Annotated in this window: 103 protein-coding genes (1 of these 103 running past the window's edge); 57 read left to right on the forward strand and 46 right to left on the reverse strand. The window is 60.8% G+C overall.

The window, feature by feature from the left end; translation table 11 throughout:
• Positions 1 to 2,216 (forward strand): calcium-binding protein (locus tag QN219_RS17950; RefSeq protein ID WP_284001143.1); only part of this gene is annotated, 2,216 nt, incomplete at its 5' end.
• A gap of 218 nt (positions 2,217 to 2,434) precedes the next feature.
• On the opposite strand, the gene QN219_RS17955 is transcribed toward QN219_RS17950, so the two are convergent.
• The 6 genes from QN219_RS17955 to QN219_RS17980 all read right to left on the reverse strand — a co-directional run bounded on the left by QN219_RS17955 (position 2,435) and on the right by QN219_RS17980 (position 11,255).
• On the reverse strand, positions 2,435 to 3,286 hold the full coding sequence (locus QN219_RS17955) for a class I SAM-dependent methyltransferase (protein WP_284001147.1): 852 nt from the start codon (positions 3,284 to 3,286) through the stop codon (positions 2,435 to 2,437).
• 222 nt (positions 3,287 to 3,508) lie between these two features.
• Positions 3,509 to 4,987: a pectate lyase gene (locus QN219_RS17960; RefSeq protein WP_284001150.1), complete on the reverse strand. Its 1,479-nt coding sequence runs from the start codon at positions 4,985 to 4,987 to the stop codon at positions 3,509 to 3,511.
• 129 nt (positions 4,988 to 5,116) lie between these two features.
• Positions 5,117 to 6,040, reverse strand: a complete 924-nt coding sequence (locus QN219_RS17965) for a sulfotransferase (RefSeq protein ID WP_284001152.1) — start codon at positions 6,038 to 6,040, stop codon at positions 5,117 to 5,119.
• 454 nt (positions 6,041 to 6,494) lie between these two features.
• Positions 6,495 to 7,787, reverse strand: coding sequence for an O-antigen ligase family protein (locus QN219_RS17970; RefSeq protein ID WP_284001153.1), 1,293 nt, complete (start codon positions 7,785 to 7,787; stop codon positions 6,495 to 6,497).
• A gap of 17 nt (positions 7,788 to 7,804) precedes the next feature.
• Positions 7,805 to 8,950, reverse strand: a complete 1,146-nt coding sequence (locus QN219_RS17975) for a glycosyltransferase family 4 protein (protein WP_405052171.1) — start codon at positions 8,948 to 8,950, stop codon at positions 7,805 to 7,807.
• Between the two features lie 301 nt (positions 8,951 to 9,251).
• On the reverse strand, positions 9,252 to 11,255 hold the full coding sequence (locus tag QN219_RS17980; RefSeq protein ID WP_284001154.1) for a tyrosine-protein kinase domain-containing protein: 2,004 nt from the start codon (positions 11,253 to 11,255) through the stop codon (positions 9,252 to 9,254).
• Positions 11,256 to 11,980: 725 nt separating this feature from the next.
• Here QN219_RS17980 and QN219_RS17985 point away from each other — a divergent pair.
• From QN219_RS17985 to QN219_RS17995, 3 genes are all read left to right on the forward strand, one after another.
• Positions 11,981 to 12,886 (forward strand): methionyl-tRNA formyltransferase, encoded by a 906-nt coding sequence (locus QN219_RS17985; protein ID WP_284001155.1) that lies wholly within the window; start codon positions 11,981 to 11,983, stop codon positions 12,884 to 12,886.
• A gap of 326 nt (positions 12,887 to 13,212) precedes the next feature.
• Entirely contained in the window at positions 13,213 to 15,054 is a 1,842-nt protein-coding gene (locus tag QN219_RS17990; RefSeq protein WP_284001156.1) for a sensor histidine kinase, read from the forward strand.
• Entirely contained in the window at positions 15,015 to 15,695 is a 681-nt protein-coding gene (locus QN219_RS17995) for a response regulator transcription factor (RefSeq protein ID WP_309486600.1), read from the forward strand. The genes QN219_RS17990 and QN219_RS17995 overlap by 40 nt, the downstream gene beginning before the upstream one ends.
• A 63-nt stretch (positions 15,696 to 15,758) precedes the next feature.
• Here QN219_RS17995 and QN219_RS18000 read toward each other — a convergent pair whose 3' ends face one another.
• The gene (locus tag QN219_RS18000; protein WP_284001158.1) at positions 15,759 to 17,090 is read right to left on the reverse strand and encodes a GDSL-type esterase/lipase family protein; all 1,332 of its coding nucleotides are present in this window, start codon (positions 17,088 to 17,090) and stop codon (positions 15,759 to 15,761) included.
• A gap of 442 nt (positions 17,091 to 17,532) precedes the next feature.
• Here QN219_RS18000 and QN219_RS18005 point away from each other — a divergent pair, with 442 nt between their 5' ends.
• From QN219_RS18005 to QN219_RS18015, 3 genes are all read left to right on the forward strand, one after another.
• The gene (locus tag QN219_RS18005; protein ID WP_284001159.1) at positions 17,533 to 17,964 is read left to right on the forward strand and encodes a hypothetical protein; all 432 of its coding nucleotides are present in this window, start codon (positions 17,533 to 17,535) and stop codon (positions 17,962 to 17,964) included.
• A gap of 61 nt (positions 17,965 to 18,025) precedes the next feature.
• Positions 18,026 to 18,175 carry a DUF5989 family protein gene (locus QN219_RS18010; protein WP_284001161.1) on the forward strand — a complete coding sequence of 50 codons (150 nt, stop codon included), beginning with the start codon at positions 18,026 to 18,028 and terminating at the stop codon, positions 18,173 to 18,175.
• Between the two features lie 13 nt (positions 18,176 to 18,188).
• Positions 18,189 to 20,021: a carbamoyltransferase gene (locus QN219_RS18015; RefSeq protein ID WP_284001162.1), complete on the forward strand. Its 1,833-nt coding sequence runs from the start codon at positions 18,189 to 18,191 to the stop codon at positions 20,019 to 20,021.
• 47 nt (positions 20,022 to 20,068) lie between these two features.
• Here QN219_RS18015 and QN219_RS18020 read toward each other — a convergent pair whose 3' ends face one another.
• Entirely contained in the window at positions 20,069 to 20,575 is a 507-nt protein-coding gene (locus QN219_RS18020) for a hypothetical protein (RefSeq protein ID WP_284001164.1), read from the reverse strand.
• Positions 20,576 to 21,491: 916 nt separating this feature from the next.
• On the opposite strand from QN219_RS18020, the gene QN219_RS18025 reads away from it, so the two are divergent.
• The 9 genes from QN219_RS18025 (at position 21,492) to QN219_RS18065 (ending at position 33,217) form a co-directional block, all read left to right on the forward strand.
• Complete coding sequence (locus QN219_RS18025; RefSeq protein ID WP_284001166.1) at positions 21,492 to 22,904, forward strand: hypothetical protein; 1,413 nt, start codon at positions 21,492 to 21,494, stop codon at positions 22,902 to 22,904.
• Between the two features lie 85 nt (positions 22,905 to 22,989).
• A complete protein-coding gene (locus QN219_RS18030; RefSeq protein WP_284001168.1) occupies positions 22,990 to 23,718 on the forward strand; it encodes a glycosyltransferase family 2 protein in 729 nt (242 codons plus the stop codon).
• Positions 23,719 to 23,753: 35 nt separating this feature from the next.
• A complete protein-coding gene (locus QN219_RS18035; protein ID WP_284001170.1) occupies positions 23,754 to 24,893 on the forward strand; it encodes an NAD-dependent epimerase/dehydratase family protein in 1,140 nt (379 codons plus the stop codon).
• A 123-nt stretch (positions 24,894 to 25,016) separates the two neighbouring features.
• Positions 25,017 to 26,018 (forward strand): SDR family oxidoreductase, encoded by a 1,002-nt coding sequence (locus QN219_RS18040; protein ID WP_284001380.1) that lies wholly within the window; start codon positions 25,017 to 25,019, stop codon positions 26,016 to 26,018.
• Entirely contained in the window at positions 26,011 to 26,571 is a 561-nt protein-coding gene (locus tag QN219_RS18045) for a GtrA family protein (RefSeq protein ID WP_284001171.1), read from the forward strand. The genes QN219_RS18040 and QN219_RS18045 overlap by 8 nt, the downstream gene beginning before the upstream one ends.
• Before the next feature lie 554 nt (positions 26,572 to 27,125).
• Positions 27,126 to 29,237: a nucleoside-diphosphate sugar epimerase/dehydratase gene (locus QN219_RS18050; protein ID WP_284001381.1), complete on the forward strand. Its 2,112-nt coding sequence runs from the start codon at positions 27,126 to 27,128 to the stop codon at positions 29,235 to 29,237.
• A 193-nt stretch (positions 29,238 to 29,430) separates the two neighbouring features.
• Complete coding sequence (locus QN219_RS18055) at positions 29,431 to 30,657, forward strand: glycosyltransferase family 4 protein (RefSeq protein ID WP_284001172.1); 1,227 nt, start codon at positions 29,431 to 29,433, stop codon at positions 30,655 to 30,657.
• A gap of 53 nt (positions 30,658 to 30,710) precedes the next feature.
• Positions 30,711 to 31,796 (forward strand): glycosyltransferase, encoded by a 1,086-nt coding sequence (locus QN219_RS18060; protein ID WP_284001173.1) that lies wholly within the window; start codon positions 30,711 to 30,713, stop codon positions 31,794 to 31,796.
• A 257-nt stretch (positions 31,797 to 32,053) separates the two neighbouring features.
• Positions 32,054 to 33,217, forward strand: coding sequence for a calcium-binding protein (locus QN219_RS18065; RefSeq protein WP_284001176.1), 1,164 nt, complete (start codon positions 32,054 to 32,056; stop codon positions 33,215 to 33,217).
• A 181-nt stretch (positions 33,218 to 33,398) separates the two neighbouring features.
• Here QN219_RS18065 and QN219_RS18070 read toward each other — a convergent pair whose 3' ends face one another.
• From QN219_RS18070 to QN219_RS18100, 7 genes are all read right to left on the reverse strand, one after another.
• Complete coding sequence (locus QN219_RS18070) at positions 33,399 to 34,334, reverse strand: NAD(P)-dependent oxidoreductase (RefSeq protein ID WP_284001178.1); 936 nt, start codon at positions 34,332 to 34,334, stop codon at positions 33,399 to 33,401.
• A gap of 33 nt (positions 34,335 to 34,367) precedes the next feature.
• Positions 34,368 to 35,360 (reverse strand): ATP-grasp domain-containing protein, encoded by a 993-nt coding sequence (locus QN219_RS18075; RefSeq protein WP_284001180.1) that lies wholly within the window; start codon positions 35,358 to 35,360, stop codon positions 34,368 to 34,370.
• The gene (locus QN219_RS18080; RefSeq protein WP_284001183.1) at positions 35,357 to 36,097 is read right to left on the reverse strand and encodes a PHP domain-containing protein; all 741 of its coding nucleotides are present in this window, start codon (positions 36,095 to 36,097) and stop codon (positions 35,357 to 35,359) included. Before QN219_RS18080 ends, QN219_RS18075 begins: the two co-directional genes overlap by 4 nt.
• A gap of 64 nt (positions 36,098 to 36,161) precedes the next feature.
• Positions 36,162 to 36,971 carry a 3'(2'),5'-bisphosphate nucleotidase CysQ gene (gene cysQ / locus QN219_RS18085; RefSeq protein ID WP_284001184.1) on the reverse strand — a complete coding sequence of 270 codons (810 nt, stop codon included), beginning with the start codon at positions 36,969 to 36,971 and terminating at the stop codon, positions 36,162 to 36,164.
• Complete coding sequence (cysN, locus tag QN219_RS18090) at positions 36,968 to 38,869, reverse strand: sulfate adenylyltransferase subunit CysN (protein ID WP_284001185.1); 1,902 nt, start codon at positions 38,867 to 38,869, stop codon at positions 36,968 to 36,970. The genes cysQ and cysN overlap by 4 nt, the downstream gene beginning before the upstream one ends.
• A complete protein-coding gene (cysD, locus tag QN219_RS18095) occupies positions 38,869 to 39,768 on the reverse strand; it encodes a sulfate adenylyltransferase subunit CysD (protein WP_269285924.1) in 900 nt (299 codons plus the stop codon). Before cysD ends, cysN begins: the two co-directional genes overlap by 1 nt.
• 202 nt (positions 39,769 to 39,970) lie before the next feature.
• Positions 39,971 to 41,218 carry an ROK family transcriptional regulator gene (locus QN219_RS18100; RefSeq protein ID WP_284001187.1) on the reverse strand — a complete coding sequence of 416 codons (1,248 nt, stop codon included), beginning with the start codon at positions 41,216 to 41,218 and terminating at the stop codon, positions 39,971 to 39,973.
• Between the two features lie 227 nt (positions 41,219 to 41,445).
• On the opposite strand from QN219_RS18100, the gene QN219_RS18105 reads away from it, so the two are divergent.
• From QN219_RS18105 to QN219_RS18130, 6 genes are all read left to right on the forward strand, one after another.
• Complete coding sequence (locus tag QN219_RS18105) at positions 41,446 to 42,684, forward strand: extracellular solute-binding protein (RefSeq protein WP_284001188.1); 1,239 nt, start codon at positions 41,446 to 41,448, stop codon at positions 42,682 to 42,684.
• A 135-nt stretch (positions 42,685 to 42,819) separates the two neighbouring features.
• Complete coding sequence (locus QN219_RS18110) at positions 42,820 to 43,701, forward strand: sugar ABC transporter permease (protein WP_284001190.1); 882 nt, start codon at positions 42,820 to 42,822, stop codon at positions 43,699 to 43,701.
• Positions 43,701 to 44,546, forward strand: a complete 846-nt coding sequence (locus QN219_RS18115; protein WP_284001192.1) for a carbohydrate ABC transporter permease — start codon at positions 43,701 to 43,703, stop codon at positions 44,544 to 44,546. The genes QN219_RS18110 and QN219_RS18115 overlap by 1 nt, the downstream gene beginning before the upstream one ends.
• Positions 44,543 to 45,568, forward strand: coding sequence for an SIS domain-containing protein (locus QN219_RS18120; protein WP_284001194.1), 1,026 nt, complete (start codon positions 44,543 to 44,545; stop codon positions 45,566 to 45,568). The genes QN219_RS18115 and QN219_RS18120 overlap by 4 nt, the downstream gene beginning before the upstream one ends.
• Before the next feature lie 4 nt (positions 45,569 to 45,572).
• Positions 45,573 to 46,508, forward strand: a complete 936-nt coding sequence (locus QN219_RS18125; protein ID WP_284001197.1) for a PfkB family carbohydrate kinase — start codon at positions 45,573 to 45,575, stop codon at positions 46,506 to 46,508.
• A complete protein-coding gene (locus tag QN219_RS18130) occupies positions 46,505 to 47,590 on the forward strand; it encodes a sn-glycerol-3-phosphate ABC transporter ATP-binding protein UgpC (RefSeq protein WP_284001199.1) in 1,086 nt (361 codons plus the stop codon). The genes QN219_RS18125 and QN219_RS18130 overlap by 4 nt, the downstream gene beginning before the upstream one ends.
• Before the next feature lie 52 nt (positions 47,591 to 47,642).
• Here the strand turns inward: QN219_RS18130 and QN219_RS18135 are convergent, their stop codons facing one another.
• The 6 genes from QN219_RS18135 to QN219_RS18160 form a co-directional block, all read right to left on the reverse strand.
• Positions 47,643 to 48,464: an IclR family transcriptional regulator gene (locus QN219_RS18135; RefSeq protein WP_284001201.1), complete on the reverse strand. Its 822-nt coding sequence runs from the start codon at positions 48,462 to 48,464 to the stop codon at positions 47,643 to 47,645.
• Between the two features lie 96 nt (positions 48,465 to 48,560).
• The gene (locus QN219_RS18140) at positions 48,561 to 48,944 is read right to left on the reverse strand and encodes a RidA family protein (protein ID WP_136506210.1); all 384 of its coding nucleotides are present in this window, start codon (positions 48,942 to 48,944) and stop codon (positions 48,561 to 48,563) included.
• A 56-nt stretch (positions 48,945 to 49,000) separates the two neighbouring features.
• Positions 49,001 to 49,771, reverse strand: coding sequence for an amino acid ABC transporter ATP-binding protein (locus QN219_RS18145; RefSeq protein WP_269285935.1), 771 nt, complete (start codon positions 49,769 to 49,771; stop codon positions 49,001 to 49,003).
• Positions 49,772 to 49,784: 13 nt separating this feature from the next.
• Positions 49,785 to 50,444 (reverse strand): amino acid ABC transporter permease, encoded by a 660-nt coding sequence (locus QN219_RS18150; RefSeq protein ID WP_284001206.1) that lies wholly within the window; start codon positions 50,442 to 50,444, stop codon positions 49,785 to 49,787.
• A 5-nt stretch (positions 50,445 to 50,449) separates the two neighbouring features.
• The gene (locus QN219_RS18155; protein ID WP_284001208.1) at positions 50,450 to 51,112 is read right to left on the reverse strand and encodes an amino acid ABC transporter permease; all 663 of its coding nucleotides are present in this window, start codon (positions 51,110 to 51,112) and stop codon (positions 50,450 to 50,452) included.
• Positions 51,113 to 51,179: 67 nt separating this feature from the next.
• On the reverse strand, positions 51,180 to 52,022 hold the full coding sequence (locus QN219_RS18160) for a transporter substrate-binding domain-containing protein (RefSeq protein ID WP_284001210.1): 843 nt from the start codon (positions 52,020 to 52,022) through the stop codon (positions 51,180 to 51,182).
• Between the two features lie 170 nt (positions 52,023 to 52,192).
• On the opposite strand from QN219_RS18160, the gene QN219_RS18165 reads away from it, so the two are divergent.
• Positions 52,193 to 53,251: a D-TA family PLP-dependent enzyme gene (locus tag QN219_RS18165; RefSeq protein ID WP_284001212.1), complete on the forward strand. Its 1,059-nt coding sequence runs from the start codon at positions 52,193 to 52,195 to the stop codon at positions 53,249 to 53,251.
• A 162-nt stretch (positions 53,252 to 53,413) separates the two neighbouring features.
• On the opposite strand, the gene QN219_RS18170 is transcribed toward QN219_RS18165, so the two are convergent.
• The 7 genes from QN219_RS18170 to QN219_RS18200 form a co-directional block, all read right to left on the reverse strand.
• Positions 53,414 to 54,334 carry a transcriptional regulator gene (locus tag QN219_RS18170; protein WP_284001214.1) on the reverse strand — a complete coding sequence of 307 codons (921 nt, stop codon included), beginning with the start codon at positions 54,332 to 54,334 and terminating at the stop codon, positions 53,414 to 53,416.
• Positions 54,335 to 54,454: 120 nt separating this feature from the next.
• The gene (locus tag QN219_RS18175) at positions 54,455 to 55,279 is read right to left on the reverse strand and encodes a carbohydrate ABC transporter permease (RefSeq protein WP_284001215.1); all 825 of its coding nucleotides are present in this window, start codon (positions 55,277 to 55,279) and stop codon (positions 54,455 to 54,457) included.
• 3 nt (positions 55,280 to 55,282) lie between these two features.
• On the reverse strand, positions 55,283 to 56,158 hold the full coding sequence (locus tag QN219_RS18180; protein WP_284001382.1) for a sugar ABC transporter permease: 876 nt from the start codon (positions 56,156 to 56,158) through the stop codon (positions 55,283 to 55,285).
• Positions 56,159 to 56,231: 73 nt separating this feature from the next.
• Positions 56,232 to 57,500, reverse strand: coding sequence for an ABC transporter substrate-binding protein (locus QN219_RS18185; RefSeq protein WP_284001216.1), 1,269 nt, complete (start codon positions 57,498 to 57,500; stop codon positions 56,232 to 56,234).
• A gap of 154 nt (positions 57,501 to 57,654) precedes the next feature.
• Entirely contained in the window at positions 57,655 to 58,743 is a 1,089-nt protein-coding gene (locus QN219_RS18190) for an ABC transporter ATP-binding protein (protein WP_284001218.1), read from the reverse strand.
• An 80-nt stretch (positions 58,744 to 58,823) separates the two neighbouring features.
• Positions 58,824 to 60,344: an alpha-N-arabinofuranosidase gene (locus tag QN219_RS18195; protein WP_284001219.1), complete on the reverse strand. Its 1,521-nt coding sequence runs from the start codon at positions 60,342 to 60,344 to the stop codon at positions 58,824 to 58,826.
• A gap of 139 nt (positions 60,345 to 60,483) precedes the next feature.
• Complete coding sequence (locus QN219_RS18200; protein WP_284001220.1) at positions 60,484 to 61,800, reverse strand: hemolysin family protein; 1,317 nt, start codon at positions 61,798 to 61,800, stop codon at positions 60,484 to 60,486.
• 303 nt (positions 61,801 to 62,103) lie between these two features.
• Here QN219_RS18200 and QN219_RS18205 point away from each other — a divergent pair, with 303 nt between their 5' ends.
• The 7 genes from QN219_RS18205 to QN219_RS18235 all read left to right on the forward strand — a co-directional run bounded on the left by QN219_RS18205 (position 62,104) and on the right by QN219_RS18235 (position 69,202).
• On the forward strand, positions 62,104 to 63,027 hold the full coding sequence (locus QN219_RS18205) for a sugar kinase (RefSeq protein ID WP_284001221.1): 924 nt from the start codon (positions 62,104 to 62,106) through the stop codon (positions 63,025 to 63,027).
• 238 nt (positions 63,028 to 63,265) lie between these two features.
• Positions 63,266 to 64,291 carry a sulfate ABC transporter substrate-binding protein gene (locus QN219_RS18210; protein ID WP_284001222.1) on the forward strand — a complete coding sequence of 342 codons (1,026 nt, stop codon included), beginning with the start codon at positions 63,266 to 63,268 and terminating at the stop codon, positions 64,289 to 64,291.
• A 6-nt stretch (positions 64,292 to 64,297) separates the two neighbouring features.
• Positions 64,298 to 65,155, forward strand: coding sequence for a sulfate ABC transporter permease subunit CysT (gene cysT / locus QN219_RS18215; RefSeq protein ID WP_284001223.1), 858 nt, complete (start codon positions 64,298 to 64,300; stop codon positions 65,153 to 65,155).
• A complete protein-coding gene (gene cysW, locus QN219_RS18220) occupies positions 65,145 to 66,032 on the forward strand; it encodes a sulfate ABC transporter permease subunit CysW (RefSeq protein ID WP_284001224.1) in 888 nt (295 codons plus the stop codon). The genes cysT and cysW overlap by 11 nt, the downstream gene beginning before the upstream one ends.
• Before the next feature lie 15 nt (positions 66,033 to 66,047).
• Complete coding sequence (locus tag QN219_RS18225; protein WP_284001225.1) at positions 66,048 to 67,157, forward strand: sulfate/molybdate ABC transporter ATP-binding protein; 1,110 nt, start codon at positions 66,048 to 66,050, stop codon at positions 67,155 to 67,157.
• A complete protein-coding gene (locus QN219_RS18230) occupies positions 67,157 to 68,527 on the forward strand; it encodes an FAD-binding oxidoreductase (protein ID WP_284001226.1) in 1,371 nt (456 codons plus the stop codon). Before QN219_RS18225 ends, QN219_RS18230 begins: the two co-directional genes overlap by 1 nt.
• Positions 68,528 to 68,680: 153 nt before the next feature.
• Positions 68,681 to 69,202, forward strand: a complete 522-nt coding sequence (locus QN219_RS18235) for an L-2-amino-thiazoline-4-carboxylic acid hydrolase (protein ID WP_284001228.1) — start codon at positions 68,681 to 68,683, stop codon at positions 69,200 to 69,202.
• 44 nt (positions 69,203 to 69,246) lie between these two features.
• Here the strand turns inward: QN219_RS18235 and QN219_RS18240 are convergent, their stop codons facing one another.
• From QN219_RS18240 to QN219_RS18280, 9 genes are all read right to left on the reverse strand, one after another.
• Positions 69,247 to 69,810, reverse strand: a complete 564-nt coding sequence (locus tag QN219_RS18240) for an RES family NAD+ phosphorylase (RefSeq protein ID WP_405052167.1) — start codon at positions 69,808 to 69,810, stop codon at positions 69,247 to 69,249.
• 6 nt (positions 69,811 to 69,816) lie between these two features.
• Positions 69,817 to 70,188, reverse strand: coding sequence for an antitoxin Xre/MbcA/ParS toxin-binding domain-containing protein (locus QN219_RS18245; protein WP_284001229.1), 372 nt, complete (start codon positions 70,186 to 70,188; stop codon positions 69,817 to 69,819).
• Between the two features lie 78 nt (positions 70,189 to 70,266).
• The gene (locus QN219_RS18250) at positions 70,267 to 71,052 is read right to left on the reverse strand and encodes a crotonase/enoyl-CoA hydratase family protein (protein ID WP_284001230.1); all 786 of its coding nucleotides are present in this window, start codon (positions 71,050 to 71,052) and stop codon (positions 70,267 to 70,269) included.
• Positions 71,049 to 71,918: a hydroxymethylglutaryl-CoA lyase gene (locus tag QN219_RS18255; protein WP_284001231.1), complete on the reverse strand. Its 870-nt coding sequence runs from the start codon at positions 71,916 to 71,918 to the stop codon at positions 71,049 to 71,051. The genes QN219_RS18250 and QN219_RS18255 overlap by 4 nt, the downstream gene beginning before the upstream one ends.
• A complete protein-coding gene (locus QN219_RS18260) occupies positions 71,915 to 73,900 on the reverse strand; it encodes an acetyl/propionyl/methylcrotonyl-CoA carboxylase subunit alpha (RefSeq protein WP_284001232.1) in 1,986 nt (661 codons plus the stop codon). The genes QN219_RS18255 and QN219_RS18260 overlap by 4 nt, the downstream gene beginning before the upstream one ends.
• 17 nt (positions 73,901 to 73,917) lie before the next feature.
• Positions 73,918 to 74,301 carry a RidA family protein gene (locus QN219_RS18265; protein WP_269285960.1) on the reverse strand — a complete coding sequence of 128 codons (384 nt, stop codon included), beginning with the start codon at positions 74,299 to 74,301 and terminating at the stop codon, positions 73,918 to 73,920.
• Between the two features lie 12 nt (positions 74,302 to 74,313).
• Positions 74,314 to 75,921: a carboxyl transferase domain-containing protein gene (locus QN219_RS18270; protein ID WP_284001233.1), complete on the reverse strand. Its 1,608-nt coding sequence runs from the start codon at positions 75,919 to 75,921 to the stop codon at positions 74,314 to 74,316.
• Between the two features lie 55 nt (positions 75,922 to 75,976).
• Positions 75,977 to 77,140 (reverse strand): isovaleryl-CoA dehydrogenase, encoded by a 1,164-nt coding sequence (locus tag QN219_RS18275; RefSeq protein ID WP_284001235.1) that lies wholly within the window; start codon positions 77,138 to 77,140, stop codon positions 75,977 to 75,979.
• Between the two features lie 369 nt (positions 77,141 to 77,509).
• Complete coding sequence (locus tag QN219_RS18280) at positions 77,510 to 78,049, reverse strand: gluconokinase (RefSeq protein WP_284001384.1); 540 nt, start codon at positions 78,047 to 78,049, stop codon at positions 77,510 to 77,512.
• A gap of 186 nt (positions 78,050 to 78,235) precedes the next feature.
• On the opposite strand from QN219_RS18280, the gene QN219_RS18285 reads away from it, so the two are divergent.
• From QN219_RS18285 to QN219_RS18325, 9 genes are all read left to right on the forward strand, one after another.
• Positions 78,236 to 78,688 (forward strand): Lrp/AsnC family transcriptional regulator, encoded by a 453-nt coding sequence (locus tag QN219_RS18285; protein WP_284001236.1) that lies wholly within the window; start codon positions 78,236 to 78,238, stop codon positions 78,686 to 78,688.
• 2 nt (positions 78,689 to 78,690) lie between these two features.
• Complete coding sequence (locus QN219_RS18290; RefSeq protein ID WP_284001237.1) at positions 78,691 to 79,314, forward strand: LysE family transporter; 624 nt, start codon at positions 78,691 to 78,693, stop codon at positions 79,312 to 79,314.
• A gap of 146 nt (positions 79,315 to 79,460) precedes the next feature.
• Positions 79,461 to 80,426, forward strand: a complete 966-nt coding sequence (locus QN219_RS18295) for a hypothetical protein (protein ID WP_284001238.1) — start codon at positions 79,461 to 79,463, stop codon at positions 80,424 to 80,426.
• Positions 80,427 to 80,585: 159 nt separating this feature from the next.
• Positions 80,586 to 81,044 carry a helix-turn-helix transcriptional regulator gene (locus QN219_RS18300; RefSeq protein ID WP_284001240.1) on the forward strand — a complete coding sequence of 153 codons (459 nt, stop codon included), beginning with the start codon at positions 80,586 to 80,588 and terminating at the stop codon, positions 81,042 to 81,044.
• A 30-nt stretch (positions 81,045 to 81,074) separates the two neighbouring features.
• Complete coding sequence (locus tag QN219_RS18305) at positions 81,075 to 82,940, forward strand: SARP family transcriptional regulator (RefSeq protein WP_284001241.1); 1,866 nt, start codon at positions 81,075 to 81,077, stop codon at positions 82,938 to 82,940.
• A gap of 35 nt (positions 82,941 to 82,975) precedes the next feature.
• On the forward strand, positions 82,976 to 83,194 hold the full coding sequence (locus QN219_RS18310; RefSeq protein ID WP_173512186.1) for a hypothetical protein: 219 nt from the start codon (positions 82,976 to 82,978) through the stop codon (positions 83,192 to 83,194).
• A gap of 65 nt (positions 83,195 to 83,259) precedes the next feature.
• On the forward strand, positions 83,260 to 84,453 hold the full coding sequence (locus QN219_RS18315; RefSeq protein ID WP_284001242.1) for a YcaO-like family protein: 1,194 nt from the start codon (positions 83,260 to 83,262) through the stop codon (positions 84,451 to 84,453).
• Positions 84,450 to 85,169 carry a TfuA-like protein gene (locus QN219_RS18320; protein ID WP_284001243.1) on the forward strand — a complete coding sequence of 240 codons (720 nt, stop codon included), beginning with the start codon at positions 84,450 to 84,452 and terminating at the stop codon, positions 85,167 to 85,169. The genes QN219_RS18315 and QN219_RS18320 overlap by 4 nt, the downstream gene beginning before the upstream one ends.
• Positions 85,170 to 85,289: 120 nt before the next feature.
• Positions 85,290 to 85,526 carry a hypothetical protein gene (locus QN219_RS18325; RefSeq protein WP_173512183.1) on the forward strand — a complete coding sequence of 79 codons (237 nt, stop codon included), beginning with the start codon at positions 85,290 to 85,292 and terminating at the stop codon, positions 85,524 to 85,526.
• A gap of 225 nt (positions 85,527 to 85,751) precedes the next feature.
• On the opposite strand, the gene QN219_RS18330 is transcribed toward QN219_RS18325, so the two are convergent.
• Complete coding sequence (locus QN219_RS18330) at positions 85,752 to 86,708, reverse strand: S1C family serine protease (protein ID WP_284001244.1); 957 nt, start codon at positions 86,706 to 86,708, stop codon at positions 85,752 to 85,754.
• 224 nt (positions 86,709 to 86,932) lie between these two features.
• On the opposite strand from QN219_RS18330, the gene QN219_RS18335 reads away from it, so the two are divergent.
• The 11 genes from QN219_RS18335 (at position 86,933) to QN219_RS18385 (ending at position 103,096) form a co-directional block, all read left to right on the forward strand.
• Positions 86,933 to 87,526: an ANTAR domain-containing response regulator gene (locus QN219_RS18335; RefSeq protein WP_284001245.1), complete on the forward strand. Its 594-nt coding sequence runs from the start codon at positions 86,933 to 86,935 to the stop codon at positions 87,524 to 87,526.
• Positions 87,527 to 88,747, forward strand: coding sequence for a CmpA/NrtA family ABC transporter substrate-binding protein (locus QN219_RS18340; RefSeq protein WP_284001246.1), 1,221 nt, complete (start codon positions 87,527 to 87,529; stop codon positions 88,745 to 88,747).
• Between the two features lie 349 nt (positions 88,748 to 89,096).
• On the forward strand, positions 89,097 to 90,497 hold the full coding sequence (locus QN219_RS18345; protein ID WP_284001247.1) for a CmpA/NrtA family ABC transporter substrate-binding protein: 1,401 nt from the start codon (positions 89,097 to 89,099) through the stop codon (positions 90,495 to 90,497).
• A gap of 72 nt (positions 90,498 to 90,569) precedes the next feature.
• The gene (locus QN219_RS18350; protein WP_284001248.1) at positions 90,570 to 91,643 is read left to right on the forward strand and encodes an ABC transporter permease; all 1,074 of its coding nucleotides are present in this window, start codon (positions 90,570 to 90,572) and stop codon (positions 91,641 to 91,643) included.
• A 9-nt stretch (positions 91,644 to 91,652) separates the two neighbouring features.
• Positions 91,653 to 93,416, forward strand: a complete 1,764-nt coding sequence (locus QN219_RS18355) for a nitrate ABC transporter ATP-binding protein (protein WP_284001249.1) — start codon at positions 91,653 to 91,655, stop codon at positions 93,414 to 93,416.
• A gap of 4 nt (positions 93,417 to 93,420) precedes the next feature.
• Complete coding sequence (gene nirB, locus QN219_RS18360; protein WP_284001250.1) at positions 93,421 to 95,868, forward strand: nitrite reductase large subunit NirB; 2,448 nt, start codon at positions 93,421 to 93,423, stop codon at positions 95,866 to 95,868.
• Complete coding sequence (gene nirD, locus QN219_RS18365) at positions 95,865 to 96,218, forward strand: nitrite reductase small subunit NirD (RefSeq protein ID WP_269285980.1); 354 nt, start codon at positions 95,865 to 95,867, stop codon at positions 96,216 to 96,218. Before nirB ends, nirD begins: the two co-directional genes overlap by 4 nt.
• Positions 96,219 to 96,247: 29 nt before the next feature.
• Complete coding sequence (locus QN219_RS18370; protein ID WP_284001251.1) at positions 96,248 to 97,093, forward strand: formate/nitrite transporter family protein; 846 nt, start codon at positions 96,248 to 96,250, stop codon at positions 97,091 to 97,093.
• A 65-nt stretch (positions 97,094 to 97,158) separates the two neighbouring features.
• Positions 97,159 to 98,892 (forward strand): bifunctional protein-serine/threonine kinase/phosphatase, encoded by a 1,734-nt coding sequence (locus QN219_RS18375; RefSeq protein WP_284001252.1) that lies wholly within the window; start codon positions 97,159 to 97,161, stop codon positions 98,890 to 98,892.
• Between the two features lie 348 nt (positions 98,893 to 99,240).
• Positions 99,241 to 101,913: a nitrate reductase gene (locus QN219_RS18380; protein ID WP_284001253.1), complete on the forward strand. Its 2,673-nt coding sequence runs from the start codon at positions 99,241 to 99,243 to the stop codon at positions 101,911 to 101,913.
• A complete protein-coding gene (locus tag QN219_RS18385) occupies positions 101,885 to 103,096 on the forward strand; it encodes a siroheme synthase (RefSeq protein WP_284001254.1) in 1,212 nt (403 codons plus the stop codon). The genes QN219_RS18380 and QN219_RS18385 overlap by 29 nt, the downstream gene beginning before the upstream one ends.
• Positions 103,097 to 103,213: 117 nt before the next feature.
• Here QN219_RS18385 and QN219_RS18390 read toward each other — a convergent pair whose 3' ends face one another.
• From QN219_RS18390 to QN219_RS18400, 3 genes are all read right to left on the reverse strand, one after another.
• Positions 103,214 to 104,467 carry a HAMP domain-containing sensor histidine kinase gene (locus QN219_RS18390; protein ID WP_284001255.1) on the reverse strand — a complete coding sequence of 418 codons (1,254 nt, stop codon included), beginning with the start codon at positions 104,465 to 104,467 and terminating at the stop codon, positions 103,214 to 103,216.
• Between the two features lie 125 nt (positions 104,468 to 104,592).
• Entirely contained in the window at positions 104,593 to 105,291 is a 699-nt protein-coding gene (locus QN219_RS18395; protein ID WP_284001256.1) for a response regulator transcription factor, read from the reverse strand.
• Between the two features lie 118 nt (positions 105,292 to 105,409).
• Positions 105,410 to 105,958 carry a Spy/CpxP family protein refolding chaperone gene (locus QN219_RS18400; protein WP_284001257.1) on the reverse strand — a complete coding sequence of 183 codons (549 nt, stop codon included), beginning with the start codon at positions 105,956 to 105,958 and terminating at the stop codon, positions 105,410 to 105,412.
• 172 nt (positions 105,959 to 106,130) lie between these two features.
• On the opposite strand from QN219_RS18400, the gene QN219_RS18405 reads away from it, so the two are divergent.
• A complete protein-coding gene (locus QN219_RS18405; protein ID WP_284001258.1) occupies positions 106,131 to 106,859 on the forward strand; it encodes a TetR/AcrR family transcriptional regulator in 729 nt (242 codons plus the stop codon).
• Here QN219_RS18405 and QN219_RS18410 read toward each other — a convergent pair.
• The gene (locus QN219_RS18410) at positions 106,768 to 108,678 is read right to left on the reverse strand and encodes an adenylate/guanylate cyclase domain-containing protein (RefSeq protein WP_284001259.1); all 1,911 of its coding nucleotides are present in this window, start codon (positions 108,676 to 108,678) and stop codon (positions 106,768 to 106,770) included. The two genes, QN219_RS18405 and QN219_RS18410, sit on opposite strands and share 92 nt — an antisense overlap.
• A gap of 182 nt (positions 108,679 to 108,860) precedes the next feature.
• Here QN219_RS18410 and QN219_RS18415 point away from each other — a divergent pair, with 182 nt between their 5' ends.
• Complete coding sequence (locus tag QN219_RS18415) at positions 108,861 to 108,989, forward strand: hypothetical protein (RefSeq protein WP_284001260.1); 129 nt, start codon at positions 108,861 to 108,863, stop codon at positions 108,987 to 108,989.
• 450 nt (positions 108,990 to 109,439) lie between these two features.
• Here QN219_RS18415 and QN219_RS18420 read toward each other — a convergent pair whose 3' ends face one another.
• Together QN219_RS18420 and QN219_RS18425 are read right to left on the reverse strand one after the other, a co-directional pair.
• Positions 109,440 to 109,880 (reverse strand): YetF domain-containing protein, encoded by a 441-nt coding sequence (locus QN219_RS18420; protein ID WP_284001261.1) that lies wholly within the window; start codon positions 109,878 to 109,880, stop codon positions 109,440 to 109,442.
• A 111-nt stretch (positions 109,881 to 109,991) separates the two neighbouring features.
• Positions 109,992 to 110,492, reverse strand: a complete 501-nt coding sequence (locus QN219_RS18425; RefSeq protein ID WP_284001262.1) for a hypothetical protein — start codon at positions 110,490 to 110,492, stop codon at positions 109,992 to 109,994.
• Between the two features lie 239 nt (positions 110,493 to 110,731).
• Here QN219_RS18425 and QN219_RS18430 point away from each other — a divergent pair, with 239 nt between their 5' ends.
• Positions 110,732 to 110,893: a Thivi_2564 family membrane protein gene (locus QN219_RS18430; RefSeq protein WP_173512156.1), complete on the forward strand. Its 162-nt coding sequence runs from the start codon at positions 110,732 to 110,734 to the stop codon at positions 110,891 to 110,893.
• A 119-nt stretch (positions 110,894 to 111,012) separates the two neighbouring features.
• Positions 111,013 to 111,276: a hypothetical protein gene (locus QN219_RS18435; RefSeq protein ID WP_173512503.1), complete on the forward strand. Its 264-nt coding sequence runs from the start codon at positions 111,013 to 111,015 to the stop codon at positions 111,274 to 111,276.
• A gap of 21 nt (positions 111,277 to 111,297) precedes the next feature.
• Here the strand turns inward: QN219_RS18435 and QN219_RS18440 are convergent, their stop codons facing one another.
• Positions 111,298 to 111,576 carry a hypothetical protein gene (locus tag QN219_RS18440; protein WP_284001263.1) on the reverse strand — a complete coding sequence of 93 codons (279 nt, stop codon included), beginning with the start codon at positions 111,574 to 111,576 and terminating at the stop codon, positions 111,298 to 111,300.
• A 553-nt stretch (positions 111,577 to 112,129) separates the two neighbouring features.
• Positions 112,130 to 112,369, reverse strand: a complete 240-nt coding sequence (locus QN219_RS18445) for a DUF982 domain-containing protein (protein ID WP_284001264.1) — start codon at positions 112,367 to 112,369, stop codon at positions 112,130 to 112,132.
• 251 nt (positions 112,370 to 112,620) lie between these two features.
• On the opposite strand from QN219_RS18445, the gene QN219_RS18450 reads away from it, so the two are divergent.
• The 3 genes in view from QN219_RS18450 to QN219_RS18460 are tightly spaced (at most 24 nt apart) and all read left to right on the forward strand, a layout consistent with a single transcriptional unit that may run on beyond the window.
• The gene (locus QN219_RS18450; RefSeq protein WP_284001265.1) at positions 112,621 to 112,848 is read left to right on the forward strand and encodes a hypothetical protein; all 228 of its coding nucleotides are present in this window, start codon (positions 112,621 to 112,623) and stop codon (positions 112,846 to 112,848) included.
• Between the two features lie 16 nt (positions 112,849 to 112,864).
• The gene (locus QN219_RS18455) at positions 112,865 to 113,965 is read left to right on the forward strand and encodes a glycosyltransferase family 4 protein (RefSeq protein ID WP_284001266.1); all 1,101 of its coding nucleotides are present in this window, start codon (positions 112,865 to 112,867) and stop codon (positions 113,963 to 113,965) included.
• A 24-nt stretch (positions 113,966 to 113,989) separates the two neighbouring features.
• Positions 113,990 to 115,343, forward strand: the 5' portion of a protein-coding gene (locus tag QN219_RS18460; protein ID WP_284001267.1) for an amylo-alpha-1,6-glucosidase. The gene runs 842 nt beyond the window's last position; the window shows 1,354 of its 2,196 coding nt (coding positions 1-1,354); the start codon lies at positions 113,990 to 113,992; the stop codon falls past the right edge of the window.

The following is a 115,343-nucleotide window of genomic DNA, read 5'->3' on the forward strand; positions in this document are numbered from 1 at the left end:
GCGGGTCGGCGGCCGATACGCTCACGGGCGATGCCGCCGCGAACACGTTCCGCGGGGGCTCCGGTGCCGATACATTGGATGGCGGTGACGGCAGCGACACCGCCGATTTCAGCGACAAGACGCAATCCGTTGTCATCGCACTCAACGGTGCTACCAACGCCGTCGCGACCATTGGCGGAGCGGCAGAGGACACGGTTCGCAACATCGAGAACATCATCAGCGGATCGGGCAACGACCAGCTCACCGGCGATGCGGCCGCGAACACCTTCCGCGGCGGCCTCGGTGCCGACGTGTTGGACGGTGGCGGCGGCGTCGATACGGCCAACTACAGCGACAAGACGGCGTCCTTGGTCATCAGGCTGGCCGGCGCGAGCGCCGCTACGGTATCCGTCGGCGGGGTTGCTGAGGATACGCTTCGCAACATCGAGAACATCATCGGCGGCTCGGGTGATGATGTCCTGGGCGGCGACAGCTTTGCGAATGTGCTCGATGGGTCGGGTGGTAGCGACACGGTCGATTATTCGGCATCAACCAAGCAAATCGCGGTCACGCTCAACGGCGCCAACAGCTCGACGGTCTTCGTCGGCGGGGTTGCCGAAGATACCGTCCGCAACATCGAGAATGTCACCGGTGGCGCCGTTTCGGACGTGATTACCGGCGACGCACAGGCGAATGTTCTGGTCGGCGGTGCGGGTGACGACCTGCTGAAAGGCGGAGGCGGCCTCGACGTCATTGACGGCGGCATTGGCTCCGACACAATCGACTTCAGCGACAAGACCGCTGCGGTCGTCCTGACGCTGGCGGGGGCTGCCAATGCGATCGCGACTGTCGGCGGGGTGGCCGAAGACACGGTTCGCAATATCGAGAACATCTTCGCAGGCGCTGGCGCCGACGAACTGACCGGCGACGGCGGTATCAATACGCTGCGCGGTGGCGGCGGCACCGATAGTCTCGACGGCGGCGCGGGTGTGGACACGGCCGATTATCGGGACAAGACGAGGTCCGTCGTCGCGACGCTCGACGGGGCGAATGTCACGATCGTCAGGGTCAACGGCGTGAATGAGGACACGATCAGGAACTTCGAGAACATCTCGGGCGGCACCGCCGGCGATACGCTCACCGGCGACAGCCTGGCCAATGTACTGCGCGGCAATGATGGCGGCGACACGCTGAAGGGCGGGCTGGGCAAGGACGTGCTGGACGGCGGCGACGGCATCGATGCGGCCGATTACCTTGAGAAGACCGACGCAATCAGCGTCACTCTCAACGGCACGACGAATGCGAGCGTCCTCGTCGCCGGCGTAGCCGAGGATACCATCCGCGGCATCGAGAATATTCTCGCCGGATCCGGCGCCGACACGCTTGTCGGCGACGGCGCAGACAATCTGTTCCGCGGTGCACTTGGAGCCGATTTCATCGACGGCGGCGCAGGCGTCGACACGGCAGACTATCGCGAGAAGACGGGAGCGATAAGCGTGACCCTCAACGGAGGGAGCGACAGCTTCGTTTTCGTCGGAGGCACGGCGGAAGACACGATCCGCAACGTCGAGAATGTGTTCGGCGGAAAGGGGAACGACACGCTCACCGGCGACGGCCTCGCTAACCGGCTCGACGGCAATGACAACAGGGACCTGCTCACGGGTGGCGGCGGAGCGGACTCTCTCGATGGCGGAGGGGGCGTCGACACGGCGAACTATCGCGACAAGAGCGTATCGATCTCCGTCACCCTCAATGGCGCCACCCATGCGACAGTGACCGTCGGAGGCGTGGCTGAGGATACGATCCGCAACATCGAGAACGTCTGGGGCGGGACCGGTGATGACAACCTGAGGGGCGACGCGAACGCCAATCTCCTTTCGGGAGGCGGCGGCAGCGACGCGCTCTTCGGTGGCGCAGGCGCCGATACGTTCCAGTTCGATTTCGCCCTCGGTGCGACGAATATCGACACTGTCGCGGATTTTGCCACGGGAGACAAACTGGCCCTGTCGCGGAGCGTTTTCACCGCGCTGAGCGGCAGTTCCCTTTCGAGCGCGCAATTCCACGCGGCGGCCGGCGCAACCGAAGCGCAGGACGCGAACCACAGGATCATCTACGATACGGCGACCGGTGCGCTCTACTACGATGCCGACGGCAGCCTTTCCGGTTCCGCGGCCGTGCAGTTCGCCGTGCTCACGACGCGTCCGGGCCTGACAACGGGAGATTTTCTCATCGTGTAGTGCTCTTGTGCCGAGAGATGGCGGCAATGCTTCAAACCCGCTGGTCAGGGGTGGCGGCCGCCGTCATCGGAAGGCGGAGGCGGGTTTCGATCCATGATGGCCCGACAAAAAAGACGGGCCAAACAGCAACTGCCGCGCTCGCAAGTAGCTGTGAGCGCGGTGCAACGCCCTCTTTCAGCCTCCCCTCGGGGTCCATGGTACGGGAGGCATGTCGAAGATCAGGGGGCACGGAAATCCAGCACGAGGTTTTCGATTTCGGATCCCCCACCCACGCGCTCCAATACGGCGAACGAGCGGTCCTCCCTGAGCTCAAACAGGGTGCCAGCGTTTTCCTGCGCGCGATTCGTGCGGGCAATCATGACCAAGGCACCCGGACTGCGGAGATAGGAGTGTATGTTCCCAATCGCGGTCCGGATCTGATCCGGCGAGAAATAGCTCGTATTCAGAATGTTGGCGGCACGCACCAAATCGAACCGGCCGATAAAGTGCCGTGACCGACGCATGATGTCATTTTCCACGAATTCTATTTCACCATTCGATGGCAATGATCGGGTAATCATCTGCACTGGCCTGCTCATCCCGGCCCTTATCCGCGAGCGCAGGCGCGGCCGCAACATGCTGCGACCAAGGACGAGTGGAATAAACGCCAGCGTTACGTAGTCCAGCCTTCGGACCCACGGACGAATTGTGATCCCCGAGACGTCATACTGCAGCGGCCAGCCTTCCGGATCGCATAATACTCTGAAGCTCGGCCCCAGTTCCACGATGTGTGCCTCGATGAAGAGATCGGTTGCCGTGATGCGGACAGTAGCACCACAATCCTTCAAGAAGCTGGCGAGTTCCACGGTCGTCAACCCGGTGGAAACACCCACATCCAGGACCTCGTTGAGCGAACCCGTACGCTCCTCGATAAAAGGTCGAAATGCGACCTCCAGTTCTCGAAAACGCGAAGGCCGCGTCAGCTTGAAGGTGCCGTTTCGCATCTTGAGCTTGGCGAAGAAGGCAGATTCCGACACCACATCGGACGCATCGGCCCTCGATGAATAGAACTTGCTGGCACTCACGGTCATGGCCTGTCAACCCGCCTCCATTCAACCCAAACGAACACCTTCACGCGTCTCCTGCAGCGCCGGACGCTGTAGCACTTTGAATTGCTGCACGTTCCTTGGATCGGCTAGGATCTGAAACATGCAGTAGAGATCATCACCCGCCCTCGTATGCATCACCGACGCCATGGTTCTCGGCGTCCAGCAATTCGGAGGAATACGCAGCCTTCTTAACCCGCAACGACATCATTCTTTGCCCGAGCGAACGTTGCCGTCTCCAGTATCTCCGGCCATGAAATGGAGAAACTCCTCCAGGTTTGTCCATCCGTCGCCGTCCGCATCTTGCCGGCCATCGTTGGTATCGGCCGGATCCATGCCGTTTTTGACTTCCCAATCATCCGAAATGCCGTCCATATCAGCATCTTGGTAAGGCACCCCAGCAGCAAGCTCAGGCCATCCGCCAACGCCCATCGGATCTGTTTCGAGCAATCGTCCCCGACGATTCTTGACGTCCTCAATTATGCGTCTGTCGACCGCATCGCGCTCCGGTTTTGTAGCGCCGGCATTCGCCAGGACGTCTTCGTATGCATTCTTAGGCGCGGAGGTGCGGACCTGTGGCACAACAAATGGCGCCGCCACAACAAAACGCCTCTGCTCCTCAGCCAAAACCAAGCTCTCATCCTGTCCGGATTCAGTCCGATAGGGTTCGTCGTAATTGTCCTTGACGTAAATCGAGTGGCCAAGCCCGCTTTCATCGAAAAGATGCACCATGTGATCGTCTTGCAACTTCTTTCCGGCGATCTTGTAATTGCCGACGACATTGGCCTGGTTGTGCGCCCATTCATCGCCAAAGCTCACGACGTACTGCCACTGTGGCGAGAAGAAAACGTTGTTCACAAGATCCGCGACTGCGCCGGGAATTTTCATTTTTATCTGCGGATTTCTGAATTGGCCGAACGCAAAAAGCGAATGATGCACGGAGACATTGCCGCCTTTGGTGAACAACATATTGCGTGCACGATTCTCTTTCCCCGGTCCGCCTTGCAGGAGCGGCTCGCTCGTAATTCCCCACTGCCATGTAAAATTGCTGGCATCTTCTGAATCGATCGTCTCGTCCGATCCCCAGCTGGCAGAGATGTGATCAAGCATGATACTTTTCGCCGCCTCGGAGTACAGTCCGAGGCCCCCGGAACAACATGCTTTGCGCGTATGCGGACCAGCGCGAAGACGAATGTGCCTTATGATCACGTCGTTGGTCATAATTTCGATTGACGGACGTATTTGTGTTTCACTGTTCCGGATGGCGATGCCTCCGCCCGGCGCCGTCTCTCCGGCAATGGTCAAGAACGGATCTCGCACAACCAATGATCGCTCGCCGAGGACAATGGTACCGCCCGTACGGAAGATGCAAATGCGCGGCCCGGACGCTTCGATGCAGTCACGCAAAGAGCCTGGACCCGACTCGTTCGTGTTAACGACATAGATCACCTTTCCCCCGCGGCCCCCAATAGAGGCGGCACCGAAGCCTTCGGCCGTGGGAAAGGCCCGTTGCCTACCGTCCGGAAGCTTGGGCGAAAGAGACTGCTCGAGTGCCGTTGCGACCTGGGCAATAGCCTCCTGCGGATTTCCGATACACGACACGCAAAGCAGCCCCGCCAACATCAAGCAGCGAGCGGCCGTGAAATGACATACGCTTGCACCACGCGACTGAGTAATTGCCGTCATGCTCTTATGCCACCAGATCGAAGCTGAAATCGTTCTTTCCCGAGTGTAAGCGCCAGTGCAGGTTCTCGAATGCGTTTTTTATAGTTCGCAGAGCCACATGATCTCTGCCGAAGACATAACGCGGACTTCTCAAAGATAGCCGTAGCGCCTGAGCATCCAACCGCCCAATCGCTGAAAGGAAACTTGCTGACCGGCCGGCATCCGTGTTCGCCACGCCTCATCCTTATTGAGTGCGATCGATCCATTCATACGCAACCGATTCCCGGCGACCTGGTGCCCTGGCCCGATGGGACGGCCGCTTTGAAGCGTCGAACCGATTTCAGTCAGGTCAAGCTCAAGAAATGTCCCGATTTCCTGCATAACCTCGACAGGATTAGATGCAAAATCCTCATATCTTACTCGCATGACCTTTTGCGGGCCAAGTTTTCGCAAGAGATATTCGACTGCAAGATTGACGATACTCCATCGCAACGCTGTCCTGAATACGGACTTTGGCTTGATTTCCTTCTGTAAACCTGATTTTTCATCGCGCTCATAACCTTTGAGCAGTGACCATGCCACGCCACGCCCATCGCGCACCAGATGGATGACGCGCATGTCGATTCCCGGGATCTGGGCAAGCGCCATTGCTCTGCCCGGCAACTTCGACGAATCGACAATCATTTGCCTGCCGGAGCACGACAGCATCGCGTCGAATAGACGCTTTGTATGAAGTGCATATGGCGCAAATTGCTTTCCTAGCCCAACGCCGCAAAATACTTTCATGAACATCGGCAATCCTTCAAATTTTTGTTGAAGTGCGCAATATTCCGACATGAGTGTCGAATCCCAACCCTTCGACCACTCTTGTAAAACTGTACTCCAGACGGCACAGTCGCGAATTGGATGACCGCATGCACAATATTCATTGTGGCTCCATACGTGCCGTGTGAGAGACGTAATCTCTCCCGCTCCGACTACCGCGGGATGTTGCCCCAATGCAATGTCGAGAAGGGTTGACCCGCTGCGTCCGTAGCCTGCGATATAAACAATGCGAGTTGATTGCGAGGGCATCCTATAAGCCTTCCATTTGCTAGTGCTTTACCCTGATGTTGAGTCTGGCATTTGCATCTTGTGCGTCTGCATGCGCACCGGAATAACGCTCACTCTCTCGACAACTGATCACTGCTCTGGAGAACTGACCAACAACGCAACGTGTCTGGCCGATGACCTCCGGCCTCGGAGTACGATCACTACCGTAGTCGCCACGATCCGGGCACATCCACTGTCCCTCCGATCGCTACAGCACCACGCAGTGCGGTCCCGTTATGCAGGCAAAAATGAAGTGATCACGCCTCATGACAATCTGACCAGCGCCACGACCGATGGCCATCTATCCCCCGATAAAATAAAAAGACAAAATATATCAACAATGAATGCTCAATCGTCAGCAACAGTCCTAGTTACTGCCGACTATGCGTCAGGTTACTTCATCCTCATCTCTTCGCCAACCTTAGATATTCGCGATTCATCGGGGCACGTAGCCATGGCGTGTGGTCCGCCTCAGTTGTGCAAGGCCGAGCCCAAGACATAAAAGAACTGGTATTGTCCAGTACCTCGCATACATGTGCGGATTGAATAGAGCGATCGTGAGAAAGACGACGACGGTTGTGACCATCGCCGCCAGTGCATGTTTATCGCCACCAGCCCTTCTGATTCCCACCGCAAGCAGCACGCTCACACCCGAAAACATCATCCAGCCGACTAGCGCGAGCAACCCGCCTTCAACCCAGAGAAGAAGATAAAGATTGTGAACGGGAGCAGTTTGTACGCTTCGCTCTCGGAATTGATCGGCGCCAATTCCCACGAACCAAATCCGCTCATCAGAAATCATCTGAAGAGCTTCCTCCATAAGTGCTGCTCTCGAGACGAAAGTCCCCGCTTCTGAGATATCACCCGAGGAAATAGCGCCCAGAACGCGCGTTTGGAACGTTTTGGGCAACATGTCTTTGCTGCCGAATAGTGCCAAGGCTCCAACAAGAATAGCGGCTCCAAGTGTCAGGCGTAACAGCAACCGCGGGGTCGAAATGAACGCAATGAAGACGGTCAAGCAAATCGCCGTCACAAACAGCCCGCTGTTGGAACTTGTGAGGACAACCGTAACGATGAAAAGTGCGATTATCGGCAAAGCCACGTAAGACTTGATCCGGCCTGAAGACCAGAAAAAGAGAAGAATGGGCATTGTCAGACCGTTCATCGCCGCTGCCAGATTCGGATTTCGCAGCACGGTGGCCAATCGCTTTCCCCCCGTCACTACGCCCCGTCCTTCTCCAGGCACATAGCCGATCGCGTAGAACGTAACGATACCGTGAATATCGATGAGAATTATGCTCGCCAGGAAAATCGCTGCCAGTCGGTACGCTTCCCTGGAGTCGTTACGGATCAGGATGATCATCAAAATCAGATACGCGAAGAGATACTGCGCTGTCACAATCAGCCCGCGATGGGGACTGTTGTGAAAAAGGCTGCCGATCATCATCCCGATGAACAAGAGCGTGAACGCGAAAAGCCAAAGTGTTGTTGCTTGCTCGAGCGGTTTGTTCCAAATGCGCCCACTGATCAGAAGAAGGAAAAGGCTCAAGCAAAAAAAGAAATCGCTAAAGGTAAAGAAAAGATCAGAAAACCGCAAAGTGGCGTAAGGCGCTAGAAAAACAGCCACGTAGACAACCACACGCTCAATCACCGCCAGGTGAATGTGCAATCTGCGAGAATGCCCCCCGAGGTGTATCTGAGCAGCCGTTGTCATGCCTGTCTCTGACACTATACTATCGCCTCACACTAAATACGCGCCTGATCACGGCTTATCGATGCGCTCGTGGAGCGCTGAACCCCACCGACACCCATGAGCTCTTCATAAACCGACGTAATTGCATGCACGTGGCGCTCGACACTGAAGCGCGCGCGCGCTGCGTTACGCGCTGTTTCCACTATGTGATCGTGACAGGCAGAATTGTTGAATAGCGCCAAACATGCCTTGGCGAATTCATCCGGATCATCCGCGCGAACGAGCATTCCGGTCTCGCCATCTTCAACGACTTCCGGATTTCCACCTGAGTCGGCCGCAATGACTGGTGTGCCCAGCAGCATCGCTTCGACAAGCGTTCTTCCCAACGGTTCATTCACGGCCGTTACCAGAAGAGCATCGAGCCCTGCGATCCAAGGTTCGCTCGGATATCGAAAGCCCATAAAGTGAATGCAATCGGCAACGCCAAGTGCTTCGGCGCGCGACCTTGCAGCGTCGTCGAGCCCGTTAAGCGCGTTCCCGAAGAACAGTCCTGCAACCTTGACCTGGGGCGCTAACCGCTTCAGCGCCGCCAAGGCTTCAACAAACAAGATGGGCCGCTTGCGGTCCACCAAAGTTCCTACGTATCCGAGAAGCTTTGTCTCGGCCGAGCATCCAATCGCCGCTATCACTTTGTTCCGAGCGTTTTCGCGTTCGACGCCGATCGTTTTCATCACGTCGAATGGGCTGTGAACGACACTGCACTTGCCCGCAGCCGAGAAAAGGCCCGGGCGTGGCGACGCAAATTTCGAAACGGCGACGACACGGCTGGGGAGCCACGGAGCGACATGTCGCAGTCCAAATGAACTTGCGTCTCCGCGGTGGTGCCAGAGATGCTTCGATCCCGCGAGTCGTGCTGCAAGTCCCCATACGAGATGCGCGCGACCGTCATTTGTGTGCACTATTGCGGTATTTTTTGCTCTCAGAAAGCTCACAAGAGCAGGAAGGCTTCGCGCGACATTGACGGCTGCGGCACCATTACGCGCGCCGGCCCGCTCCAAACGGTTCACAACGGGAGCGGCTTCAAAGTCGATTTCCTCTCGACGAAACAGATCCGCAACTGGACCTTCAGTATCATGAAGGACAACCAATGGCACAAAACGCGACCTGGGGAGATTCCGGATCAATCCAAGTGCAGACATGTGGCTTCCGCCGACAAAATCTCCGATAAAAGGAAAACATACAACAACCTGCTTGCCGCATTCCCTCATGTTGAACGTCTCCACCAGAACACTTCGAAAGCGCAAAGCGATTGCGGCAGTTACATAATTTGGCCTTCTCTCGAAGGCATTTTTAGTTTTACAAACATCACAGCGCGTCGCGCGCCCACTCAATGCATCATCTGAAACACCATTATCTTCCAGCAGCCATCGTCGCTCATGCCGTGCGGTTTAGCTGTGGTCGCAATTCAATGGGCGAGACCAGTTCCCGCGAGCACGAGTTCTAACGAACGTGCGAGGAGGAATTGAGCGGGGCTCTCGCCGAAGGCGTGGAAAAGGTGTTCACCTCTACTTCTGTATCCGCGTGACTGAAAGTCTCGCCATTTCGGCGGAGCCGACCCTGAGTCCAACCGGTCGCCGGAATGCGTTTGGAAGTTATGACAAAGCCTCCGTAGCGATGGCTTTCATGAACTTCGGGATTAACCTGGTTAATTACGGTGCCGATCAACGGCGCATGATTCATCCGGAGCTGAGACACACTGTCCAGCAACTGCTCTTCGGTAGTCTTGCCCCAAGACACCAACAAAATCACCCCATCAACAAAGGGCGAGAGCCAGTTTGCATCCCCAGAGGTGAGGACCGGCGGAGCGTGAAGCACAATGAAATCATACCCGTTCTGTCTGAGCGCCAAAATCAGCTCACAGAGTTTGTCGGAGTCTAGCGATCTGAACGGCTCCATCATTACGGGCGTCGCGTCAATGAAGCCAAAAGCAGGTAAAGTCGGAATCGTCTGTACCACATCCGCCAGGGAAGATTCATTTCTAAGATAGCGTTCAATTGATTCCGGGGAACGTTCCGCGCTTTTCAGATACGGGACGTTGTGTTGATGGAAATCGAGATTCACGAACACGGTAGAGCGTCCGTCTGCTGCAGCAGCAGTTGCAATACCCCATGCCGTCGAGGCGTTCGCGACGTCCTGAAGGCAGGAGGTCACCATGACAACGCGATGCGGTTGTTTCGCTTCAGAGTAGCGGCAGGCCATATAGACTGACCGCTCTGCCTCCGCCGACGTAAAATTGCTCCAGTCAGGAATGCACGAGGACCGCTTGGTGCCGCGCGACAGCAGATCCTTCGGCACCCTTGGTACGTAACCGAGGTTCGGCAGCCGCAGAAGTTGCGAGATACGTTGCCCGCTCCGGATTCGCGTGTCGGCAGTCTCCAGCATGAGCGCGAGCAAAAAGGCCAGCATAGTAGACCCTGTAAATGCCGCCGGAATAATAATATTGGGCTTAGGAAATGATGGCGAACTCGGAACTTCCGCGGCCGACACAATCCGTGCGCTCGGCTTTAAAGATTCGGCCTCAAGATCCGACAAAATACGCTGAACCTCATCCTCGATCATGTTGCGAACGCCCGCGATCTGCGAATCTGCATCAATCATCTCAGGATGATTCTTGCCAAACTTTGCGGCGAGTTCCGCTCTATTCTGCTGCAATCGGGCCTCTTCGTTTCGCAATGTTATCAAGAGCGGTTGCGTCATGCTCTGCCGAAGAAAAGCCACGGCGCCACCTGTATTAAGCGCGCGTTCCTTATCTGCGATCCGTTCGTACTGCTTGAACTCGAGCGAAGCTTCAACGTATAGGGTGGCAATCGTATTTGCGATTTCTTGCGCGAGTTTAGGATTGCTATTCGTTACAGTGATCCTTACCGCGAGACTCTCGCCAGTCCGGCTCACGGTAAATTGTGACAGGACCGCGGAAATCGCGCGATCTCGTTGAGTTCCCGTGTCCGGAACTCTGACGGGACCACGCGGCCTCTGGATTCCGATACTTCCTGCGAGATATCTAAGAAGCCGATCGCCGAAGTCTTCCGTTCTATTGCCGCCGCGGGCATGCGGGTTGAAGTTCGGATCATCAATGAGATTCAATCGATCGACAATGCGGCCGGCAAACTCCCGCGATTGCAGAACGTCCATCTCGGTTTCCGCCGCCGAGCGGTCGCGTTCAAGCGACGTCAGAGATGCGTCAGTGGCAAACGGTCGAACATCTTTCCGCTCCAGCACAACTTCCGAGCTGGCTGTATAGGTTTTAGGAAGCGTATACGATGCAACCGTAGCCAGCAAAGTGCACAGGATGACCACCGAAGCGATAAGCCACATACGCCGCTTGATCAGGGCCCAAACATCTGAAAGGCCTATCGTATGCCCACTCCGCTGAGCGGCAAATTCAACACTTTCTCGGTAATGAGCGCGAGCAGATAGGCTGCCATCCGGAACGAATGTCGTCATGGAAACCTTCAAAAATAAAAATTTTCTCTATTCCGTTAGCTTAGTAAAATATTCAATACGGCGCAATAACTCAGTTTGAACTTGCTAGCATCGCACTTTACGGCGTCAGTGTCACGCCTGATCGGCTTCACGTCCGATGTCCTGTGACGCGGAAGACTTAAAAGATGTACCGCGGCGCTATCAGAATAGCGCACGGCGCATTATTCGCAAGGAGTGACTTCAGCTTCGGAGGTCATTAGATCGGTTCAACAGCGGCAGCGCCCAGCCCCTGACGTCTCATCAAGCGCAGAAAGCGACAATGCGGCGCTCAAGCAGCACCCCTGCGACAAATGCCGGCTGAGGCAAACCCCTAGCTACGCAAGAGCGATGAATGCCGGCGGAAACAAGGGCATCGCGCATCGATGGGCAGTCTTTTGCCTGTCTCTCGCTCCTAACGACGTCGAGTGTCACCTCGTACATTTGTGCGCGCTGTTGGTCCACTGCGCCCGTAAGCCGACGCCTTTGCACAGTGGATGGTCGGTCAAGCCACCGGCCGCTCGGCCCCACGAAGCCAGACGACAGGGAAAGAGCATCGAGGAACTCCGATCGTGAAGAACTGAGCGCTTCCGCGCTGGACACCGCAGTCCTTATTGTGTTCTATGAACGCAATTGTACATAACGTTGCATATTGCCGTCCGGTTAGGACGTCTCGCGCTGTTCATTATTATTTTGGCCATTGCTGGATCATGCGTATCGTTTTCGTTGGTTCCGTCGAAAGCTCCAGAATAGCTTTAGAAGCGCTCATAAATGCTGGGCGAGTTCCTGCGCTTGTGATTACTCTCCCCTCCGAGTTGGCGGGACGCCATTCTGACTTTGCCGATATAGGAAATCTGGCGCGGGCGGCCGGAAGCGCGGTTTGCCACACGACGGACATCAACAGTCCTACTGTCCTGGCGGCAATGGCATCGGTCGAGCCCGATCTCACGCTTGTCATCGGCTGGTCGCAGGTCTGCCGACAGCCGTTTCGAGGCGTTGCGCGTGAAGGCACCATCGGGTTCCATCCGTCAGCGTTGCCACGTCTGCGTGGTCGTGCAGTCATTCCCTGGACGATAATAAGGGCTGAAGATGTGACTGGCTCGACGCTGTTCTGGTTGGATGAAGGGATCGACTCAGGTCCCATTCTGCTTCAGAGGCTGTTCGCGGTCGCAGCCGACGAAACCGCACGCAGCCTCTATGCCAAGCATACAGCAAATCTCTCCGAGATGGTGGTTGAGGCGGTTACACTGGTAGAGACCGGTAACGCACCGCGCATGACGCAGGATCATGAGAGGGCAAGCTATTGTGCCAAACGCACGGCTGAGGACGGCCTGATCGACTGGAATGCTTCTGCCGCCTCGGTGCTCCGCCTTATCCGTGCAGTCGGCGCCCCCTACCCCGGTGCATTTTCCCTTTACAACGGCGAGAAGATCCGTGTCGACGCGGCCGCACAGATCGAAAACGCCGGTCGCTTTATCGGCTTGGTGGGCCAGGTCCAATGCCATTCGGAACGCGGCTTCGTCGTTCTATGTGGCGATGGTGAATGTATTGATGTGCTGGCTTGGGCCTCGCCCACTGGGAAGCGCCCGCCGGTACACAGCAAACTCCATCGATAAGCGCATTGAATGACGCGAACACGCGCCGGTGAGAGGCGCCCTGAGCTCGGGCCCTGACGCCCGTCCTGGCCGAGAAACCCATCGGAGCGGCTCTCCAACACTGACCTTCTTCGAGCAGGCGTTGCAAGATCAGGAGGGTTTGCGGGGGCTCCGCCTTGTCCGCGAGGCCATCACGGAACTGGAAATCTCAAACGAATCTAGCTCTTCGTGATGTAATTCGACATAATTCCGCGTGTTCTGCCGAAAAGCGGGCCGGTTATTTGAAGCGTCCAGGAGATCTGCGGCGCAGTTCTATAAAGTGGCAATTTATCGGCACAGGAGCCGAAATGAGAGTGTCGCGGGCCTTCCTGCAGGGGGCGTTCAGTCCCCGCCAGTGGTTTGTAACGCTGAAAGGATGGGCGGTGGCGGTGAAGCGCTGGGCGGCCGCGATTTCTACAGCAGCGTCCCAAGGCGGACTGGCCACGCCGACCGGTCGCCAGACGTGGATGAATACATTCAGGGCCCGCTCGGATGGCGTGATCGCCATTGCTCGAATTGTCCTGGCGATTGGCAGCCTCTGGCTTACATGGCTGGATGCCACGATCCGGCCCGCCCGCTCGGACTTCGTCTTCTGGCTGTTGGTGGCTTATCTCGCCTACGCCATCGTTGCCGCCCATTTCGTTTGGAAAGCACAGGTCCATCAGGTCCGGGGCACCCTCATACGGCATGTTATCGATGTCGCCACTTTGATTGCCTTGGCGTTTCTTGAAGGTCGCGTGTCTGGTCCGGTCTTCATGCTCATGCCCTTTGTCCAACTGACAGCGACGCTGCATTGGCTCTGGCGCGGCGCCCTATGGACCGGTCTCGTTGGCCTTGCGGTCCTGGCATACCTGGCGCTTTCGAATACCGCCTGGCTGTTCAGGTCGGACGTGGACGCTGCAATCGCGCTGTCGTTCATTCTCTTCCTGCTGATGGCAACCCTTCTTCTGACGTGGCTCGGGACGCATCAGGAGGCGGTGCGCTCTGAGTTGTTGCGACTGGTCGAGCGGACGCCCTCCGCGTCCGACGGGCGCGATTGGCCGGCCAAGGCGGCATTGGATTATGCGGCGCAGGTGATGCGTGTGCCACGCGCGCTGCTGATCTGGAGTGATGGTGACGAGCCCTGGACCAACCTCGCGATATGGCAGAACGGCACATTCGAGGTTAGGCATTTGTCGCCATCCGCCTATCTGCCATGGACTCCCGAGGCGCTGCAGGAGACAAGTCTTCTGATCATCGACGCAAAGCGCTCCCGAGCCCTCATCCATCGCGGCGGGGGACGTTTCGATCGCTGGCGCGGAGGCGGGTCGCCAATTTCTCCGGCTCTCATCGCCGAATTCTCGATCGTTTCCGCGATTTCGGTGCAATTCGAGGTGAGCGACGTCGAGGCTCGCCTTTTTCTCCTCGATCCGCCGGCGCAGACACTCGATGACGTTGCCATGGCCGAAATCGTCGCGGACCGATTGAAGACACTCTTCGAACAGGCGATATTGCTGCGCCGTCTCAGCGATGCCGCCGCGCTTGAGGAGCGCATAAAAATTGGGCGCGATATTCACGACGGAGTGCTGCAAACACTGGCGGGCACGGCCCTGCAGCTTCAAGCCCTGCGCTCGTCAAAGCCCGACCTCGACGAGATCGACAGGCGTCTGACGGCTATCCAGGCGATGCTTTTCGAGGAACAGAGAGATCTTCGCGCTCTCATCCGCGCGCTTGAACCGGGATCTCATGATGACCGCGCCGGTGACCGCCAGCTCGCGCCTCGATTGGAAGCCCTGGCTGAACGTCTGCGGCAGCAATGGTCGATAGACTTTCGCTTTTCTCTGGAACCTGAGGACCTTCGGTTGCAGGCAGCAGTGATCGACGAGCTGGCGCGCATGATCGCGGAGGCGTGCGCCAACGCCGTACGTCACGGGAATGCGCGAACGCTCAAGGCCCGGCTTTGTCTCGATGCCGGAACAGTGATCTTGACTGTGGACGACGACGGAACGGGCTTCGGCTTTGACCGGCGCCTTGAGCACGCCGAACTGGAGAGCAGCAAGGTCGGTCCACGAAGCCTGCGTGAGCGCGTGGCGACATGGGGTGGAGAACTCTCGATCGACAAGGTGGAGCAATGGACGAGGATAACCATCAAGATCCCGGCTCATCCATGAGTTCGCGCATCGTAGTCGTCGATGATCACTTGATAGTCCTGGACGGGTTGCGCCGTTTGATCGACGCCGAACCCGGTTTGCAAGTGGTTGCGACATGCAGAACTGCCGCAGATGCGATCGAGGCTGTCTCGACCAAGCCAGTCGATCTCGTCGTCATCGATCTGCGCATGCCGGAAATGGACGGGCTGGACCTTGTTCGTCGCCTTCGCCGCGACCGGCCGGAACTGGCTTGCGTCATTCTTACCGCTGATATCAGCGATGAAGAACTTGCAGAAGCGATGCGAAATGGTGTGAGCGGCATCGTCCTCAAGGAGCAGGCGCCGGGTGCGCTTGTTGAGTGCATACGCGCAGTGATCGCGGGCCGCACCTATGTCGCGGATCAAGGTTTGGGTGCTGCGATTGATCGCATCCGGGAACGCGAGGCCGAACGTCGCTCGATCATGCAGAAGTTGACGCCCCGCGAACTCGAGGTGTCCCGCCTCGCAGCCGCAGGTTTGCGCAGCCGCGAAATAGCCGCCCGGCTTGGGATAGCCCCCGGCACCGTCAAACTCCACCTTCATAGTGTCTACGGCAAGCTCAACATCACGACACGCGTGGAGCTCGCCAATATTTCGCAACGGCTGCACCTTGGCTCCGGCTGACAGCGTTGCAGCGGCGCCCGGGGGCGAGCAGCTGACGCGGGAACGCTCCGCGCGATCTGCAGCTCACTTCTTCTCTACGGTTTCCCGGGTGCCTTGTGCCAGCGCCTCCACCCGGCGGAGAATCTCGTTTGCGGCAAATTTGGCCCCAGCGGGACTGAAATGGGCGTCGGGCGCATACATGAGAACAGGCTCGGCTTGGGCGCGAATGGCCTCATGGATATCGATTACCTCGATGCCTTCGGCAGCGGCAGCATCGCGAACCTTCCTCCTCAGTGGGTCAAACGGCCTATCTGATGAGAACGGTCCGATGAAACGGTCGATCCTGGGTACGTAGACCAGCGTAAAGGAGCCGCCCCAGCTCTCGGTAAGTGCTTTCGCACGGTGCAAGATTCGTCTGAAATCCGGGTTATCTGGGGTAATCTTGGGATAGACCAGCCCGAGCCTCGTGAGAGTTTGCTGCAGTGCGACAAAATTGCGAAGCAAGGCTGTTTTCGTGAAAAGCTGCACACTCGTCACTCCGGCGCTCTGGCGCTCCGCCAAAATGCTTCGAGCCTGACGCATGGTCTCTTGCGCGGTCGTTTGCAAACCATAGTCCGCATCCGGCGAAAGCGCGGTGCGAAGCCACGGCACTGCAAGTTCCCGCTCCAAATTCTCCCAGTCATTGCCTTCGAAGAAGACCATCATCACGTGACGGGGTCGCAAAATTTCACCAAAACGGCCGAGGATTGCGAGCTCAATCAGCGGACCGTTTCCTCGTATGCCTATGCTCGCGGTGCTGAGCCCCCCCGCCCGCAGCCTCGACGCAAGGTCCTCCCCCGGGGGCAAGCAGAAGCCCTCGACGAACGAGTCCCCGAGGAGCATCAGGTCCACGCGGCGGTTATACACGTCGTCGGGATTATTGAAGCCGTACCGATCCGCGGTGTAGCTGACGACGCCGCTTTTGGACGTGCACAGCACCACTTGCGTCGACGGAAAGCCCGACAGCAGCGCCTCGGAAAGTTGGTTTGTGCCGGAAAGCCGGTTCAGTCCACGAAGTGTGAAGCCAGGAACCACATTCTTGTTGCGCTTGAGCGTTTCGGCCTGCGCCTCGCTGAGTTGGCCGAGCATGCCCAACCGGACGGACACGACCGAGACCGTATGCATCGCCTCAAAGAGGAAGAGGGCCAGCAACACGCTCGAGCCGCAAATGCCGACAAGTGCGGAAAAGCGCGGCTTGGCAAACAGGCCCACGGCGAAGAAGGCTATCGCCAGCAGGCCCGGGATCAGCACGTAACGGATGAAATGCGGGGTTTCAGCTGCGAACAGTTGGTAATGCAGCAGAGCGTAGATGGGGCTTGCCAACAGGTACAGACCCGGAAGGGCACATACCACAAGTCCGAGATGCCGCTTAATCATGACGCCTTGTCCCCTCTCGCAAACCGTTCAGTAAGAGGTGCGCTTGCCGACCGCCGCATTCAGGCGGCGGATTTCGACTTGTCTTTCCTGACGGCTTTGGCTGATAAGAGTATTGTCTTTTGCACTTGAACTCACACAAATGGATTCAGAATAGAAATTAATACAGGGGCATTTTTGCGTAAGCGGAATATACCTGCTTCTGCCTATCGAGTCTCCCCGAATTGGGAGAAGATCGGACTCTGATCGACGGCCTGTTTCAAGCTGCTATATCGTTTCGGCCGGAACTACGCGTCGGCTGCCGTCTATATCTAATGGTATATTGACTGGCTCGACCCCCGCTTGTTCTATACCATTCTCCTTTATTCCTTTCAAACAAGGCGCGACTGCAATTTGCGCCGTATAGTATTTTAGAAATTAGCACTGGCCGCTTAGGAAGTGCCCAATGAACAAGTCTCACGAAGCTTTCCTCGAGCATATACCGGAGGGACCCTCCAACCGCAGCTTCGGTTATACGGTCGGAGGCATTCTTCTCGCTTTCGTGCTCGTGAGATGGCTCATCAGCGGTGGGCTGACAGCGATCTCTTTAGGGATTGCCGTCATTGGTGGTGTCCTCGTCCTGTTGGCGTTCGCCGCACCCGACTGGCTCGCCATCCCGAACCGGCTATGGACCAAGCTTGGCCTGTTGCTGTTCAAGATCGTCAATCCCGCGGTGATGCTGCTGATCTATATCGCGGCGTTCGTTCCGATCGGGCTTTTCTTGAGGCTACGCGGCTACGATCCGCTCGCCGCTTCATTTGATAAAGGCGTCGACACTTACTGGATTAAGCGTTCACCGCATGAACCGGATCCGGAGACGATGCGCAATCAGTTCTGAACGCAGGCGGGGGCTCTGACGCGGCAAGACCGTCGTCGGATCATGATGGGGGAAATGCGACATGGAACTGATAAGCGAACTCTGGGCTTATATGGGTGCCCGCAAGAAGTTTTGGCTCTTGCCGATATTCATCATCTTCGGCGTTTTCGGTGCATTGGTGGTCTTGACCCAGGGCACGGCGGTGGCACCGTTCATCTACACCTTGTTCTGATCCGAGTCCGTCCATGCGTATTCTCGGTATTTCGGCGTTTTATCACGACAGTGCGGCGGCCCTGATCGAGGACGGACGCATCGTGGCGGCCGCTCAGGAGGAACGATTTACACGCAAGAAGCACGACGCCAGCTTTCCGGCCAATGCCTTGGCCTATTGCCTGGCGGAGGCAGGTTGCAGCATGGCGGACGTCGATCATGTCGTCTTCTATGACAAGCCGTTCCTGAAATTCGAGCGATTGCTGGAGACTTATCTCGCGACAAGTCCGCGCGGGTTTCGTTCCTTCAGGATGGCGATGCCGCTCTGGATCAAGGAGAAACTGTTTCAGAAGAACCTGTTGCGCAAGCACTTGGGCAAGCTCGCTGGATCGAAGGAATGGTCCGGATCGCTTCTGTTCACCGAGCATCATCTGGCACACGCGGCGAGCGCCTTCTTCCCATCGCCTTTCGCAAGCGCCGCGGTTTTGACGATGGATGGGGTGGGCGAGTGGTGTACGACCTCGCTCGGCCTCGGTCGTGGCAACAGCCTCGAAATCATAAAGGAAATCCGTTTTCCGCATTCTCTCGGTCTGCTTTACTCCGCGTTCACGTACTATACCGGTTTCAAGGTGAACTCCGGCGAGTACAAGCTGATGGGCCTGGCGCCTTACGGCCGCCCCCGCTTTGCCCAGACGATCCTGGACAATCTGATCGACCTCAAAGACGACGGCTCGTTCCGGGTCGATCAGCGCTATTTCGATTATTGCACCGGTCTCACCATGACCTCGCCCGCATTCCACCGGCTTTTCGGCGCGGAACCGCGAAAACCCGAAACTCCCTTGACCCAGCGGGAGATGGATCTGGCGGCCTCGATACAGGCGGTGACCGAGGAAGTTGTTCTGAAGCTCGCCCGCTTTGCCAGGCAGGAAACAGGCGAGCGCCATCTGTGCCTGGCTGGCGGCGTCGCCTTGAACTGCGTTGCCAATGGCAAGTTGCTGAAGAACCGCATTTTCGACGACATCTGGATCCAGCCGGCGGCGGGCGACGCAGGCGGCGCCGTGGGCGCGGCACTGGCAGCATGGCATGGACATCTTGGAAAAGACCGTCTTGCCAATGGGCGAGACGGTATGGCAGGCGCCTATCTCGGTCCGGCATACGACCAGGGCGAGATCGAGCGGCGCCTTGCCGCAGCCGGCGCGGTCTACAAGGTCTTGTCGGATAGTGAGATTATTGCCGACACCGTCGAGGGCCTGGTGCAGGGCAAGGCGGTCGGGTGGATGCAGGGGCGAATGGAATTCGGGCCTCGGGCCTTGGGCGGAAGGTCGATACTCGGCGATCCGCGCTCTCCGATAATGCAGAAAACACTCAATCTCAAGGTCAAATACCGCGAGAGCTTCCGTCCCTTTGCCCCTTCGGTGAGGCGCGAGGACGTGGCGGAATGGTTCGATATCGACACCGACAGCCCCTACATGCTGCTCGTGGGCGATGTGCTCGACCGGCGGAGGTTGCCCCTCGGTCCTGACGAGGCGGCGTTGTTCGGCATAGACCGCCTGAACGTTCCACGATCGGAGATTCCGGCCGTCACGCATGTCGATTATTCAGCCCGGGTGCAGACGGTGCATCACGACACGAATCCGCGCTACTGGGAACTGCTAAGCGCGTTCAAGGAGCGAACCGGCTGTCCCGTACTGGTCAATACCAGCTTCAACGTGCGCGGCGAGCCCATTGTGTGCACCCCGGAAGATGCATTCCGCTGTTTTATGGGCACCGAGATCGAATGTCTCGTCGTCGGCAACTGCTTTCTGCGGAAAGAGGATCAGCCGTCGGCCCTGCGGCAGGACTACAAAGAGTGCTTTGAACTCGACTAGCCCATGGAACGCAAGCCAATAAGAGCCAACATTGCATGATGTTTGAATTAAAGCGTACTGCCGGACGTCTGTAGCAGTTCGCATGACCGCCTTATCGAGCCAGTCGCACGCCAGCCGAGGCGATTCGGTGCGTGGATGGCCGCCGCAATCTCCGGCTCTGCAATCCTTGGCGCGCGGGAGTCCCGCCCGGACATAAGAGTGCGACTTTCCAGCTTCGGAATGGCCACGGCAACCGACAGGACAAGGCTCGGCGCGATGCCATAGCAACCTGTCAGATGATGAAAGATCTTGGACGCCCCATAAATCTCCTCGGCGCCCATCACTGCCTCGCCCACGCGCGCCCTGTCGCTAATGTCGATATAAAGCACGCCGGGGATTGATAACGGCAGCGTTGTCACGATCGGGTCCAGAACGAAATTGATCGCCTGGGGCGTGACACCGTTGAGGACAAACGCCACGAGACCGGCTTGGCTTGCCCAATATCCGGCAACAATCAATTCTGTAGGCAATCGCCCCCCAGACTCGACAATCTCGATAACGCTTCGCGTCTGCATGTTGTGCCCACGTCGATAAAAGAGAGGGGCTGGCGCCGTGATCACAATGGCAATGGCCGGCTGGGTGGCACGCGATCAATTACAATTCGTTGAACGTTTGATGTCAAAGTTTGAAGTACAGTTCTGAGACTATCTTCTTCATTCAGACCGCACCATATGTCTTTGGATATATGAGGCTCGTTGCGTCGTAGACGAAAGCGAACGGTCCCCTGGACCGTCTCTAGGCGCGTGGCGGCGGCAGGTTGATCACCGGCGCCGGATCGAAAGAAAGGACACTTCCAACGAGCGAGACGATCTGTGAATAGCAGATTCTCAGACCCTTTGGCCAGGTCTCGCGACAAATAAGACATGCATCGCAAGCAGATACCGATCGGGCAGCCAGGCTCGGTGGCGGACAAGCGTTGGATATATTAGGTAGTCGACATTGTCGCACGACTATGCGATTATCAAAGCTGTTGAGCGGTGACTTTATAGCCGCGGCTGTGTAATTGCGTACAAAATCGCTTTCAAGGACTGATTTACGCGCTTGGCCAATGGAGCGCGAGTATTTTTTAAGTTCGCGGGCATATCACGCGCATGATGGGGGCTTAGCGAAGATTTCGATCGAGGCTGTTACTCTGCCTGACCGGGTTTTTCGGTTGCGGCAAAGAACAAAGTCCTTTGTGGGGTGAATTCCACCTCTGTCAGCACGTTTAAGCCAAACGAACGCACCAGAAATGGGAGCGGCGGCTGTATGAAGCGAGAACAACAACTGCACGTGCAATCAGGTTCGGCGGGAACCGCCAACGATGCACTGGCTCCCGTTCATGCGAGGGCGCAACTCGTCGCGGCTGTCGTCCTTTCATTGGCAGTCTCCCTGCTGTTCTTTGCAACGACGTCACACGGAATAGGAATTCTGCCTGACTCAGTGGCGTACATGCGCATAGGAAGCGCGCGTCATTTCGCTCCGCTCTATACTTGGTTGCTGCAATTCACGGCACTCGCTCAGATCGAGCTCGTGGCGGCGGCCTGGTGGCTCAACTGGTTTCTTTATGTCGTCAATACGGTGTTGATTCTTCGGTTGCTGCTTCTTGCGCAGCTGACCCCGACCTGGGCCGCATTGGGCACGGCCCTGATCGTTGGCCATCCGGTCTTCGTCGAATTTCACTCGGTCGCAATGACGGAGCCGTTGTTTATCGCGTTGACCCTCGCCTCCGTCCTCGTTTTTCTCAGGGCGATGCAAGACAATCGTGTCGCAAGTGCTGCACTTGTGGGGGCCATTGTAGGACTCGCGATGCTGACGCGATTTGCTGCTGCTCCGCTTCTTCCAGTTTTTGCAATCCTGAGGCTATTCGCGGGTGGCGGAAGCCTTACGCGACGGCTAGTCGATTGTGCTGTGATGACCGGTGCGTGCGGTGCTGTCTTCGGATCATGGCTGATCGCGAGTGAGCTGACATCCGGCGACTCGACTGGACGTTCGCTGGAACTACTGGGCGACACTGATCTGGCATACTGGATCCGGACGGCAGGCTCCCTGTCGACGATGCTCCTGCCATCCGCGGCCGGGCCGGTCATTCGCCTCCTGTTTCTTGCCTTCGCCAGCGTTGTCGTCGTTTTCATTGCCGTGAACTACGCGCTCGCGTGGCTGCGCCTATCCTCCGCGCAACGCGCACGACCGCATGCGCTTGTTCCCGTCGTATTCAATCTCCTTTCGATCTTGTATCTGCTGTTCCTGATTCTCTCCGTGATGATTCAGTATCGACTGACCCTCACCGGACGGTTTCTCCTGCCGCTCTATGTCTTTCTCGCACTCGCCGTCATCACTCCCTTCGGAGCGAGCAGACCTGATTTTGCGCGCCACCGCAAACTCGCGATCGTCCTGGCCGGCTTCGCGGCTGTGATCGGGGCGTCAAACCTCGTCCGAACGACTGTGTTCACAGTAGCCACCTATGAATCGGGTCAGGGATACGCTCACAAAAGCTGGTCCACGTCGCCCGTACTCGCATCCGCGAGCAAACTGCCGGCGTCTGCCGCAATCTATTCCAACGCACCGGACTTGGTTGAATTCCGCCTGAGGCGCAGCGCGGCGTACATACCGCGCCGCTTCAATCACCTGTCTGGCCGGGATGAGGCAAGTATGCCCTTTGCGCAGCAGATGGACGCTATGCGTCGCCGTATTGCGGAAGGCGACGCCTACGTCGTCTTCATCTACGGCGTGGACTGGCGAGACTACCTGGTCAGCGAGAACGACCTTCTTAATTCCGTTCCGCTCGTCGAGCAGGAAACTCTTGCTGACGGGCGGATCTATCGCTCAGCAACCCGCGCAACCGAGATGCAGGTTTTGCCGTGAAGGGGCCGTCAAAGCATCGCCGAAATTGGACATTGGCTTACAGGATTGGTGCACCGAGAAGAATGTAACGGGAGTACGGATCGTCATGCTTCAGAAGAAGATTTTTATTGTTATCCCCGCTTATCAAGCCGCTCTGACACTCGAAAGCGTGTTCGAGAGAATTCCAAGGGAAATTTACGAAAAAGACCTCCGGATTGTCGTCGTGAACGACGGCAGTTCCGACGGAACGGGCGACGTCGCGCGCAGAATTGCTCGTTCACGGGCAAACGCGGAAGTAATCGAGCATCCTCAGAACAAGGGTTACGCCCAAGCGCAGAAGACCGGTTTTTCGCATGCCTTGGCTCAAGGCGCCGACATCGTGGCACTCCTGCACGCCGATGGGCAATACGCGCCGGAACTGCTGCCCCGTTTGCTCGCGCCGCTGGAAAGGGGTGAGGCAGATCTCGTCATCGGGTCGCGCATGCTCGAGGGCGGCGCGCTGAAGGGCGGCATGCCGATGTACAAGTATATCGCCAACAAAGCGCTTACCACGATAGAGAATCTGGCTTACGGCCTTCGCGTGAGCGAATACCACAGCGGCTACATGCTTTATTCCCGCCGGTGCCTCGAAACTATTCCCTTCGTTCGCCTCAGTGATACATTCCATTTCGATGGTGAAATGATCATGATGGCGGGAAAGCGTAAGTTACGGATCAAGGAAATTGCGATACCCACACGCTACGCGGATGAAAAGTCGCATCTGAAACCAGTCCAGTATGGATTTGATGTACTAAAAATCGTGTGGCAGAATTACCGGGGTAAATACGAATTTTAAACATAACAATTTTTTTAAACATAGGGAACCATGCCATGAAGATACTCGTCACAGGAGGCGCAGGGTTCGTAGGCTCATTTTTATGCGAGAACCTTCACAAATCCGGACACGACATACGAATCTTCGATAATTACGAACCCCAAGTTCATTCTGGATCCCGGGGTAATCTTGGCGCCTTGTTGCAGCCGAACGGATTACCTATGAAGGGAGTCGAGATCATTTTTGGTGACACTCGCAATCCTGCCCAACTCGACGCTGCCTTGAAGGACGTCGACGCCGTTGTCCATCTCGCCGCGCAGGTGGGTGTCGGCCAGTCGATGTACGAGATCCATCGTTATGTCGATCACAATACGGTTGGAACGGCAGTCCTCCTGGAACTGCTGGCGTCCCGCAAGCACAGCGTAAAGAAGCTGGTCGTTGCGTCGTCGATGTCGATCTACGGCGAAGGTGGAGCGCGGTGCAGCCATTGCGGCGATGTCACACCGACGCTTCGTGAGGCGGAGCAAATGAGGCGTGGCGATTGGGAGGTGCGCTGTCCGATCTGTGATCGAACCGCAACGCCTATACCGACCAACGAGGCGAAGCCGGTCCTGCCGACCTCGATCTACGCCATTTCCAAGAGGGATCAGGAGGAAATGTGCTTGGTCGTCGGCAGAGCCTACGACATTCCCGCCGTGGCGCTTCGCTTCTTCAACATCTACGGTCCTCGGCAGTCGCTGGGCAATCCCTATACCGGGGTCGCTGCGATCTTCTCTTCCCGTCTGCTGAACAATAACCGTCCGGTCGTTTTTGAGGACGGCAACCAGACGCGAGATTTTGTGCATGTAAACGACATCGTGCAGGCTATTTCGCTTGCTCTCGCGAAAGACGAGGCGAATGGCCATGTCTTCAATGTGGGCACCGGTCGCCCGACGTCGATCAAAGACGTCGCGATCATCCTCGCCCGGAAAATGCGGCGCGACATTGCTCCCCAGATAGAGAACAAGTTCAGGGAGGGCGATGTCCGGCATTGCTACGCCGACATAAGCAAGATCCAGCGCTGCCTCGGCTACAAGCCTAGCGTCGAGCTCGAATCCGGCATCGAGGATCTGATCGCCTGGGCAGAAGAGCAGAAGGCGGACGACCGGTTCGAGCATGCAGCCGCCGAGCTGGCGAAAAGAGGGTTGGCCCGGTGACGGGCTGCATGAAGTTTTAGAGCGCGTTTGCGTTGGGGCGCGGATGTGGACGTCAGACTCTGGTCGCTGGCCGGAAACTGGGGTGCCATCCCGCTGCCAGCCGCTTCAGATGAGGTAAGCGTAATGGGGCGTCAATTTACAAATCGCGTATTGGTAACTGGAGGGTGCGGCTTCATCGGGTCGCACCTTTGCGAGCGGTTGATCGAAGGCGGAGCAGACGTCCTGTGCGTCGATAATTTTTTTACTGGGTCGCGCGCCAATGTGGAAGAACTCCTTTCCCATCCGCGTTTCGAGCTTTTGAGGCACGATGTGACGATGCCCCTCTACGTGGAGGTGGACAAGATCTTCAATCTTGCCTGCCCGGCTTCTCCCGTGCACTACCAGTTCGACCCGGTGAAGACCACGCGGACAAGCGTGCAAGGCGCGATAAACATGCTCGGCCTTGCCAAGCGGCTGAAGATCAATGTTCTTCAGGCCTCCACGTCGGAGGTCTACGGAGACCCCTCCGTTCACCCACAGACCGAGGACTACTGGGGCAACGTCAACCCTATCGGGCCTCGCTCCTGCTACGATGAAGGCAAACGTTGCGCCGAAGCGCTATTCTTCGATTACAGGCGGCAGCACCAAACAGCGATCAAAGTTGCGCGCATCTTCAATACCTATGGGCCCCGTACGCATCCGAGCGATGGCCGTGTTGTTTCGAGCTTTATCGTCCAGGCACTGCTCGATGCCGACATAACCGTCCATGGGGACGGCTCGCAGACGCGATCCTTCTGTTACGTCGATGACACCGTCGCCGCCTTGCTGCGTCTGATGGATTCGCCGTTTGATGTGACCGGCCCGATTAACATCGGCAACCCCAACGAAATTTCCATGCGCGAACTGGCGGAGTTGATCATCGATCTCACCGGGTCCAGGTCACGTATCGTGTATCGGCCATTGCCCCAGGACGATCCTTGCAGACGGCGCCCGGATATCTCGCGAGCAAAAGAACAGCTCGAATGGTCACCCAGGATCGGCCTGAAGGAGGGCCTGCTGAAAACGATCAACCACTTCAACGAGCTCCTGATGCGCCCCAATTCCCGAACGGATCTCGGCACCTTGTACGAGGCACATCATGCTTAGCAGACGGAGGTTCCCTTATGTCGCGAAACTCGGCGACTGTGCCTCGGCCGACGGGGCGGCAGCGCCGGGTTCTCGACTGCAACCGCTGGGCCCCCTGCCTGGCGAACCTTATGCCGGCGCAGCATCTCGCCTCAGGCGCAACATCACGCGGCAATTGTCTCTTGTGGGAGGGGTTCTGAGAGCGATCTTTGCGGTGCGCGTGCTGCGATACGCATTTGTCGGCGGTTGCGCGGCGCTGCTGCAGGTGTGCTTGCTCACCTTGTTCATAGAACTTGCGGACATGAACGCCGTGGTGGCGTCAACGTTGGCGCTCTCAATCTCGGTCATGGTCAACTATAGTCTTCAGCACCGTGTGACATTCAGGTCGAAATCGAAGCACACCGTTGCGGCTCCACGTTTTGCCGTGCTGACGCTCTGCACGCTGGCGGCGAATGCCGTTCTCTTCAACAGCCTTTTGGCTGTGCTGCCCTACATCGCGGCTCAGATCGTCACGCTCGGAGCTATCTTCCCCATCAATTATTATTTGAACCGAACGGTGACGTTTCGCCTCTGACCAATGTCGCCCAAAATGGGCAACAACTGGCCAACAACATGCGCGAAGCAAGGACATAAAGCACGTCGCGTGCATTCGATTGACTTCAATGCGCATAGCGGAATTCAACTTTGCCGTTCGTTGCGAGCGGCTCGCCTGGAGGGAAACCACCAGGCACTCAGCGGCCCGGTTTGTCAGAAAACTATAATTGGGCGGATTCGCCGAAGACTATTTACAACCAGTTAATTACATGCTTTTTTATTACAGAATTCGAATATGCCAAGGACATTTTGCGCCGTGACCTAATCAGTCGCGGTCACCTATATTTTGTTGAAGTTAATTTATCTAGCCTCTCGAGCCAGTCAACGGGACAACCAATAGACAGCAACCTTGGGCCACCATTTAGTTTGTGGGGGAGAGGTGCAGCGTCGTTGAGCAGGTCGGTGGGGCTTACAGCTTTTCAGGAAGGGGCCTTCATGCTGCGTATACACACAGCCGCTAAGGCAGTTCGTGATCGTTTCTTGATGCTGCCATCGATATTACGGAGAGAAGAGGCGGGAAAAGGCACCGCCAAGATGCTGTTGGCGGTATGGGGAGCGGCGGTCGACATAGGCAGCCGACGCATCCGCGGCGCTGTTCGCAGCGTTCACAAATGTTCCGCCCTGTACCTTGCCGATCTCGGATCAGCAGCCATCGCGCTCGCCGTGGCCTTGTTGTTGCGCTACGGCGTCGCCGAGCTCAAGACGAGACCGGAAACAGCCTCCGTCCTGTTATGGTCGGGCGCACAGTACCTCGTCATCTGCGCACTCGTTTTCCCCTTGTCCGGACTCTACAGCCGAAACTGGAAATACGGTTCCATTTCCGATCTTTTCATCATCCTTCGCGCGGTACTCCTGACATCCCTGCTGCTTGTTTCGCTCCTATTCTTCTCCACGAGGCTGACCGATATCCCACGAACCGTCGTGCCGATGCAGTCGCTGCTCCTGATCGCATTCCTTGCCGCCGCACGGCTGAGCTTTCGCGCAGAGGAAATCCCGCTGGCGCGACCCGTTTTCAGGAACGGACGCAACAAAGGGGCAGAAAACGATCACCGCATACCGTTGCTGCTGGTGGGCGCGGGCGACGCGGCCGACCTCTATTTGCGGGCGCTCGCACGCGATCCCAACGCCACATATATTCCGGTCGCCTGCCTCGACAGGAATGAGGACCAGATCGGCATGAGCCTGCGCGGCGTGCCGATTGCCGGACGCATCGAGGATTTCGAGCAGGTGGTGACGGATTTGCAGCAGCTCAACAAGCAGCCGCGTCACATAGTCTTCACGGAAGCCCCTGCGGCTTTCGGCGAGGAGGCATCGGATAACCTCCTGCGCTCCGCCGAAAAACTTGGGATTGCCGTCTCGCGCCTGTCGCAGATGACCGAACTCAAGCGCGCAAAGGGCGACAACCCCTACGAACTGCGGTCCATCGAACTGACCGACCTGCTGGAGCGCCCCCAGGCGGCGCTCGACCGCGAGGCAATCGGTCGCCTCGTTCGCGGCCGGCGCGTGCTCATCACCGGAGCGGGCGGTTCGATCGGCAGCGAGCTGACGTCGCAGGTCGCCGCCTGTGAACCGGCGGAACTCGTGCTGATCGACAACACCGAATACAATCTTTACGCGATTGACATGGCGCTGAACGAAAGCTTCCCGGACGTATCGCGATGGAGCTATCTCTGCAGTGTCCGCCGCAGCCAGCGGGTTGAGGAGATATTCGCGCGGCATCGGCCTGAGCTGGTCTTTCATGCGGCCGCCCTGAAACATGTGCCCATGGTGCAGTTGAACCCCTGCGAGGGCGTACTCACCAACGTCATCGGCACCATGAATGTCGCTAATGCGGCGAAGAAATTTGGCACGCTCGCCATGGTTCAGATCTCGACCGACAAGGTGGTGAATTCAACCAGCGTCATGGGCGCGACGAAGCGCCTTGCGGAGCTTTATTGCCAGGCGCTCGACCTGAACGGCCTCGAAACGGGCCAGGGGCCACGCTTCATGACGGTTCGCTTCGGCAATGTCCTCGGGTCGAGCGGTTCGCTGATCCCGCTTTTCAAGCGCCAACTTGCAAGAGGCGGCCCGTTGACCGTGACCGATCAAAACATGACGCGGTTCTTCATGACGATCCGGGAAGCTGTCGAACTGACACTGCAGGCTTCGGCTTATGGCTTCGAAAAGCAGCTCGGACAGGGCGAGATCTTCGTCCTCGACATGGGCGAGCCGATCAAGATCATCGATATCGCCCGCCGGATGATCCGGTTGGCCGGCTTCACGCCGGATCAGGATATCGAAATCAAGATCATCGGTTGCCGGCCGGGCGAAAAGCTCTTCGAGGAGCTTTTCGACGAAACCGACAAGCGCATCAACTCGCCGGTGCCGGGCGTCCTCGGCGCGGTGCCGGAGCCCATACCCTTGCCGACTCTGAAGGACGCCTTCGCACGCCTGCAGCGCCATTCGGAGCGGGGCAACGAGACGGACGTCGTGGCAGTCATGCGCGAGTTGCTTCCACGATATGAGCACGAGGCTGATCGCAAGCCCAGGGCCGCGAGCAAGCGCATGCCCCGGCGGCCGAAGGACCACATCAAGGCCAAGGCACGCACATCGCGAGCTGGCTACCGCAAGGGCACCCGCGGGGAGCTCCGCTTTCCGGGCAATTAAAGGATGACAGGCGCGGTTGGTAAGGGCGGATCGTGCAATGCAGCTGTGGGTGCCCGCGATAGTGGCTGCTCGGATTCTGCGGGCCGGGACACGCACCGCCTCCTGCCTGCGAATGCGGACAACCCCGCGGAGCAGGAGAGCCGGGCGCGGATGTCTCAATTCTCGAGGTGGAGTCGAATCCGGGAGGTAAGCCTTGAAGCTTGTTGAGCAGGTTTCGCGCACCGCAGTCGAGCAGATTGCGGCCCATTCGGCAAAACCCGCCGGCGCAGCATACCCGCCCCGGCAGAAACGCGTGATCGCCGTCGTCGCCAGCTTGACGGCATCTCTCGTGATCTTTCGGCTCGAATTGCTGAAGCGATTGGTGGCTGCCGGACACGACGTCATAGCCTTCGCTCCCGAAAACGACCCGCGGGTCGAGCAGGAGCTCGCCCGGATCGGCGTGCGTTTCGTTCGCATCCACATGGCGCGAACCGGACTCAACCCATTGGACGACATCCGGACCTTTTGGTCGCTGCGACAGCACTTCAGGCGGCTGAAACCGGACATAGTCCTTCCCTACACCATGAAGCCGATCATCTACGCCGGAATCGCGGCCAGGGCCCTCGGGATAAAGGAGCGCTGCTTCCTCGTGACCGGCCTCGGCCACGTGTTCTCGGACGCGGCCGGTCACTCGTTCAAAGCGCGGGCTATTCGCCATTTGTGCGTCCGGCTGTATCGTTTGGCGCTTCGGGGCGCCCGGGTGGTCTTTGTCTATAACGACGCAGATGCCGACGACATTCGCCGCTACCGAATGTTGGGGGACGACCTCTCCCCGACAAAGATCCCCGGATCTGGCGTCGATCTGGACCATTTCACATTCTCTATACCGCCTCGGAGCGGGCCGACTTTCCTGATGATCGCCCGGCTCCTGCGCGACAAGGGCGTTGTGGAGTATGTCGAAGCCGCCCGGATCGTGCGTCGATCTTTCCCAAATGCCAAGTTTCAACTGCTCGGCCATTTCGACAGCAATCCGACGGCCATCTCCCGCGAGGAAATCGACGGCTGGGTGCGCGAGGGGGTATTGGACTATCTCGGCACGACCGCGGACGTCCGGCCTTACCTTACAGCGTGCAACGTTTTCGTCCTGCCGTCCTACTATCGCGAAGGCATTCCGCGAAGCATCCTCGAAGCTTTGGCCACAGGACGAGCCGTCATTACCACGGATCTGCCGGGTTGCCGCGACACGGTGCAGCCGGGAGTGAACGGCATGGTCGTCAAGGCGCGCGACATCGTCGGTCTCGCAAATGCAATGGCCTGCTATGCCGGGAGCCCGGAGTTGGCGGAAAAGATGGGCAGGCAATCACGGGAAATGGCAGAGACCAAGTTCGACGTGCACATGATCAACCGGATGCTGTTCGCCGGCATGAACTTGGCAGATTGAGGGCGTTCTTCCAGGGCGCAGCAGGATCGGCAGTGGCGAGCTAGGGCGCTCAAATGATAATGCATGTCATTACCAACTTTACAGCCAGTGCAGGCGCAGAAACGATGCTGGCACGTCTGCTACACAGTTCGACCGACGAGCGTATCATCGTCGTGTCGCTCATCGGCATATCGGAACGGAACCGTCGCCTCGCCGATAATCCGAGGGTCGTCTACGTTTCGCTTGAGGCCGCCTCCCTCGCCGCGCTCACGGGCGCAGTTCTACGCCTCTCTCGGCTGATCAAGAAGGAGCGGCCCGACGTAATCCTGTGCTGGATGTACCACGCGATGATCGCCGGCACCGTCGCTGCGCGCATCGCCCAGCACGGGGCAAAAGTCTTCTGGAACGTTCGTCAATCCCTTGATGACCCTGCCTCCCTCACGCGCAGTTCGCGCCTGGCAATTGCGATGGCGAGATTGTTGTCGAATCTGCCATCGGGGATCATCTACAATAGCGCCCGCGCCCTCGACTTGCATCGCAAGTATGGCTACGCAAATCGGAATGCCATCGTAATCCCGAACGGATTCGAACTTCCCCGCCTCCCGCCCTCCCCGTCGGCAGCCGCCGCCAGGCGGATTGGCATTGTCGGCCGCTTTCATCCGCAGAAGGATCATGGGACCTTCTTCAAGGCTGCGGCTTCAGTCATCCAGACCCACCCGCAGGCAGTCTTTTCCGCGGCAGGAAACGGGTTGTCGCGCGACAACCCCGCTGTGGTCGAACTCATGGCGCAGGCAGGGCTTCCAGTTCACGCGGTTGACCTCCGCGGGGAAATCACCGACATGGCGAAGTTCTATCAAAGCATCGACCTTTTGGTTCTTTCCTCGAGGACCGAAGGCTTTCCCAATGTCATTGCCGAAGCCATGAGCTACGGCAAGCCGATCGTGACGACCGACGTCGGCGATGCCGCCGCCGTGGCGGGAAATGCCGGAATCGCCGTGCCCGCCCGAGATCCCGAAGCTCTCGCCATTGCCATCCGCCGAATTCTTGACCTGCCGGCTGCCAAGTATGCGCGCTACGCCCGCAACGCACGGCAGCGCGTCGAAAATGAATACGCAATCACTGCGGTCACCGAAAAATATGTAGAGTTTCTAATGCATTAACCCAAACTCATGCACGCAGTTATCGTGCATCTCTCTCTATATTTCCCGTTAAAATTGCCAGCCCTTAAGAAACCTTTTTCGCTTTTCGTTCATAAAGCAGTTGCGAAACATCGATATATTCCACGATAAGTGGTATAGATTAGTTTTCCACTGTAAAATACTGCGCCTTCTGCGTCGACGGGCGTCTTTTACGCTGAGATCACTTTTGCGCCCCATTCGCAGATTACCCGCCCTCCTGCAACTGCTAGGAGATTATGATGCTATTAAAGGGAACCAATCTTACCAACTCGATTCTCGGCACCCTGGGTAACGACGAGATCTGGGGCTATGCCGGAGACGATTACCTCGAGGGTAGAGATGGGAACGACAGAATTTTTGGCGGCCTCGGCAATGACTTGATCAAGGCTGGTACGGGCGACGACTATGCCGACGGCGGCGACGGCAACGACCGTTTTGATGGCGGCCTCGGTTTCGACACTTTCATCGGTGGGCTGGGTAACGACATCTTTGATGGCGGCGACGGCAACGACACGCTCGACGGTGGCGATGGCCATGACAAGTTTCTCGGCGGTCTTGGAAACGACAAGATCTATGGTGGAGCGGGCGAAGAGTACATCGACGCAGGCGATGGCGACGATATCATTTATGCCGGCTCGGGCAATGATGGATTCAATAATCGAATAAATCCCGCAACCGGACAACTCACGCAGCAGGCCGTAGGAGGCGGTGCCGGAAACGACACGATATACGGCGAAGAGGGCAATGATGCGCTGAAGGGTCAATCTGGCAACGACCGCGTCTATGGCGGCATCGGCGACGACATCGTCGACGCCGGCGACGGGAACAACTATCTCGACGGCGGCGACGGATATGATGTGCTCGACTCCGAAAGCGGCATCGACGAAGCCCACGGCGGCCTGGGCAACGACAGGATTTCGGTCGGTGCCGGAAACGATCTGGCCTACGGCGATGACGGCAATGATACGCTGTCGGGTGAAGGAGGCGACGACGTCCTTTACGGCGGCACCGGCAACGACTTCCTGTATTCCGGCGACGGCAACGACACGCTGCGCGGTGATTCGGGAAAAGACACTCTTATGGGCGAGGCGGGAAGCGACATTCTTTGGGGTGGAGCAGATTCCGATCGCTTCATCTTCAAGGCGACCCCGGCGCTCAGCGGTCGGGATACCGTTATGGATTTCCAAGACGGGGTCGATTTCCTTGTCATCGAGAAACTCGGGATCACCCAATACTCGAGTTCCGGCGCCAAGGGCACCGTCTACGCTTCTGACGCAGCCGGCGGCGACGTGCTGATAAAGGGTTATGACTCCGTGGGCAATGCGTTTTCCATCCTCTTGGATGATCCGAACGGCAGTCTCTCCGCGTCCAACTTTTCGAGGAGCGATTTTCTCTTCGCCTGACGTGGGCCGCCCGGTGCGGGATGAAAAAAGGTGCGGGCGGTCTTCCGCCCGCATCCTGCTTGCGGCGCACTACTGCATGATTCCTTAAACCGGAATGGATTCGACGATGAAATCCGTGCAGCAATTCAAAGTGTTACAGCAACCTTTGCGCGTCTCAAAAGACGCACCGCGCTGTCAGGGTTCAGCCTTGCGCGCTCCCGTTCCGGAAGTCGGCCAGCCCTGTCTCTGCCTTCCATGCTTCGATGCCTTCGCGAAAGGCGCGTGGGCTGTAACCCAACTGCTCGGCCGCCTTGGCGACGTTCAGCGTCGCAAAGCCAGTCGTGCTTCCGTTCCCCCGCTCGCCGTCGACGTTGACCAAGTTCGGATCCGCTCCAAGGACATCGGCGATGATTTGAGCCGCTTCCAGCGACGTGCAGCCGTGCCCGCTGCCGGCATTGAACACTCCCGCCTTTTCTTTCTTGACCGCTTCCAGAGCCAGTGAAACGACGTCATCGACAAACACCAAGTCGACGCTATATCGGCCGCCGTCTCGTATAGCCACGGAACGCCCGCTCCGGAGCGCACGGATGAACGTCGGCACCATCCCCGAGCCATGCATGCCGGGACCATAAACGGAAGCGAGGCGAAGCACCGTCACCGGCATAGCGTTTGCCGTTCCGAAAGCCAGCAGGCAAATTTCCGCCGAGAGCTTGCTCGCCAGATAATAGCTGGCGCGATCCACCGGAAAAGCCGGGCTCGTCTCAGACGCCGGTACGGGCGCGGGCGTATACACCTGCCCCGATCCGAAGAAGACAAACCTCTTCGCACCCTGCGAAGCGGCATCCATCGCGACCCGCAACGCACCATTCGTGTTGACCTCGAAACATTTCGCGGCCTGATGCGCGTCGGTGAGAGCGGCGGGAATGTACGCGGCCAGATGAAGAATGGCGTCAGCGTTCATCACCGCCGGCAATGGGTCACCAATCGACCATTTTTCGATTTGCAAACGAGAGCTTTTTCTCGATGCCACACGGTCCGGGTCGCGCGCGAGGGCGGTGACCTGGTAACCTTTTGAGAGTGCCTGTCCAATCAGTCTCGAAGCGATAAACCCTGTCGCGCCGGTAACAACGAGCTGCATCTGTGTCGAACCTCGCCTTCCCGTGCTGGCCGCCTAGGCTTCTTCCTGCAGCCGCCCGGTGGCCGTGATCAAATCGCCGGGTCTCACCACGGTCTCCGACCAGTGCCGCAATATCGTCACCGACATGATCTCCGGCTGCTCGACTGGCTCGCCGAAGACGATATGCCGGATCGACATCTCCACCTCGTTGAACCCTGCATGGATCCTGACGGCCGTCGTCCCGGAGAACCGCGCATTGATCTCGAAAATGCGGGGAACACCTTCGTCCAGCCGGAACTGGAAGTTCGCCGGACCGTAGGCGCCAAGAGCGTCGGCCGCCCGCGCCATCGCGTCATTCAGAGCAGGAAAGGCTTCGGCAAAAGCCCGGTAAGTGTTGCCATCACGAAGATCTCTCCGCATGACGATTGTCGCGCGGCATTTCCCATCGAAGGTCAGCGTGCCCGCAGTGTATTCGGTCGCTTCCGAGCCGACATATTTCTGTATGACGATCCCGGCCTGCTCGGCTATGGCTCTCTTCAATTGCTCCCGGTCACGCACGACGCTGAAGCCGATCGACCTGGCGCCGACCCGCGGCTTGACGACGAGGGGAAAGCCGCACTGTTCGATCAGGGCCTCCTCGTCACCCGGCAAACACGAAGGAACGAACCCCAACCCCTGCTCCCGGAGGAACTCGGAGGTGAGCCATTTGTCGTTTGCTATGGATACGACACGAGGCGAGCTGATGATCACCTTGGTTCCATAGGTCCTCTCGATCGCTTCGCGATTGGCTGAGAGAATCGGGAGCTCGACATCGGTTCCGGGAATGAGGATGTCGGGCCGCTCGGCCCGCAGCAGGTCGCCCAGCCTGTCCAGATATGCAGGGTCCTTCGCCATCGGGACAAGGTAGGCGACATCGCCCCAGTAGAGGCCGGCCGAGAGCGGGCTTGGATCCCCCGCGACGATCGTCGCGTTCAGGGTCGAGCGCCGTAAGGCGCGAATGATGCCCTGCCCGAGGAGGGCGCCGGCACCCGTGATGAAGACCTTCATGATCGCCCTACCCCCAGTTCAAGCAGCTGATCCCTGCAGCGGCCCAATTCGTCCAACTTGTGCGCATCCGAACCGATCGAAACAAACGGGTTGACCTCTTCGCACAGGGCCAGAAACGCAGGCATATCGACCAGATACGAGGAGTTGATCTCGATCGCGATCCGCCGCTCGAGCGTCGCCGTCATCAACGCGCGATAATACCTCTCCGGAAACTGGCCGTGCCGCCTAAGGCTCATTCCACCCGGGTGCCCAAGGACATCGATCGGCGCATTTGCGATCATTCCCATCGAAAGCCGGAATTCGATTTCGGACGTCTCGTCGAATGACAGTTGTTTGAAATCCAGATAGCCGCCTTGGCCGTCCGGGAGCCGATGAACGACACCGAGAACGATATCGCATGCGTCGAGCACAGACTGCGACACATCCAGCCGGCCATTGTCATCCATGGCTTTCGTCTCGCAGCCGACATAGACGCGCAAACCATCGAACCCGCGCGCAGCGGAAAGAATCTCGGCCTTGAAGTCAGGAAACCACGACGTGCCTTCTCGAACATGCTCCGTGAAGGCAAGCTCAGCGAGACCGCGTTCATTGGCCGCGTGCAGGACTTCGAGCACCGTCGCCTGCCCGTCGGTCCAACTGGTGTGAACCTGGAGTTCCACGTTCAATTGCTCTCGGTTCAGATCCCGAAAACGGGAGAACACAGGCTTGCCGGGATCGGCCTTTCGTTGCCCGTCCATGTTCACTGTGCCCTCGATACGTGCCCGGTCTTGCCGGACCGTCTGCGGCGGCGTGTGCAGCCATTCAGCATTGGACGAGTGCCATCGCAGACATGTCCGCCCAGGCGATGAAATGCGGGTTTGCAAAGTCGCTGTCGCCGTGCTGCCTCGTCTTGCCATAGAGTAGGCGCGAGCCATCCAGCCGCACCACCGATCCGCCGGCGGCCTGCAGCACCGCGTCGCCGGCCGCCGTGTCCCACTCCATCGTTCGGCCGAAGCGCGGATAGACGTCGGCCTTGCCCTCGGCGAGCAGACAGAATTTCAGTGACGAACCGACCGAGGTGTAGTCCGTGACACCTTGGCCGACAAGAAATGCCTCGGTCTCGGAACTGTTGTGCGAGCGGCTGGCGACGGCCGTCAGGGCTGCCCCTCGCATCCGCGCGCGTACCGCTTGCCTCTGCTCAATCTTGAACCAATGATCCAGGAAGAGCTTTTCCGCCCGGCCTCCATCGGCGACATAGGCGCAGCGTTGCGCGGGCGCATAGACGATGCCGGCGATCGGCACATTCCCCTCGATGAGCGCGATGTTAACGGTGAAGTCGCTGCGTCGGTTGATGAATTCCTTCGTCCCGTCCAGCGGATCGACCAGAAAGAAGCAACCGCTGCCGATGTCGGGAACGCGACCCGACGCCACCGCCTCTTCGGCGACGACGGGAATGTGCGGAAAGGCGACCGCCAGCCTGTCGAGGATGATGGCCTCGGCTCGTTCGTCCGCCTCGGTGACGGGCGACTGGTCGTCCTTGTAGGAAACATTGGGGCCGGCGTCATAAACATCGAGAATCGCCGCTCCGGCGTCGAGCGCAATGCGTTCAAGCACTTCGCAAAGGGGGGTCATTTGTCCTCCATCAGCCGGTCGAGGAATTCTTCGATCTCAAGCGCCAGATCGATCGGCTCATGGCCGACCGTCCGCAGATGCAATTCCGGGTTCTCCGGGGCCTCATAGGGCGAGGACACCCCGGTGAAGTTCGCAATCTTGCCGGCGAGCGCCTTCTCATAGAGCCCTTTCGGATCGCGACGCGCGCACTCGTCGAGCGGCGTATCGACGAATATCTCGATGAACTCGCGCTCGTCCATCAGTTCTCGCGCCATGCGCCGCTCGTCGCGGAACGGAGAAATGAAGGATACGAGCACGATCAGGCCGGCGTCGGCCATGAGCTTGGCGACCTCGGCCACGCGGCGGATGTTCTCGACGCGATCCTCTTCGGTAAAGCCGAGGTCCCGATTGAGCCCGTGGCGCACATTGTCGCCGTCGAGCAGATAGGTGTGCTTGCCGCGCGCATGCAGGATCCGGTCCAGCGTGTTCGCAATCGTCGATTTGCCGGAGCCGGAAAGGCCTGTGAACCAAAGCACGGCAGGCCGCTGGTTCTTCATCGCGCTGCGCGCGCCCTTGTTCACGTCGAGCGCATGCCAATGGACGTTGTCGGCGCGACGCAGCGGGAAGTCGATCATGCCGGCGCCGACGGTGGCGTTCGTCACCCGGTCGACGAAGATGAAATTGCCTGTCGCCCGGTTGTCCTTGTAGGCGTCGAAGGCGATCGGCGTCTGCGTCGAGATATTGCAGACGCCCACTTCGTTCATCTGCAGCGACTTCGCCGCCTCGCGAATGAAGCTGTTGATGTTGACCTGGTGCTTGAGCGTCGTGACCGTCGCGCTGACACTGTCCGTCTCGGTCCTGAGGATATAGCTGCGCCCTGGCATCATCGCATTGGCGTCGAACCAGATAACATGCGCCTGGAACTGGTCCGCCACGAAGGGCCGCGAGCCGGGGGCGACGAGCATGTTGCCGCGCGAGGCGTCGACCTCATCCGAAAGCATGAGCGTTACCGCCTCGCCCTCCCCCGCCGTCTCGAGGTTGCCGTCATACGTGACGATCGCCTTGACCGACGAGCGTTGCCCGGATTTCGCGACGACCACCGGATCGCCGACCGAGATCCTGCCGGACGCAACCTGTCCGGCATAGCCGCGGAAATCCGCGTTCGGCCGCATGACCAGTTGGACCGGAAAACGGAACGGCTTCTCCCGATCGATCGGGTCGAGTTCAACCGTCTCCAGGTAATCAAGCAGGGCCGGCCCCTTGTACCAGGGCGTGTTCGCGGAAGCCGAGATGACATTGTCGCCGTAACGGGCGGAAATCGGGATCGGCCGGATACTGGTAAAGCCGAGTTCCTTGGCAAAGACCAGGTAGTCTTCGACGATGTCGTCGAATACCTGCTGGCGGAAGTCGACCAGGTCGATCTTGTTGACCGCCAGCACGACATGCCGGATGCCGAGCAGCGAGGCGATATATGAATGGCGCCGTGTCTGCTGGAGAATGCCCTGGCGGCTGTCGATCAGGATGATGGCGAGATCCGCGGTCGAAGCGCCGGTCACCATGTTGCGCGTATATTCCTCGTGGCCGGGCGTATCGGCGACGATGAACTTGCGCTTCGACGTGGCGAAATAGCGGTAGGCGACGTCGATGGTGATGCCCTGTTCACGTTCGGCCTCGAGCCCATCGAGAAGCAGGGCCAGATCGATCTCCTTCCCGTTGGCGGCGCCCGGGCTGCCGACGCGGCCGAGATTTGCCAACTGATCCTCAAAGATCAGCTTCGCGTCGTAAAGCAAGCGTCCGATCAGGGTCGACTTGCCATCGTCGACAGAGCCGCAAGTGATGAATCTCAGGATCGACTTGTTGTCGTGCTCGGCCAGATGCGCCTCGATGTCATGCGGCGGCATGGTTTGAAGATACGACATCAGAAGTACCCCTCCCGCTTCTTTTTCTCCATCGCCCCGACCTCGTCCGTGTCGATCAGGCGACTCTGCCGTTCGGATGTGCGCACCGTCAACATTTCCCGCAATATGTCCGGAAGCGTGGCAGCCTCGGATTCGACCGCCCCGGTCAGCGGATAGCAGCCGAGCGTGCGGAAGCGCACCAGGCGCTCCGCGACCTCCTCGCCAGGCTGGATCGGCATGCGGTCGTCATCCACCATGATCAGCATGCCGTCGCGCCGCACGACAGGCCGCCGGGCCGCAAAATAGAGCGGCACGATCGGAATGTTCTCGCGCAGGATGTATTGCCAGATGTCAAATTCGGTCCAATTGGAAAGCGGGAAGACCCGCATCGTCTCGCCCTGGCCGACCCGTGTGTTGTAGGTCTTCCACATCTCGGGACGCTGGCGCTTCGGGTCCCAGCCGTGCTGGGCGCTGCGGATGGAAAAGACGCGCTCCTTGGCCCGTGACTTCTCCTCGTCGCGTCGCGCTCCCGCGAGGGCCGCGTCGAACCCGTATTTCTCCAGCGCCTGCCTGAGCGCCATCGTCTTCATGACATGGGTATGGACATTGGACCCGTGCGTGAACGGCCCGATGCCCTGATCGATCCCGTCCTGATTGACGTGCACCAGAAGGTTGAAGCCGAGTTGCCGCGCCATCCGGTCACGAAACTCGATCATCTCCCGGAACTTCCATCTGGTGTCCACATGGAGAAAGGGAAAAGGCGGTTTGGCCGGATAGAACGCCTTCATCGCCAGGTGCAGCAAGACCGAGGAGTCCTTGCCAATGGAATAAAGCACAACCGGGTTGGAAAACGTTGCAACGACTTCTCGGATAACATGAATTGCTTCGGCTTCAAGCCGCCGAAGATGGGGAAGAGACATATCGCAATCCCTCTGATTTTAAATAATAAAAATTCTTGTATGCGATAAAAAAAGGTCGCCGCCGCCAAACGGTTGCAGGCGCAATCAAATAATGGGTGCAGCAGCTAAACTTTGTCCCGCCGACTTGGCCGCATTTAAGCGCCATATTGCTAATATTTCAAGTAACAATAGCAATCCTCCTTTTCGCAAGTTGGGCGCGACACTAGGCGTCGTCCTGCGGCAGCCAAACAGCGCCCGCCGTTCCCGTCTTCAGGATCGCGGAAAAACGAGGATCGAAAGTCCGGCTGATCGGCTCCGCGGCAGCACCGATGGCCACAGCCCAGGGGTCCGTGAAGCCCAGCTGCAGGCGCGGCATGCTGCGTGCGCGATGCTCGGCGATCGAAGGCAGCAACGGGTGGATGGCCTCCATCAGCAGCCGGGCGAGACCGGATGGCATGCCGCCGCAGAGGATGACGGTTTGCGGATCGAAAATGCTCTCCAGCGTCTGGACGGCGGCTTGAAGCTCGAATGCCGCATCCTCGACCCAGGCGGTGACGCGTGCGTCCGGCCCCCCTGCGATCTCGTCGATCCGGCGATAGAGATCCGGATCGGCGGGATCGAGACCGAGGATCCTGCTGAGCGATGCAATGGAAACGCGGTGCTCGAGCGGGGCACGCTTCACGCCGGCCACGCGCGGCTGGCTCAAGATCATGCCGATCTCGCCGGCATTGCCGTTGGCGCCGCGATAGAGCTCACCGTTGAGGATCAATCCGGCCCCCAGGCCGTAGCCAAGATAGATGCAGATCGCCTGATCGAGCCCGTGCGCCGCGCCGACCATCTTTTCGGCAGTCGCTGCGGCCGCCGCATCGTTCTGCAAACGCACGTCGAGACCCGTACCTGCCGATAGTGTTTCCAACAGAGGAAAGTTCTGCCAGGCCGCCATCATCCAGGGATCGTCGGCGTCTGCGTCAATGCCGAAGGGGCCGGGCATCGCAATGCCGAGGCCGACGAATCGGTCCCTGGATTGCGGCGCGATCTCCGCCAGGTCGTGACGCGTTCTGGCGATCAAATCCAAAATGGTGCCGACGCCTTTTTCCGGACCGCCCGCAGGCAGGTTCGCCTCGCCCCGCGCGAGCACGGAGCCGACCAGATCGACGGCGATCGTGCGGGTGACGTGCCGGTCGATCTGCAGGCCGATCGCGAAGGCGCCTTCGGGAACCAACCGATAGGGGGTCGACGGCTGCCCGCGGCCCTTGCGGACGGCGGCGAGAGACGCCACCAGGCCGTCGCTTTCGAGCTCCTCGATAATATTCGAAACGGTCTGCTTGGTGAGTGCCGTCGCCCGCGCAAGATCGGCCCGCGACAGCTGCCCGTTCAGCCGCAGCGCATCGATCATCACGCGGCGGTTGTGCGCGCTGGTCCCCTCCTGATTGGTCCCGCTCTTGGCCCGGATGGGGCGCATCTCGTTCATCCACAAATCCCGCTTGACACTGTTAGAATATTGGCGAAGAAATAAGTCAAGACAATTGACTTAATAGGAGGTCGCAAGAACCTCAGGGGAACGAAGGCGACGGTGCTATGCTGTCGCAAACGCTCCGATTGATTTGTCGACGTCGCCGCAAGTCGCGGCGGATTTCCCGCTCCGGCGTGCTCGCAAGCAGCGCCGGGAACTGAAACGATCGATTATTGGAGGCAACAATGTTGAAATCGACACGCAACGCGCTCGTCGGCGCCGCTCTTGTCGGAATATCCTTCAGCAGCCAGGCTCACGCGGAAACGACGCTGAACGCGTTGTTCATGGCTCAGGCCGCCTATAGCGAAGCCGATGTTCGCGCCATGACCGAGGCCTTCACCAAGGCCAATCCGGACGTGAAGGTCAATCTCGAATTCGTCCCCTATGAAGGGCTGCACGACAAGACGGTGCTGGCGCAGGGTTCCGGCGGCGGTTATGACGTCGTCCTGTTCGACGTCATCTGGCCGGCCGAATACGTCACCAACAAGGTGCTCGTCGATGTCACCGACCGCATCACCGACGAGATGAAGAACGGTGTCCTGCCGGGCGCGTGGACCACGGTCGAATATGACGGCAAGCGCTATGGCATGCCGTGGATCCTCGACACCAAATATCTCTTCTACAACAAGGAAATCCTGGAAAAGGCCGGCATCACCGCGCCGCCGAAGACCTGGGACGAACTTGCCGAGCAGGCAAAGACGATCAAGGACAAGGGACTGCTCCAGAACCCGATCGCCTGGAGCTGGTCGCAGGCGGAAGCTGCGATCTGCGACTACACGACGCTGGTGAGCGCCTATGGCGGCAAGTTCATCGAAGGCGGCAAGCCGGCCTTCACGACTGGCGGCGGACTTGATGCGCTGAACTACATGGTTTCGAGTTACACCTCCGGTCTCACCAACCCGAATTCCAAGGAGTTCCTTGAGGAGGATGTGCGCAAGGTGTTCCAGAACGGCGAGGCGGCCTTCGCGCTCAACTGGACCTATATGTACAACCTTGCCAACGACCCCAAGGAAAGCAAGGTGGCCGGCAAGGTCGGCGTCGTGCCGGCTCCGGGCGTCGCCGGCAAGAGCGAGGTTTCGGCCGTCAACGGCTCGATGGGCCTCGGCATCACCTCGACCAGCCAGCATCCGGAAGAGGCATGGAAATACATCGTCCACATGACCTCGCAGCAGACGCAGAACGCCTATGCGAAGCTCAGCCTGCCGATCTGGGCCTCGTCCTACGAGGACGCCAGCGTGACGAAGGGCCAGGAAGAATTGATCGCAGCGGCCAAGCTTGGCCTCGCGGCGATGTATCCGCGCCCGACGACGCCGAAATATCAGGAGCTTTCGACTGCCCTGCAGCAGGCCATCCAGGAGGCGCTGCTCGGCCAGACCTCAGCCGAAGACGCCTTGAAGACGGCTGCCGAGAACAGCGGCCTCTAACAATGCGAGATTACGTTCCGGGCAGCCGCGCCGCTCGGAACGTAGTCGAAGCCGCAGCTTCTTCGAATCCTCGGCATGGCCGAGTCACAATGAATCGCATGAAACGGCCCTGACGGCCGCAAGAGTCTCCATCCGATGCCCGGTACCTGGATAACAACGCGTGCGTGGCTTTTGATGCTGCCGCTGCTCGTGGTCATGATCGCTGTCATCGGCTGGCCATTGGTCGATACGGTGCGGCTCTCCTTCACCGATGCGAAGCTCGTCGGCACCGCAGGCGGTTTCGTCGGCGTCGACAACTACGCAAGAATGCTTGGCGGGTCGAACTTCCAGCGGGCGCTGATGACGACCACCTGGTTCGCTGTCGTGTCCGTCGCCGCCGAAATGGTGCTGGGCGTGCTCGCCGCGCTCCTGCTTAACCAGCAGTTTCGCGGGCGGACAGCACTCAGAGCCCTGATGATCCTGCCCTGGGCCTTGCCGACGGTGGTCAACGCCACGCTCTGGCGGCTGATCTACAATCCCGAATATGGCGCCCTCAACGCTGCGCTCACCCAACTTGGCCTGCTCGACAGCTACCGCTCCTGGCTCGGCGAGCCGGGTTCGGCGCTCATCGCGCTGATTGTCGCAGATTGCTGGAAGAATTTCCCGCTGGTGGCGCTGATCGCGCTCGCCGCCTTGCAGGCCGTCCCCCGCGACATCAACGCGGCAGCACTTGTCGACGGCGCAGGCCCATTCAACCGCTTCCGCTACGTGATCATGCCCTATCTCGCTGGGCCCCTCCTGGTGGCGCTGGTACTGCGCACGATCGAGGCCTTCAAGGTCTTCGACATTATCTGGGTGATGACCCGCGGCGGGCCGGCGAACAGCACGCGCACGCTCTCGATCCTCGTCTATCAGGAGGCCTTTTCCTTCCAGCGAGCAGGTTCCGGCGCGTCACTGGCCTTGATCGTCACTCTGCTCGTGACCATTCTTGCGGTCGCCTATGCGGCGCTGCTTCGCAAGGCCGCGGGAGCGTCATGATGGAACGCCGGAATCCGATCTTCACCGCTTTCGTCTATGCGTGCGCACTCCTGCTTGCGATCGTCATCCTGGCGCCGATCGGCTGGCTCTTCGTCATGAGCATCTCGTCGGCCGCCGACCTTTCGGCCAAGCCCCTCAACTGGTGGCCGGACGAGATCGATCTTTCGCGCTACCGCACCCTGCTTTCAACGATCGAGAACAGCGCCGGCGCCGCCTTCGTCGCCTCACTGCTCAACAGCCTGAAAGTCGCCGGCATGGCGACGCTAGCGGCAATCGCCGTCGCCATTCCCTCCGCCTGGGCGGTTTCGCGCACACCGACGGTCTCCTGGTCGCTCTATGCGGTGATCGCCACCTATATGCTGCCACCCGTCGCGCTCGCGGTACCGCTCTACATGGGGCTTGCCTATTTCGGCTTGCTCAACTCCGTCTTCGGGCTGGCGCTCGTCTATCTCACTATCCTTGCGCCGTTCACCACCTGGCTGCTGAAATCGGGCTTCGATTCCATACCCAGGGAAATCGAAAGCGCCGCAATGATCGACGGCGCACGGCTCGACCAGATCCTGCGGCTGCTGACACTGCCGCTTGCCGCCCCTGTCATGGCGACCTCCGCCCTCTTCGCCTTCTTGCTCGCCTGGGACGAATTCTTCTACGCGCTACTCTTCACCTCCGACCTGCGCGCCAAGACCCTCACTGTCGCCATTGCGGATCTCGCCGGCGGCCGTGTCTCCGACTACGGATTGATCGCAACCGCCGGTGTGCTTGCCGCCCTGCCCCCGGTGCTGATCGGTCTCGTCATGCAACGTGCCCTGATTTCGGGGCTTACAAGCGGCGGCGTCAAAGGATGATCATGAAGGCTTCCAAGGAGCGCCCCGCCGGGCTCATCGCGATCGACAAGGAGATGGAACGTCAGCACGCCGATGCCATCGCTTCCCACGAAGGATCGGCCGCCCTCGCGCAGAAAATTGCCGCGTCACTGAAATCGACAGGCCGCCTCCTCCTCATTGGCATGGGCGGCTCTCATGCCGTCGGCCGTGCCGTCGAGCCCCTCTATCGGGCGCTCGGCATCGAGGCCGTGGCGCTGCCGCTCTCCGAGCAGCTCGGCCAGCCATTACCTATTGAAGGAAAAACCGTCCTGATCACCTCCCAGTCGGGCGAAAGCGCCGAGGTGCTGCGCTGGTTCAGAGAGAACAATGGCGGCACGCCGGATACGTTCGGCCTGACGCTGGAAGGCAATTCCTTCCTGGCGCGTTCGACACCATCGCTTATCGGCGCTGGCGGCACCGAGCAGGCGTTCGCCGCAACCCGCAGTCTGACGATCAGTTTCGCGCTGCATCTCGCAGTACTCGCCGCACTCGGTGAAGATCCGGCCGATGCGCTTCACGCCCTTCGCGAGCCCGAAGCGCCCGCAATCGACGATGCTCTGACTGCGCTCGCCGATGTGCGCGCCGTGGTCACCTCCGGCCGCCGGCTGCAGGGTCTCGCCGAGGCGATCGCGCTTGGGCTCACCGAACTGTCACGCCTGCCCTGCTTCTCGCTCGAAGGCGGACAACTCCGCCACGGTCCCATGGAAATGCTCGGGCCGAATGTCGGGGTCGTGCTCTTCCGCGCTGCTGATCCGACGGCAGACCTGGTCGCCGCCTTGGCGAACTCCGCAGCCGAAGCAGGTTCGCCCGTGATCGTCTTCGATGCGTCCGGCGAACCGCCGGTCGATGGGGTCGTGACGATCCACTTCGGGCGCGCCGCAGGCATGGCGGCCATTTTCGCCATGCTGCCAGTCGCGCAGTCGCTCATGCTCGCCCTTGCCGATGCCCGCGTAGACAATGTCGGTACACCGGTGCGCTCCACCAAGATCACCCGGAGCGAGTAAGGACATGCGCCCGCTTGCAGTCATCGGCAACGTCAACATCGACCTGATCCTCGGTCCGGCCGAGCCGTGGCCGAAGGCCGGCACGGAAATCATCGTCGATCATGACGAGTTGCGTGTCGGCGGCTGCGCCGGCAACAGCGCGCTTGCCTGGGATTCGCTCGGTGTGGACTACGCGATCGCCGCGAACGTCGGCAACGACCAGTTCGGCACCTGGCTGAAGGAGGCCTTCGGCGCTCGCTCTAAGGGCTGGCCGGTGGAAGCCGTGGGCACCACGCTCTCGGTCGGCATCACCCATCCGGACGGCGAGCGCACGTTTTTCACCACGCGCGGCCATCTGCCGCTCTTCAGCTTCGACGAGGTTCGCACGATGCTTGACGGCGAGCGTCTTCGCGGCGGCTATGTGTTGCTCGCGGGCTCGTTCCTGACCGACGCCCTGACGCTCGCCTATGACGAGTTTTTCGACTGGGCGGATGCGCATGGCATCGCGGTTGCGCTCGACACCGGCTGGCCGCTCGACGGTTGGACCGAGGCGAACAAGCGCAGGACGCTCGATTGGCTGAAGCGCTGCCATTGCGCCCTCTTCAACGAAGCCGAGACGACGACCTTGACCGGAGAGACTGACCCGGGCGAAGCCGCGCGGCACCTGAAGGAACGGATGCCGGCCGAGGCGATCGTCGTCGTCAAGCGCGGACCTTACGGCGCGCTTGCCCTCGACGAGACCGGTGCGCAATTTTCGGTTCCTGCACCGCGCGTTGACGTCGTCGACACCATCGGCGCCGGCGATGTCTTCAATGCCGGCTTCCTGGCCGCGCTTGCCGCCGATTTGCCGCTCGAAGAATGCCTGCTAGTTGGCGTCACGATCGCTTCCGAAGCCATCTCCACGCTGCCGCGCAGCTACGGCAAGCCCCTTTCGGCCTTCCTCCAGGAGACCAGGAAATGAGCGCACTCGAGATCCGCAACATCCACAAGCGCTATGGTGAGGTGGAAACGCTGAAGGGCATCGACATTGCGCTTGAAAGCGGCGAGTTCCTGGTGCTGCTCGGCTCGTCCGGCTGCGGCAAATCTACCCTCTTGAACATCATCGCCGGACTTGCCGAGCCGAGCGGCGGCGACATCCGCATCGGCGAGCGCTCGATCATGGGCTTGCACCCCAAGGATCGCGACATCGCCATGGTGTTCCAGTCCTATGCGCTCTATCCGAACATGAGCGTTGCACGCAACATCGGCTTCGGCCTCGAAATGCGCAAGGTACCGGCGCCGGAGCGCGAGAAGGCCGTGCGCGAGACCGCCCGCCTGCTCCAGATCGAAAATCTTCTCGATCGCAAGCCGAGTCAGCTTTCCGGCGGCCAACGCCAACGCGTTGCGATCGGCCGGGCGCTGGTGCGCAATCCGCAGGTCTTTCTTTTCGACGAGCCGCTGTCGAATCTCGACGCCAAGCTGCGCATGGAGATGCGCACCGAGCTGAAGCGGCTGCATCAGATGCTGAAGACCACCATCGTCTACGTGACCCACGACCAGATCGAGGCGATGACGCTTGCGACCCGCATTGCCGTGATGCGCGACGGCCGCATCGAACAGCTCGGCACGCCGGAGGAAATCTACGACCGGCCAGCGACGCTTTATGTCGCCGGCTTCGTCGGTTCACCGCCGATGAATATCCTCGACGCGGAAGTTGTCGGGAGCGCTCTCAGGCTTGTCGGCTCCGAGGAGACGCTTCCGCTGCCGGCGGATTTCGCGAGCACTGCGCCGACGGGCCGGGGCGTCAAGATCGGCATACGGCCGGAGGCGCTGCGGCTCGCAAGTCCCGATGCACCAGGCGTCCGCATCAAGGCGCACGTCGAGGTCATGGAACTGACAGGGCCGGAGCTGGTCACGACGGCAAAGCTCGGCGGACAGACGATCACCGCCTGCCTCCCGCCGCGCACGCGTCTCAGCGCCGGATCGGAGCAGTTCTTCTCCTTCGATGAGGCGGCGCTGCATCTGTTCAATCCCGAAACGGGGCGCTCGTTGCTGACGGCGTGAGAACCGCCGAGACCGTCGGCAATAATGAGCAGTTCTGCTACGAACCTGGACTTCAATAGCCGGTGGCTGCCCGGGCTGCTGTCCGAACCGGCGGTCCGTCCTGCCTATAGCCAAGCTTCTCGGAAAGTTCGGCCGCCGCATCGATCAGTACGCGAAGGTAAGCATCACGATTGCGCAACCCGTCTTCCTTGGGAGCGACGAGGCAGAGCGTCGCGATGCAAATTCCTTCAGCGTCGTACACCGGCACGGCAAAACAATGGGTAAAGCTGTCGACGATGCTGTTGAACGTGAAATAGCCGTCCTTCTTGGCTTCCCGGACCTGGCGGATGAAATCGGACGGATCGAGGCGCTTGCCCGTCGGCAGCATGAAATCCTCGGCGGGAATGAAATCCAGTATCTGCTCGTCGCTCATGTGGTCGACCAGCAGACGACCGGACGCGGTCCACGGAATGGCGACCGGCTCGCCGATATTGGTGGAGATGCGGAAGGGGCGGCTTCCCTCGTTCATCAGAACGACCGCATATTTGTTGCCTTCCAGTTGGCACATCTGCGCGGTCTCCCGCGTCTCCTCGGCGATCCTCGCCAACAGATGTTCGCACTCGCGCATAAGATCGAATTGTTCGGCGTAGGCCGCACCGAGGAAATAGAGCTTGCGCCCGAGAAAGACACGGCCATCTTCGCCCCGATACTCGATCACGCCCTGCCGGATCAGCAGGTTAACGAGCTCGTAGACGGAAGAACGCGGCGCGCCGATGCCCTGGGCGATTTCGTTCGGGCGCTGGGGCTGACGTTGCAGGCGCAAAAAGTCGAGGATTTCGAATGCCCGGTCGAGACCTCGCGCCCTCCGGGTGACCGTATCTACCGCATCAGCCATAGCCATTCTCCTGCGGGTCCCGGCGCACGAGTGAAAGCATGCGGGCAGAATCCGCACTCACTTCACCTGCTCCGCAAACCCGACGCCAAGTTCACCTCATTTAGCCTTGTAGGCGACGCAGTCAACTTCGACCTTGCAGTCGACCATCATGCGTGACTGTACGCAGGCGCGTGCCGGCGGGTTCTCACCGAAGTATTGCGCGTAGATCCCATTAAAGCTCCAGAAGTCGCGCGGGTCATCGAGCCAGACGCCGACACGCACGACGTCTTCAACGCCGTAGCCCGCCTCATGCAGGATCGCGATCATGTTTTCGATCGCCTTGCGGCTTTCGGCTATGATGCCGCCATCGATGATCTCACCGGCCTCCATCGCGACCTGTCCCGAGACGTATAGCCAACCGTTTGCCTCGACGGCGCGCGCAAATGGCAAAGCCTGCTTTCCCGCACCGGTTTCGCCCGTTCCATAACGTTTAATCGTCACAGCACTTCACTCCAATTCTGCATTTCGATTTATCGGTCTCCAGTTGAACCGGTCCTTCAGTTGAACGATGACGTTTTCAGAAAATCTGTCAGTCGCTCGGTCTTCGGTTTCAGGAACATCTCGCGCGGATTGCCTTCTTCGCCGATGCGGCCCTGATTCATGAAGATTACCCGCGACGAAACCTCGTAGGCGAAGCGCATCTCATGGGTGACGAGCAGCATGCTCATCCCGTCCTCGGCGAGCCCCTTGATCACTTGCAGCACTTCGTTAACCAACTCCGGGTCGAGCGCCGAAGTGACCTCGTCGAAGAGCATCAGCTTTGGGTTCATCGCGATGGCGCGAGCGATTGCTACGCGCTGCTGCTGGCCGCCGGAAAGCTGACCAGGATAATGATCCTTGCGCGACAGCAGCCCGACGCGGTCAAGCCACTTTTCCGCGATCGCCTTCGCCTCGTCGCGGCTCATCTTCTTGACCTTGACGAGGCCGAGCGCGACGTTGCCGGCGGCAGTCATATGCGGGAAAAGGTTGAACTGCTGAAAGGCCATGCCGGTGAGTGCGCGTTGGCGTGCGATATCCTTCTCCCGCTTGCGGCGGCGGACGCCGTTCACCATCTCATAGCCGATTTCCTGGCCGTCGATGCTGATCGTCCCGCCCTGGAACTCCTCCAGCATGTTGATGCAGCGAAGCATTGTCGTTTTGCCGGAGCCGCTCGAGCCGATGATGCTGATCACCTCACCCTGCCGCATGGTGCAGTCGACGCCCTTCAGCACTTCGACCGTGCCGTAGCGCTTGTGAAGGTCGCGGATTTCAAGAAGATTGTTGGTCATCGGATGAGAAGCCTCACGACGGAACAGCGGTCTTGCGCTCGACATAGCGACCGAAGCGCTCGATGCTGTAGTTGATGACGAAATAGAGAAAGCCCGCGAAGAAATAGAATTCGAGGCTCATGAAAGTGCGGGAGATCAACTCCTGCGTACGCAGCAGCAATTCGGCGACGCCGATGATCGAGAGCAGCGTCGACGCCTTGACCATCTCGGCTGCCGTATTGACCCAGGCAGGCAGCGCCTGGCGCAATGCCTGGGGGCCAAGCACATAAGCGAAGGTCTGCGAGAACGTGAGCCCAATCGCTTTTGCGGCCTCCGTCTGTCCCTTGGGAATCGACTGCAATGCGCCGCGCACCAGCTCGCCAACATGCGAACTGCAGAAGACTGCGAGCGCAAGGATGCCCGCCTGGAACGGTCCGAGTTCAATGCCGACAGTGCTCAGAACGTAATAACTCGCCAGCACCAGTACCAGAACCGGCGTGCCGCGAATGAAGTCGGTATAGCCGCGCACCAGCCATTGCACCGGCTTGTAGCCATAGGTCAGCGCCAGCCCGACGAAAATGCCGAGCAAAGTGCCGACCGCGATCGACAGGAAGGATATGGAAATCGACACGCCGAGCCCCTTGATGAGCGGCAGGCGGGCAAGCCAGAGCTGATCGAGAAATGCGAAATCCATGACGGTCACCTCGGAACGGCCAGACGCCGCTCGACGGCACGCATCAGCGCGGCAAGGAGTGAACAAGTTGCGACATAGAGGCAGCTCGCCACGATCCAGGTCTCGATGACCCGAAAGGTCTCGACATTGATCTTGCGTGCCTCGAACGTGAGTTCCGGTACGGCGATCGCCGCGGCGAGCGAGGTATCCTTGAAAAGCGAGATCATGGTGCTGCCGAGCGACGGCAAGACGTTGCGCAGCATCAAGGGTATGATGATCGAGGTGCGGATCTGCATCTCCGTCAGCCCAATCGCAAGACCCGCCTCGCGCTGACCAGGCGGCACGGCGATGAGGCCGCCACGGAACACCTCGGCAAGATAGGCGCCGGAGTAGATCGCCAGCGTCAACACAAAGCTTTCGATCTTGCCGAGGCGGACACCAAGTTCCGGAAGAGCGAAGTAGCTGAAGAGAACGAGGACGAGGATCGGCGTGTTGCGGATGATCGTGACATAGAGTCCGGCAGGTTTGCGCAACGCGACAGTCCTGGAAACGAGCCCGAAAGCCACAATCAATCCGATCACGCAACCGGCAAGGATTGCGGCGAAGGCGAGGCCGAGACTGAGCGCAAGTCCTTCCAGAAGAAGGTCGAACGAGCGCCAGACGGCCGCGAAGTTCAGTGAGTAAGTCATGCGCGCCAGCCATTGTTGAAAGCAGGGCGAGAGGCAGCCCCGCTGGTGGGCTGCCTCGGCGAAGGGTTCATTTGTATTCGACCGGGAAACCGATCTGCGGTGCGGTCAGATCCTCGCCGAACCAGGTCTTAAAGGACTTGGCATAGAAGTCGAATTCGACACCTGTCATCGCCTCGTGCAGTGCCGTGTTGACGAAGTTCAACCAGTCTTGGTCGCCGCGCTTGACGCCACAGGCGTAGGTCTGCGGATTCCAGCCATAACCGGCATCCTTATAGCGCTCGGGATTCTGGGTCATGTACCAGGCAAGCGAGGACTGGTCGGTGGCGGCAGCATCGGCACGTCCCGATTCAAGCGCCTGGTAGATCAGGTCAACAGATTCGTACTGATCGACCGTTGCCTCCGGCAGGGCGGCGTGGACCATATCCTCGGCATAGACGTTCTGCAGCACCGATATCGTGACCGAGGAACCAGCCTCCTTGAGCGCCTTGTAGTCGGCATACTTGCCGTCCGCCTTCAGCATCAGGCCCACGCCTTCGCGATAATAAGGAATGGTGAAGGCGATCTGCTGGGCGCGCTCGCCCGTGACCGTCATGAATTGGCAGGTGATGTCGACCTTGTTGGTAGTGATGTTCGGAATGCGGGCATCCGACGACTGATTGACGAATTCGATCTTCTCCGGATCCCCGAACAGCGCCTTGGCAATAATGCGGCCCATATCGACGTCGAAGCCCTGCAGCTTGTCGTCGGCGCTTTTGAAGTGCCAGGGCGCATTCGTGCTGCCGGTACCGAGCACCAGATGGCCGCGCGCAAGTACTTCGTCGAGTTTGCTTGTCGGCTGCTGCGCGGAGGCCGGCGCCGCTGCCAGCGTGGCGATTATGAGGCCCGCAGTCGCATGAAATGTCTTGATCATCGGAGATCTCCCCTTTGTCAGTTCCCGGTGATTTTCCTGATATCCAATATAGTGGACATGCGTCCTTAATACTGGATTGACCCATGAAATGCCTTGGGTCATAACTTGTCAAGGCGGATCGGCTAAATTTGCCGCACATCCGCCGTTGTCTGAGAGAGGAAGCCAACCATATGACCCTGCCGATCGAAACGCCTGCGGTGCTGGTCGACATCGAGATCGCCCGCCGGAACATCCGCGCGTTCCAGGACTACGCGGATCGCCACGGCATTCGGGTGCGGCCGCATATCAAGACGCACAAGCTTCCGCAGATGGCCGAGCTGCAGCTCGAAGCCGGAGCGATCGGCATCACCTGCCAGAAGGTCACCGAGGCGGAGGCAATGGTCGAGGGCAGCGCGCAGATCAAGGACGTGCTGATCACCTACAATATCCTTGGAACGGAGAAGCACGCGCGCCTCGCCAAGCTCAACAAACGCGTCACGCTCAGCGTGGTCGTCGACAACTCGACGGTTATCGACGGCCTGTCGACCCGTTTCGCCCGCGAAGACAAACCGCTGACCGTACTTGTCGAATGCAACACGGGCGCCGATCGCTGCGGCGTGGCGACGCCGGCCGAGGCTGCGAGCCTCGCTCGACACATAGCCGATGCACCCGGATTGCAGTTCGGCGGACTGATGACCTATCCGCCCGTCGGAGGAACTGAGCGCGTGCAAGCCTTCATGAGCGAGGCGAAGCGGCTGATCGAAGCGAACGGCATCGACGTTCCGACGATCACCTCCGGCGGCACCCCGAGCATGATGGAGGCGGCTGGTGCGTCCGTCGCGACCGAACACCGTCCAGGAACCTACATCTACAACGATCGCTCGCTAGTCGCCCGCGGCGTGGCGACGTGGGACGATTGCGCGCTGACGGTGCTTGCGACCGTCGTCTCGGTTCCCGCCGAAAACAGGGCGATCATCGATGCCGGCAGCAAGGTCCTGACCTCCGACCTTCTCGGTCTTTCCGGCTACGGCCATGTGCTGGAACGCGACGACATCAGGATCGACCAGCTTTCGGAAGAACACGGCAGGCTCGTCTCGGACGGGCCGATCAATCTGAAGGTCGGCGACCAGCTACGCATCGTCCCTAACCACGCCTGCGTGGTGACAAACATGGTCGATGCGGTTCATATCGTCGAGGGCAATAAGGCGAAGGCGATCTGGCCAGTCGTCGCGCGCGGCCGCGTTCTCTAAAGCAATTTCCAGGAAAAGTGTGTAACGGTTTTCCGTCCGGAATTGTGTCATTTCAAATGAGTTAGGTCATTTCACTGTTTCAATGAACAATGATCTAGCCGCGAGCATTCAAGAAGAGGCTCGCTTCGGCCGACCCATCAAACATCGCCTCCGACCACAGCCTCAAAAGTGAATGGTCATGACGAGGTCCTGGTCGAAGTCGCCAAAGCCCTTGCCGAATATGTTCAAGCCGCCGGGATTTTCGGCCTTCTCGTCGATGCCGATGCGAAATCGGATCGAGTGATGGTCCTGAATTCCGAGCGAAGCGATGGTCTGCGTCGACACCATGGCGCCGTCGATCCAGGTTCCCCGGTCGTCGATGGTCCAGGTCTTGAGCTTGCCGTATTGCGAGCCGCTGAGCTTCCACCAGGCCGGTGAATAGATCCCCCGGCGATCGCCGAAGTCGCCCGGCGATGTCCAGTAGCCAGCTTTGATGCCGTTGATCCAGATGGAGATATCGGACGGCCAATTGGCGTTGGTCGCCGGTGTCTCGGAACTCAACTCAGCCGAGAATTCGATCTTGCGGATCGGGCGGCCGCTGACCTTGGCGTTGTTGGGGAATTTGTATTCGACATAACCCCGCGTGAACCAGAGAAGCGCTGCCTGCATGCGCTGCGGATCGAGGAAGACCTCCTGAACGTCGAGCATGCCAATGACGTTGTTGACCGAACAAAGGCCGCACGGCGCCTCGACCTCGAATTCGGTAAAGAGGCCGATCGGCATGCTGACGGTGACGATGTCGGGCGAAAGATTGGTGCGGTTGTCGAACCGGATCAGGATTTCGCCGTAGATGCTGGAACAGATCTTCTGATTGCCCTTCGAGGCTTTCATCGTATGCGTCTGGATCAACCCGGCCTTTTCCAGCGATTTGAGGTTTGTCGCGACAGTCGATTGCGGCATGCCCATATGGCCGGCAATGTCGTTGACGTTCAATGGTCCCTTGAGGCGCAAGAGATTGAGAATTTCGATGCGCGTGGCGGAGCCGAGCGCCTGCACGACCTCGACATCCTTGATTGGATCCACGGTTAAAAGCTTCGTCTCCATTCTCTGCTACTGAAACTCCGGCTTGGGCGCTGGCTGACCTGCAGATATCACGCATTTCAGCCATTTGTCGCATTGTTTTCCTTGACGAGAGCGGCGATCCAGCCGCTCCCGATCGCGCAATCATCCTTTTATCCCGGAGGAAAGCATCAGCGCCTGCGTCACACGTTTCTGGAACAGAAGGTAGGCGACCGCCACCGGCATTGCCGCGAGGATCGCAACCGCCATGTCGCGGGCGTATTTTACCCCGAAGGCATCACCGACCTGGGTGATGCCGACGGTGACCGTCATCATGTCCTCCGAACTCGTCACGAGGAAGGGCCAAAGGAAGGCATTCCAGGCCATGATGTAAGTGATGATGGCAAGCGCCGTGGTGATCCCCCAGTTCAGCGGCAGATAGAGCCGGAAAAGGATCTGGAAATCGCCGCAGCCGTCCAGCTTCGCCGCCTCCCGGAGCTCTTTCGGCACGGAATCGAAAAACTGTTTGTAGACGATGACGACGACCGGGATGATGAGCTGCGGCAGGATGATGCCGCCCCAGCTGTTGATCAGGCCGAACCGATGCATCAGCACGAATTGCGAGACGACGAGCGCCTGCGAGGGGACCATGAAGCTCGCGAGAATGATGCCGTAGAGGAGTTTGCGCCCCGCAAAGACAATCTGCGACAAGGCGTAGGCGCACATCACGCTGATCAGGATCACCACCACGGTGACGGTAATGGAAGTGACGATCGAGTTCACATACCAGACAGCGAGCTTGGTCTCGAACAAGGCGAAGTAATAGGCCGAGAAATTGAAGACGTCGGGAATGAACGTCGTCTTGGTGACAACTTCCTGTTCCGGTTTCACCGAAGTGATGACCGCCCAATAGATCGGGAAGGCCCACATGCAGGCAACGCAGAGCGTGAGCACCAAAAGCAGGATGTTGCCGATGGATTTCCGTTGCATGGATCAGCGCTCCCTTACGCGCAAAAGCTGGTACTGCAGCACCGAAACGGTGACGATGATCAGGAAGAGGAAGACCGCGACGGCAGAGCCGAGCCCGCCGTGATTGAGGCGGAACGCCTCTCGGTAGACGAGCTGGAGCAGTACATAGGTCGAATTGAAAGGTCCGCCCTCCGTCATCAGATACACCTGGTCGAAGATCTTGAGCTGCAGGATCAGTTGGAGCGTCAGGACAAGGGCGGTGACGGGCCAGATCAGCGGCCAGGTGATCCGGCGAAAGCACTGCCAGCGCGTCGCGCCGTCAAGTGTCGCGGCCTCGTAGTAGTCGGCCGGGATGTTGCGCAATCCGGCAATGAAAAGCAGGAGATTGAAGCCGTTGGTCCACCACACCGTGACCAGCGCCACCATCGGCATCGCCCATAGCGGATCGCGAAAGACGCTGATGCGCTTGCCGGTGAAAAATTCGATTGCGTATTGGGCGACGCCGAACTGCTGATCCAGCACCCATTTCCAGATCTCCGTCACAACGGAGACCGGCAGGATGTAGGGCAGGAAGAACAGCACCAGCACGAGGCTTTGCAACCAGCCTCTAAGACGCACGACCATCAGCGCGAGGCCGAGGCCGATCAGCGTGTTCGGCACGACGGTCAGTACCACGAAATAGCCTGTGTTCCATACCGAAGTGTAGAAGAGCTTCTGATTGAGCAACCTGATATAGTTGTCGAAGCCGACCCACTGGCCTTCGCCAATCAGCGGCGCATTCGTGAAGCTCAAGGCGAACATGTTGTAGACGGGATAGGCGAAAACCGTCAGGTAGGTGATCACGAAAGGCGCGATCATCAGAATGACGGTCAGCCTCTTGCTCCGTCCCTTGCTCGTCAACACCGCAGCTGTCCTCCGTTCCCATTTTCGGGGCGGGACCAGCCGGCAACAGGCCAGCTGGTCCGTTGTCGTGCTACATCTGTCCCTTCAGTTCCTCGCGCATTTGCTCGATCGCTTCCTCGGGATCGAGCTGGCCGTTCAACGCCGGCACGATGAAGTTCTGCGTCGCCTCGTAAATCGGCCCGGCGACGCCGGCGAGCGGCGAAACGGGATCGAACACGGCCGTATCGGCGAGCTTCGCGTAGGTGGCGTTCGGCTGCATTGCTTTGAACTCGGCGCTCTCGGTCACGGGCCTGAAGGCCGGGATATGACCAGCGTCAGCCCAGGAAAGGCTGTGCTCGTTCATCCACGCGATGATCTGGAGTACCGCTTTCAGCTTCTCCGGCGTGATCGGCTTGGCGTCGCTGTTCGGCACGGCGAAGGCATGGGAGTCCGCCCAGGTGGCCGGCTGGCCCATCAGCACCGGAATCTGGATGGCGCCCCATTCGAAGCCGAGATTGCCGTTCTTCGCGAGGTCCGTCATCGTCGGCACTTCCCAGACGCCGTTGATGTGCATCGCCGCCTTGCCCGACGTGAAGAGCGCAATCGAGGCTTCGTAGGAAATCAGTTGCGGCGAGTAGCCGGACGAAACCCAGTTTGCCATTGTCGTCAGGGCCTTCACTCCGGCGTCGCCGGGCAGAATTTCCTCGCCATCAATGAATTTTCCACCCTGCTGCGAAAGCAGGGAGTAGAACACACGCCACATGGAGCCGCCTTCGTCGGTGTGCAGCGAGAGCGGATACTGGACCTTGCCCGTCGCCTTGATCTTGTCGAGGGCGGCATTGAAGTTGTCCAATCCGTCGAGGCCTTTCGGCAGTCCGTCATCGCCGAGCAGGCCCGCCTCCTTGAGGATATTCTTGTTGTAGTAGAGGACGATGGCGTGAACGTCGAAGGGAATGCCGTAGACCTTGCCGTCGGAAGAGGCTGAGTTCCAGCTCGCCTCGACATAATTTTCCTTCTTGATGCCCGCTTCCGCCAGTTCCTCGGTCGTCAGCGGCCGAAGAATTCCCGACGGTATCGCCAGCGGGAAGCGCGACAGGTGATAGGTCATGATATCCGGCTGCTGGCCGACGGCCGTCGAGGTCTGCACCTTGGTGTAGAAGGGAACACCCCATTCCAGCGTCGTGGCGTTGATCCTGATATCCGGGTGGGTATCGTTGAACTCCTTGATCAGCGCCTTCATGCGGACGCCATCGCCGCCGCTCAGGAAGTCCCACCAGGTAATGTCGGTCTGCGCAAAGGCGGCTGCCGAAGGCAGGACTGCCAGTGCACCCGCAAGGACTAATTTCAAAAGCTTCTTCACGTCTGTCTCCTCCTCGATACAAGCATGATGCTTCATTGAATCGGCGGATGTGATCGCGCCGCACTCCCTCTCTGCCGGATGTTTTTCCCATCCGGCTTGCGGGCATTTTCAGCCAGCAACCTGCATTTTTCGCTTCATATCCGTATTTCAGATATCAACGCAGCCGCGCGCCCTGCTCATCGAAGGCCAGCATGTTGCCTATATCCAGACTGAGCCGGACCTCCTGTTTGGGATGTGGCCGGTCCCCACCGCGGCATTCGACTGTCATTTCTCCGCCTGTCGCGGTCAGCACATGCAGGTAGCCGGTTCCTCCCAGTTCCTCGATGAACTCGGCCCTTGCTTGGAGCGGCAGACCGCCCTCGCGATCGCCAAGCGTGATGTGCTCCGGCCGAGCCCCGACAAAGATCCGGCTCCCGACGGAAAGCCTCGCTCTCACGTCGATATCGAAGGCAGCTCCCGGCGCGTCATCGAGTTCGATGGTCAGCCTGTTCGTATCGTTCGCCATGACGCGGCCCCTCAGAAAATTCATTCCCGGCGAGCCGATGAAGCCTGCGACGAACATGTTGTCCGGGTTACGGTAAAGCTCGAGAGGAGCGCCGACCTGCTGAACCACGCCGCTCTTCAATACGACGATCTTGTCGGCAAGCGTCATCGCTTCGACCTGGTCGTGGGTGACGTAAATCATCGTCGCACCGATCTGGCGATGCAGGCGGGCGATCTCCATGCGCATTTTCACCCGCAGTTCCGCGTCGAGGTTCGAAAGTGGTTCATCGAAGAGAAAGACGCGCGGCTCGCGGACAATGGCCCGACCGATCGCCACGCGCTGGCGCTGTCCACCGGAAAGCTGGCTCGGCTTGTGGCTCAGATAGTCGGTCAGCCGCAGGATTTCTGCCGCCGCCTTCACCTTCGTCTCGATTTCGGCCTTCGGCCGGCGGGCGATGGAAAGGCTGAAGGCCATGTTGTCGAAGACGGACAAATGCGGGTAGAGGGCATAGGATTGGAAGACCATCGCCACACCGCGCTTCGATGCTTCCTTACGAGTCACGTCCTCGGCTTCGATCCTGATCTCGCCGCCGGTCGTTTCCTCGAGCCCGGCGATCATGCGCAGAAGCGTCGATTTCCCGCATCCGGAAGGGCCGACGAACACGGCGAACTCCCCCTGCTCGATCTCGATGTCGACATCGTGGATCACTTTCATGGCGCCGAACGATTTGCTGACGCCCGTCAACTTGATTCCGGACATTGTGCCTCCCGCTAACGCGTTAGAATCGATCACGTTTATGATACGGGCGACCTCCTCAGCCGCCCGGACCAGCGGCCGATTCACGCCGTCTCAACGGAAAGCAGTACGAAGTGATAGGATCTCGGCGGCAGCGTACCGATGAGCGCGCCGGCATCGTCGACCGCGAGTGCTTTTCCCGCCTTGGGTACGATGCGGTTTTGATCGTCGACCGAGTTGCGCGCCTTCAGGTCCTCGCCTTCCAACATCTGATGCTGAACGACCTTGGCTCGCTTGAAGCCCTGCAGACCGATCGTCAGGTCGAGCGGTTCATCAATGCTGCGGTTTATGGCGAAGATCGCAATTGACTTGCCGTCCTCCTGGAGCACCGCCGAAAGATCAAGATAGGGAACGTCCTGCGCCACGTCACAGTCGTAGGTCGGGCCGGATGCGACGACGTTCAGTGCCGTGCCACGCCCGTATTTCGAGGCATATTGGAGCGGATAATAGATCGATTGGCGCCAGGCCGGCCCGCCGGCCTTGGTGAGGATCGGCGCGATCACGTTGACGAGCTGCGCCATGCAAGCGATCTTCACCCGGTCGGACCGGCGAATGAAAACGTTGAGCAGCGAACCGACGAAGATCGCATCCTCGAGGTTATACAGCTCTTCGAGGAGCGGCGGCGCCTCCGGCCAATCCCAGCTCGCGATGCGCTCGCCATCCTGCTTGCGGTCGTGGTACCAGACATTCCACTCATCAAAGCAGATCTTCACATCGCGCTTCGAGCGCTTCTTCGCTTTGATATAGTCGATGACGCCGCCGATGGTGACGATGTAACGGTCGAGATCGATCGCCTTGGCGTAGTAGTTGAGCGTGTCTTGCTCTTCATTTCCGAAATATTTGTGCAGGGAGATATAGTCGACGCTGTCATAGCTCGCATCGAGGACTGTCGCCTCCCACTCCGGATAGGTCTTCATCTTGTCATTCGACGAGCCGCAGACCACCGTCTCCAGCGTCTTGTCGAAATATTTGAAGGCCTTGCTCACTTCGTGGGCCAGATGGCCATACTCGGCCGCGCTCTTGTGACCGACTTGCCACGGCCCGTCCATCTCGTTGCCGAGGCACCAGAGCCGGACATTGTGCGGCTCCCTGTATCCGTGCTTGGCGCGCAGGTCGCTCCAATACGTCCCGCCGGGATGATTGCAATATTCAAGGAAATTGCGGGCGTCGTCCAAGCCGCGCGAGCCGAGGTTCATCGCCAGCATCATCTCGGTCCCGGCGCGCTTCGCCCAGTCGGCGAACTCATTGACGCCAACCTGGTTGGTCTCGCGTGTGCGCCATGCGAGATCCAGGCGAACCGGGCGCTCCTCGCGCGGGCCGATGCCATCCTCCCAGCGGTAGGCGGAAACAAAATTGCCGCCGGGATACCGCACGATCGGCATGTCGAGATCGCGCACCATTTCGAGGACGTCACTGCGAAAGCCATCCGCATCGGCCTTCTCATGACCGGGTTCATAGATGCCCGTATAAACCGCCCGCCCCATGTGTTCCAGGAAGGAACCATAGACGCGCTTGTCAACGGTCGAGATGGTGTATTCCCGGTTGAGGGTGGCTTTTGCTCGCATGGGCTTCCTCGTTTTGTTGAATTCGATTTTGCCCGAAGCTAATCTGTATGATTTTTCAAATCAACTATTTTGTTTTGTATCAAAAATTTCGATACGATCGATACACTCTGCCTCGATCACCGCGGCAATACGGGGGATGTCAGCTAATTCGGGAAGCCAGAAGCTTGTCGATGCGCATCCCGTCCATGTCGACGATTTCGAAATGCCAGCCCTCGAAATCGAAGCCCTCGCCCACATGCGGGAGATGGCCGAGCACCTGCAGCGCGAAGCCGGCGATCGTGTGGAAGTCGCCCTCCGGACGGTCGTGGAACCCCAGCCTTTCGAAAGCGTCGTGCGCGGCCATCATGCCCTCGATCAGCATGCTGCCATCCTCGCGCACCACGATATCCGGCTCGACTGTTTCCGTATCCGGCAGGTCACCGGCAATCGCCTCCAACAGGTCGGTTTGCGTGACGATCCCCTCCAGGCTCCCGTACTCGTCGATGATCGCTGCCAGCCGGACAGGGGCGCTCTTGAACTTCTCCAGCACGCGGAAGACGGCCGTCGACTCGTGCAGGATCAATGGCTCCCGAACCACGCCGAGGACGTCAAGCGACTGACGGTCGAGTAACTGGTCGAGCAGATCCTTTTTTAACACCATCCCCAGCGGGTAGTCGATGTTGCCCCTGCCGATCAGAAGCTGCTCGTGACGACATTCCCTGATCGTCTTGAGGATCTCCTCCTGCGTGTCGTCCGCGTCGATCCAGTCGATCTCGATCCGCGGCGTCATGAAGTCGGAAATTCTCCGGTCGCCGATACTGAATATCCGCTCCACCAGTTCCTGCTGGGCGGCATCGAGAAGTCCGGCCTCCTGGCTTTCGGCGACAAGTAGCTTCAGCTCGGTCGGAGAATGCAGCGATGACTCGCCTGCTCCCGGGCGCAGACCGATCAGCCGAAGCACGAGATTGCCGAGGCCGTTGAGGGCGAGAATCGCGGGACGCAGCAGAAAAAGGAACAATGCAAGCGGGCGAACGACGGCCAGCGCCGTGCCCTCGCTGCGCTGCAGCGCCAGGCTCTTCGGTGCCAGTTCGCCGAGCACGATATGCAACGCGGTGATAATGATAAACGACACCGCGACGGCTATCGCATGCGCTCCGACCGACGCCCAGGTCGAAGGCAGGACCGTCATCAGCGGCTCGATCAGGTGGGCGAGCGCGGGCTCGCCGACCCACCCGAGCGCCAGGGACGATATCGTGATCCCAAGCTGGGTCGCGGCCAGATTGGCGTCGAGATTTTCGACGGCATGCTGGAGCGCGCTCGCATTCATGCGCCTTTGCGAGACCAGCTCCGCCACGCGGCTGCGGCGGACCGAAACGAGCGAAAACTCTGCAGCGACGAAAAAGCCGTTGGCGCCGACGAGCAGAAACACGGCCAGTACCCCGATATAATCGAGAATACTGCCATCGGAACCGGACATGATCTCCCTTCGGGCGGACGGTCGCCCCGACTGTTGACGTTGCAACTACCGTATCACGCTCTTGCCGCCGGAGGCAGATATCCTCTCGAAGACGGTCAGGCGAATACCGCCTCCTGCGTCGATCCCAATCCGGAGTGGGATGGCGAGCCCCTTGGGCGCGCCTACCGCACGAATGATCAATCTCTTCGATTTCACATCTAGATTTGCACCCGGGAACTTTTCTAGGATGCACGGGCGGAGGGCTGGCCGCCTTTCGGCCTACTGCTCGACGCCCCGCCCTCCTCTCCACTCGTGGGATTACCGATGCCAAAGACATTTCTCTCGATCGGCGAATGCATGATCGAACTTTCACAGGCCGGCGACGGCCACCTCAAGAAGGGTTTCGCGGGCGATAGCTTCAATACCGCGTGGTATGCGCGCGCCTTTCTCGGCAGCGGTTGGCAGGTAAGCTACCTCACGGCGCTCGGAACGGACAGGCTGTCCGACGAGATGCTCGCCTTCATGAGCAGCGCCGGCATCGCCACCGATCATGTGCGCCGCATCGACGGGCGCAATCCCGGCATGTACATGATCCACCTGAAGGACGGCGAGCGCAGCTTCCAATACTGGCGCGAAACATCCGCGGCCAGATTGCTTGCCGAAGACCGGGAGCGTCTGCGCGCGGCGATCGATGGTGCCGAGCTCGTCTATTTCTCCGGCATCACGCTCGCGATCCTCTCTCCCGACGATCGCGGCCGTCTCATCGACGAGGTTCGCCGGGCACGCGACTTGGGGAAGGCTGTTGCTTTCGATCCGAACCTGCGGCCGCGGCTGTGGGAAAGCACCGAGACGATGTGCGCGGCCATATCGGACGGCGCTCGCGCGGCGACGATGATCTTCCCGAGCTTCGACGACGAACGCAGCTATTTCGGGGACGCCAGCCCTGAGGCGACGGCGAAGCGCTACCGGGATCTCGGAGCGGAGCTTGTCGTGGTCAAGGACGGCGAGAACGGCATAACGATCAGCGACGCCGAAGCGCTCGTGCATGTTCCCGCCCATCCTGCCAACCCGGTCAGCGACACGACCAGCGCCGGCGACAGCTTCAACGGAGCCTTCCTGGCGATGCAGCTGCGGGGTCTGCCCTCGCGGCGCTCAGCGGAGTTTGCGGCGAAGGTCGCCGCAAAGGTCATCGAACAGCCCGGCGCGCTCATTGGATCCGATCATTTGCCGCAACCAGAAGTCGTCTGAATTGCACCGGGCGGCAGCAGAGCCGCCATACGGCGGGTCCAGATGTATGGGGCCGTTCTAAAATATCGTGCTATTTTCTGAGCGCAGCACACTGAGGAGAGGGCGCGCGAGCAAAGAATTTTCGCAAACGGCGCGAAAACGATAGGACATTTCACGAAACGGCCGCGACGCGTCATAAGTTTGCGTTGTGATAGTCGATTAAATTGATAGTTTTATCTGGCAAAGGATGGAGGGCGATATGGGCTCGAATAGACTTACCGGAGTAGTAAAACTAGCGCTTGTAGTCGGCAGCCTGCAGCTAGGCTCTCTTGGCCTTGCTCAGGCAGACACAACGATCCTGAACGTGTCCTATGATCCGACTCGGGAGCTCTACAAGGACTTCAATGCGGCCTTCGCCGAAAAGTGGCAGGCCGATACCGGCGAGACCGTGACGATCCAGACCTCTCACGGCGGCTCCGGCAAGCAGGCTCGGTCGGTGATCGACGGCCTCGAGGCGGATGTCGTGACGCTGGCGCTCGAGGCCGATATCGATGCGATCGCCGCGGCGACCGGCAAGATACCGCCGGATTGGAAAACTCGCTTCGAAAACAACAGCGCCCCCTACACCTCGACGATCGTCTTCCTCGTCCGCAAGGGCAATCCGAAAGGCGTCAAGGATTGGGGTGATCTCGTCAGGGAAGATATCCAGGTGATCACGCCGAACCCGAAGACTTCGGGTGGTGCGCGCTGGAACTTCCTTGCGGCCTGGGCCTGGGCACGGGCTGCCAATGGCGGCGACGATGGCAAAGCGCAGGAGTATGTGGCCCAGCTATTCAAACATGTGCCGGTTCTCGACACCGGTGCGCGCGGCGCAACGACGACCTTCGTCCAGCGGGGCCTCGGCGACGTGCTGCTCGCCTGGGAAAACGAAGCCTATCTCTCGCTGGAAGAGCTCGGGCCTGACAATTTCGAGATTGTGACGCCATCTACCTCGATCAAGGCCGAACCGCCGGTCGCACTTGTGGACGGCAACGTCGACAGCAAGGGCACGCGGAAAGTGGCCGAGGCCTACCTGAACTATCTTTACAGCGATGTCGGTCAGAAAATCGCGGCCAAGCACTATTACCGGCCCTTCAAGCCGGAGCTTGCGGACCCCAAAGACACGGCGCGCTTTGCCGATGTGAAGCTGGTCACTATTGACGAATTCGGCGGTTGGAAGGAAGCTCAGCCGAAGTTCTTCGCCGACGGCGGAATTTTCGACCAGATTTACAAGCCGGGACAATGATATTTCATGGCCTTTCGCAGCAGCACGCGATGGCAGTTTCGGCAACCGAGCGTCATTCCGGGTTTCGGATTGGCGCTCGGCGTCACGCTGACATGGCTTACCCTCATCGTTCTCATTCCGCTTTCCGGCCTCATCTGGCGTTCAAGCGGTCTCGGCTGGTCGAAATTTTTCGCGCTGGCGTCTGACGAGCGGACCGTCAACGCTTTGACGATCAGCTTCGGCACGGCCCTTGTGGCCGCGGTCATCAATCTCGTTTTCGGTGTCGTACTGGCCTGGGTGCTTGTTCGTTACCGGTTTCCGGGCAAGCGCGTCATCGACGCCATGGTCGACCTGCCGTTTGCGCTGCCGACGGCGGTGGCCGGGATCGCCTTGACCGCACTTTACGCTCCGAATGGCTGGATCGGTTCGCTTCTCGAACCGCTCGGCATCAAGATCGCTTTCACACCTGCCGGCATCGTCGTGGCCCTCGTCTTCGTCGGCCTGCCCTTCGTCGTCAGAACGGTGCAGCCGATCATGGAGGAAATCGACAAGGAGGTGGAGGAAGCGGCCGCGACCCTTGGCGCCAGCCGCTACCAGACGATCAGCCGCGTCCTGTTACCTGGGCTTTTGCCGGCCGGATTGACGGGCTTCGCGCTCGCCTTTGCGCGTGGCGTCGGAGAATACGGCTCCGTCATCTTTATCGCCGGCAACCTGCCTTACGTTTCGGAGATCGCACCCCTCCTGATCATCATTCGCCTCGAGGAGTTCAACTATCCGGCGGCAACCGCGATTGCCGCGGTCATGTTGCTCCTGTCCTTCATCATGCTGCTGGTCATCAACATGATCCAGTCCTGGAGCCGACGGAGGTATGGCAATGGCGCATGATGTCGGTTCCGCGTCGATTTCGGCGCCATCAACGCTGGTAACGGCGGCGACTTCGGAGACCCGGTTTGCACGCACGACCCTGATCGTGATTGCTCTCGCTTTCGTGGCGCTTTTCCTGCTGCTACCGCTTGCCACAGTGTTCATCGAGGCGTTCCGCAAGGGGCCGGCGGAGTTCGTCTCGGCGCTGCGTGATGCGGAAACGTTTTCCGCCATTCGTCTGACGTTGTTGGTCGCCGCGATCGCCGTGCCGCTCAATCTCGTCTTCGGGGTGGCGGCCGCCTGGGCGATCGCCAAATTCGAGTTCAAGGGCAAGGCGTTCCTGACGACCCTGATCGACCTGCCCTTCTCGGTGTCGCCCGTGATTTCGGGTCTTGTCTTCGTGCTCCTCTTCGGATCGCACAGCCTGCTCGGCCCTGTCCTGCAACGCTATGGCATCCAGATCCTGTTTGCCGTGCCGGGGCTGGTGCTCGCTACCGTCTTCGTCACCTTTCCCTTCGTCGCGCGCGAACTGATCCCACTCATGCAGGAACAGGGCACCAGTGACGAGGAGGCGGCACTGTCGCTCGGCGCCACCGGCTGGCAAACCTTCTGGCATGTGACGCTCCCCAACATCAAATGGGGCCTGCTTTACGGCGTGCTTCTCTGCAACGCCCGCGCAATGGGCGAGTTCGGTGCGGTCTCCGTCGTTTCCGGCCACATTCGCGGCCAAACGAACACGATGCCGTTGCAGGTGGAAATCCTCTATAACGAGTACAATTTCGTCGCTGCCTTTGCGGTGGCGGCGCTTCTTGCGCTTCTGGCGCTTGTGACGCTCGTCCTGAAGACGGCACTCGAACTTCGCTACAGCGACGAGATCGCTGCCAGCCGCAGGCATTGAAAGGGCCACACATTCATGGAAGTCCGCGTCCAGAACATACGCAAGGAATTCGGCCGCTTCCCGGCGCTCGACGATGTCTCGCTCGACATCCGCTCTGGCGAGCTGATCGCGCTCCTCGGTCCTTCCGGCTCAGGAAAGACCACGCTGCTCCGCCTCGTCGCCGGGCTCGAAAGCCCGACGGGGGGCATGATTTTCTTCGGCGACGAGGACGCATCCAAGAAGAGCGTGCAGGAACGCAACATCGGTTTCGTCTTCCAGCACTATGCGCTCTTCCGGCACATGACGGTGCTCGACAACGTCGCCTTCGGGCTGAAGGTGCGTCCGGCCAACAGACGGCCGCCGGCTGCCGAAATCCGCCGCCGCGCGCTCGACCTGCTCGAGCTAGTGCAGCTCTCCGGTCTCGAAAAACGCTACCCGGCCCAGCTCTCCGGCGGCCAGCGCCAGCGCGTGGCGCTCGCGCGCGCCATGGCTGTCGAGCCCAATGTGCTGCTGCTCGACGAACCCTTCGGGGCGCTCGACGCGCAGGTGCGCAAGGAACTCAGGCGCTGGCTTCGGGAAATTCACGATCGCACCGGCCACACCACCATTTTCGTCACCCACGACCAGGAGGAAGCGTTGGAGCTTGCCGACCGCGTCGTCGTGATGAGCAAAGGCGCGATCGAGCAGGTCGGCACGCCCGACGACATCTATGACCACCCCGTCTCGCCTTTCGTCTACGGTTTCATCGGCCAGTCCAACTGCCTCGAAGTCTCGCTTTCCAGCGGCGAAATCTGGTTCGAGGACCGGCCGATCGGGTTGCGCGCGGCGAGCGAACCCGACGGGTCGGCAACCCTTTATTTCCGGCCGCACGATATCGAACTTATCGACGGCTGCGGCGGCTGTCTGGCCGGCCTTGTAACGAACAGCCGCCGTGTCGCCGGAACGCGCCATCTCGAGCTCGATCTCGGCAGGACCCACCCGGCCGTTGAGATCGAACTGCCGCCGGAACGCGCGACCGCCGCCGACCACGCCCGCATCGCCTTCCGGCCGACCAAATGGACACTCTTCCGCAAGGAGGAGAAGCTGCCGGAAATTCAGCGAAGCGTCACGGCACAGACCAGCGAACTGGCGCGCACGGGCACGTGATGTCCGTCGTCGAAGACCTCATGCGATCGCTTGGCGAGGCGGTCGTGCTGACCGGTGAGCGGATCGCGGAACGCCATCGCAGCGACGCAAGCCTCACCGGACGCAGCCTGCCCAAGGCGGTGCTTCGCCCTGTGAGCGTGGCGGAGGTTGCCGCCGCCCTCAAGATTTGCAACGACCATCGGCAAAGCGTAGTGCCCCAGGGTGGCATGACCGGGCTCGCTGGCGGGGCCAATCCCGACCCGGACGACATCGTCATTTCGCTGGAGCGTCTTTCCGGAATCGAGGAGATCGACACGGCGGCCGCGACGATGACAGTTCTTGCCGGCACACCGCTCGAAGTCGCGCAACGCGCGGCCGAGGACGCGGGCTTCCTGCTGCCGATCGATCTCGGCGCCCGCGGCTCATGCCAGATCGGCGGCAATCTCGCCACCAATGCCGGCGGCATTCGCGTCATCCGCAACGGTGTTGCGCGCGACAATGTCCTGGGCCTTGAGGTCGTGCTCGCCGACGGCACGGTGGTCTCCTCGCTCAACAAGATGATCAAGAACAACACCGGCTACGACCTCAGGCAATTCTTCATCGGTTCGGAAGGCACCCTCGGCATCATCACCCGCGCCGTGCTGCGCCTGCGTCCGTTGCCAGCCGGACGGCTGACGGCGCTCTGCGCGCTCGACAGCTATGCGGACGTTGTCGCCTTGCTCAAACGGGCGCAACGGGAACTGTCCGGTCTCTCGGCGTGCGAAGCGATGTGGGAAAGCTATTTCCGCTTCAATTGCGAGGCGGAAGGACGACAATTCTTCGAAATCGCTCCGGCCTTCGCCGTGATCATCGAGCAGGACATCCGCGGACATGACGGCGAGCGCGAGCAGTTCGAAGCCTTCCTCGGACAGGCTCTCGAGGACGGGGTGATCGGCGATGCGCTGCTCGCCCAATCGGAGAAGGAGGCCCAAGCCTTCTGGCGCGTGCGCGAAGGCCATGCGATGGACAGGTTGCTGCCTTCGCTCATCAACCTCGATGTAAGCCTGCCGATCGGCGATATCGGGCGCTTTGCCGAGGAATGCGGCAGGACGCTTTCCGCACGGTTTCCGTCGGCGCACGTCTCCTTTTTCGGCCATGTCGGCGACAGCAATCTCCACATCGCCTTTTCCGTTCCGGACGCCGAAGAGGAAACCGCGCATCAAGTCGATGCGGTCGTCTACCCCCTTGTCGCCGCCTATCACGGATCCATTTCCGCCGAACACGGTATCGGCACGCTGAAGCGCGACTTCCTCGATCGTTCCCGGAGCGCCACCGAGCTAGACGTCATGCGCCGGATCAAGGATGCCCTTGACCCGAACGGCATCCTTAATCCCGGCAAGGTGCTGCGTTAGCTTGAGGAGCTGGCTTAGCGTGAGCTTCACTCCCCTCACTACAGCGCCCTGTGGGAGACGCAAAGGAAGCCGCAGCACTTTGAGTTGCTGCATGTTTCCTTAAATCGGCTCTAATTCAAAGAAGCGTGCGCTGATGACAAAAGGGACCTGCATATGACCGACCAGCAAAGCGAGTCCAGATCGGCAATGGATGGCGAGCTCGGCATTCTTGCCAGACGCAAGATCGAGGCGGGGATCATCGCGCCGATCTGCGAGGTCATGCGCGAGAAAATCGGTGAGGAGCTTGCGCAGTCCATTATAGATACTGCGATCACGCGCGCTGCCATCGACGCCGGAAAGACCTTTGCCGCAAAAACGCCCGGCGGAACCAGCCTGCGGACGTTTCAGGAGCTGCAGGATCTCTGGACTCAGGACGACGCGCTGACGATCGAGGTCGTCAGGGCTACGGACGAGGAGTTCCATTACAATGTGCTGCGCTGTCGTTATGCCGAGACCTATCGGGAGATGGGTCTGGGACATATCGGGCATCTCCTGTCCTGCAACCGCGATGGTGTGTTCTGCACTAGTTACGATCCGCGCATCACGCTTGAGCGCACGCAGACGGTGATGCAAGGCGCATCCCATTGCGACTTCAAATATCGCCTGAACAAGACCGCGGAACCGTCCTCCGAATAGGCGTTGCGCAGACGCGGGATAATGATCCTTTTCCTCATCCCACTTTAAAGCCAGGAGACCGGCGACTTCGGTAGCCTGCCTTCAGGATCGATGACCTCAAGGCGTGGCGCGCCCGCGCCGTTCCACCGCCAGAGTGCGACGCAGGTGCCGCCGGGCGACATGAAAGACGGGTAGATCACGCCATGGAATTCGCGGGCGGCGAGATCGGCTTGTAGCTTATGAGTCTGCGGCGTCACGCCCCTGTCGAGGTCGTCTCGCCATTCACACCGGTGGATGGCATCCGCCAGCCCAAGCTCCGCAAGAACATTGGTGTCCGTTAGATCGGCCAGCCGGGCATCGTAAAGCTCGAGCCGTACGATCAGTGCCGGATGCTGCACAAAGCCCTGGTTGTATTCGGCCCAGGCGGTCGAAAGTTCGCGCGCCGCATAGATCGTCGGCATGCCCACCGGATTCCACCGGCCGCCGAAGCGCGCCGCCCCTTCCCCGGAAAGCGGAGCATGAGCCCAGCGCGGGACGAAGGCGCGCCAGAGCGGCATCGGCACGGCAGGCAGCGCCAGCTCTAAGTCGGAGCGGGATGTGGACGGAAAACCGCTCACACTTTTCCTCATCCCGCTCTAGGCGTAGACGCCGGCGCGAACAGCTTCCAGATAGGCGAGAACCTTGTCGGCCTTGCCTTCGCCGACGAGGTCGAACGCCGTCTTTCCGGCCCAGCCGGGGATCGGCTGGTGCTTGAACCAGATCACGGCGCGGCCCTCGTCACCCGCCATTTCGGACGCCATGGCGAGAATGCGGACGACCTTGCTCAGGGCGCTATCGACCTTGCGGGCACCAGTCTTGGCTGTCAGCGTGTTCCGCGCGACGCCAATCAGCTTGGCGAGTTCGGCAAGCGTTATGCCCAGACGGTCGGCGACAAGGCGTGCCGACAGAAACGGGGAATGATCCTCCCCGAAGCGGGCGGCGGGAATGTCCAGGTTGAGGGCGCCCATGGCAAAACTCGATCCTGTTTTGATCAACACAACAGTAAAATAGGTTCAACCTGTGATCATTTCAAGCGCAGCTTCTGCTCAAATCTGCCAGGAGGGCGTCCGCCGGTCGAAGAAGGCCGAGACTCCTTCCCGGGCTTCCTCCGTTTCCCAGGTATCGGCAAGCTGCTCGATCGTCGCTGCGATGACTGCATCCGTGATCGGCATGCCGAGTGATCGCGCCAGCCGTTTGGCCCTTCCGGCCGCTTGCGGCGCGGCGGCAAGATAGGGGGCGATTTCCGCATCGACGGCGGCGTCCATCTGTCCATCGTCGACCACGACCGTCGCAAGACCGCAGGCAAGTGCCTCTTCGGCGCCGAAAAGCCGTGCCGACATGAACAGCGGCCGCGCCCTTCCTTCGCCAATCCTGGCGACGACATAGGGACTGATCGTCGCCGGGATCAGCCCGAGCCTCGCCTCCGTCAGACCGAACTTTGCGCCCACCGCCGCAACCACTGCATCGCAAACGCTCATCAGCCCGACACCGCCGCCGAAGGCATTGCCATGCACCCGCGCGATCAGCGGCTTCGGCATCTCGTTCAGCGCCTTGAACATCATCGCCAGACGGGTCGCCTCGGCGATCCGCGCCTGCCGGTCGGCATCAAACTGCTGGCGCATCCAATCGAGATCGCCGCCCGCACAAAAGCTCTTCCCCTCGGCGTCGAGGATGACGACACGGACCGCCTTCTCATCGCCAAGCCGGACCACCGCATCCGTGAGCTCGCGGATCATTGTGGCGGAAAGCGCATTGTGCTTATCCGGACGGGCGAGCGTCAGGCGGGCAACGCCCCGTTTGTCGACGATGCACCGGATCGTTTGGTCAGTCATGTTGCGCTCCTCAGCGATCGGGCAAAGGCCGCTGCGCGATCGAGCTTTGCGGTGTCGAGCCCGGTCGAAAATCCCTTCGTCTGCAGAAAGGCATTCACAGCAAGCGTATCGACATTACCCGCGGCGCCGGGGGCGTAGGGGCAACCGCCGAGCCCCCCCGTCGACGCGTCGAACACCCGCAGGCCCCGATCGAGACCGACCGCGATGTTTTCCAGCGCCCGGCCGGACGTGTCATGGAAGTGACCCGCAAGCTTCGCCGCATCGATGTCGCCGAGCACCGTCGCCAGCATGGTGTCAACGGCTTCCGGCGTGCCGCGCCCGATCGTGTCGCCGAGACTGGTCTCGTAGCAGCCGAGCTCGAAAAGAAGGCGCGCGACGCGGGCGGTGGCATCCGGCGCGATCGGTCCCTCGTAAGGGCACTCGACGACGCAGCTGACGTAGCCGCGCATCGGAATTCCATGGTGCACGCTTGCCTCCGCGACCGGGCGGAAGCGCTCGATGCTCTCGGCGATCGAACAGTTGATATTCTTCTGCGAGAAGCTCTCCGAGGCAGAGGCAAATATCGCCACTTCGTCGACACCCGCGGCGCGGGCGGCCTCGAAGCCCCTGATGTTCGGCGTCAATGCCGCGTAGCGGATGCCCGGGCGCCTCGTGATGCCGGCCATCACCGCTGGGGCATCGGCCATCTGCGGCACCCACCTCGGGCTGACGAAACTCGTCACCTCAATGCGTTCGAAACCGCAATCCGAGAGCAGATCGACGAGCTGGATCTTGTCGTCGGTGTCGACAAGCCGGGATTCATTCTGGAGGCCGTCACGCGGCGCCATCTCGACGATCGTGACGTGTTCGTTTGGGGGCGTTGTCACTCTGCAGCCTCCTCACTGAGCGTCACGAGGACAGTTCCTTCGCTGACCTGCGTGCCCTCGGCCACATGCACGCTCGCGACTGTCCCCTGCCGAGAGGCCGAAAGCGTGAGTTCCATCTTCATGGCCTCCATCACCACCAGCGGCTGGCCCTTGGCGACCGCCTCGCCGGCGCCGACACGGACCATCTTGACGAGACCCGGCATCGGCGCGACGAGTTCGTCATCCGCGATTTCCCCGCTATGCCCACCGGACAACGCGTCGGGCAGATGGAACACCACGTTCCGGCCGTTGAGAAACAATGTGAGCGTCTCGCCCTGCCGCAGGAAACGAAGCGTTTGCCTCTGTCCGGCCACTTCGAGGCGCGCACCGTTTTCGAAGCGCTCGAGGACAAGGACCGGCAAGGTGCTCTTGCCGGCACGCACAGCGAACTGATCGCGGCCGCGCGATGCGAGCGTCACGGCCGCGCGCCCGTTCGCGTGATCGATGGAAACCGTCCGGTGCGCGTCGCCCCAGATCTGCCAGTAGCCGAGCGACGTCCAGGGATCGTTGGACGTCATCGGCTGGAGCACGCCGGTCGAGACGATTGCCGCAAGTGCCAGGGCTTCATCGTCTGGGTCGCTCGGCGCCGCCAGCCGCTCGACCGCCCGGTCGATCAGTCCCGTGTCCGGCCGGCCGGCGCGGAAATCCGGTTCGTCCGTCAGCCTGATGAGAAAATCGAGGTTGGTGACCGTTCCGCCGATCCGGACCTCCTTCAGCGCCGCCTGCAGCCGGGCGAGCGCTGCGGACCGTGTCCCGCCATGCACGATCAGCTTGGCGATCAGCGGATCGTAGAAGGGCGTTATCGCGTCCCCCTGCTTGACGCCGGAGTCGATGCGCGCATTGTCCGGAAAGCTTAGCTGCGCCAGCCGGCCGGTCGCCGGCAGGAAGCCGCGGGCCGGATCCTCGGCATAGATACGCGCCTCGAAAGACCAACCGTCTATGCCGATCTCGCCCTGCTTTTTCGGCAGCCGCTCGCCGGCCGCGACACGCAATTGCCATTCGACGAGATCGAGCCCCGTAACCGCCTCCGTGACCGGATGCTCGACCTGCAGCCGCGTGTTCATTTCCATGAAATAGAAATGGTCCGGCCAGAGGCCGTTCGTCACGTCGGCGATGAACTCGACCGTTCCGGCGCCGACATAGCCGATCGCGTGCGCAGCCTTGACGGCGGCATCTCCCATGGCGCGGCGCACTTCCGCGGTCATGCCCGGTGCCGGCGCTTCCTCGATTACCTTCTGGTGCCGTCGCTGCAACGAGCAGTCGCGTTCGAAAAGATGAACGACATTGCCGTGCCGATCCCCGAAAATCTGGACCTCGATGTGGCGGGGCCGCCTCAGATATTTCTCGATCAGGACGCCGCCGTCGCCGAAGGACGCTTGCGCTTCCCGCTGCGCGGCCTCCAGCGCCGAACCGAAATCCTCCCGCCGCTCGACGCGCCGCATGCCCTTTCCGCCGCCGCCGGCGCGCGCTTTGATCAGCACCGGATAGCCGATTTCAGCGGCTCGGGCACCGAGGAACTCAGGGTCCTGCTGATCGCCGTGATAGCCCGGCACGACGGGCACGCCGGACTGCTCCATCAGCGCCTTGGCCGCATCTTTCAGCCCCATCGCCCGGATCGCTTCCGGCGGCGGCCCCACGAAAACGATGCCTGCGGCATCGACCGCCTCGGCGAAATCGGCGTTCTCCGACAGGAAGCCATAGCCCGGATGGATGGCGTCAGCCCCGACGGCCTTTGCGGCTTCGATGACGCGGTCGATTGCGAGATAGCTTTCGGAGGCGTTTGCCGGGCCGATCCGTATGGCCTCGTCGGCGAGCGTCACATGAAGCGCGTCGCCGTCCGCATCGGAATAGACGGCAACGGTGCGTATCCCGAGCCGCCGGGCGGTGCGAATGATGCGGCAGGCGATCTCGCCGCGATTGGCAATCAGGAGTTTCGAAAACATGCCCCTCGGTTCCGCTTCTATTGCGCCGCCACCACTTCGACTTCCAGGAGCCAGGCGGAATCGAAGATTCCGGCAATCACGACCGTCATCGCCGGCGCCAGCGAACCTAGATAGTCATTGCGGATCTCACGATTCGCCAGGACATGATTTCTGTCGGCGAGATAGGTCGTCACTTTGACGATATTGGTCTTGGTCATGCCGGCCGCCTTGAGCTGGGCATCGACGTTCAGCCAGACCTGGCGTGCCTGCGCCTCGAAGCCTTCCGGCAGCACGTCATCGGAGGTCATGGGAATCTGGCCGCTGACGAAGAGCAGCCGTTGAAAATTCTCGAGACTGACGGCCTGCGAATAGCCGCCACGCGGCTGCGGTGCGTTGATCGCGTTGATATTGTCGCGTTTCATGGCGGGGCCTCCCTACATCCTGAACAATCCGAAGCGTGTGTCCTCGATCGGGGCGTTGAGCGCGGCCGACAGCGACAGCGCGAGCACATCGCGGCTTTTTCGCGGATCGACGACGCCGTCGTCCCATAGCCGCGCCGAGGCATAGAGCGGATGGCTTTGCCGCTCGAAAAGATCGAGCACCGGTTGCCGGAAGCGCGCTTCCTCCTCCTCGCTCCAAGGCGTCCCGGCTCGACGCAAGGCTTCGCCGCGCACGGTCGAGAGCACGCCGGCCGCCTGTTCGCCGCCCATTACCGATATGCGACTGTTCGGCCAGGTCCAGAGGAAGCGCGGTGAAAAGGCCCGCCCGCACATGCCGTAGTTGCCGGCGCCGAACGATCCGCCGACCAGCATGGTGACCTTCGGCACCTTCACCGTCGCCACTGCCGTCACGAGCTTGGCGCCGTGCTTGGCGATGCCCTCGGTTTCATATTTGCGGCCGACCATGAATCCTGTGATGTTCTGCAGAAAAACCAGCGGGATCTTGCGCTGGGCGCAGAGCTCGACGAAATGGCTCCCTTTCAGCGCCGACTCCGAAAACAGCACCCCGTTGTTGGCGACGATGCCGACCGGTATGCCATGAATGTGGGCGAAGCCGCAGATGAGCGTGGTTCCGAAGCGGGCCTTGAATTCGTCGAAACGCGACCCGTCGACGATCCGGGCGATCACCTCGCGAATTTCATAGGGCGTCCTGAGATCGGCGGGCACGATGCCGGCGATTTCCTCCGGATCGTAGAGCGGTGGCTCAGGCGTACGAAGCTCCACCGACGACGGTTTCTCGCGGTTCAATGCCGATACGGCGCGTCGCGCCAGCGCCAGAGCATGGGCGTCGTCACGCGCCAGGTGATCGGCGACGCCCGACAGCCGTGTGTGCACGTCGGCGCCGCCGAGATCCTCGGCCGAGACAACTTCACCGGTCGCCGCGCGCACGAGCGGAGGACCGGCCAGAAAGATCGTGCCCTGCCTCTCGACGATGATCGCCTCGTCGGACATGGCCGGCACATAGGCGCCGCCCGCCGTGCAGGATCCCATGACGACGGCGATCTGGGGAATGCCGGCAGCCGACATGTTCGCCTGGTTGTAGAAGATGCGACCGAAATGCTCGCGGTCGGGAAAAACCTCGTCCTGGTTCGGCAGATTGGCGCCGCCCGAATCAACCAGGTAGACGCAGGGAAGCCGGTTTTCGGCGGCGATCTCCTGCGCTCTCAGATGCTTCTTGACTGTAATCGGGTAATAGGTGCCGCCTTTTACCGTTGGATCGTTGCAGACGATCATGCATTCGCGCCCGGCAACCCGGCCGATGCCGGCGATCAGCCCTGCACCCGGCGCGTCACCATTGTACATGCCATGTGCAGCGGTGGCGCCGACCTCCAGAAAGGGAGTTCCCGGATCGATGATGGAAGCGACCCGGTCGCGCGGCAGCAGCTTCCCGCGGTCGACATGCCGTTCCCGCGCCGCCTCGCCGCCGCCGTTGACGGCGAGCCGCACCGCCTCCTCGATCGGCGCGATGGCGTCCGTCATGGCTGCACGGTTGGTCTTGTAAACGTCGGAGGATGTCGAGATATGCGATCTCAGGATTGTCATGAAGCCCTCAAGGACGGGGTTTGACCTGCACGAGAAGACGGCTGCCGCCGTTCGGCTATTTCGTTTCCGCAAACAGTTCGCGCCCGATCAGCATGCGGCGGATCTCGCTGGTGCCGGCGCCGATCTCGTAGAGCTTGGCGTCGCGCAGCAGGCGGGCGGCCGGATAGTCGTTGGTGTAGCCGTTGCCGCCAAGCGCCTGGATCGCCTCGAGCGCCAATGCGGTCGCCTTTTCCGCCGCATAGAGGATGCAGCCTGCGGCATCCTTGCGCGCGGTTTCGCCCCGATCGCACGCCGCCGCCACGGCATAGACATAGGCGCGCGCCGCGTTCATCGTCACATACATGTCGGCAAGTTTTCCCTGCATCAACTGGAACTCGCCGATCGGTTGGCCGAACTGTTTGCGTTCATGGAGATAGGGGACGACAACATCGAGGCAAGCCGCCATGATCCCGAGCGGGCCTGCCGAAAGCACCACCCGCTCATAGTCAAGGCCGGACATCAGCACGTTGACGCCGCTGCCGACCCCGCCGAGCACGTGTGCTTCCGGCACCTCGCAATCCCTGAAGATGAGCTCTGAGGTGTTAGAGCCGCGCATGCCGAGCTTGTCGAGCTTCTCGCCGGTCGAGAAGCCGGCGAATCCCCTTTCCACGAGAAAGGCGGTGATGCCGCGCGGGCCGGCGGCCGGATCGGTCTTCGCATAGACCACCAGCACATCGGCGTCTGGGCCATTGGTGATCCACATCTTGTTGCCGTTCAGCACGTAACGGTCGCCGCGCTTGTCGGCCCTGAGCGCCATCGCGACCACGTCGGAGCCGGCGCCCGGCTCGGACATGGCGAGCGCGCCGACATGTTCGCCGGAAATCAGCTTCGGCAGATATTTGGCTTTTTGGGCAGGCGTGCCGTTGCGGTTGATCTGGTTGACGCAGAGATTGGAGTGGGCCCCGTAGCTTAAGCCCACCGAGGCGGATGCGCGGCTGATTTCCTCCATGGCGACGCAGTGGGCGAGATAGCCCATGCCGGAACCGCCGTAGGCCTCATCAGCGGTGATGCCGAGCACACCGAGTTCTCCCATTTCCCGCCAGAGCTGCGCCGGAAAGGCATTGTTCCGGTCCGTCGCTTCCGCGAGCGGCGCGATCCGCTCGCTCGCAAATCGGCGTACGCTGTCGCGCAATGCGTCGATGTCATCGCCAAGGGCGAAACTCAGTCCACCTTGATACATGTCTTTTTCTCCTCCGCATGCCCCTGCCGACGAACTCCTCATTGCCTGAAGCACCAGACCCGCCGGGCCCCCGAAGCACGACCGCTACAGCGCCGCATGTCGTTTCAGACGCACAAAGGCCACTGTTGTAATTCTCATCGCTGCATCGTAACGCCCTACGACCATTGCCGCGAACGATAACATCGCGCTTGGCTAATTTCCTTCCAAAGAGCCGGGTAGCCAAGCACGATTTGGAAAAGGGGAAGGGTTACATACGGCAGATCGATGCTTCGATGTCGGCGTGAGCCTCGCTCATCCGGCGGCCGCGATTCGAGGGGTCTTTTGTCTCGACACGAAGCGGAACAGGCATCAACCTATGGGGGCGCGCGATTACCTTTTGCCGAGGGCGGCAAGCGCCTCCTCGACGATCGCATCCAGCGGTTGGTCGATGTCGATCGTCACCGTGCTCGCCTCTCCCGTCGGGTCCTCCAGGGTCGCAAGCTGGGTCTTCAACAAGGACGTTGGCATGAAATGACCGGTGCGATGCTGCATCCGCTCCGCCAATACCGCTTCGGCTCCATGAAGATGGACGAAGGCCAGCCGCTTCGGCGCGCCCTCTCGCAGCTTCTCCCGGTAGCTGAGCTTGAGCGCTGAGCAGGCAACGACGACCGGACCGGGGCTTTCCGCCAGCAAACGGCCGATCGCCTCAAGCCACGGCCAGCGGTCATGGTCCGTCAGCGGAATGCCTTCGGACATCTTCCTGATGTTCTCGGGCGGATGCAGGGCGTCCCCCTCGATGAAGGGATAGCCGTAGGCTTCCGCGATGCGTTCGCCCACGGACGATTTTCCGCTGCCCGACACGCCCATGACGACGATCGAGCCGGGAAATCGGCGCGCCGGCCTGCTGGGTCTGTGCCTGTTTTCGATCATCATCCTGGACCTGCCGTCCCTGTCTGCTGGCGAGAGATTGTGTTCCCGGTCATAGCTCCCTCTCTGCCTGCGGACAAGCGGTGTAGCGCGCGGCGACAAGCGCATGCCGCAGCAGTCACCTCGACGGCTTGGCGCTGAACCGCAAGAACGCTTGAATTTCCCGCCACTTCCGAGTATTTTTCTCTCATGGACGACATCGACAGAAAAATCATTGGAATCCTCGCCTTCGACGCGCGATCATCGCTGACCGACATCGGCGCGACGATCGACCTCTCCCCCTCGGCAGTCAACGAGCGCATCCGCCGCCTCGTCGCCAGTGGCACGATCCGCCGCTTCACGCTCGACGTGGATCATCGCGCCCTCGGTCTCGACGTTCTCGCCTTTGTCTGGATCGCCCTTTCGGCCGATGCCGATGAAACCGAATTCCGCGCATTCATGGCGGCGCACCGGGCTGTCGCCGAGTGCCATCACGTGACGGGCTCATGGTCCTATTGCATCAAGATCCGCATGCCGACGCTCGGCGACATCGAACCGTTTCTCGCGGAACTGAAGGCACGGCGATATCTCGCCCGCAGCGAGACGGTCATCGCACTTTCAACCGTCGCGGATAACCTCTTCACAGAACCGGAGGTCCGATAGACATGTCCGTGCTGCTTTTCGGAAAAGGCCTCCTGCTCGGCCTCGCGATTGCCGCGCCGCTCGGGCCGATCGGCACGCTCTGCATCAGCCGCACGCTTCAGCGCGGCTTTTGGGCCGGCGTCGCCGGCGGCCTCGGAACAGCGCTCGCCGATGCGGCCTACGCGATGCTGGCGGCGGTGGGTTTCGCGGCGTTCGCTGCCGCGTTGTCCGTGATCGCGACACCGCTCAGCCTCGTAGGTGGTCTATTCATGATCTGGCTTGGCTGGCGCGGGCTTGCGCCGAAACCACTTGCCGCAGTCGCTGAAACCGGTGCACGCGATCTCATTCACACGACGACCGCCACCTTCGTCCTGACGATCGCCAACCCGACAACGATCTTGTCCTTCGCCGCCATCTTCGCGGGGCTGGGGCTTTCGGCAGTCGGCGACGGAACAAAAGGCGCGATTGTCGTCGCAGGCGTCTTTCTCGGTTCGCTTGCCTGGTGGTTCTTCTTGAGCGGCGGCATCGCGCTCGCAAAGACGCGGCTGCCGGACGGTTTCGCGACGTGGGTGTCGCGCATTTCCGGGCTTGTGCTCATCGGATTTGGGGTCGCCGCGCTTGCCTCGACGGCAGCCGGGCTTGTCTGATGGCTTCGCGATCACAGCAACCAAAACCGCAGAACCCCTAAAATTGCTGCGTTGCAGCAATGCTCGACGCACGCTAGCTTCCTCATTCCGGCGACCACGGCGGCCTTCCCGCAAGGGAACGTCGTCTCGTGTACGAGAGGACTGAAATGCTCTACTCACGCGCTTCCGGGTCAAAGGATCTCGAGACGATTGCGCGCAGCGGCGGCCGGCTCCGTCGCATGCTGGCGCGGGTGCCCACCTATTGGGCGGACGTGCGGGAGAACCCGGCGTGGCTGCCGATGTTTCTTCTCGCCCGTACGATGCCGGTGCGCAAGGCTCATTGGCTGACAGCAAGGCCGGCTCCTTCGCCAGCGGGCGCGGTACCTTCCATGTTCGACGGCATCGCCACCGGGGCAGTGGTGGCCGCCTTGCGCGAGAAAGGACTTTTCTCTGGCCTGATACTGCCGCCGGCCGTACGAGACGAGATCGCGCGTTTCGCGAACGAGACGCCCTGCTTCGGCAATTTCGATCGGCGGCTCGAGTTTCTCGCGGGCGAACATTCGGCGGCCGAAGAACGCTTCGGTCGCGCGATCCTCAGCGGGCACCATTTCGAGCGAGTCCTGCAATGCGATGCCGCCGTCGCCGTGCAACGCGACCCGCTTCTTCTCGACGTGGCCAATCACTATCTCGGCGGTGAGGCGCAGTTGATCACCACCCGGGTCTGGTGGAGCTTCCCGACGAAATCCGCCTCCGATGCCGACATAAGCCTTGCCTCGTTCAAGTATCACTTCGATCTCGACGATTGGCGCATGCTGAAGTTCTTCTTCTACCTGTCCGATGTCGACGAGAATGCCGGCCCGCACGTCTATGTGCTGGGCAGTCATCGCCGTCGCCGCCTGAAGCACCAACTGACGCTGCTCGTCGGCCATCCGGCAAACGAAGTTCTGGAATTCTACGGTGAGCAGAATGCGATCACCCTGACCGGCCAAGCCGGGCTCGGCTTTGTCGAGGATCCATTCGGGTTCCACATGGGCACGGTTGCAAGGCAGACGCCGCGGCTGATGATGGAAGTCGGGTTCGGCGTATCGAAGCCTTCGCGGCGCCGGTTTCATGGCGAACCGGTCGTCCGGTAATGCGACGGCGCCGGGCAGGCCGCAAACGAAGCCGGCGCGCAACACAATCACAAAATGTGTCTCAGCCGATGGAATCTGGCGCGCACTGATTGCATGGCAGCATTTATTCAAGCAAACTTATACGCATGAGGTTGAACCGTTCCGAGGAGAATCATTGAGATGAACAAGAAGGATCCAAACCCGATTGATACCTTCGTCGGTTCTCGCGTCAGAATGCGCAGATTGATGGTCGGGCTGAGCCAGGAGAAGCTGGCCGATGGCTTGGGCATCACCTTCCAGCAGGTACAGAAGTACGAAAAGGGCACAAACCGCATCGGCGCCAGCCGGTTGCAGGCGATTGCCGATATCCTGGGCGTCCACCCAAGCTTTTTCTTCCAACGCGAAGATGACAAGGCGTCGGCACGAGACGGCGTCAGCGACGTCCATGAATCGAACGAGATTTCTTCCTTCGTGGCTTCGAAGGAGGGTATCGCACTCAACAGGGCCTTCCTGAAGATTGCCGACCCCGTGTTACGGAAGAAGATCATCTCACTCGTCGCAGCCATGGCCCAGGCACCGGATACGGAGTCGGCGAGTGTTGCTTCGGGAGCTCGTCGCACGGAGCCCCTGCACGGCTAGACACTAAAATAGCGTCAGCGAGGGGGCCGCATGACCTACAGGTTGCAGACTCTGGGACGATTGCGCCTCCTTAACGAAGCGGGCCGCGAAGTCGCTTTCCCTGAGAAGGGGCTGCTCATCCTGTGTCTTGCCATTGCCAACGGCCATCGCGAGCAGTCTCGGGCGGACGCGGCGAAGCTGCTCTGGGACGAGGTCGAACCCAGCCAGGCCTATGTCAACCTGCGCAAGACGATTTCCCGCATCGCCGCGCGACAGACGGAACTCGGGCGAACCTTCCTGACCTTTTCGCAATCATCGATCCTGCTCAACCCGGGAACACTGACGAGCGATCTCGACGCCGTGACGGACGAGAGCGGCGATGCCGTCGCTTGCTTCTGTCGTATCGCCATGGCGCTTCGCGACGATTTCCTGAAGGATGTGAGATCGCACGGCAAGGCACTCGACGCCTGGGTCAACCGGCAACGGGAGACACAGATGTCGCGGCTGCGGGAGAGCTTGCTTGCCGCAGCACCCGCTGCGGCGGGCAAACATCGCGAACTTCTCAAGTCAGCGGCAATGCGATTGCTCGAACGCAGTCCCTCCGACGAGGAAGTCCGCAAGGTATTGAAGAGCGCGCTGGAGTCCGAGGGACGGCACCATGATGCGCAATTGATCTTCGACAGCGTCAGCCAATCGGTGCCCATCGTCCGCCAGCCGTCAGCGCCCGTGGAGGTCCTCGTCCGGGACGACCCTCACCAGAAAAAGCCGCCGCGGCTCGTCCTGCTGCCGCCGAACGCGGACCGCACGCACGACGCCGCAGCATTATTTGCGAGCTCCCTCATCGAGGACGTGACGATTGGCCTTTGCGCCCTTCGGTCCGTCAGCGTGATCGCGCCCTACACCGCGGCTCAGATAGGTCTGCAGGCCGACAAGGCGAACACCTACGAACGGCACACCATCAGCTATATCCTCGATACCCGCTTGACGGACGAGGGTGGCCGCCAGAGCCTGTTTGCCCAACTCATCTTCTTCGCAAGCGACGAGGTCATCTGGGCCGACCGGTCCAATCTCGTCGGCGACGGGCTGATGCAGTCGCGCAGGGGCATTGCGCACCGGATCGCATCGGCGATCGCAAGCCAGGTCGAGCGGAACGAAGCCGCGCGCGACGCCTACGAGCGCAACGGAGACTCCTACCGCAGCTTTCTCCTCGGCCAGCGGTATCTCAAGCATCTGAACCTTCCCGAAGTCCGCCGTGCCCGCAAGAGCTTCCGCGAAGCGCTCAGCGGCCAAAGAGACTTTGCCCCCGCCATGAGCGGGCTTGCCCGAAGCTATTTCGTCGAATGGCTGCTGACGGCGCGCGGCGATCGGGAATTGCTGATGCTTGCCGAGAGACATGCGCGCGAGGCCGTGGCCGCAGACGAGACGCTCGCCTCCGGCTATCGGGAGCTCGGCGTCGTCAAGCTCTATCTGCGCGAATTCGACGAGAGCGCCGAATTCCACGACAGGGCGGAAGAGCTCAGCCCGCATTACGCCAATGTCATTGCCAGTTACGCCGATACGCTCGTGCAGGCCTCCCGCCCCGGCGAGGGATTGCAGAAGATCGGGGCGGCGATCGATCTCAATCCGATCGCCCCGGACGAATATTTCTGGACGGCCGCCGGTGCCAGCTACTCTCTTGGCCAATACGAACAGGCTCTCGCCTATATCGACCGGATGCGGGATCGCACCCCGGCCGACCGGCTATCGGCGGCAAGCTGGGGCATGCTCGGCGATCGCAGAAAAGCTCGCCAGTTCGTGCGCAAGACGCTCGAAGTCCATCCGGATTTCGATCTCGACAGATGGATGGCGATCGTGCCCTTCCGCGAGGAATGGCAGAAGGAACATTACCGGGAAGGTTTGATGAAGGCAGGTTTTTGAGGCGCAATTCCGCGCGACAGCAAGAGGGGTAAGTAATGGCTGGAGTTGTTGTTTTCGGCATTGCCGGAGAGGATCATTTGTGGCTTGCGGATCTCAAGGCGGGGACCGTCACCAGGATCGATCCGCCCAAGCAGGGCGCGCTGGCCGACGCCGATGCCTTGCGTAAGTCCGGCTCCACGGTCGTCAAAACCGTCAATCTTGCAGCTGCGGCAAGTACCGCCGACGCCGTCTTCGGGGGTTTCATGGACGGCTGACCGCCGGCCATGCGCGCGACGGGCGGCAGACCAAAGGGACTGCCGCCCAGGCGTCCTTCAAAGCCATGTCCGACTCAATCCGCTATTCCGATCGGATCTGCACCGCCGAAACCACCTTCGGCCGGATCGAGCCTCTTTTGCCGGAGTTCGGCATCACGCGGCTTGCGCGCCTGACCGGACTGGATTGCATCGGCATACCGGTCTGGAATGCCGTCTCTCCGAATTCGAAGTCACTGGTCATCAATCAGGGCAAGGGCATAACGGATATCGACGCCAAGGTTTCGGCCGCCATGGAGGCGCTCGAACGCGCCGTCGCATGTGCGCCGGGTGTATCGGCAAGAGTTGCAAGCCGTAGAGAACTGTTGGCCGAAGGAGACGAGGCCCTGGCTCTGCCAGGGCTGATCGCCAGCGCGCAGCCCGACCTTGGCGATGACGAGCCCATCCGCTGGATCCTCGGCCGCAACCTTGACGGGGGGGCCGCAACATGGGTTCCGCTGGAAGCGAGCCTGCTCGACAGAACGCTGGAGAACTGCCGCTACTGGCAATCGTCCGATGGACTTGCCTCCGGCAATACGGAAACGGAGGCGGCGCTGCATGGGCTCCTCGAGCGGATCGAGCGTGACGCGGACGTCCTTTGGCGCCTTTCGCCGTTGCCCGCGCGGCTTCGAGGTTGCGTCGCGCCGCAGTCGCTCGGCGATCCGGTGCTCGACGCCATGGCCGGGAAGATCGCCGCGGCCAATCTCGAGCTGCGCCTGGTCGACATCACCAGCGACATCGGCATACCGTGCTTCACCGCCGTGGTTGCCGGAAAAGACATCCTTACGGCGAAGGCGCCGCTTTTCCACCATGTCACTGTCGGGCACGGGGCGCATCCGAATGCACCGCGGGCGGCCATCCGTGCCGTGACCGAAGCAGCCCAATCGAGGCTTACCTATATCAGCGGCGCGCGTGACGACGTCTATCCGGAAACGTTCGTTCGACCACTACCGGAGCAGACGCGAAGGCTGTTCGGGGCTGCGCCTCGCGAAACGACGCCGGTATGGGCCTTTCAAGCAGGAGGACCGGATGCGCTCCTGTCCTTCGTCTTGCAGCGGCTCCGGGAGGTTGGCGTCGGTCCGGTCGTCTCCGTGCCGCTGCTTGGCAATGGCCAGCCATTTTCTGTGGTCAAAATCTTCGTTCCGGACCTGGAGAACCCGGAGGGCGACCGCAAGCGTCGCTTCGGCACCCGGGCGCTGTCCTGGGCACTGGAGGTGGCATGAAGGTCGTGTTTGTGGGTCCGACCGTCCCCGATGCACACGAAATGGCCGGCACGGACTTCGCGGTCCTTCCGCCTGCTATACAGGGGGATATGCTTCGTGTCGTCCGAGGTGGCGCAACGGTCATCGGCCTCGTCGACGGCAACTTCGAACATGTCGCACCGGTCTGGCACAAAGAGATACTGTTCGCCCTTTCGCAGGGCGTGCAGGTCTTTGGGGCTGCGAGCATGGGTGCCCTGCGCGCGGCCGAATGTGCGTCCTTCGGAATGATCGGGGTCGGAGAAATATATCGCCGGTATACCGCAGGAGAGTTGGCGGACGACTCGGATGTGGCCCTGCTTCACGCCCCCGCCGAGCTCGGCTACGCGCCCCTGACGATCCCACTTGTTAACGTGCACGCGACGCTGGCCCGCCTGCGGCAGAGCGGCTTGATTACCGCCGGAGATGCAGCGCGGATCGAGGCGGCAGCCGGGCAAATATTCTACAAACGGCGTACATGGGCGGCCATCGTCGCCGACGCGGACCTTCAAACGGACGGCGATCGCGCCGCTCTATCGGCCAGGTTGCATCAGGGATTGGTCGATCAGAAGCGTGTTGATGCGCTTGAGCTTTTCGAAATGGTCAGGGCTCAACCGGACGAACTCCGCGGCGGAAGGCCGAACTGGGCGTTCAATTCGACGAGTATGTGGAAGGTCTTGCTTAATCAACCTCAGACGTAGGAATGCCCGCATTTCCCATTCAGCGTGTGTCACGCTCGTGTCACGCCCACAGCGGCAAAGTCACGCTATATTTGTGCACGAGAGCGGGTCGCAGTGACCCGGAATGCACTGGGGGCAGTCATGCAGCAAGCCATTACGCTATCCATCGACGTAGAAGACAAGGAGAAGGAACTCCTCGCCCTTGCCCGGCTCGTCAGCTACGCGCGGGACACCGCCAAGACGTTGAACGTCGAAGGCGTGCAATATTGCCTGGAATTGGCCCTGGCCTCCCTGCTCCAGGAAGTCGAATACATCGCCGACAAGAACGTCCTACCAACGGTCGACCTGATGGCACTGGGCAGCCTGGGCCGCTGCTAAGCCGTTTCGGGGAACGGTTTTCCGTCCGGAACAGCGTCGTTTCAAGAGGGGGCACTGCGTGTGGAGCGGTTTCCATCGGGGTACCGCTCCGCCGCTTCACCGTTGGCAAGTCGGCCTACAGCGCCGCGCGTCTAATTGGACGCGCAAAGGTCGCTGTAGAGCTTTGGATTTCCGCATGATTTTGTCCTTAAATCGATTTCGACCTAAGGACAAGCAGTAGGCAGCTCATGAACGCGCGACCGGCGCCAGCGTCCTCGTTTCGATCTTGCCCGCCACTGAGAAGATCAGGAATTCGGTCGCCTGACCGATCCTGCTGCCGTCCATCAGCCTCACGACGTCGTCAACGCCGCTGACGGGCTTGCCGTCGATCGCCAGGACGTAGTCGCCTTCCCGAAGGCCACCGCGCTCGGCTGGCCCGCCGGGTTCCAACCGTCTCAGCCGAACCGATGTCGTCTGGTCGGTCCCCGCCGCCAGGGCGATCCTGCGCGGCAGCTCAATCGTATCGCCGGCGATGCCGATGAACGCCCGCCTGACATGGCCGTATCTGAGTATCTCGGAAATCACGAAATTTGCCGTGTTCGAGGCGACCGCGAAGGCAATGCTCTGCGCTCCCTGGATCACGGCCGTGTTGACCCCGATCACTTCGCCGCTCGAGGAGACCAACGGCCCTCCCGAATTTCCAGGGTTGAGGGCGGCGTCGGTCTGGATCACGTCGTCCATCAGCCGCCCGCTTGCCGCCCGCATCGTGCGTCCGAGCGCCGAGACGATGCCGGCGGTGACGGTCCATTCGAAACCTAACGGATTGCCGATGGCAATGGCGATGTGCCCGCGCCGCAGCCGTTTCGAATCCCCCAGGCGCGCCCAGGCTCCGACGCCCGAGTTCGCCCGGATGAGCGCGATGTCGGTGTCGACATCGCGACCGAGCACGCGACCTTCCGTCACGAACTCGTCTGGCGTCGTGATGCGGACGGCCTTGGAATCCCCGACGACGTGATTGTTCGTCACGATCAGCCCGTCGGAAGAGATGGCGAAGCCCGAGCCGTGACCGGCCCTGCCACCCACTCGCTCGATGCGGCTGACCGCAGGGCCGACCACGTCGACCGCCCCGGCAATTGCATGCGAATAGGCGTCCGTCAGCGCGCCGTCATCGACGGGCGCTATTTCCTTGTCCATGAAACCCATGATCTGATCCTCAAGCAGCAGTGACCATCGCCGCCCACCAAAGGAGCGAAAGAATTGGCACGCTGTGTTCAAAATAGATGGAGGGGCGTGCAGAGCGGTTCAAGCCTCGGCCGTTCCGAGTGATGCCGAGCTCGCTTGCGCCTTAAATTCATGCAACCTGCGGAAGCGCAAATTTTTTAGGCAGGTATGTTGCGAAATTTGCTGCACTGCATCATGATCGCCGCATGATTCATCGCGACCTGACCATTCTCGTGATTGACGAGAACGCCATCCGTGCCTCGATCATCGAGGCGGGACTGCGCGATGCCGGCCACAGCCGCGTAAGCGTCGTGCACGACGTCCATGGTGTCGGGCGCGTGATCGAACGGTTGCAGCCGGACGTGATCGTCATCGATCTCGAAAATCCCAATCGCGATTTGCTGGAGAGCATGTTCCAGCTCTCTCGCTCGGTTAAGCGCCCGATTGCCATGTTCGTCGATCGATCCGACAGCCGCATGATCGAAGCGGCGATCGATGCCGGCGTCTCGGCTTATGTCGTCGACGGGCTGCGGCAGGAACGTGTGAAGCCGATCCTCGACATGGCGATCAGCCGTTTCAACGCCTTTTCGCGCATGGAACGCGAATTGGCGGACGCGCGAAGCGAGCTTGCAGATCGCAAGGTAATCGATCGCGCCAAGGGCATCTTGATGAAGTCGCGCGGCATCGGCGAACAGGAGGCCTACAAACTCCTGCGCACGACCGCGATGAACCAAAACCGAAAAATAGCCGAAATCGCACAAAGCCTCGTACTGGCGGCGGGATTGCTGGAGGACCTTTGAATGGCTGCCACTGCCGACGTCACTCTTGGCTTCATGCCGCTGTTCGACAGCGCGGTGCTGGTCGCGGCCATCGAGAAGGGCTTCGTCGGAGACGAGGGCCTGTCGGTGCATCTGGTTCGCGAAACGTCCTGGGCCAATATTCGCGACCGGATCGCCGTCGGCCATTTCCAGGCGGCCCACATGTTGGCGCCAATGCCAATTGCATCCAATCTCGGCCTGACGCCGCTGTCGCTGGAACTCGTGGCACCCCTTGCGCTCGGACTTGGCGGCAATGCGGTGACGGTCTCGCAGGACCTTTGGAGGCGCATGACTGCCGAGAACGCCGGCCCCGGCACTGACCCGAGCGCCAATGGCGCAGCACTCAGGCGCATCGTCGAACGCCGCCGCGCCTCGGGCGAGCCGCCGCTTCGTTTTGCCGTTGTGCACCCTTTCTCCGGCCATAACTACGAACTGCGCTACTGGCTCGCCGGCTGCGGCATCGACCCGGAGAAGCACGTCGAGATCGTCGTGGTTCCACCGCCGCTGATGGCGGATGCGCTCTCGACCGGGGCGATCGACGGCTTCTGCGTCGGCGAACCGTGGAACAGCGTTGCGGTCGCAAGCCATGCCGGGCGTATTGCCACCACCAAAGCATCGATCTGGCGGCTGAGCCCGGAAAAGGTGCTCGGCGTTTCGGCCCGGTTCGCCTCGGAAAACCGCCCGGCGCTGGACGCCCTGCTGCGCGCACTCTACCGAAGCTCGATGTGGTGCGGCGAAAGCGCAAATCACGAAGAACTCGCGGCACTGATGAGCACCCCTGCCTATCTTGATCTGCCGCGCGAGAGGCTGATGCCGATCCTTACGGGCCGACTGACGCTTGGCGGCGGCGCGACCGGCTATATTCCGGAGTTCTTTGTCCCGCACGCCAAGGGCGCCACCTTTCCCTGGCAGAGCCATGCCCTCTGGTTCTACAGCCAGATGGTGCGCTGGGGACACACGCCCCATTCAGCGGCACTGGCCGAGCGCGCGCGTGATACCTACCGGCCCGACATCTACCGCCAGGCGCTGAGGCCGATCGCCGCACCGATGCCTGGCGCCAACATGAAGGTCGAGGGCGCCCTGACCGTCGCGGCGCCGGTCGGCGCTTCGGAAAAAGGACTCGTTCTGGGCCCTGACGGCTTTTTCGATGGCCGGATCTTCGACCCGGACCGGCTCGACGACTATGTCGCGAGCCAGCGCTGAACCCGCCTCCCGCCACTGCTCGATAATTGTGCACTGCGCAAAATTTATTCAAGGAACAGCTTAAGGGCCACTCACCAGTGGATCAGCGCTTTGGGTACATCCCTGAAAAACCGAAGAAATCGGCGTAGCTGCGAACTGGCACGGATCCTGCATTGACGAAAGCGTAGGGCCATAGGGTCCGCTCGAAATAATCAGCGTCCAATGAAGGGCGCAGAAGGCAAGGCTGCCAAACCGGGAACGCGCTCTGAACGAGGCAGAGCGTCGGATTCGGTTTTGGCAGCCTTTTTCTTTTGTCCCGAACGTCGCAACCGCAGGCGAACCTCCCATCGCCGATAAACAGGAGAACAGCATGAGCAGGCCTTCCACTGGAAAAATCGCGAAGTGTTCGACCGTCGCCACCCGGGCGGCTGCGCTCTACGTCGGCGCCAGCTCTTTCGCGTCCGCCGAAATGCTGGAACTCGAGAAGGACGAACTCAAGCTCGGCTTCATAAAGCTCACCGACATGGCGCCCCTGGCGATCGCCTACGAAAAGGGCTTCTTCGAGGAGGAGGGTCTGTTCGTCACGCTTGAACCGCAGGCCAACTGGAAGGTGCTGCTCGATCGCGTGATAACCGGCGAACTGGACGGCGCGCATATGCTTGCCGGCCAGCCGCTCGCCGCCACGATCGGCTTCGGCACCAAGGCGCATATCGTCACGCCCTTCTCCATGGACCTGAACGGCAACGGCATCACCGTCTCGAACGACGTCTGGGCGATGATGAAGGAGCACATTCCGCTCGGCGACGACGGCAAGCCGGTCCACCCCATCAAGGCCGACGCATTGAAGCCCGTCGTGGATGCGTTCAAGGCCGAGGGCAAGCCGTTCAATCTCGGCATGGTGTTTCCGGTTTCCACCCACAATTACGAGCTTCGCTACTGGCTGGCTGCCGGCGGCATCCATCCCGGGTTCTATTCACCGGAAAACGTCGCGGGACAGATCAGAGCGGACGCGCTCCTTTCGGTGACGCCGCCGCCGCAGATGCCCTCCACCCTCGAGGCCGGCACGATCGTCGGCTACAGCGTCGGCGAGCCCTGGAACCAGGCTGCGGTCTTCAAGGGCATCGGCGTACCGGTCGTGACCGACTACGAAATCTGGAAGAACAATCCGGAGAAGGTCTTCGGGCTGACCAAGGAATTTACCGAAAAATACCCGAACACGACGCTTGCGCTCACCAAGGCGCTCATTCGCGCAGCCAAATGGCTGGACGAAAACAACAATGCCAACAGGGCAGAGGCCGTCGAAATCTTGTCGCGCAGCGAATATGTCGGCGCCGACGCGGCCGTTATCGCGAACTCGATGACCGGCACCTTCGAATACGAGCGGGGCGACAAGCGCGACGTTCCGGACTTCAACGTGTTCTTCCGCCACAACGCGACCTATCCGTTCTACTCCGACGCCATCTGGTACCTGACGCAGATGCGCCGCTGGGGTCAGATCGCCGAGCACAAGGACGATGCCTGGTACGCGGAAACGGCCAAATCCGTCTACCTGCCGGACATCTACATGAAGGCAGCCGAGATGCTGGTCGAAGAGGGCACCGCCGCCAAGGGCGACTTCCCCTTCGGCACCGACGGCTACAGGGCGCCGACCTCCGACTTCATCGACGGTGTCGCCTTCGATGCGAAGGCGCCGAACGCATACATCGACTCGCTCAAGATCGGGCTGAAGAACGGACAGACGATATCCGGGTCGGACGTCGTCGGCGGCTGAACTTCGTGCCGGCGGCGCGAAATCCGAGGCCGCCGGTTCCGAGACCACAATTCCAACAGATGAGACAAATCCATGACTCAAGCGATCACCGTGGCTCAATCGAAACTCGCGCGACGAGAGCGTCTGTTTCAGCGGATCAACAAGGCCGCCGGTTGGCTCAACGTGCTCGGGCTTGGTTGGGTGACCCCGATCCTGCGCATGGCCGCCGGCGACAATGTCGCCGAGCAGATGTCAGAGATCCGCAAGGTGCTGCTGGTGCCGCTTGCCGGCATCCTGTGTTTTCTGGCCCTCTGGGGCTTTCTTGCGCCAAAGGTTCAAACCTCACTCGGCGCCATTCCGGGCCCCGCAGCCGTTTTCGGCCAGGCGAACGTACTCCTCCAGGACCACTTTGCGGAACGGAGCAAGGCAGCCGCCTTCTATGCCCGGCAGGACGAACGCAACGCCAAGCTCGTCGCCGAGGGCAAGCCCGGGCAGGTCAAGCATCGCGTGTTCACGGGCAAGCCAACCTATATCGACCAGATCGCGACGTCGCTGATGACGGTCGGACTCGGCTTCGTCATCGCGACTCTGGTCGCCGTACCGCTCGGAATCGCTTCCGGTCTGTCCAAGACGATCAGCGGCGCGATCAATCCGCTGATCCAGATCTTCAAGCCGGTCTCGCCGCTGGCATGGCTGCCGATCGTGACCATGGTCGTCTCGGCACTTTATGCGGATCCGTCGAGCCTTCTGCCGAAGTCCCTGGTGATCTCGGCGGTGACCGTCACCCTCTGTTCGCTGTGGCCGACGCTCATCAACACCGCGCTCGGCGTCGCCTCGATCGACAAGGACCTGATGAACGTCGGCAAGGTCCTGCAGCTTTCGACCGCGACGACGATCCGCAAGCTCGTTCTCCCGTCCGCCCTTCCCTTGATCTTCACCGGGCTCAGGCTGTCGCTGGGCGTGGGCTGGATGGTGTTGATTGCGGCTGAGATGCTCGCCCAGAACCCCGGCCTCGGAAAGTTCGTATGGGACGAATTCCAGAACGGTTCCTCTGACTCGCTCGCCCGCATCATGGTTGCGGTCCTGTCGATCGGCATCATCGGCTTCATTCTGGATCGGGTCATGTATGCCCTCCAGTCCGCCTTCACCTTCACGTCGAACCGGTAGGAGGCGCCCATGACAATTCTTCAACTGAGCGATGTCTCGAAGTCCTTCGGCGAGGGCAAGTCGCGCAACGACGTCCTCTCGGGCGTAAACCTCAAGGTCGAGGAAGGCGAGTTCATCGCCATCGTCGGCTTTTCCGGCTCGGGCAAATCGACGCTGATTTCCCTTCTCGCCGGCCTGACGATGCCGGATCTGGGCGCGGTGCTCTTCCGCGACAAGGAAGTGTCGGGTCCCGGGCCGGAGCGGGGGGTCGTCTTCCAGTCCTATTCGCTGATGCCCTGGCTCTCGGTCCGCGCCAACGTCGCCCTCGCGGTCGATGCGGTGCACTCCGGCAAGAACAAGGCGGAAAGAGCGAAGATTGTTCAGTACTATATCGAGATGGTGGGTCTGTCCCATGCGACGGAGCGCCGGCCCGCGGAACTCTCGGGTGGCATGCGTCAGCGTGTTGCCGTGGCAAGAGCGCTTGCGATGCGGCCCGACGTGCTCCTGCTCGATGAGCCGCTCTCGGCGCTCGACGCGCTCACCCGGTCGAAGCTTCAGGACGAACTCGCCGAGATTTCGTCGAAGGAAAAGAAGACGATCATCCTCATCACCAACGACGTCGACGAGGCGATCCTGCTCGCCGACCGGATCATTCCCTTGACGCCCGGCCCGATGGCATCGCTGGGGCCGAGCTTCGAGGTGAACCTGCCGCGCCCACGCGACCGCGCGGAAATCAACTCGAACGCCGAGTTCATCCGCCTTCGCGGCGCCGTCACCGAATATTTGATGGACCTGGGCGCAGGGCGCAATACGGCCGAAAGCGGCGCCGTCGCCTTGCCGAACGTCGTGCCGATCACGCAGAAGCTGGCCGGTGCCAAGCTGCCGGATGCCTATGCCCGAAAGGCGCGCTCCGCGATCGAGAAGAGCTACGTCGAATTTTTCGAGGTGCGGAAGGTCTATCCGACGCCGAAAGGTCCCTTGACGGTGGTCGACGGCTTCAACCTCAAGATGAACAGGGGCGAATTCGTTTCGATTATCGGGCATTCCGGATGCGGCAAGTCGACCGTGCTGTCGATGATGGCCGGCCTCAACCCGATCTCGTCGGGCGGCATCATCCTCGACGGAAGGGAAATTTCGGGCGCCGGCCCGGACCGCGCAGTGGTTTTCCAGGCCCCCTCGCTGCTTCCCTGGCTGACCGCCCGCGAGAACGTCGCGCTCGGGGTCGACCGCGTCTATCCCGACGCCACGCCGGCCGAGCGGCGCGACGTCGTCGAATATTACCTGCAGCGCGTCGGCCTCGGCGATGCGATGCACCGGCTCGCGGCCGACCTGTCAAACGGCATGAAGCAGCGTGTCGGCATCGCCCGGGCGTTCGCGCTGTCGCCGAAGCTGCTCCTCCTCGACGAACCCTTCGGCATGCTCGACAGCCTCACTCGCTGGGAGCTGCAGGAAGTGCTGATGGACGTGTGGAAGCGGACCCAGGTGACGGCAATCTGCGTCACGCACGACGTCGATGAGGCGATCCTGCTCGCAGACCGCGTGGTGATGATGTCGAACGGCCCGAACGCGCGGATCGGCAACATCATGGAAGTGAACCTGCCCCGGCCGCGCTCGCGCAAGGAGCTGCTGTCGCACCCCGACTACTATGCCTACCGCGAGGAACTCCTGGACTTCCTGGAGGCCTATGAAGGCGGCGCTAACCCCGATCCCGAACATCTCGAAGCGATCCGGAACAAGCGCGCCGCCCGAACCATGTTGTCCGCCCAAACTCTCAAGAAACAAGCCGCGGAGTGAAATGATGACTGAGAAACTGGTGATCGTTGGCAACGGCATGGCGCCGGGCCGCATGCTGGAGGAACTCTTCGAAAAGGCGCCCGGGCGCTATGAAGTAACGATTTTCAACGCCGAACCGCGCGTCAATTACGACCGCATCATGCTGTCGCCGGTTCTCTCCGGCGAAAAGACCTACGAGCAGATCGTCATTCACGGCGACGGCTGGTACATCCAGCACGGCATCACTCTCTACAAGGGCCACAAGATCGTCGCGATCGATCGTCACGCCAAGACGGTCACCTCCGACCACGGCGTCACGGAAAGCTACGACAAGCTGGTGATCGCCACCGGTTCGGTGCCCTTCATCATCCCCGTTCCCGGCAAGGATCTGCGCGGCGTCATCACCTATCGCGATCTAGACGACGTGCAGGCGATGCTGCTTGCCGCCCAGTCGCGCGAAAAGGCGATCGTCATCGGTGGCGGCCTGCTCGGCCTGGAGGCGGCAGCCGGTCTGAAGGCGCGTGGCATGGACGTCACCGTGCTGCACGTCATGCCGACGCTGATGGAACGCCAGTTAGATCCGGCCGCCGGTTATCTCTTGCAGAAGGCGGTCGAGGAGCGCGGCATCAAGGTCATCACCAAGGCAAATACCAAACGGATCGTTGGCGAGGGTAAGGTCGAGGGCATCGAGCTCGACGACGGGCGCATCATTCCGGCAACTTTGGTCGTGATGGCGGTCGGCATCAGGCCGAATGTCGGTCTTGCCAAAGAGGCAGGCCTCGCCGTCAATCGCGGCATCGTCGTCGACGCAGGCATGCAGACTTCGGACGGGGACATCATGGCGCTCGGCGAATGCGCTGAAGTCGGAGGCATGGTCTACGGTCTCGTCGCGCCGCTTTATGAAATGGCACGGGTGGCCGCCGCCCATCTTGCCGGAGAACGTAGCGCCGCCTTCGTCCATTCCGATACGCCGACGAAGCTCAAGGTGACCGGCATCAATCTCTTTTCGGTCGGCGACTTCGCCGATGGCGAGGGGCGAGAGGAAATCGTGCTGCGCGATGCCACTGCCGGCATCTACAAGCGCCTGGTACTCAGGGAGAACCGCATTATCGGCACGGTACTCTACGGCGAGACCGCGGACGGTGCCTGGTTCAACGACCTCATGAAGCGCGGCACCGACATCACCGAGATGCGCGACACGCTGATCTTCGGTCAGGCCTACCAGGGAGGGTCCCCGCTGGACCCTATGGCGGCCGTTGCAGCCTTGCCGGATGATGCGGAGATCTGCGGCTGCAACGGCGTCTGCAAGGGCAAGATCGTCGGGGCGATCACCGGGAAGGGCCTGACGTCGCTGGACGACGTGCGCGCCCACACCAAGGCGTCCGCCTCCTGCGGCTCCTGCACCGGTCTGGTTGAGCAGCTGATGTCGCTGACGCTCGGCGACAGCTACAACCCGGCCGCCGTCCAGCCGATGTGCAACTGCACAGAGCTCGGACACGACGACGTCCGCCGTCTGATCAAGGCGAAGAAGCTGAAGACCATTCCCGCCGTCATGCAGGAGCTCGAATGGAAGACGTCCTGCGGCTGCGCGAAGTGCCGGCCGGCGCTCAACTACTATCTCGTCTGCGACTGGCCGGACGAATATGCCGACGACTACCAGTCACGCTTCATCAACGAGCGCGTCCACGCGAATATCCAGAAGGACGGCACCTATTCGGTGGTCCCGCGCATGTGGGGCGGGGTCACCAGCTCGAAGGAACTGCGCGCCATTGCTGACGTTGTCGACAAGTTCAACGTGCCGATGGTCAAGGTGACCGGCGGCCAGCGCATCGATCTGCTCGGCATCGAGAAGGAGGACCTGCCCGCCGTCTGGGCCGACCTCGGCAAGGCCGGTTTCGTATCCGGCCAGGCCTACGCGAAGGGCCTCAGGACGGTGAAGACCTGTGTTGGCGAGCAATGGTGCCGCTTCGGCACCCAGGACTCCACCGGGCTCGGCATCCGCATCGAGAAGTTCATGTGGGGCTCGTGGACTCCCGCCAAGGTGAAGATGGCCGTCTCGGGCTGTCCAAGGAATTGCGCGGAAGCGACCTGCAAGGACGTCGGCGTCATCTGCGTCGACTCCGGCTTCGAGATCCATTTCGCCGGTGCGGCCGGACTCGACATCAAGGGCACGGAGGTCCTTGGGCTCGTCAAGACCGAGGACGAGGCCCTGGAGCACATCGTCGCCCTGACGCAGATGTATCGCGAGCAGGCCCGCTACCTCGAACGCATCTACAAATGGGCGAAACGCGTCGGTCTCGACGAGATCCGCCGCCAGATCATGGACGACGCTGACAAGCGCAAGGCCTATTTCGACCGCTTTGTCTTCAGCCAGAAATTCGCTCAGGTCGATCCCTGGTCGGAGCGCGTCTCCGGCAAGGACAAGCATGAGTTCAGGCCGATGGCCGTCATCCAGAAGGAAGCAGCGGAATGAACGCTCACAATCTTAGAACTGAGGCCGCGTGGATTCTGGTCGGCACCGTCGACGACATCCCACGCCAGGGTTCACGCCGCGTCCACAAGGGCGAAACGAAGATTGCTGTCTTCAGGACCGTCGATGATCGCATCTTCGCATTGGAAGACAAATGCCCGCACAAGAACGGGCCGCTCAGCGAGGGGATCGTTCATGACGGCTGCGTCACATGTCCGCTCCACAACTGGGTGATTTCACTTGAAACGGGCGAAGCCCAAGGCGCGGACGATGGAAGGACATCAACCTTCCCGGTCCGGATCGAGGGACGAGAAATCTATCTCGACCTTGCAAACAACCATGCGGCTCGCTGAGCCGTTTCTGAACGCGAAAAGGAAGCGCGATGTCCTACGTAGCACCCCAGGAATTCGCCACGAAGATGATCGATGCGGGCGAGTCCAAAGTCTTCATGTCCACAAAGGACACTCTGATCCGTGCCTATATGGCCGGTGCCATCCTGGCGCTCGCGGCAGCGTTCGCGGTCACCATCAACGTCAATACGGGAGAGCCGCTGATCGGAGCCCTGCTCTTTCCGGTCGGCTTCTGCATGCTTTACCTCATGGGCTTTGATCTGCTGACCGGCGTGTTCACCCTGGCGCCGCTGGCGCTGATCGCCAAACGCCCCGGCGTGACCATCGGTGGGGTGCTGCGCAACTGGGGCCTCGTCTTTGTCGGAAACTTCGCGGGCGCAATGACTACCGCCGTCTTCATGGCAATCATCTTCACCATGGGTTTTTCGCAGGAACCGAACGCGGTCGGGCAAAAGATAGGCACTATCGGCGAGTCGCGAACGCTCGGTTATGCGGCCGCTGGAGCCGCTGGCATGTTGACGCTCTTCGTACGGGCCGTGATGTGCAACTGGATGGTCTCGACGGGCGTTATCGCGGCAATGATGTCAAACTCGGTGTCCGGCAAGGTGATTGCCATGTGGATGCCGATCCTGATCTTCTTCTATCTCGGCTTCGAGCACTCGATCGTCAACATGTATCTCTTCCCTTCGGGCATCATGCTCGGCGGTCAGTTCACATGGATGGACTACTTCCTCTGGAACGAAATCCCGACCGTCGTCGGAAACCTCGTCGGCGGCCTTACCTTCGTCGGTGGCATGATCTACGCCACCCATTACAAGACCTCGCCGAGCCGCAAGGGAACCGAACAGCCCGCCACGCGACTCGTCGCCGCCGAATGATGTGAAAACGTGACCTGCTGGTCCCGCCGGAAGACGGCGGGACCGCTTCCTGTTGGGAAGATTGGATGTTGAAGTCTCTCGAGTCGGGCAAGCTCAAGGTCTCGCTCGGCCAGTATTCGGCAGCGGGCCGGAAGGCGATCAATCAGGATTTCCATGGCGCCGTCGTCCCGGACGGCGCCGGCCTCATGATGAAGGGTGTCGCCGTCGCGATTGCCGATGGCATTTCATCGAGCCCGGTCAGTCAAATTGCCGCGGAGACCGCGGTCAAGAGCTTCCTGACAGACTATTACTGTACCTCCGATGCCTGGACCGTAAAGACCGCCGCAAGCCGTGTTATCGACGCGACCAACTCCTGGCTCAACGCGCAGAACCGGGGCATCGAGGATCGCGACCACGCTCATGTGACAACGTTTTCGGCGCTCGTCTTGAAGGGCCGAAGAGCGCATCTCTTCCATATCGGCGACAGCCGCATCTGGCGACTCTCCGACCGTAATCTCGAGCCGCTCACCACCGACCACCGCCTGGCGCCGTCACAGAGCGAAAGCTATCTCGGCCGGGCGCTTGGGCTGCTGCCGTCCGTCGAAATCGACTACCGCCGGTTGGATGTACAGGCCGGGGATGTTTTCGTGCTGACGACCGACGGAATCCACAACAGCATTTCGTCCCGCAAGATCGCCGCAATCATCGCATCGAGCGCCGACCTTGCTGCGTCAGCGGCTGATATTGCCGCGTCGGCATACGAAGCGGGAAGCAGCGATAACCTGACGATCCAGATCGTCCGGATCGAGGCCTTGCCTGAAGGCGATCTGGAGCCGGTTTTCGACAGGACGGATTCGCTGGCTCCGGCGCCCTTGCCCCGGGTGCCTGGGGAGTTCGAAGGCTACCGGATTCATCGGCAAATCCATGCAAGTAACCGCAGCCACATCGTTCTCGCCACCGATCCGCAAACCGGGGATAGCGTGACATTGAAATTTACATCGGCTGACATGCGAGAGGACGAGAACTACCTTCGGCGCTTCGCAATGGAGGAATGGATCGCACGCCGCATTTCGAGCGTGCATGTGTTGAGGAGCCGCCATCCGCTGGCACCGCGCCAATCTCTCTATCTCGTTACCGAGTTCGTCGACGGCGAGACCCTTGCCCAATGGATGGCCGACCGCCCGCGAGCCGAACTACGCGCCATGCGCGACATCATTGGTCAGATTGCCGACGGGCTTCGCGCTCTTCATCGCAAGGAAATCATCCACCAGGACCTGCGCCCTGAAAACCTCATGATCGATCGGAACGGCACCGTGAAAATCATCGACTTCGGTTCGGCCCTGGTGGCCGGCGTGATTGAGGCGGCGCCAGATCTCGATCGCGGCGACATACTCGGTACGATGCAGTATGCGGCGCCGGAATATTTTGTCGGAGAGCGGGGCAGCGAGCTGTCGGACCTCTATTCGCTCGGCGTAATCGCCTACCAGATGCTGACTGGCCGTTTGCCCTACGGCGCCGCCGTGGCGCGAACGAGAAACCGGAAACAGCAGCAGAAACTGCGCTTCGACAGCCTGCGTGAGATTCGGCCAGACGTACCGGACTGGGTGGAGGCCGCGATCCGCAAGGCGGTCCACCCCGATCCCACCAAACGATATCAGGCTTTGTCGGAGTTCGTGTACGACCTGTCGCATCCAAACCCAAAGCTGGTCGGGGCTCGTCCGCAGCCGCTGATGGAACGCAATCCCCTGCTGTTCTGGCAGTGCCTGACGATCCTCCTGAGCCTGACAATTCTCGGCATGCTGCTGAAAGACTCCAGCTGAGCGGGCATTTGCTCACTTTTTAGGCACTAGATGCAAAATATTAAATCTTGTGCAATCACCCGTCTTTTGCCAATATACGAGTGAAGCAAGTCAGCCGCGACAGTCGCGCTGACCGCGTTACAAACGGTGCATCCGCAACGGAGCGGAACCGCCGCCAGCCTATAAATCCAGGCGCCAGCATCGACGCTGTGTAATTCATCCTTGTCCTTTGTGACTTGGTTGATTGCATGGCGTTTTTGTTTTGCCCGCCTGCTGCTGATTTGCCGGGAGGTTTCAGCACAGGAAACATTTTCCCGGCCATACCTACCGCCGCGATCCGGGGTCCAAACGAGGAATTGGTAAGATCGAATGCCAGAACCGGTCCATGAGAAAAGCGTAAAGACCACCTGCCCCTATTGCGGCGTCGGTTGCGGTGTCATCGCCCGCGTGGGCAAAGACGGTGCAGTCAGCGTCAAGGGCGATCCCGAGCATCCGGCCAATTTCGGCCGGCTCTGTTCCAAGGGCTCGGCGCTTGCCGAAACCATCGATCTCGACGGCCGCCTCCGCCATCCGGAGATCCGCGGCCGCCGCGCAGGCTGGGACGAAGCGCTGGATCTCGTCGCCAGCCGCTTCGCGGAAAGCATTGCCGAGCACGGCCCGGATTCGGTCGCCTTTTACGTCTCGGGGCAATTGCTGACCGAAGACTATTACCTCGCCAACAAGCTGATGAAGGGCTTTATCGGTTCGGCGAACATCGACACAAATTCGCGCCTCTGCATGTCGTCCTCGGTTGCCGGTCACCGCCGCGCCTTCGGCTCCGACACGGTTCCCGGTGCTTACGAAGACCTGGAGCTTGCCGATCTCGTCGTGCTCACCGGTTCCAATCTCGCCTGGTGCCATCCGGTCCTTTATCAGCGCCTTGCCGCGGCCAAGGCGAACCGCCCCGAGATGAAGGTCGTCGTCATCGATCCGCGCCGCACGATGACCGCCGACATCGCCGACATGCATCTGGCGCTCGCGCCGGACAGCGACGTGGCGCTTTTCAATGGCCTGCTCGCCCATCTCGCTGCGAGTGGCGCCGTCGATCAGAACTATATTTCCGCGCACACAAGAGACTTTGCGGAAGCCTTTGCGGAAGCTTCCGCATTAGATGTCGCGGAGCTCTCGGCCCTGACCGGGCTTTCGCAGACGCAGTTGCTCGATTTCTTCCGGCTGTTCGAGACAACCGAAAAGGTCGTCACCTGCTACAGCCAGGGCGTGAACCAGTCGGCCTCCGGCACCGACAAGGTGAACGCGATCATCAATTGCCATCTTGCAACAAGCCGGATCGGCCGGCCGGGGATGGGCCCGTTCTCGCTGACCGGCCAGCCCAACGCCATGGGCGGGCGCGAGGTTGGCGGGCTCGCCAACATGCTCGCTGCCCATCTCGACATCGAAAAGCCCCTTCACCGTGATCTCGTCCAGCGCTTCTGGCGCGCGCCTACGATCGCGAGCAAGCCCGGTCTCAAGGCGGTCGATATGTTCCGCGCCGTCGCCGACGGGCGGATCAAGGCGCTCTGGATCATGGCGACAAACCCGGTCGTCTCGATGCCCGATGCGCATGCGGTCGAGGCCGCGATCGAGGCCTGTCCCTTCGTCGTCGTGTCCGACATCCTGCGGGAGACCGATACGAGCCGCCACGCTCACGTGCTTCTGCCTTCGTTTGGGTGGGGCGAGAAGGACGGCACGGTCACCAATTCCGAACGGCGCATTTCGCGCCAGCGCGCCTTCCTCGATGCGCCCGGCGAGGCACGCCCCGATTGGTGGCAATTGGCCGAGGTCGGCCGGCGCATGGGCTTCGCCGAGGCCTTCGCCCATGCCTCCGCCGCCGAGGTCTTCGCCGAACATGCCGGCCTTTCCGGCTTCGAAAACGACGGCCGCCGCGATTTCGACATCGGCGCGCACGCGGCGATCGACAAGGCGGCCTACGACGATCTGAAGCCCTTCCAGTGGCCTCAGCCCCGGGATACGCAGCCCCAAGAGAGACGTTTTTTCGCAGCGGGCGGGTTCTACCATCCGGATCGCCGAGCCAGCTTCGTCGCGGTCGGCGCGTCGGTCTCGAAACGGGCAAACGATGCCTATCCCTACACGCTTAACACCGGCCGCGTCCGCGACCATTGGCACACGATGACCCGGACCGGAAAGAGCGCCCGGCTCTCCGCCCACATCGCCGAACCGTTTGCCGAAATCCACCCGCGCGACGCACAAAAGCTTGCCGTCGCTGATGCCGATCTGGTGATGATCGAGAGCCCCTTCGGACGAGCGATCGTCCGGGCGCTTCTCACTGAGCGGCAGGCGAAGGGAAGCCTCTTCGTGCCGATGCACTGGAACGACCAGTTCGCTTCGAAGGCCCGCATCGACGCGCTGGTGCCGCCGATTACCGACCCGTTTTCCGGGCAACCGGCGTCAAAAAACGTGGCCGTCAAGGCTGCCCGCTTCGCCGCTCGGGCCTATGGTTTCGCCGTCTCCGCCCAGAAACCCGGAGCAATGGATGCCGCCTATTGGGCACTCGCTAAGGCCGAGGGCGGATGGCGGGTTGAGCTTGCCTTCGCCGAACCGGAACTGGACTGGATCGGCTGGTGCCAGCAAAGCTTTTCCATTCCGGCCGGGATCGAGCCGATCGGCTACACCGACCGTCAGTCCGGCGAGCTTCGCCTCGCATTCTTCGACGGCGATCGGCTGCTTGCGGCCCTATTCCTCTCGTCGCGGCCGGTGGCGGTCGCCCGCAACTGGGCGGTCTCCCAGCTTTGCGCCTCGCATGCCGACCTCAGCATGCGCTTTGCGGTCGCGGCGGGGCGCCCCGGCGCCGGCAGAGAGGACCCGGGCGCGACCGTCTGCTCCTGCTTCGGCGTTGGCGTCAACCAGATCACCGGCGCAATTCGAGACGGTTGTCACAGTGTCGAGGCGATCGGCGAGAGGCTTAGCGCCGGCACCAATTGCGGCTCCTGCCGCGCAGAGATCAGGGGGATCATCGATGGATGTCTTGCCGCTGCCGCTGAATGACCGGACTGCACTGCCCTCGTCGCAACGCGTCGCTCCGCTCGCCACCCTGCCGCTGTTCTGGAGCTTGAAGAAGAAGCGCGTCGTGATTGCCGGCGGCAGCGACGCCGCCGCCTGGAAGGCCGAACTCCTGGCTGCCTGCGGGGCGGAGGTTCATCTTCACGCGCCGCGCTCGCAATTGAGCGACGTCTTTCTGGGCCTCCTGAAGCGCGGCGCCGCACATGAGGACGGCCGCCTCGTCCACCACGACCAAATCTGGCACTGCGGCGTTTTCTCCGGCGCCGCCCTTGCGATCGGCGATTGCGATGGCGATGCCGAAGCGGAGGCGTTCTTCAATGCCGCGCGTTCGGCGGGCGTTCCCGTCAATGTCATCGACAAGCCGGCCTTCTGCCAGTTCCAGTTCGGGTCGATCGTCAATCGCTCGCCGGTCGTCGTTTCGATCTCGACCGACGGCGCGGCACCGATCCTGGCGCAAGCCATCCGCCGCCGGATCGAAGCCCTGCTGCCACCGGCGATCAAGGGCTGGGCGGCGATCGCGCAGGCGCTCCGCGAAAAGGTCAACGCCCGACTGAATCCCGGCGCGCCGCGCCGCGCCTTCTGGGAGCGGTTCGTCGATCGCGCATTTCTGGAGACACCGGAGGAGGGTGTCGAGGCGCGGCTGATGGAGGAGGTGGATTGCTTGCACGCGACCCCCGTCTCCATCGGCCGCGTCACGGTCGTCGGCGCGGGGCCGGGCGATGCCGAACTCCTGACGTTGAAGGCCGTTCGTGCCTTGCAGGCGGCCGACGTCATTCTCTTCGACGAACCAACCTCGAACGAAGTGCTCGAACTCGCCCGCCGGGAAGCAAAGCGCTTTTTCGTCGATCGACAGAGCAGCCGCGCGCCGGATGGCGACGAAGAGGTTCACGGCGCGATGATAGATCTTGTCCGGGCAGGCAAGCGCGTGGTGCGCCTCAAATCCGGCGACCCCACCGCTTCGGCCGGAATGCGCAAGGAGATCCGACGGCTGGAAAACGAAGGCATTCCCGTCGAGATCGTACCGGGTGTATCGGTCGAGCGTCATCGAGCTGGAGCGCAGGGGCTTACCAGAATCGACGGCTTAGTCGGTATCGCGAGCCTTGCCGGTGCTGCTACTGCGCCGCGCGCCCAATCGGACGCGCTAACATCGCTACCGCAGGCCGGTTGAGTTCCTGGAGAGCCGTTCCATGCGAGCGCACAAGGAGAACATCTGACGATAGTGGCCGCAATCGGTGGGACCCGGAAATCGCAGCCAGAGTGACGAAGGGCGGCATCCTTCAGTGCATCATCGGGCGACCCGATGCACCGGAAGCGTCACGACGAAGCACGCGCCGCCGCCGGAAGGAGGTTCGTAACGGACCGCGCCGCCATGACGTTCGGCGATCTGGCGCACCAGCGCCAGCCCCAAGCCCCAGCCACCCGTCGCCTCGCTGCGCCCCGAGGGCCGGTAGAACGGCTCGAAAACGCGGGCGCTCTCGCTATCCGGTATGCCCGGGCCGTGGTCGCGGACCCTGAGTTCCACCATGCCGCCCGCCCGCGCGACAGTGGCTGTGACAGGTGGTCCACCGTGGCGCAGCGCGTTCTGCATGAGATTGCGCACGAGCCTGCCGATAAGGCGCGCATCGCCCTTGACAGTCGCCGGCGAGCCGGAGACTTCGACGCCGTTGCGCGCCCCCTCTTCCGAGACGAGGGCCAGGAGGTCGACGGACTCGGGCGCATCGAGCTTCTCGACATGGTCGAGCCTGCTCGCCATCAGGATCTCCTCGACCAGCGTGTCGAGCTCGGCGAGATTGCGGACGATCTCCGCCTTGCGGCTCTCGTCCGGCGCCTGCTCATAGAGGTCGATCGCCATGCGCAGGCGCGCAAGCGGCGAGCGCAATTCGTGGCTGGCATTGGCGAGCAGAGCGCGGTGTGACTTGATCAGCCGCTCGACATGATCGGCGGCCTTGTTGAAGCTCTTCGCCACCGCCGCGACCTCGTCGCTGCCGTCCTCCGGCACACGCGCCACGAAATCGCCCCTGCCCCAGGCATCCACCCCCCCGCGTAACCGCTCCAGCCGGCGGGTAAGGTGACGCACGACGGGATAGGCGGCGAGCCCGATGACGCCGGCGATCAACGCCAGATAGGCGAGCGGATTGCGGCCGGCCGGGCGGAAAGGCCGCTCCATGCGCGCGGCTACTGCGCGACCGTCGGGTAGCTCGGTCACCATGATGTGAAAGTTGCCCCTGCCGTGGTGCCACGGCCGCTCGATAATGTCGTGTGGGAGCGGACGGCCGGCGCTGGCGATCAGCTTGCCGCCCGGGTCGTAGACCGCTATGTCGGCGTCGAAGGCCCGTGAAAACCGCTCTAACGTCGCCTCGACCGACCGCCGGTCCATATCGGGCGGAATCAGCGCGGTGACAAACCGCGCGCGTTGGCTCTGCCAACTCAACTCCTCCTCGCCCTGCCCCAGCCACACGAAGGCCGCGCTGGCGACAGCGACCGCCGCAAGGCTTGCCAGCAGCGTCAGGTATATTTTCAGAAACAGCCGACTGCGCATCACTCTAGGTCTCTGCTTTGATGCATGTCATTGCCCCAAGACCGCTGCACACTTTGGGCGACATGCATCCCTGGCTTTACGCATGTCGTCGCCCCAAAACCGCTGCACACTTTGGGCGACATGCTTTACCTCTCGTCGTCCTGGAAACGAGCGAAGACATAGCCGGCGCCGCGCACGGTAATGATACGCCTCGGATGCTTGGGATCGTTCTCGATGGCCGCCCTGATGCGTGATATGTGGACATCGATGGAGCGGTCGAACGCATCCAGCTCTTCGCCCTTCACCGCATCCATCAACTGCTCGCGCGACAGCGTGCGGCCGGCATTTTCGGCGAGCGCCACAAGCAGGTCGAACTGGTAACTGGTCAGCGCACATTCACGGCCGTCGATCCGGACCGAGCGGGATCCCGGATCGATCTCCAGCCGCCCGAAGCGAAAGGTCCGCGAAACCGCCGCGCTACCGTTGCGGCGGCGCAGGATCGCCTTCAGCCGCGCCAGCAGTTCACGCGGATTGAAAGGCTTGGGCAGATAGTCGTCGGCTCCAAGCTCCAGCCCGATGATGCGGTCTGTCTCTTCGCCCTTGGCCGTGAGCATCAGGATCGGCACGTCTGAGACGGCGCGCATGCGCCGGCAGGTTTCGAAGCCGTCGAGGTCCGGCAGCATGACGTCGAGGATCACGACATCAGGCGCACGGCGACCGAGGTCGGTAAGGCCCGACGTAGCCGTCGCTGCGGTGTGGACGGTGTAGCCGTTTCCGGAGAGGTAGTCGGCGAGCATGGCGGATAGGCGCGTGTCGTCGTCAACGATCAAGACCCGTTCCGCCATTTCTTGCGCTCCGTTTGAGTTGCCTACAGCAGGCCCGTCCTATCAGACGCGCAAAGGTCGCTGTAGCACTTTGAATTGTTGCATGTTCTTAAGGAAACATGCAGTAGCCGAGCAAGTCTTACCACCGGCCGTGGCCCCTGCGCTCCTTCAAATGCTCGACGAGCTTGGCGCGCTGCTGCGGCGTCAGCGCCTCCGCCGCGTCGAGGAGCGCAGTCGTCATCTTGCGCGAGGCCTCGTCGATGGCCGCAATGCGCTCACTGCGCAGTTTCTCGGCTGCCGCGCGGTCGATGGTCGACGCGCCGAGGAGCTCGATAACCTCCTCACGCGTCTCGCGGAAGTCCCGGAAAGTCGGCCTGATCTCGGAGCGCGCCTTGTCGATGATATCCCAAAGCTTGTCTTCCTGCTCGGGTGTCGCATCGAGTTCGTCGAGCACGGAGCCGATCCGGTGTTCCATAAAGCCACCTCCCATATGCGCGTGCATCATCTGGCTACCCATGCCGAAGCGACCCATGCCGAAGCCGAAATCGTCGCTGCGCGCGGCTGCATAACCGATTCCCCCGACAACCGTGACGGCTGCGAGACCGCCGATCGCGGCGCGCCGACCCCAGCCCTTCGAAGCGGGTTCGCTGGCGGTCGGGCTCGACAGGTTCTTGTCATCGTTTTCCATCGTTAGTCTCCTTTCACTCCGCAGCGCCTGCTGCAATGGAGGAAAGCTAACTGAGCGACGTTTCGAGCGTTCTGGGCGAATGTAAAGAAATGTAAAGCCGGAGTGGCCCGCGAAATCATGGGCCGTTCTCGCGCATCAGATCGAAAGCGGTCTTTATCGGCGATGTCCTTCGGTGGCTTCTGTCCACCGCCCCGTTTCAATTCGCATGCGTCAGCGCGGCCACGAGCTTGGCATCCAGGCGACGTCCGTTCGCGCCGTCGCCGCGCGCGCTGGGGTGTCGAACGGTTTGATTCGGCATCATTTCGACGCCAAGGCGAACTTGATCGTCGCCGCCTATCGCAGGACGATCGAGCTCATAACTGCTGCATCGATGCGGGAGCTGACCTCAACCGAGGGCACACCGCATGAACGCCTTCGCCGCTTCATCGTCGCGACCCTGGATGCTCCCGCCTCGGACTACAGGATGCTTTCTCTCTGGGCCACGTTCGTGAGCCAAAGCAGGGTCGATCCGCTGATCGCGGCCGTGCGTGACCAGAGCTATCTGGACCTGCGGCGCGCCACCGAACCTCTGATAGCAGCCGTCTTCGAAGCAGAAGGCCGGCCGCTTTCCGCCGGCGAGGTAGAAAACACGACCATCATCGTCCACGCCGTCCTTGATGGGTTGTGGATTGAGGCGTGCTTGAATGAAACGCCGAGCGGTGTCGAGAAGCTGATTCAGTTGGGAATCACTCGATTGCAAAGCTCTTGGATGTCCGGCTGTAATCCCGTCACTGGATGGGTGAACGCCAACAACACGCGGCGGTCCGCCCCTATAGCAATGGTCCAAGGCGCGGGTAAACGAAGCCACTCGTTACGTCCGGGGCCCTCGCCTCTGCAAGCTGCGAGAGAAACTGGTCCATGAGCGGGGAGGCGCCGAAGCGACGATTGGCGCGCTCATCCGCAAGTGAAAACTCAGGTTTCACATCCGTCAGCCGCGCCATAGTGCGCTGCGCTCCTTGCACGTCTCCACGCTGGCTCTGGACCGCCGTGTGTATCAGCAGGCAGTCTGCCTCGCCCGGCGCACGGATCAGGCATTCCCGCAAGACCTGGTCGGCTTCGTCGAGACGGCCGGCAGCGTAGAGTGCCTGGCCGTAGACATAGGTGTAGTATTCTGGCGCCATGGGATGCAGCCGGCGCGCCCGCTCGGCGTTGCGTACCGCCTCGTCATAGCTGCCGAATCGCACCTGCGCCTTCGCCAGCGCCATCAGGCTGTCCGGATCGTTCGGATTGAGCTCGACCGAGCGTTGTGCAGCCTGCATGGCACCTGCGTAGTCGCCGGTAACCGAGAGGCCGAAACTGAGGACCTGATAGCCGACAGCGAGATTTGGATCGAGCCGAACGGCCTGGCGCGTCTCGCTGAGACCCGTTTCCACGTCAGTCATGGTCGCCCTGCCGCTGATTTTCTGCGCGAAGTCGACGATATATGTCATTCCGAGATTGGCGCGCGCAGCAGCGTAGCCGGGATCAAGCTCGAGGGCCCGGTGAAGCAGCGCACGGGCGGCAATCAGCGCTTCGGCATCCTTCGACCCGTGTTTGTAGCGGTCACGCGCCTGGAGGACGAGGTCGTAGGCCTGAAGGTTTTCGGTTGGGCGTTCAGCCGCATTCGAGACCTCCGATTCACGAACATAGGACACAAGATGCGACACGATCTCGGCCGTCAGGTCGGTCTGGACCGAGAAGATGTCCTCGACGCGGCGGTCATAACTGCGAGACCAAAGATGCGCGCCGCTGCGCGCGTCGATCAACTGTGCCACTACACGAAGCTGGTCGCCGGAGCGTCGGGCACTGCCTTCCACCACATAGCCTGCCCCCAGTCTTTCCCCGATTCTGCGGATGTCCTCCGCCTGACCGCGCAGGGCGAAGGTCGAATTGCGTGCGATCACCTGAAGTTCGGGATTGCGCGCAAGATTGGCGATGATGTCCTCGGTCAGCCCGTCGGCGAAATAGTCCTGGTCGGCTTCGCCACTCATATTGTCAAAGGGCAGCACCGCGACAGCCGGCCGGGCATCTGCAGGCTCGGCGCCTGACAGGCGCAGAATACTGTCGCTGATATCCGCGCGGATTGCCCTCAATGCGGGCATTTGGGGCAAGGCGGCGACAAGGACAAGCGCTGTCACCCCCGCCGCGTAAGGCAAAGCAGCTCGACCACGACCAATCCGCCGTATCCAGTTCCGGCCGCTGCCTTGGCCGGGCTCGATCCGAACGGCATAGACGGCAAGCGGCTCGCGTATGTTCTTGGCCTGCCTTCTCCCGACACTGTAGAAAAGTTTGCTGCGGCTCCGGTCGGCGCTACGGACCACCGCCTCGCTGACGAAAATGCTGGCTGGTTCGGCCATGGCCTCCAGCCGGGAAGCGACGTTCACGCCATCACCGAACATGTCGCCATTGTCTTCTATAACGTCGCCGAGGTTGATGCCGAGACGCATGTCAAACGGCTGCTCGAGGAATCCGTTCTGGATTTCGATCGCCGCATCGAGGGCCTCGTTGACGCTCGGGAAAGTCGCGAGAAAGCCGTCCCCGGTCGTCTTGAATGTTCGACCCCCGTGTTTCTCAACGGTAGGGATGATCAGTCCGCTGAACGCCGCGCGCAATGCGGCGTAGGTCGAGGATTCATCCTCGGACATCAGGCGCGTGTAGCCGACGATATCGCCTGCTACGATTGCTGCGAGTTTGCGTTCCATCACGACCCTCGGCAGTCCTCACAAGCATCTATAGTGAGCAATCCTTGCCCGTCCACTCAAAACTCTGTGTGGAAGCGCCCGCCCTGCGTTAGCAGCCCGGCGTCCGGCTGGTCGCCTCAGGAACATTTCTGGAGCCCTCGGGTTCTATCCTTGCAAGGAACAAAGGACGAAAGGAAGCGAGAATGGGTACGCCGACCGAAGTCATCCTGCAGCAGGAGCTGTCGATGGCACAATGGCTCGGCGAACATACCGCCGCGATCACCCGCAAGTTGCTCGATTTCGACCAGCAAGGTCGGACCGCCAAGCATTAGCGGAGCCGGTTCGGGGCAGGAAGGGATCTCCATGGAAGCCGCTTTGCTGATTGTTGTCATGGCATCACCGCTCGAGGTGGCATTGACGCTGTTGTGGTTCGGGCCACTGCGCGGAGAGCAAACAAGGCCACCGAAACATTCAGCGATTTGGGGCCATACGCCGCAAACCGCCGGTAGCGACGAAGTGCAGCAGGTGCCTCATCGCCCCGCATTCCGCAAACGCTTACATGGTCGAGCGCGCGCAAGATCCGGCGCCATCGGAGCAGCGAGAAGCCTGACGCTGCCTTACGCCTGAAGTCGCGACTCTTTCTGCGGTCGCAGCGGTAACGCCACTTTGGCGGGGACGTCACCTTTCCGCTGAACCGGCTCGAACGGAATGAATGCGACTGGGCTCCGCCGGCTGAGGGTCAGACCCTGCTGTTTGGTGGCTCGCCGGGTACTCCGATGCCCCTATTGGGGTATGATGCTGATGCCCCCATCCGCTTCGAGAATAGCGAACTTGATCTGGTCGAGCCGCGCCAGGCCGTGCTGCTCCCGCGCGGCAGCCAGCACCTCCTCCAGGTCCACCCTCGCTCGTTTCAATGCATGCGTGTCGATATTACCTTCCGCGATGAGAACGGTGGGCGTACCGTCCAGAAGCAAGGCCACCTTGGGCATCGACTGCTTCACATAGGACAAGAGAATGTCGAGGCCGAAGAGAGTGAGTATGAGAACGGTCGCGTTCGTGATGGAGAAGTCTTCTCCCAACAGCGCCTGTTGAGTCGTCTCGGCAATGATAAGTAGCAGCACAAAATCAAAAGTCGTCATCTGCGCGACGGTGCGTCGGCCGGAAAGGCGCAGCACGATGAGCAAGATGAAGTATATAGCGGCGCCGCGGGCAACAGATTCCATGCGATCACTCCTAGAGCAATTCCAGGAAAGTGTGTAACGGCTTTCCGTCAGGAATTGCGTCATTTCAAAGGGTTAGATCACTGCACTGTTTCAATGAAACAATGAAATGATCTAGGGCCAAACAACCGTCCGAACGGTTTGAACAGGCTCCCGGTTTACCCCCACCCGATAATCGGCGATGCCGGGCCGGTGAGGTCGAACGTTGAGAGTGAGCAAGACGTCCTGCCCCGGTACCGAGCGGAAGTGGTAGGTCGTGCCATGGTCGCCCGCTTCGGCGGAGACCGGCGTCGGGTGGATCGCCTCCACCCGGAAGCTCCGAAAGAATTCCTGACTGATCGTGACCTTCGGACCCGGCCCTCGCGCTGACAGCAATGCTGTTATGGCCTCAGGCGCTTCCCAGCGGCTGAAACGAGGAAACTCAGCGGTGCCTTCCTGGAAGCGGATAGCTTGTTTCGAGAATATCCCACCCGAGCCGGTGACGCCGAAGATGACGAGAACGAGGACGCCAGCAAATCCCAACCATGCAAGCCTTTCGGCACTCCAGAATGCTTCCTGGAACTGCCGATGCTCTTCGACCTGCAGCCCATCGCTGCGAACTTGCGGTTCGTTCAACGGCATCACTCCTCAGGAGCGCAAAACGTCGAGACAAGGATGAATGTTCCCTTGGCCGGTCTCCGCCGGCATCGACGAAGCGTGGAGGGCCGGCAACGGCGCCCGTACCCTGCGCAGCCGCGCTCGATGCCGAGACGGAAACAGACACGAGCGACATGGGTCGTATGTGTGCCATCACTTGCTTTTTGTTCCACCTCTCATAGTTGAAGCTCCATGCACCAAGCATTCGAGGCGGTTACATGTCGATACTGATCAGCATCCTGATTACCTTTCTCGTCGTCATTCTCGTGCTCTACCTCGTGAACCGCCTCCCGATCGAGGGGCGCACCAAGCAACTCGTTCAGGCCATCGTGATCATCATCGGCATCTTGTCGCTGCTGAGATATCTGGCGGTGTTCTGACGAGCCAAGCGCTGGAGAGGACAGGCGGTTCGTTCGCCATCGGCCTTCACGGTGCACGGCACCTTCCTGCACTCGCAAGCCAGCAATCGCGTTTGCCCAGGAACATGTTATAAATGGCAATGGCTGAAAACGAACAGCAGTACGAGTTTTCTGAATTCTCCGGCGAATTTGTCGATGACGGCGTGATGGTCATTATCGGTATTTATCGCCCGGCGGGCACAAACGGCGATTGGACGCTCGAGGTCGTCGATCAAGAAGGATACTCGACCGTCTGGGATGATCTGTTCGCCACCGACCGTGAAGCGTTTGAAGAATTCCTGGCGACCATCCAGCGGGACGGCATCCGCAGCTTTCTCGACCAATCCATTCACACGGTGCATTGACGCTTCACCACGCCAGCGGTCCTATTCAGAACCGTCCGCGCCAACGTCGAGGTACCGGCCAATGGACCGCAGGTAGCTGACGATCTCCAGCTTGAGAAAATCGCGATCACCGTAAATCTCGTCGATCTTCGCCAGCTTCCGCCATACTCTTTCCTGTTCAAGCGGCGGCAGGTCGGCCTCCCCGATGAGGTATTTGTCGTGACCTACGGCGCAGATATTGCAACCGGTCTTGATGACGTCGTCGACGAAGTCGGGAATCTCACTCGCCTTCATCAGCTTATGCTTGATATGCTCCGCCATGGAGATTACTCCCGTTCACAATCGATACCGGCCTCTGGGCCGCGCCGTCGTCACATTTGCCGCCAGTCCGCGCAAGGACCACCTGCCGGCTAACTCGCCAGAGTGCGTAGCCGCCGTACCGTGACGTTAAAATCTTGAACAGCCGGGATCAGTTCCGCACTCCTGTTGATACTGCTCATCCAGGCTCCGGAGGGAGAAGAGCAAGCGCGCCTGATTGGGTCTCTTAAGCGTGGAACGATTCAACCGAGGGCAAGTTTGGAAAGTGTCGCGATCCCAAGCGACAACCAGCCGGCTCCGACGCTGCCGTCGAGATTGGAGTCGGCAACGAGCGATGCCCGCGCATTTACCTCCCTAAGCCGCGGGCATCGCTCAACGCATTGTTTGCAATCGACGGCTAAACGCTTCTGAAGGTCTCGAAAGCGCCAAGGGGCTTCACTTACGCAGCTACTGATTAGGTCGAGCGCCCAGAGCTGGCTGGTGATCAATGGACGAAGCTCCAAGGCATTCGCATTCTCGCGGGAGTTGCTGCGCCAACCGTCGGTTCGGATGGATCTCAGTCGCACTGGAATGAGGCTTCAATCGCCGCGGCAACAAAGGCTTGGCGGGAGAGCGCCAGGTCTCCCCTCATCTCCAAGGCAGCGTAGCAACGGTTCCTTGCGCGTTCATAGAACCAGCCGCCGCCTTCCGGCCACTCCGAAAGGCACTGCAGCGCCTCGTGAGGACCGTTGATGCAGCGCTCGCGGCCGCCGAAATTGCCTACCTTTACGGGCTTGTCCCACAGGAATTCCTGCATGGCTCCCTCCATGGTTTGCGCAAGAACGTTTTCGGAGCTTCGTTGTTCCTGAAGCTGACATCTCCATTGCGGAACATTGCCTCGTCGGGGCTGTTTGACGTCTGCACATTCAGATGAAGGGCGGAAATACCGTCCGGGACGAGGCCCGAGCCGAAGCTCCCACGAAAGCTTGGCGGCGCCTCCGATAAGGTCAGGAATGTGCGGAAGACGGTGCCACCATTACGGTTGCCCCCAAACGCGAGATTCACGCGATGGCAGATGCCGCAAACGACCGCCCACATTTTCCCACAGCAACCAGCCCTCTGTTCGGGCTTGGGCTCGCCGACTTCCTTGATGGAATCGTGCTGCATCAGTTGCTTCGCGGCTGTCGTCTGCTGACCAGTGGCGTTCATCCGCTGGCTGCCTGGAAACTAAGGCCCCTGCTGCTCCAGCATCGGAATCCCGGCCTGCGCGTGATTCATCGTCTAAACCTCACTTGATGACGGACGTTTGCCCATGAAGATCGCGCAGATTGCACCCCTATTCGAACGCATCCCACCGAAGCTCTACGGCGGAACGGAGCGGGTCGTTTACAACCTGACAGAAGAGCTCGTTGCGCAAGGCCATGAGGTTACGCTCTTTGCGAGCGGAGATTCCACGACGTCAGCTAAGCTCGTTCCCTGCTCGAACATGGCGCTGAGATTGAACCCTGCCGTTCAGGACCCGATTCCCTACCATATGATGTTGCTCGAAGAAGTGCGCAGGCAAGCGGAGAGCTTTGATGTCCTGCACTTCCATATTGACCTCCTCCACTTCCCCCTCATTCGGAGCCTCGCAAGGAAGACGGTGACGACGCTGCACGGTAGGCTTGACCTGCCCGACCTCAAGCCGTTCTACGCTTCCTTCCCGGATATTCCCCTGGTTTCGATTTCGGACGACCAGCGAAAGCCAATGCCCCCCGTCAATTGGGTCGCCACGGTGCATCACGGGCTGGCGCCTGAAGTGCTGCCGTTCACCAGCGCTCCGAAGGGCGATTATCTCGCCTTCCTTGGGCGCATCTCGCCGGAAAAGCGGCCAGATCGCGCCATCGAAATTGCTGCCCGGGTTGATATGCCGCTCAAGATCGCCGCCAAGGTCGACAAGGTCGACGAGCCCTATTGGCGCAATGAGATCGAACCGCTTGTCCAACAGCACGCGAACGTCGAGTTCATTGGAGAAATCAATGAGCAGCAGAAGGCCGAATTCCTCGGAAATGCGCGCGCCCTGCTATTTCCGATCGACTGGCCGGAACCCTTCGGACTGGTGATGATCGAGGCGATGGCCTGCGGCACGCCGGTGGTCGCCTTCCGCTGCGGCTCGGCGCCCGAAGTCATCGACCACGGCGTCTCGGGCTTCCTCGTCGACAGCATGGAGGAGGCGGTGAAGGCGGTCCAGGATCTAGACCGCATCGATCGTCGCACTGTCCGGGCGACGTTCGAGGAGCGGTTCACGGCACGGCGCATGGCGAACGACTATCTCGACATCTATCGCGGCCTGACGGGCGAGCGTCAAAAGGTCATGCCGATCCATGCGACGGACGAAAGCGGCGTCCGCACTGCCTTCACCAGGGTCGCCTGAGCTGATGTAACGGAGATCGAACCTATGGGAGCCGATATCTACGGGGGGCCGGCCGAAGCCCTCCCCGACGAAGCAAATACGGTGCCTGCAGCAGTTTCGCGCTACGAGCGGACCTCGCGATCCTTGAAGCACGGCGACACCTTCGCCGTGTTCGACCACAATGGCGATGCGCTCTCCTCTCCGTCCAATCCGGAGGGGATCTTCCACCGCGACACCCGGCATCTTTCGCAGTTCGTGCTGACGTTGAACGGCGTTCGGCCGCTGTTGCTGAGTTCCACGCTGCGGGACGACAATGCGACACTCGAGTGCGATCTCACCAATCCGGCGCTGGTGCTCGATGCGGGCGGCGAGGTGCTGAAGCACGATCTCATTCACGTGCGGCGCACGCGTTTCCTGTGGAAAGAGGCCTGCTACGAGCGCCTCGTGCTCCGCAACTATGACGAAATGCCGAGAACGGTGAACGCCGAGTTAGAATTTTCCGCCGACTTCGCCGATCTCTTCGAAGTACGCGGCACATCGAGGTCACGCCGCGGTAGCTATCATAGCCCGCTTGTCGGCAACGACCGCGTCTTGTTGGCCTATGACGGGCTCGATCGCCGGACCCGCAGCACGGCCCTGCGCTTCGACCCAGTGCCACAGACACTTTCTGGCGCAAAGGCGCGCTTCGTCGTCGCGCTCGCGCCTCATCAGGCGAAATCGATCTTCATCGAGATCATCTGCCATGACCGTCAGGAGAACCGGAATCCTTCCTCCTTCAACTTCTTTCTGGCGCTTCGCGACGCCAGGAGGGCGCTGCGCTACTCGTCCTCGCGCGCCGCCGCGATCGTCACCTCCAACGCAGTGTTCAACGAGGCTGTGAGACGCAGCGCCGCCGATCTCTACGTGCTGCTCACCGAAACTCCTGAAGGTCCCTACCCTTACGCGGGCATCCCCTGGTTCAGCACCGTCTTCGGCCGCGACGCGCTCATCACCGCACTCGAGACCCTGTGGCTGGACCCGGAGATCGCAAAAGGCGTGCTCAGGCATCTCGCAGCGAACCAGGCGACCCACTTCGATCCTGCCGCCGATGCGGAACCGGGCAAAATCCTGCATGAGATGCGCTACGGCGAAATGGCGGAACTCGGCGAAGTGCCTTTCCGGCGCTACTACGGCAGCATCGATTCGACGCCTCTCTTCATCATCCTTGCCGGCGCCTATCTCGATCGCACCGGCGATCTGCAGACGGTGCGAAGCCTCTGGCCACACGTGGTGGCCGCGCTCGACTGGATCGACCGTTTCGGTGACCGCGACGCCGACGGCTTCGTCGAATATGGAAGCCGGACCGCAAAGGGCCTCGTGAACCAGGGCTGGAAGGACAGCCACGATTCGATCTTTCATG

Origin of the sequence: Sinorhizobium sp. 8-89, assembly GCF_030124325.1 — a bacterium.
Classification (GTDB): domain Bacteria; phylum Pseudomonadota; class Alphaproteobacteria; order Rhizobiales; family Rhizobiaceae; genus Sinorhizobium.

Excerpts from the sequence above, each read along its gene's own strand:
- QN219_RS17955 (WP_284001147.1), bottom strand. The coding sequence starts at position 3,286 with ATGACCGTGAGTGCCAGCAAGTTCTATTCATCGAGGGCCGATGCGTCC.
- QN219_RS17960 (WP_284001150.1), bottom strand. The coding sequence starts at position 4,987 with ATGACGGCAATTACTCAGTCGCGTGGTGCAAGCGTATGTCATTTCACG.
- QN219_RS17965 (WP_284001152.1), bottom strand. The coding sequence starts at position 6,040 with ATGCCCTCGCAATCAACTCGCATTGTTTATATCGCAGGCTACGGACGC.
- QN219_RS17975 (WP_405052171.1), bottom strand. The coding sequence starts at position 8,950 with ATGTCTGCACTTGGATTGATCCGGAATCTCCCCAGGTCGCGTTTTGTG.
- QN219_RS17980 (WP_284001154.1), bottom strand. The coding sequence starts at position 11,255 with ATGACGACATTCGTTCCGGATGGCAGCCTATCTGCTCGCGCTCATTAC.
- QN219_RS17985 (WP_284001155.1), top strand. The coding sequence starts at position 11,981 with ATGCGTATCGTTTTCGTTGGTTCCGTCGAAAGCTCCAGAATAGCTTTA.
- QN219_RS17990 (WP_284001156.1), top strand. The coding sequence starts at position 13,213 with ATGAGAGTGTCGCGGGCCTTCCTGCAGGGGGCGTTCAGTCCCCGCCAG.
- QN219_RS17995 (WP_309486600.1), top strand. The coding sequence starts at position 15,015 with ATGGACGAGGATAACCATCAAGATCCCGGCTCATCCATGAGTTCGCGC.
- QN219_RS18000 (WP_284001158.1), bottom strand. The coding sequence starts at position 17,090 with ATGATTAAGCGGCATCTCGGACTTGTGGTATGTGCCCTTCCGGGTCTG.
- QN219_RS18005 (WP_284001159.1), top strand. The coding sequence starts at position 17,533 with ATGAACAAGTCTCACGAAGCTTTCCTCGAGCATATACCGGAGGGACCC.
- QN219_RS18010 (WP_284001161.1), top strand. The coding sequence starts at position 18,026 with ATGGAACTGATAAGCGAACTCTGGGCTTATATGGGTGCCCGCAAGAAG.
- QN219_RS18015 (WP_284001162.1), top strand. The coding sequence starts at position 18,189 with ATGCGTATTCTCGGTATTTCGGCGTTTTATCACGACAGTGCGGCGGCC.
- QN219_RS18020 (WP_284001164.1), bottom strand. The coding sequence starts at position 20,575 with ATGCAGACGCGAAGCGTTATCGAGATTGTCGAGTCTGGGGGGCGATTG.
- QN219_RS18025 (WP_284001166.1), top strand. The coding sequence starts at position 21,492 with ATGCGCATAGGAAGCGCGCGTCATTTCGCTCCGCTCTATACTTGGTTG.
- QN219_RS18030 (WP_284001168.1), top strand. The coding sequence starts at position 22,990 with ATGCTTCAGAAGAAGATTTTTATTGTTATCCCCGCTTATCAAGCCGCT.
- QN219_RS18035 (WP_284001170.1), top strand. The coding sequence starts at position 23,754 with ATGAAGATACTCGTCACAGGAGGCGCAGGGTTCGTAGGCTCATTTTTA.
- QN219_RS18040 (WP_284001380.1), top strand. The coding sequence starts at position 25,017 with ATGGGGCGTCAATTTACAAATCGCGTATTGGTAACTGGAGGGTGCGGC.
- QN219_RS18045 (WP_284001171.1), top strand. The coding sequence starts at position 26,011 with ATGCTTAGCAGACGGAGGTTCCCTTATGTCGCGAAACTCGGCGACTGT.
- QN219_RS18050 (WP_284001381.1), top strand. The coding sequence starts at position 27,126 with ATGCTGTTGGCGGTATGGGGAGCGGCGGTCGACATAGGCAGCCGACGC.
- QN219_RS18060 (WP_284001173.1), top strand. The coding sequence starts at position 30,711 with ATGATAATGCATGTCATTACCAACTTTACAGCCAGTGCAGGCGCAGAA.
- QN219_RS18065 (WP_284001176.1), top strand. The coding sequence starts at position 32,054 with ATGCTATTAAAGGGAACCAATCTTACCAACTCGATTCTCGGCACCCTG.
- QN219_RS18070 (WP_284001178.1), bottom strand. The coding sequence starts at position 34,334 with ATGCAGCTCGTTGTTACCGGCGCGACAGGGTTTATCGCTTCGAGACTG.
- QN219_RS18075 (WP_284001180.1), bottom strand. The coding sequence starts at position 35,360 with ATGAAGGTCTTCATCACGGGTGCCGGCGCCCTCCTCGGGCAGGGCATC.
- QN219_RS18080 (WP_284001183.1), bottom strand. The coding sequence starts at position 36,097 with ATGGACGGGCAACGAAAGGCCGATCCCGGCAAGCCTGTGTTCTCCCGT.
- cysQ (WP_284001184.1), bottom strand. The coding sequence starts at position 36,971 with ATGACCCCCCTTTGCGAAGTGCTTGAACGCATTGCGCTCGACGCCGGA.
- cysN (WP_284001185.1), bottom strand. The coding sequence starts at position 38,869 with ATGTCGTATCTTCAAACCATGCCGCCGCATGACATCGAGGCGCATCTG.
- cysD (WP_269285924.1), bottom strand. The coding sequence starts at position 39,768 with ATGTCTCTTCCCCATCTTCGGCGGCTTGAAGCCGAAGCAATTCATGTT.
- QN219_RS18100 (WP_284001187.1), bottom strand. The coding sequence starts at position 41,218 with ATGAACGAGATGCGCCCCATCCGGGCCAAGAGCGGGACCAATCAGGAG.
- QN219_RS18105 (WP_284001188.1), top strand. The coding sequence starts at position 41,446 with ATGTTGAAATCGACACGCAACGCGCTCGTCGGCGCCGCTCTTGTCGGA.
- QN219_RS18110 (WP_284001190.1), top strand. The coding sequence starts at position 42,820 with ATGCCCGGTACCTGGATAACAACGCGTGCGTGGCTTTTGATGCTGCCG.
- QN219_RS18115 (WP_284001192.1), top strand. The coding sequence starts at position 43,701 with ATGGAACGCCGGAATCCGATCTTCACCGCTTTCGTCTATGCGTGCGCA.
- QN219_RS18120 (WP_284001194.1), top strand. The coding sequence starts at position 44,543 with ATGATCATGAAGGCTTCCAAGGAGCGCCCCGCCGGGCTCATCGCGATC.
- QN219_RS18125 (WP_284001197.1), top strand. The coding sequence starts at position 45,573 with ATGCGCCCGCTTGCAGTCATCGGCAACGTCAACATCGACCTGATCCTC.
- QN219_RS18130 (WP_284001199.1), top strand. The coding sequence starts at position 46,505 with ATGAGCGCACTCGAGATCCGCAACATCCACAAGCGCTATGGTGAGGTG.
- QN219_RS18135 (WP_284001201.1), bottom strand. The coding sequence starts at position 48,464 with ATGGCTGATGCGGTAGATACGGTCACCCGGAGGGCGCGAGGTCTCGAC.
- QN219_RS18145 (WP_269285935.1), bottom strand. The coding sequence starts at position 49,771 with ATGACCAACAATCTTCTTGAAATCCGCGACCTTCACAAGCGCTACGGC.
- QN219_RS18150 (WP_284001206.1), bottom strand. The coding sequence starts at position 50,444 with ATGGATTTCGCATTTCTCGATCAGCTCTGGCTTGCCCGCCTGCCGCTC.
- QN219_RS18155 (WP_284001208.1), bottom strand. The coding sequence starts at position 51,112 with ATGACTTACTCACTGAACTTCGCGGCCGTCTGGCGCTCGTTCGACCTT.
- QN219_RS18160 (WP_284001210.1), bottom strand. The coding sequence starts at position 52,022 with ATGATCAAGACATTTCATGCGACTGCGGGCCTCATAATCGCCACGCTG.
- QN219_RS18165 (WP_284001212.1), top strand. The coding sequence starts at position 52,193 with ATGACCCTGCCGATCGAAACGCCTGCGGTGCTGGTCGACATCGAGATC.
- QN219_RS18170 (WP_284001214.1), bottom strand. The coding sequence starts at position 54,334 with ATGGAGACGAAGCTTTTAACCGTGGATCCAATCAAGGATGTCGAGGTC.
- QN219_RS18175 (WP_284001215.1), bottom strand. The coding sequence starts at position 55,279 with ATGCAACGGAAATCCATCGGCAACATCCTGCTTTTGGTGCTCACGCTC.
- QN219_RS18190 (WP_284001218.1), bottom strand. The coding sequence starts at position 58,743 with ATGTCCGGAATCAAGTTGACGGGCGTCAGCAAATCGTTCGGCGCCATG.
- QN219_RS18195 (WP_284001219.1), bottom strand. The coding sequence starts at position 60,344 with ATGCGAGCAAAAGCCACCCTCAACCGGGAATACACCATCTCGACCGTT.
- QN219_RS18200 (WP_284001220.1), bottom strand. The coding sequence starts at position 61,800 with ATGTCCGGTTCCGATGGCAGTATTCTCGATTATATCGGGGTACTGGCC.
- QN219_RS18205 (WP_284001221.1), top strand. The coding sequence starts at position 62,104 with ATGCCAAAGACATTTCTCTCGATCGGCGAATGCATGATCGAACTTTCA.
- QN219_RS18210 (WP_284001222.1), top strand. The coding sequence starts at position 63,266 with ATGGGCTCGAATAGACTTACCGGAGTAGTAAAACTAGCGCTTGTAGTC.
- cysT (WP_284001223.1), top strand. The coding sequence starts at position 64,298 with ATGGCCTTTCGCAGCAGCACGCGATGGCAGTTTCGGCAACCGAGCGTC.
- cysW (WP_284001224.1), top strand. The coding sequence starts at position 65,145 with ATGGCGCATGATGTCGGTTCCGCGTCGATTTCGGCGCCATCAACGCTG.
- QN219_RS18225 (WP_284001225.1), top strand. The coding sequence starts at position 66,048 with ATGGAAGTCCGCGTCCAGAACATACGCAAGGAATTCGGCCGCTTCCCG.
- QN219_RS18230 (WP_284001226.1), top strand. The coding sequence starts at position 67,157 with ATGTCCGTCGTCGAAGACCTCATGCGATCGCTTGGCGAGGCGGTCGTG.
- QN219_RS18235 (WP_284001228.1), top strand. The coding sequence starts at position 68,681 with ATGACCGACCAGCAAAGCGAGTCCAGATCGGCAATGGATGGCGAGCTC.
- QN219_RS18240 (WP_405052167.1), bottom strand. The coding sequence starts at position 69,810 with ATGAGGAAAAGTGTGAGCGGTTTTCCGTCCACATCCCGCTCCGACTTA.
- QN219_RS18245 (WP_284001229.1), bottom strand. The coding sequence starts at position 70,188 with ATGGGCGCCCTCAACCTGGACATTCCCGCCGCCCGCTTCGGGGAGGAT.
- QN219_RS18250 (WP_284001230.1), bottom strand. The coding sequence starts at position 71,052 with ATGACTGACCAAACGATCCGGTGCATCGTCGACAAACGGGGCGTTGCC.
- QN219_RS18260 (WP_284001232.1), bottom strand. The coding sequence starts at position 73,900 with ATGTTTTCGAAACTCCTGATTGCCAATCGCGGCGAGATCGCCTGCCGC.
- QN219_RS18265 (WP_269285960.1), bottom strand. The coding sequence starts at position 74,301 with ATGAAACGCGACAATATCAACGCGATCAACGCACCGCAGCCGCGTGGC.
- QN219_RS18270 (WP_284001233.1), bottom strand. The coding sequence starts at position 75,921 with ATGACAATCCTGAGATCGCATATCTCGACATCCTCCGACGTTTACAAG.
- QN219_RS18275 (WP_284001235.1), bottom strand. The coding sequence starts at position 77,140 with ATGTATCAAGGTGGACTGAGTTTCGCCCTTGGCGATGACATCGACGCA.
- QN219_RS18280 (WP_284001384.1), bottom strand. The coding sequence starts at position 78,049 with ATGATCGAAAACAGGCACAGACCCAGCAGGCCGGCGCGCCGATTTCCC.
- QN219_RS18285 (WP_284001236.1), top strand. The coding sequence starts at position 78,236 with ATGGACGACATCGACAGAAAAATCATTGGAATCCTCGCCTTCGACGCG.
- QN219_RS18290 (WP_284001237.1), top strand. The coding sequence starts at position 78,691 with ATGTCCGTGCTGCTTTTCGGAAAAGGCCTCCTGCTCGGCCTCGCGATT.
- QN219_RS18295 (WP_284001238.1), top strand. The coding sequence starts at position 79,461 with ATGCTCTACTCACGCGCTTCCGGGTCAAAGGATCTCGAGACGATTGCG.
- QN219_RS18300 (WP_284001240.1), top strand. The coding sequence starts at position 80,586 with ATGAACAAGAAGGATCCAAACCCGATTGATACCTTCGTCGGTTCTCGC.
- QN219_RS18305 (WP_284001241.1), top strand. The coding sequence starts at position 81,075 with ATGACCTACAGGTTGCAGACTCTGGGACGATTGCGCCTCCTTAACGAA.
- QN219_RS18310 (WP_173512186.1), top strand. The coding sequence starts at position 82,976 with ATGGCTGGAGTTGTTGTTTTCGGCATTGCCGGAGAGGATCATTTGTGG.
- QN219_RS18315 (WP_284001242.1), top strand. The coding sequence starts at position 83,260 with ATGTCCGACTCAATCCGCTATTCCGATCGGATCTGCACCGCCGAAACC.
- QN219_RS18320 (WP_284001243.1), top strand. The coding sequence starts at position 84,450 with ATGAAGGTCGTGTTTGTGGGTCCGACCGTCCCCGATGCACACGAAATG.
- QN219_RS18325 (WP_173512183.1), top strand. The coding sequence starts at position 85,290 with ATGCAGCAAGCCATTACGCTATCCATCGACGTAGAAGACAAGGAGAAG.
- QN219_RS18330 (WP_284001244.1), bottom strand. The coding sequence starts at position 86,708 with ATGGGTTTCATGGACAAGGAAATAGCGCCCGTCGATGACGGCGCGCTG.
- QN219_RS18335 (WP_284001245.1), top strand. The coding sequence starts at position 86,933 with ATGATTCATCGCGACCTGACCATTCTCGTGATTGACGAGAACGCCATC.
- QN219_RS18340 (WP_284001246.1), top strand. The coding sequence starts at position 87,527 with ATGGCTGCCACTGCCGACGTCACTCTTGGCTTCATGCCGCTGTTCGAC.
- QN219_RS18345 (WP_284001247.1), top strand. The coding sequence starts at position 89,097 with ATGAGCAGGCCTTCCACTGGAAAAATCGCGAAGTGTTCGACCGTCGCC.
- QN219_RS18350 (WP_284001248.1), top strand. The coding sequence starts at position 90,570 with ATGACTCAAGCGATCACCGTGGCTCAATCGAAACTCGCGCGACGAGAG.
- QN219_RS18355 (WP_284001249.1), top strand. The coding sequence starts at position 91,653 with ATGACAATTCTTCAACTGAGCGATGTCTCGAAGTCCTTCGGCGAGGGC.
- nirB (WP_284001250.1), top strand. The coding sequence starts at position 93,421 with ATGACTGAGAAACTGGTGATCGTTGGCAACGGCATGGCGCCGGGCCGC.
- nirD (WP_269285980.1), top strand. The coding sequence starts at position 95,865 with ATGAACGCTCACAATCTTAGAACTGAGGCCGCGTGGATTCTGGTCGGC.
- QN219_RS18370 (WP_284001251.1), top strand. The coding sequence starts at position 96,248 with ATGTCCTACGTAGCACCCCAGGAATTCGCCACGAAGATGATCGATGCG.
- QN219_RS18375 (WP_284001252.1), top strand. The coding sequence starts at position 97,159 with ATGTTGAAGTCTCTCGAGTCGGGCAAGCTCAAGGTCTCGCTCGGCCAG.
- QN219_RS18380 (WP_284001253.1), top strand. The coding sequence starts at position 99,241 with ATGCCAGAACCGGTCCATGAGAAAAGCGTAAAGACCACCTGCCCCTAT.
- QN219_RS18385 (WP_284001254.1), top strand. The coding sequence starts at position 101,885 with ATGGATGTCTTGCCGCTGCCGCTGAATGACCGGACTGCACTGCCCTCG.
- QN219_RS18390 (WP_284001255.1), bottom strand. The coding sequence starts at position 104,467 with ATGCGCAGTCGGCTGTTTCTGAAAATATACCTGACGCTGCTGGCAAGC.
- QN219_RS18395 (WP_284001256.1), bottom strand. The coding sequence starts at position 105,291 with ATGGCGGAACGGGTCTTGATCGTTGACGACGACACGCGCCTATCCGCC.
- QN219_RS18400 (WP_284001257.1), bottom strand. The coding sequence starts at position 105,958 with ATGGAAAACGATGACAAGAACCTGTCGAGCCCGACCGCCAGCGAACCC.
- QN219_RS18410 (WP_284001259.1), bottom strand. The coding sequence starts at position 108,678 with ATGGAACGCAAACTCGCAGCAATCGTAGCAGGCGATATCGTCGGCTAC.
- QN219_RS18415 (WP_284001260.1), top strand. The coding sequence starts at position 108,861 with ATGGGTACGCCGACCGAAGTCATCCTGCAGCAGGAGCTGTCGATGGCA.
- QN219_RS18420 (WP_284001261.1), bottom strand. The coding sequence starts at position 109,880 with ATGGAATCTGTTGCCCGCGGCGCCGCTATATACTTCATCTTGCTCATC.
- QN219_RS18430 (WP_173512156.1), top strand. The coding sequence starts at position 110,732 with ATGTCGATACTGATCAGCATCCTGATTACCTTTCTCGTCGTCATTCTC.
- QN219_RS18435 (WP_173512503.1), top strand. The coding sequence starts at position 111,013 with ATGGCTGAAAACGAACAGCAGTACGAGTTTTCTGAATTCTCCGGCGAA.
- QN219_RS18440 (WP_284001263.1), bottom strand. The coding sequence starts at position 111,576 with ATGGCGGAGCATATCAAGCATAAGCTGATGAAGGCGAGTGAGATTCCC.
- QN219_RS18445 (WP_284001264.1), bottom strand. The coding sequence starts at position 112,369 with ATGCAGGAATTCCTGTGGGACAAGCCCGTAAAGGTAGGCAATTTCGGC.
- QN219_RS18450 (WP_284001265.1), top strand. The coding sequence starts at position 112,621 with ATGGCAGATGCCGCAAACGACCGCCCACATTTTCCCACAGCAACCAGC.
- QN219_RS18455 (WP_284001266.1), top strand. The coding sequence starts at position 112,865 with ATGAAGATCGCGCAGATTGCACCCCTATTCGAACGCATCCCACCGAAG.